The following is a 115,343-nucleotide window of genomic DNA, read 5'->3' as shown; positions in this document are numbered from 1 at the left end:
AGTAGCAGCTTCTATCCGGTGCCAGGTTTCCGGCGGAAATACACCGAACTGTCCGGCTTCAATCACCAAGGTATCGGTCGGCTCAGGGCTGGTTTCATCCGCATAGGAATAGTAAATAATCGTGCCCTGCATAACAGAGAGTTTAGGGTAAACACCCTGGCGTGTTCCTTTATCGAGGTGTCTTTGCCAGATAGACTTCGGTGCAGTTTCTTTGGTCCAGAGCGGGGTGCTCCGGACATGGATGTAGTTTGTAGGGATAATGATGCGATCCACCTGTGTCCTCCTGAAACCAAACAAATGATTAAGATATAATATTAAAATATTTTTTAAATTTTAAAAGGTATTTTGAATGCAACTTTGATAAAAAGCACAAATTACCCGCTGGCAACAAGAAAATCCGGCAGAGATGTCATACCTGCTAATTACATATATTTATTATATGGTTATTAATGTACTTACATTCAGGCCAGGAGTTTAGTGGCATGAAGGCTCATATCGCCGTTGATGTGGCTATCGGACTGACAGAAAAAATGGTAACAACATCCCCTAAGGACGCTTTGCTTTACGTCGTTTATTCAGACGTAAAGCATTCACTTTCAGAAGGCGGTAGTTTCAAAAGTGGCGCAACCCTCTAATGCATGAACAGCATAAACCTGCGGTATTGTGGCAGTATGTTGTTCATCTGCTTCTGGGATCTCCATCGACAGACTCTTGTATTAGCGTATACAAATCCTGCCGCTAAACTCTCACCGAGGTCTGCGGCGATTGTTTCCATCAGGCAATAACCGCGAGAGTAAGTGTCAGATGTTTAGCCGTTAAATCCCAACTCTGCAGAGATAGCTCTGGCGGTTGCGACAACCGGAGCCATCAGTTTTTTCACGCCAATCTGCTGTAACTTGGCCGTCGGTAGCGAGACGGAAACGGCAAAAGGAACACGCTGTTGAATATCAAAAACGGGTGCTGCGATACAGGATACCCCCAGCTCGTTTTCTTCCCGGTCCATTGCGGTTTGTAGTTTACGGATAGTCTTCAGTTCCTCCAGCATTTCCGGCAGTGTGGTGATGGTATTTTTGGTAAGTTGCTGGATAGTTTGCTGGTGTGTTTCCCAGTAATGAGCCGGGTAATCTTCACTGCCCCATGCCATAAAGATTTTACCCATTGCCGAGCAGTAGAGCGGCATGTGCTGGCCGATATAGGCGCGAGTGCGCATCATGCCGGTGGTTGGCTCCAGCTTATAGATAAGGATCACATGGTCATCTTCCCGGCTGGAGAAATTCACCGTTTCACCCACTTCCAGATTCAATTTCTCGAGATGTGCTGCCGCAACGTGGATAATATTCAGCGACGACAGTGCTTTCTGCCCGACGGAAATGAATTTGGTAGTCAGCCGATAGCTTCCGGGTGAAGGGGCTTGGGTAACGTATCCGCTACTGTGTAGCCCCTGCAGCAGTCGGTGTACGGTACTTTTATTCATCCCGGATAATTCGGCAAGATTGGCTAACGGGCAGCCATTAGGGTAATTACTTAAAATTTCAATAAGCTGAAGGCCGCGAAACAGACTTTGGGTGCCGGCTGGTTGGTCTTTTTTATCGTCCTTTACAGTATCCGCTTTTACGCTCATTCACGCTTCCTCTTGGTTTCCCGCATACCTCTTACGGCATTTTATCTGATGGTAACTCATGCCCGTTAGCCTGTGAATATGGAACGAAGTTTCAGTATGGCAATCACCTCGATTCCGTGGGAAAAAATCACGTTAATGAAGTGAGCTATTCATCACACTTCTATAACATCAAAATTAACCTACTGTTTTTAAACAATAAATAAAATAACATCTTCTTTGCTTTCTGTCAGCAGTAAGAATACTATTTTTGAAACTTGATTTCGCATGTTGGAATTAGCGGTGTATTTAGTATGCAGTAGCCGCTGTTGTTACTTATCTGTTGTTGCAGGAGTCTGTTATGCAGAATACACCCGGAGCAGCGGTTTTGACTCTGAGCCATATCACCAAACGCTTTGGTGGAAACCTTGCTGTAAATGATGTCAGCCTTGAGGTGCATCCTGGTGAGGTACTGGCGCTGCTGGGCGAAAACGGTGCCGGCAAATCCACACTGATCAAAGTCCTTGCCGGGGTTTACCCACGTGACGGCGGCGATATTCAGTTCCATGACAGTAGTATTACTTCTGCTGCTGCTTTAAAAACCGCCCAGCGTCAGCCGATTGCCTTTATCCATCAGGATCTTGGACTGATTGAGTGGATGACCGTCGCAGAGAATATGGCTCTGGTGATGGGCTTTAGCCGTCGGATGGGGCTGATTAACTGGCGGGCAGTCAGAGAACGTTCCCGCCTGGCGCTGGAGGAGGTTGGCATTATGCTGGATCCTGATGCGCGAGTCTTTGAGTTGTCGCGTACCGAAAAATCCCTGTTAGCGATTGCCCGTGCAGTGGCGGTTAATGCCGAAGTCCTGGTACTTGATGAACCGACCGCATCCCTGCCCGCCAATGATGTTCGCCATCTGTTTACCGTGATTAATCGCCTGAAGAGTAAGAAAGTGGGGATGATTTACGTCACCCACCGACTGGATGAGGTGATTGAAATTGCTGAGCGGGTTTGTGTGATGCGCGATGGCAAGCATGTCGCGAGTGGCTACACCCGTGATTACAGCCTGCGTGACTTGGTGGAGACCATTGTCGGTGAGTCGGTTGCCGATAATCAACGTGAACCCCTCCCTGAAAAAGCGGCTCCAGTGCTGAATTTCGACCAAGTCTCTATTGATGACGTCGGTCCGGTTTCGTTCAGCATTCAGCCCGGAGAGATGCTTGCGCTTGCCGGGTTACGCGGTGCCGGTCAGGAAGAGATTGGGCGTCTGTTATTTGGCCTGCGCCAGCGTACGGGGGGCTGTATTACTTTCCGTGACCAAGTTTATCAGGCTCGTTCCCCCCAGCAGGCGATGGCGGCGGGCGTTTCGCTGGTTGCCGGAGACCGTACCGGAGAGAGTCTGGTGATGTCGATGAGCGTACGTGAAAATATGTTCCTCAATCCCTGTGCCAGCGGCCATCGGTTGTTATCACACTACGCTCGTCGTGCAGAACTGGGTGCCTGCTGGTGGAAAATGCAGTTATTTGACGTGCGTCCGAAAGACGTAAGCCTGGATATTAGTGCGCTCTCTGGTGGTAATCAGCAAAAAGTAGTGATGGCCCGCTGGATGCATCTTAATGCCCCGTTGCTCATCCTTGAAGATCCTACCGCGGGCGTTGACGTCGGTGCACGTGAAGAAATTTATCATTTATTAAATAAAGCCTTAGCCGAAGGTGTCGCCGTGCTGGTCATTTCCAGTGATTTTGAAGAAATTGCGCATATTTGTAATCGCGCGCTGGTCTTTAATCGCGGGCAAATCGTCGGTGAGTTGAAAAATGAACGTGTCAGCTTCGCCAACTTACTTGAACTCGCCTCTGGCAGTAGCGAAGCCACTGTCGCCGCCGTCTGAAATTGTAACGCCACCCCACAGGCGGTGGCTGGAGAAGATTATGTCCAAAACATCTGTAAAATCGACCGCGCTGGAACAGCGGGTCAGCCTTAGCCAGAATGGGGTTGGTCCCTGGTCGATGCAAATCCTGACCCGCTATGGTTTGCTCTTGCTGTGTGTGCTTCTTGTCTTGATGTTTTCCGCATTATCGCCGTCGTTCGCCAGCATGCTGACGCTTCAGGCGATTCTTTCCAGTAAGGCTAAAATCGCTCTGCTGGCGCTGGCTGCAACCATTCCAATGATTGTCGGTAAGATTGACCTTAACGTCGGTTTCGGCATCGTGCTGTGGCACATTCTGGCGATTACCTTTCAGGTGCAGTACGGCATGTCCTGGCAGATGGCAGTACTTGCGGTACTGGCTATTTCGGCGCTGTACGGTCTGTTGAACGGTATTTTAGTGGCGCTGGCAGATATCGACAGCTTTGTGGCCACACTGGGCTCCGGTACCGTGCTGTATGCCGTTGCTCTGTGGTATTCCGGTGGACGGCAAATTGTTGGCGATCTGCCTGAAGGCTTTAGTGCTCTGCACTACACCGAAATTTTCGGTATCCCTGTTGGTGCATTCTACGTGCTGGCCGTGGCAGTCATTCTTTGGCTTATTACCGAACATACTCCACTGGGGCGCTGCATGTATGCGGTAGGCGGTAATCCGGCTGCTGCCCGACTGAACGGTATTGCTGTTAATAAATTCACTATTGGCGCATTTATCGCCTCCAGCGTACTGACCGGTTTCAGCGGCGTCCTGATTGCCGCTGAACAGGGTGTGGGCCAGGCGAGCGTAGGCATGGATTATCTCTTACCTGCCCTGGTGGGGGCATTCCTCGGCAGTACGACTATTCGTCCGGGACGGGTGAATGTCTGGGGAACCGTGGTGGGGATTGCCATTCTGGCAATAGGTATTGCCGGTATTCAGCAGTTCGGTGGTGAATTCTGGGTAGAACCGTTATTTAACGGCGCAACCCTGCTGCTTTCTATTACCCTTGCCGGCTACGCCCAGCGTCGCCGGATGTTAAACCAGAAAGCCGTTGTACGCAGCCAGAGTGCTCCGGCCCAGTCTCCTGACAATAACCAAAAAACGACCACGGAGAGTTCAATATGAAGATCAACGTTCTTGCTTTAGCCCTCAGCACTCTGATTGCTGCCGCATTACCCGTACATGCTGATGCTTATCTTGACGAGGCGACGGCGGCGGTAAATAAGGCAACGGCTAGCGTTACCCAGTGGGACGGCCCGACGAGCGGTCCTAAATTACAGCCAAATAAAAAGGTGATTTTTATCGCCTCAGATATGAAAAATGGCGGCGTACAGGGCGTGCAACAGGGGCTGAGTGAAGCGGCTGCGGCTGCAGGCTGGAAGCTGGATACGTTGGACGGTGGTGGCTCGGTTAAAGATCAGCTAGCGGCGATGAACCAGGCGATTGCTCAGCGCCCTGATGGCATTGTTATCGGTGGCTGGAACCCAAACGTAGCAAAAATGCTGCTGAAGAAAGCAGCACAGCAAAATATCGTACTGATGGCCTGGCATGCCGTCCCGGAGCCAGGACCGATTCCGCAGTACGGCATTGCCGCCAATATTACCTCTGATTCTGATGAAGTGGCGAAGCTGACAGCCCAGTACGCGGTTGTGCATTCTGGCGGTAAAGCGAAAGTGATTATCTTCACCGATTCGCTCTACCAAATCGCGCTTGATAAGGCTAACGCCATGAAGCAGGAGATTGAGAAGTGTAGCGGCTGTGAAGTGGTTGAGTTTATTGATACACCGCTGGCCGATACCTCTAACCGCATGCCATCAATGACTTTCAGCCTGTTACAAAAACATGGCGACAAGTTTGAATATGGACTGGCAATCAACGACTTGTACTTTGATTTTATGGCTCCGGCGCTCAAAACTGCCGGAAAGGGCGGGGCAAACGCACCTTATAACCTTTCAGCTGGTGATGGTTCCATTTCTGCCTTCCAGCGTATTCGTAGCGGCGACAGCCAGATCGGTACGGTTGCTGAACCCTTGAAACTTCACGGCTGGCAGTTGCTGGATGAATTTAACCGCGCCTTTGCCGGACAGCCTCCTTCGGGCTATGTCACGCCAGCGCACCTGATAACCAAAGACAATATCGGTAATGACGGCGGTGCGCAGAACCATTACGACCCACAGAACGATTACCAGGGTCACTACAAAGCCATCTGGGGTGTGAAATAAGGAGTCCATTATGTCGCTGACTGACTCTCTGGTTATTGAGAAACTGTGCTCTCCGGCAATTTGGGCGGAAGGCCCGGTCTGGCTACCCCAGCAAGATGCTGTGGTATTCAGTGATGTTAAAGGCAATCGCATGTTTCGCTGGCAGCGTAGCGGCGAACTTCAGGTATGGCGTGCGCCTTCTCATTATGCCAACGGCAATGCACGGGATAGTGAAGGACGGGTGATCAGCTGTGAGCATGGACGGCGCGGCATCAGCCGTACTGAACATGACGGTAGCGTAACGATGCTGGTAGAGAAGGTTGACGGCAAGCGTTTTAACTCGCCTAACGATGTGGTGGTTCGTTCTGATGGCACTATCTGGTTTACCGATCCGCCCTACGGTATTACCAGCGATGATGAAGGCTATCATGCTCATAGCCAGGTGATTGGCTGCTACCTCTACTGTTTTGATCCGCCGAGCGGCAAACTGACCATCGCGGCCAGTGATTTACAGCGCCCGAACGGACTGGCCTTTTCACCGGATGAAAGTCTGATGTATGTGGCGGATATGTCGATTATTGACTTTCCAACGCTGGGCCGCCGCGAGCTGCGGGTTTACAGCGTTGATGGCCATCAGCTGTCTGACGGGAAACGGTTTGCTGAGGTTGCGCCAGGTATTCCGGATGGATTCTGCGTTGACCGCCAGGGGAATATCTGGTGCAGCTGTGCCGATGGCGTTATCGCTTTTGATAGCCGTGGTGCCACGGTGGGTAAAATCTTGTTACCGGAATGCGTCTCCAACTGTACGTTAGGCGGTCCGAACGGGGACGAGTTGTATATTACGGCGACAAGCTCCCTTTATCGGGTGCGAATAAGTCAGTAGCTAAAAATATACCCAAATAATTTGAGTTGAGTGCACGCAACATTCAAACAACTTGAAGCATAACGGGTATATACAGCCGGTGGTCAGGATGTCCTTTCTGCCGGCTTCCCCACGCCTGTATTTCGCCCGATGTGTGGCCGATCACATAAACCAAAGTGATTTTTATGTGGTTGTTTTATAACAATAAATTAACCCACCCTTTCTTTGACTTCCCCCGATTAACGCCATAGACTTTATTTGAAATGCAATTCCACATATTGAAATATACCCACTTATCGGGGAGACCGTCGGCAATGAGAATCAGCTATCAACAGTTAAAACAGGAATTTTTGCGCGTGCTCCTCGCGCGGGGCGTCGAGGTCGAAAAAGCGGAAGCCTGCGCCACCCTGTTTGCCGATACCAGCGAGAGTGGCGTCTATTCCCACGGCGTTAACCGCTTCCCGCGTTTTATTCAGCAACTCGATGCCGGGCATATCATCCCCGAAGCTATACCGGAAAAAATACTCTCTCTGGGAGCTATCGAGCAGTGGGATGCACATCGTTCAATAGGCAACCTGACGGCCACAGCGATGATGGATCGCGCTATTACGCTTGCTGACGCTCACGGCATTGGCCTGGTGGCGCTGCGTAATGCCAATCACTGGATGCGTGGGGGGAGTTATGGCTGGCAGGCAGCAGAGAAAGGTTATGTCGGGATTTGCTGGACTAACTCGATTGCCGTTATGCCACCCTGGGGGGCGAAAAACTGTGCTATTGGTACTAACCCGCTGATCGTTGCGGTACCTGGCGAGCCTGTCACCATGGTGGATATGTCGATGTCGATGTTCTCCTACGGCATGCTGGAGCTTAACCGTCTGGCGGGTAAAACCTTACCGGTAGACGGCGGTTTTGATAACGACGGCAACTATACCCGCGATCCTGCCACTATCGAAGAGAATCGCCGCATCCTGCCGATGGGTTACTGGAAGGGCTCCGCGCTCTCGGTGGTGCTGGATATGCTTGCCACCCTGCTCTCAAACGGCGCTTCTGTTACCGAAATCACTGAAGACAACGGCGATGAATTCGGTATCTCACAAGTTTTTATTGCTATTGACGTTGACCGGCTGATTGACGGCCCGACGCGTGACAGCAAGCTGGCGCGTATTCGTGAGTCGGTGAGTGGCGCAGAGCGTGCCGACAGTGAACAGGCTATTCGCCTTCCTGGTCACAAATTCCCCGGTATTCGCGCTGAAAATCAGCGTCTTGGTATTCCGGTTGATGAGCGCGTCTGGGCCCGTATCCAGGCACTGTGACAGGAATAACCTCATGATCTTTGGACATATTAATAATACTGCAGACTATCACTATCCTGCCGCCGTAGCCCAGGCAATTCGCTATTTGAAAGGTCAGGATCTGCAGAATATGCCTGCCGGGCGCTATCAGGACAGCGAGACCGGCTGGCTGGTGCAGGTGCTGGACTTACAGACCGGCTTCGAGAGCGAAAACTACCCGGAAGCACACCGCAAGTTTATCGATGTGCAGTACCTGATTTCTGGCGAGGAGTATATCGGTGTTGCGACGGACAGCACTCTAGTTGAGATACACCAACCCTATGACGCAACCCGGGACATCATTTTTTATCGCCACGCGCCAAATGAAACGTTGCTGCTGATGAAGCCGGGTAATTTTGCCGTGTTTTTTCCGCAGGATCTCCATCGACCCAATTGCGCGGTTAACGAACCAGGGCCTACCCGCAAAGTGGTCGTCAAAATTCCTGTGGCTGATTGCCTCTGACTGGAGAGAACACTATGAGCTATTGGTTAGGACTTGACTGCGGCGGTACCTTTATTAAGGCCGGTTTGTACGATATTGCGGGTAATGAACGCGCGGTTGCCCGACAGAATTTACCGGTGCTGGTGCCAGAGCCTGGACGGGCTGAACGTGATATGCACCAGTTGTGGCACACGGCAGCGACAGTCATTCGTCAGGTACTGATATCCAGTGAGACACCTGCCGCCGAGGTATTGGGCATGGGGATCTCCGCTCAGGGTAAGGGGCTGTTTCTGTTAGATAAACAGGGGCAGCCGCTGGGTAATGGCATACTCTCCTCTGACCGCCGGGCATTGGCACTGGTCCAGCAGTGGCAGCAGGAAGGTTTACCGCAGGCACTGTATCCAGTAACCCGACAGACGTTGTGGACCGGGCATCCGGTGTCCCTGTTATGCTGGATAAAACAGCATCAGCCTGCTCGCTATGCAGAGATTGGTAGCGTGTTGATGGCTCATGACTATCTGCGCTACTGCCTGACTGGCGCCCTGGCCTGTGAAGAAACCAATATCTCTGAATCAAATCTGTATGACATGCACCAGCAAGACTGGTCGCCTGCCCTTGTGGAGCAGTTCGGTCTTTCCGAGATTTTACCTGCACTTCCCCCCATTGTCAGGCCGACGGATATTGCTGGGACTATCGGCGAGGAGGCGGCAGCACAGTGTGGATTACTCGCGGGTACACCTGTTGTTGGCGGTCTGTTTGATGTGGTCTCCACTGCCCTTTGCGCCGGGCTCTATGACGATACCCGGATAAATGCGGTTATGGGCACCTGGTCTGTCACCAGCGGGATCACCGACAGTTTACTCGACGAGATCGACTACCCGTTTGTTTATGGCCGCTATGCTATTGATAATCAATATATTATTCACGAAGCCAGCCCCACATCAGCCGCTAACCTTGAGTGGTTCTGCCAGCAGTGGGAAATCGACGATTATCATCAACTGAACCAGTGGGTGGCCGAACTGCCGCCTGCCGCGAGTTCATTGCTGTTTGTCCCTTTCCTTTACGGTAATAACGCTGGCGCAGATCTACAGGCCAGTTTCTACGGTATGCAGGCGGGTCATCAGCGTAGTCATTTGGTACAGGCTATTTATGAGGGTGTGGTGTTCTCACATCTGACGCACCTTAACCGCATTCTCAAACGTTTTCCCCATGTCACTGCGCTGCGTCTGAGCGGTGGGCCGACACGTTCTGCGGTGTGGATGCAGATGTTTGCTGATATTAGCGGGCTACCGGTAGAGATCCCACAGATTGAAGAGAGTGGCTGTCTGGGGGCTGCTCTGGTCGCCATGACCGGCACGGGGGCAATATCGTCACTACAGCAGGCACAGCAGATGCTGGATCCGGAAATTATCCGCTATCAACCCAATATGCAAAACCACGCCTCATATCAGAAAAAATACCAACGCTATCAAAATCTTGTAACCGTACTGCTCGCCGTCAATCAGGGAGTCACACCATGAGTAATCACTCTGTTCCTCAGTTACAACTGGCGCTGGATCATACCCGGCTTGATGCTGCGCTGGATGCGGCTGAACGGCTACACGAATACGTCGATATCGTTGAAGCCGGAACCATTCTTTGTTTTAGCGCGGGTGTTGAGGCTGTACGTCAGCTCCGCCAACTTTTGCCTGAGAAAACACTGGTTGCTGATTTTAAGGTGGCCGATGCCGGATCCACACTGGCCGAACTGGCCTTTGGTGCTGGCGCTAGCTGGATGACGGTTATCTGTGCGGCCCCGCTGGCAACCTTCGCCAGCGCGCATGAGGTAGCTCAGCGCTACCAGGGGGAAATTCAAATTGAACTATTTGGTAACTGGAGCATGGAGGATGCGCGTAACTGGCGTGGCCTTGGGCTGAAACAGGCTATCTATCATCGCGGGCGTGATGCTCAGGCACAGGGGCAGAGCTGGAGCCAGCAGGATCTGGATGCCATGAAAGCCCTGTCCGACCTCGGCTTTGGTTTATCGGTGACGGGGGGGATTACTCCGCAAGAATTACCACAGTTTAAAGAGATTGATGTTCGTGCATTTATCGTTGGCCGCGCACTGACTGACAGCGCTAACGGCGTTGCTACCGCAGCTGAATTCCATCAGGCGATTAACCATATTTGGGGGAAATAATTTATGCGTCAGCACCCACTGGGAATTTATGAAAAGGCGCTGCCTGCGCATTTGAGCTGGCCTGAACGTCTGGCGTTAGCCAAAGCCTGTGGATTCGACTTTGTCGAGATGTCGGTGGATGAAACTGACCATCGTCTGGCACGTCTTGACTGGACAAAAGCTGAGCGTCTGTCTCTGGTCGGGGCAATGATTGAAACCGGGGTGACGATTCCATCGATGTGCCTTTCCGGTCACCGCCGCTTTCCGTTTGGCAGCCATGATCCGGTTATCCGTCAACAGGCTTACGACCTGATGGAGAACGCTATTCAACTGGCGAAAGACATCGGCATTCGCACGATTCAGTTAGCGGGTTACGACGTTTATTACGAATCACGCGATGAAGGTACAGTCACCCGCTTTGCCGAGGGTATGGCATGGGCGGTTGAGCGTGCGGCGGCGGCACAGGTGATGCTGGCGGTGGAAATTATGGATACTGAGTTTATGAACTCCATCAGCAAGTGGAAGGACTGGGATCGCCAGTTAGCCTCGCCTTGGTTCACTGTTTACCCGGATGTGGGCAACTTGAGTGCCTGGGGTAACGATGTCAGCGCGGAGCTGGAACTGGGCATTGACCGTATCGCGGCGATTCACCTGAAAGATACGCAGCCCGTGACTGACAGTTCAAAAGGGCAGTTTCGTGATGTGCCTTTTGGCAGTGGCTGTGTGGATTTTGTCAGCGTGTTCCGCAAACTCAAGCAGATCAATTATCGCGGCGCGTTCCTGATTGAAATGTGGACTGAAAAAGCCGAAGAACCGGTAGCCGAGATTGTACAGGCGCGGCGCTGGATTGAACAAAAAATGCAGGAAGGAGGATTAATATGAGTTTAACGTCGCTGAAACAACAGGTTCTGGAAGCTAACCTCACTCTGCCGCAGCACAATCTGGTGACCTTTACTTGGGGCAATGTCAGCGCCATCGACAGAGCCCGTGGTCTGGTCGCGATTAAGCCTTCTGGCGTGGACTATGATGTCATGACGCTGGACGATATTGTGGTGGTCGAACTGGCAAGTGGCCGAGTGGTAGAGGGCGCTAAAAAACCCTCTTCCGATACCGCAACGCATCTGGCACTTTACCGCGCTTTCGACACCATTGGCGGTATTGTTCATACCCATTCACGCCATGCCACTATCTGGGCCCAGTCCGGGTTAGATCTCCCGGCCTGGGGGACCACCCATGCGGACTACTTCTATGGCAATATTCCTTGCACACGCCTGATGACTGCGCAGGAAATTGCCGAGGACTATGAGCATAATACCGGGGAAGTGATTATTGAAACTTTCCGTACACGCAATCTAAGTCCGGCGGCTATCCCTGCTGTGCTGATTAATGCCCACGGCCCCTTTGCCTGGGGGAGCAGTGCGGAAAACGCGGTGCATAACGCGGTGGTGCTGGAAGAGGTTGCCTATATGGGCATTTTCTCCCGTCAACTGACGCCTGGTATCAGGGATATGCAGCAGGTACTGCTGGATAAACACTATCTTCGTAAACACGGGGCAAATGCGTATTACGGGCAGTGATGGATGTGAATACCTTTTTTAATAACCTCTGTCATGCCTTTGGCGGAGGTTATTGCCTGAAATCGCAGCGTTAACGGCGTCTGGAGAGTTCCGCCAGTTTTTCCTGTAAAATAGCCTGACGACCCCGCCAAATCGACTCAGCCTTCTCCACTGAAACCGCTTCAAACTGTATGCTGTCGCCGGGTTTTAGCTGACCCAGACGGGCCAAATCGGCACGGATAACGGTGGCAATTTTTGGGTAACCTCCGGTTGTTTGCCTGTCATTCATGGCGATAATGGGCAAACCGTCTCCAGGTATCTGTATGCTGCCATGGCTTATGGCATCAGAAATGATATTGAAGCCACGAAGATGTTCAAGAGGTTCACCCTGCAGGCGATACCCCATACGGTCACACTGGGGTGACAGATGATAGCACTGTGACTGAAACTGATGGCGGGCTGCGTCATCAAAGTAGGTGTCCTGAGGCCCCCACACGACTCTGAAAGGGCGCTTTTCCCGCTGGGGAAACAGGCAGTCCGCGCGTATCCCGGCAACACCGTCACACTGAATATTGCACAGTGGTAGCCTGTCGTTTTTTTGCATGATACGGCCATGAAATCCGCCTAATCTGGCACGCGTCAGAGTGGAAACACTGCCAAGCTGAGGCTGAACATCGAATCCCCCCGCGACGGCGAAATAGCCGCGAGCCCCCGATCGAAGTCGTTTGATGGTCAGAAGATCTCCTGGCTGCATGAGGTGGGATTGGTAGACGGGTAAAGGTGTGGCATTGAGCATGACCTCCGCATCTCCTGTTACAGCAATACAGCGGGTTTGGTCGCCGCCCAGCCTCAGTGTAGGGCCGGTTAACGTAAATTCAATTACGCCAGTGCCAGGCGTATTGGCGACTAACGCATTGGCAAGAGAAAAACTCAGCGTATCCATCACGCCTGAAGGCGGTACGCCGCGATCTTCATAACCTAATCGCCCCGCATCCTGAAGCGTGGACATCAGACCGGGAGAAATCACATCAAAAAATGTCATGCGTCATGGCTCCACTGGGGCATATAGTCCGGATCGGCATTCAGGGCCTGATATTCTTCCACACCAATCGGCAGGAAACGAACGCGCTCTCCAGCGCTGAATAAAAAAGGCTGTTCCCGCCGCAGGTTGAAACTTTTCGCCGGTGTTTTACCCAGCAAATGCCAGCCACTGGGGGCCGCAACCGAGCCGATGGCTGACTGCATTCCGCCGATGCTGATGCTACCAGCAGGGACTTCCTGACGCGGGGATGTGCGCCGTGCCAGATGTAATCGTTCATCTAACCCGCCTAAATAGGCGAATCCTGGCACAAAACCAATCATATAGATGCGATAAGTTGGGGCAGAGTGAAGCCGCACCAATTCATCACAAGTCAGTCCGAGCGCCGTTGCTGATGTTTCAAGGTCGATACCCTGTTCTCCACCGTAACATACCGGGACAATCCAGCACCGACCAGGCGTTGCAGTCCACCGCGTATTGCTGAGCAAGGCATCAATCAGATGAATAAGATGAGACTGGCGGATCCGCAGTGAATCATAGGATACCTGCAAGGAGCGATAGGTCGGCAGATAACCTGTGACGCCGGGGATCTGCTGCTGCTTGAGTACATCCATAAACGCGGTGACACGCTGATTGATAGCTTCATTAATACAGTCACCAAACTCAACGTTAACAGCCTGATCGGCAATCGCCTGAATCACCCAAGTTGACGGTTTTTTCTCGTCATCCACACTCATTTCCTGGCATAGGTTTAAGTTATTTGTCGATGGAATACATTTGGCACACCATCAAAATGTTGTCAAATTATGCTCAGTTATTGGGTAAAACCTTTATCTATACCCAAATTTGTATATCTGTCAGTACCATGCGTATAAATTAAATCAGTGTCTAAAAAAGCACGATACATATGTTTTCTGGATTCAGGCAGATGGTGTTGGACGGTTACGGATGAACCATTCTCTATCTTATTTGAATTTAAAGGGTTTTTAGACGTTCTCGGACGAGAGGGGAGGAAAATTGGCGGAAGATCACAGGAGTCTCTATTTGTTCATAACCTATTGATACTTGGTTTTTTTTATTCGATTTAAAAAATTTCATATACACATTGTTATACACATTAGTGATGGCCGGTTGATTTCCAGCCACCCTTTAAATCATCTACTCATTATTATCATCTTCAAAATGACTAATGACCGAGGCCTCCCCTTCTCTGCGTGCCTCATCAATTTCATCTTCGGTATAAAGGTTATAGAATTCAGCAATAGTGAATGTTGTGGTAGTAGTATATGACTCACCTAAACCGCAAGCATTAAGCCTTGAATGCCCACTTATTTTAAGACCACAGCCCACACATTCGAAGGATATCGGCATCATAGATTGTTTTTGAATTACTAAATCAAGATCTTGGTCAGTTGCTGTCTTTATCGATGAGGATGGAGAGCCTTGCACAAGAGCCTGTGAGTCACAAACAGGGCAAATTACCCTATGGCCATTTTGTCGAGTGGCCCAAATAGAAGCCTGGTCATGGCATTTGTTTTTTTCTTCATCACTTTTGTCACCCCAAACTTTTTTATATGCCGCAATGTCTTGCTTCACTGACTTCCCGGCTTCATCGCTTAGAGACTTAATTGAGTCGAGAGCAACATTAGGCATTTCAAAAAGATCTTCTATTTTTTTGTCCATTATATGTAGAAGCGATTCGCAAGATTTATAAAAGCGAGAAAGCCAAATTGAATTTTTTAATTCTGAAAAGGCCATTTCACCTGTATGTAACTCAGCGTTTCTTCTTTCAATGTGTTGAGAACAGTATCCTAATATCTCACTATTAAAGTTTGGAGTGATTTCATTTAATCGACTAAAAACATCTTTTATTCCAATTGATTTTGGGGAAAACCCCTTCATTGTTACCTCATGACCTAATGCGAAATGTATATTCCTCCAGCTATGTGCATCTGCTAGAAGTGTGGGAGATATATATGATAATGCCGATCTTGCGAGAAACTCTAAACTTAGTGAGGACCATAACCCATAGTCTGGATCATCAAGCTGGGTTGACTCCATTTTGCCAACATAAATTAAGGCTTTTGCAAAAAGAGTATCGCTAGACCAAGGATGGTTTTTCAACTTCGACGTCATTTCCATATCTCCGATAAATATATTCTCTCAACAATTCTTGAGCGGTCTTTTTCAGGTACTAGGCTTCTGGAATGTAAGTTCATCCAATTGTTAATGATAAGAGTATCACCTAATGTGGATAATGAATAAGAATCCTCTAAACCATTCCATTTAATTTCTGACATCCAATTTTGAAAGTTTTCAGCGTTTTTATTTGCTGGTAAAAGGAAGACTGAATCCCATCTTATAAACTCATCGTCAAATATCAGAGGTAATGGAAGTAAAGTTCTTGTGATTAACTTGTCTCTTGGTTTGAATATACATTTTTTTAATTTTGTATAATTATAATTATCAAATATTTTTTGACTTTTTAGAACGTTTGTTTTAACACTTTCAGCTCCTTTTACACAGCGAAGTAATAAATATTTTGGGGGGAGTGACGAATGAGCTAAGTCTGTATGATAAGGGAATTCTCCTAACCCAAATATCGAACTGTAAGTGTTTTTATTGGAAGTTATTGCGTTTTTTGGGGTAAGTGTCTCAAATTTTTCTGCTTTGAGACCACTTTTTAACGTGAGTGGAGCAACAACTTTACCTACAGTTTTGCCGCAGCTAACTATGTCAATGTTAGGAAGAAATTCTGCAATGAATATATGCCCATCTGTTTCCAAAACATGTTTTTGTTGAGTAGTAAGCATTATGCGTGCTCGATTTTTATACGATTAATGCAGTTTATAACGTTACCTCATTTCGATGCAAAGCAATTAATGATTTTGCAGATAACCCATCACACTCTACACGTAAAGTATTTATTTTTATTAAACAATGGATTATATGGTGATCGATGAATGAAGGGTTACGAATATTCTTCACTGATGGTGAAGGATGGGCGTAAAAAACCGGCTTTCGCCGGTTCGATTGGTCATTACGCCGTTCGTTCGCCGCATTTCGGCAGCCAGTCAGCGTTGCTTTCCTCCCTGAGGGTCAGATTGGTCTGCATGCCCTGATTTGTCCGTCGTTTTTCGTAATTCAGTCCGTACTCTTTCAGCATTAACGGCAATCCAAGTCCAAACATTTTCAGACTGAGCACATTTTTGTAACCCTGCGATTCCATATAGACCAGATAAGCGTGATAGAGATAATTTCGGGGCTGGCGCGGGATGATATTGGCATTGCCCATCAGCATACCGTTGGTCTGAGGCAGCATTTCCAGATAGCCGCAAAAATCAAAGGCCGGGTCAGCATCACGTTTAATACTGAGGGCTTCATCGGAGTTCTGCTGTGACTGGAGCAGTGTCCGGGCATCCATCGGGTTACTGAATTTCTGCATAAGTTGGCGCACAATCACCGCCAATTCTTGAGCAATTTTATCCCTGAGCTGAGAGTCTCGATCTTCCGGGGCAATCTGCTCCGGGAAGTGCAGGATAACCCGGCGACGGGATACACCGCCGCTACGGTCGGTAAAACGCATCGGATTATTGTTCACCGCCAGAATCACCGCCGGTATATGGGCTGAATAGGCATCACGATATTTCGGATCAACCGATACAGCATCACCGCCCGTAATCGCTTTAAGTCCTGCGCCGTCACCGCTCCATTTCTCCTGGTCAGGCAACCTGATAAGTGAGAAACCTATCAGGGCAGCGCGTTCGCGTGGCGATTCGAGCATTTCAATAGTGGCTGAGGTGGCGTTATCCTCTCCGGCCAGCATGGTGGCAATTTCAGCCAGAATACTCTTCCCGCTTCCACCTGGTCCCGTCACTTCAAGAAAGAGCTGCCAGTCATAGCGGTTCGCCAGCACCATAAACAGGGCAGCGAGAATGATATTGCGTTTTTCTTGCTGATAACTGGCGGCACGATCAAGCCAGCGCCAGAAATTGGGCGCATGTGTTTCCAGCGATTCACCGTCTACTGGCGGGGTAAAATCGACTTCACATAATGTACGCAACCAGTACGCTTTGTTGTGCGGGTTAAATATCCCTGAACGGGTATCAAGCACGCCATTACGAAAACCTATCAGACGTCGCGCCGGGGTTTCCTGACGGTGAACAATCAGTTTCAATGTCTCCACCACGGAGGCGATTTTTCCGGATGAAAACGGGGCGTTCAGCCGCTGAAAAAGAGCAGCCACATCACGTAAAATATCAGTAGTAGACGTAACTTTCCATGCGCCGGATTCGTAGCGGGACAGGATCTGACCATTTGCATCCACGGCCAGTGCTTCACCATAATGCTCATACACCCGCTTTGCCTTATCACTGGTACTCATGGCGGTAAACTCAGCTTCGCTCATGGTATCGAACGGACTGGCAACCGGTGGTTTCAGTGCATCTGTCAGCGCTTTGAGGGTGACGGCTTCACCCTGCTGGATATGGGCATCATTCCAGTCACCAAATACCGGCGGCAGAGCGACCAGCCCCTCACAGGCTTTCGCGGCGGCGGCGGCTTTGGTCTGGCCGTCACCGTTTAAGTCACGATCAGCCGCCAGCACTATCTGGCAGGCCGGATATTTTTGCCGGGCAAGGCTCGCCAGAGAAAGAAGGTTGACGGACGACAAGGCCACCATCACCGTTTCGCCGGTGAGCAGATGCACACTCAACGCCGTGGCATAACCTTCGGCAATCCACAGTCGTTTTCCGACCTGTTTCTGCCCTTCAATGAGATGACTCGTTCCTTTGACCTGACCGCCTTTCAGGGTGCGTTTAAGGCCGTCAGCGTTAATCAACTGGAGGTTAACCAGTACGCCGGAATCATCATGCAGCGGCATTACCACATCCCCGGCACAGTAGCTCACTCCGCCGGTTTTATGGCTGGTCGTCAGCATCAGGCATTCCCGGTCAGGAAAGCCCTTGCGGGTCAGATAGGCGTTCCCGGTGGCTGTACGGGTTTTCTCCATTAGTTTGGCGGCCAGTTCAGCCGCCGCTTTGCGGCTGGCGTCAGTATCGGCTTCTACTGCGGTGAGTATCTCCGGGGCAACCGGCGACAGATTGCCGGTGACGGCGTTAACCTGTTGAGCCGCATCCCAGGCGCTCAGTCCTAGAGCCTTTTCAATCAACCTCAGGCCGTCACCTGAGCCACACTTGTTGCAGTACCACGTCCCGCGCCCCTCTAGGTCATCAAAGCGAAAACGGTCGCTACGGGCATCACCGCCACAAATCGGGCAAGCCTGATGGCGGTTTTTAATCACTTTGACACCCAGCGCCGGGAGGATCTGCGGCCAGTGGCCGCAAGCCTGTTTCACTGTTTCAGTTACGTTGATTTTCATAATGATTTTTCCCTTAGTGCAGCACTGGCGCTTTAATGTGGCGGGTACAAAGTTCATCCATCACGGCCAGACCGAGAAAGGACAGTGATGGCATGGCTTTAAGCGGTGTGGTTTCCATTAAATCTTCCAGCAACGCACAGGCAATCTGACGGCCTTTTTCCTCGCCATGCTGGCGCAGATAAAATCCTTCCAGTTCTCGGGCGATAGCCATTTCTAGTGCTTCAAGGGTGAGATGTGGAAAACGTTGCTGGCGCTCGCACACTGTCAGCCAAGCACAGGCCACAGCGCGGCGATACAGGGCAATACGAAGGAAAGGGGTTGAAGGCTTGCTCATGCGTTTACCTCCAGAGTCAGCCATTGCTGGTTGCAGCGTTCTACCACGCCATTGAGCTGGCTGGTCATCATTGACAGCAAAGAGGTCAGTTGTGCTTGCTGTACCGGTGGCCGAGTCATCACCGTACATTCCTGATGTTCCAGCAACTCACCGACGAACTGGCCAATATTTAATAAATGTTCAAGGCAGCGTAGGTCATCCTGCGAAATAGTGACGTTAATTTCTGCTGTCGTTACCGGTTGACCGATATTCATGATTTTGTCTCCTGAGGGTATGCGAAGCCCTGCGCAAATATGCACATCATTTGAATTGATTTTTTAATTACAGATAATTTCGGTAGCTGATATCCGGTTCAGGCCGGGAAATATCACGCCACGAATGCCCCACAGGAATATTTCTGATAACAGTGATTTTCTCATCTGGATAATGATGAATATTTTTCTCCCGCCATATTTGTAATATTGGGTCATCCGTTATTATTTGCAGCATGCTAAAACGGTTTTCCTGGTTACGTTTAAATTCATCCGGGGAAACACAGGTAAACTCTTTTATAAAGCAAGAAAGTGGCAATTCGATAACCTGCCCGCCTGACGAGATACGCATCAGTATCGTGTAAGCCTTGCTGTGTGGGTTCCAGCCTATCCCCGGACAGCGGTAAGGTAAATCCCACGGAATACCCTTCTCCAGAATGCCGACCACGGTTACTGAGGCATAGCTGTCAGAATAATATTGCTCACAGGGTTGTGGAAAATTAAACATGGCTTATTCTCCGCATCATCATAGGATGAATATTCCCTATTAACGCTGTTATCACAAAACAGGACGCACTATAAATGAATCGTAATGTTTTCATGATAGAAAAAATCATTATTATTTCTTGTTGGAAATATTCAGGATGCTTATTAGCCATTATTTTATTAAACATGAGTAATATCCGAAACAGGCAACCGGGCAGCAAAAAACAGCACGTAATCGTGAATAAGAGAAAGGCGGGCGCTACGTTCATCACCGGCGACGGTGCGAAGCATACAGATATTAGGTTTGCGCTCTGTACGACGAACGGCGGCGAAAACAAAGATAAATTGCGGGTGTGACTGGGTGAGGGTTGTAGCCATAGGGGCAGCCTCCAATAAGTAGCGGTTGTTGCCACCACCGGAGTTCCTACACTCATGGGTGGTAGCCCGAACGGGGGTAGGAATACCGGCCTTATTGGAAACCGGCCAGCCCGAAGGCTGCCCCGCCCGAGCCACCATTATCTGACAGGTACTATGGTGTAAAAACCATAGCCCGAAAAATAAATATGCCTGAGCAACGACGCAAAAAAAGACGCATGGCGCGTCTGGTGTCGCCAATAAGTAACACGGGTTCCTACGCCCGGCTGCCGATTTTGCGACAGCGGGAAAACTGTACCAGGAAACACACAACGGATGCAAGCCAGAAAAAGGATGTTTTGGCAGAACGACAATCATCATGCGTCATAGCCTTGGTTGCGTTCGGCAATGCGATCAGCCATCCAGGCAGTAATTTCAGACTGCGCCCATGCAACGTTTTTACCGCCAAGGCTAATTTGCTTCGGGAAAGCCTCGCGGCTGATAAGGTCATAGACCGAGGAGCGGGAAAGGCCGCACAGATGGAGCACTTCCGGCAGACGTAAAAAACGCTCATGAACGGTATTCGTAAAAGGCACCGGCGAGATAGCAGGGGCAGAAGAAGGGGAAGAAAAAGCAGTGTGCATAGGGCTACCTCATTAGTCCATACAGTACCGGGCATGTCCGTCCGGCTTCGGGTAGCTCTCTATTTTGTGAATATTTTATCTCATGGCAACAATTGAATTTTTGCCTGTTCATCAAACAACAGTTGATTTTCATCAAGACACACAGGTTCGGCAATACTCGGCAAACACCGGCAAATATTGGCAAAATCGTGATTGATTTTTCTTATACATTTTTCTTTTTTAATAGCTAAAAAGTCTAAGTGAATAATCTGTCCTCAAATAGCAAGGTGAACAGTGGTGAACAGAGGGTGAACAGTCATCACTCAACTGTTCACCCTTTAACTTACTGTATTACTTATATTTTTATTTTGGTGAACAATGGTGAATAGTTAATAGTATAAAAATAAACAGAAACGGGGTTTTGCTGAGACCTTTCTCTGGCCAGCCTGATTTTTAAGCTCTGCTTGTGCCAGATATGCCACAACTGCAATGAATCGAATTGTTGTCTGAGGAACGACAGAATGACGTCAGGTTGAAAACACACAGAGAGCCCGACGATGAAAGCAGCTTCATTTACTTCCCTAATGAAAACCATTGGCAGCACGCAGGATGAAAAAATACGCACAGTCATTAATAGCGCGCTAGATATCATTAACGAAGAGGAAAACCAGAACGCAGAAACCAAGATGAACAACGCTCTTGAAGCGTTCAGCCAGGCCAAATCCGCACACACGGAAAATATGCTGAAACTGAATGATATCAATGCAGCCATTACCCGCAGTGAAAAAGAACGCCAGAATGCCCTGAGTGAGAGTGCAAAAGCGGAGCAAAACTTCCGAACCCGCTTCCGGGAATTACGCGGAATGATGACGCCGGAACTTAAAGCGGAACATAGTCAGCGAGTGGCCGGTCGCGAGCTGGCAGAAGACATCACTGTTGTGATTGCCGAGCTGGAAGATGATAAAATGGATATCATGCTGTCGGCCTGTACATCGGGAGATAAATACGTCAGCACCCATGCTTCCGCGCTCTCTGTTTATGCCCGGAACGAGTGGGCGTCGGTAATGAAGGACATTCCCCCAGCACTGATACGCGCTTTCGTGTTACGCCTACGTGAGCTGGAAATGGAAGGGGAAGAACGCCCTCACCGTGTTCTGATTCAGGAGCTGGGCGATAATGTACTGGCACAGAGCCGATTTTACGCATTCGACATGGCACATGAGCCCGTTATTTCACAGATTGGCCTTCATCGCCCTGCGCTCACCGGTGTGGATATGACGCTCTATAAAAGCCCAGCCAAGAGAATGTTACGGGCGAAAGAGCTGGCACGGAAGACACAACCGCAGGAGGTGAAGCCATGATGCGCTGCCCGTACTGTAAAAAGGCTGCTCATGTGCGTACCAGCCGCTATCTGTCGGATAACGTTAAACAGAGCTATCTCCAGTGCATCAATGTGTTCTGTTCGGCGACCTTTCGCACCGTCGAATCCATTGATGAAGTGATACGTCCCCCGATGGAAAAAGAGCCATCCGAATCGGCACCGGCCATACCCGTTGCGCCTCCGCGTATACAGGATTGTTCCCGCTCATCACTGCGCCACTGACTCAGGAGAAAGAAACATGACCCGTACACCACTGGAGCAGGCTTTTACGGTCTGCCAGCACAATAAAACGCGCTGGCTGGATAGCAAAACAGGACTGGCACAAGCTGAAATGGCACTCAGAGAGCGAGAGTTATCCTGTGATAATCCTGAGCCGGAAGAAATACAGGCATTACGCGATTTATCTGACCTGAAAAAATGGGAAGTGAATCAGTCTGCCGGGGACTATATCCGTGCTCATGAAGCCGTGCAGCACATCAGCATCCGCCGCCAGCTTCATGCCTTTATGACAGCGCACGGCATCACCCTGACTGCTGCCCTGGCTCCTGAACTGATGCATATCAGTAAACAGCCGGAAATCGTCAGAGAAAGCGCCCTCGACCGCGCTGCTGCGAGTATCCGCGAGGCGTTATCCGTTTATCTGGCCAGCGGGATTGCTATTGATTACGCAGAAGATGACCGGGATATCCTGACCACTATCGGATTCCGGCCTGACAGGGCATCACGGGCAGATAATCAGGTAAAATATTCGCCTGAACAGAGTCTGATTTTCTCGCGTCGTCAGGCAGAACTGAACCGCAAAAAATCCCCGTAAAATGCCTCAAAATTCCCGCTAATATTTCAAAAATAGCCATGCACGCCTACGGTGCATGGTTTTGCATTTAAATATTCGAATTTTTCACACCCAATCACACCAGTACTGGCGCGGCTTGAGCCCCTTCGCGCAACTGCATTAAAACCGACACACAAAGCGGGCAGGCGAGGAGGGGGAAGCATTGCGCGCGAAGGTTGCATTAATTTAAGGACATGATTAAATGCTCATCACGTATCTTCTTCTGATTAGATTTCTCCTAAAAAAACTATTCAACCTCGACTAAGGGTGAGCAAATGAGCGAAGGACTGGTCACTTTTTTCAAATATAAACAATTAGGATTCCATAAAAGAGGTGATCCATATTATGAGCCATTGATGATGGCCGATATGCTGGATTCCTTACATACCTGGTTCTCAAGTAGAACTTCATTAGCTGATACATTGCCTTGGGATGACAATAGCCCCGGTTATTCTTCAAGGAAAAAAGTTTATTTGAAGGGAATTGAGCGTAACGAGAGCACAGGTGATTATGTTGTAATTTTATGGCGAGCAATTGGAAATGGGAATGGGGTTTATGGTATCCGCTCTGACTCTGCCTTGAGTGATGATCGCTTGTACAGTGCTGATGAAGAGTTAGATGGTGAAAATGTTATATGGGGAGAGCCTGCTTATTATTGGTTTGTTCCTTCTTTAAATATTTTTGCATCAATAAAATTTCATAGTTCAATTTCAGATACAGAACTGATGAATAAATATCTTCGTGATTTCATGACACTGCATAGTAATATTAAAACAAAGCGTCGAGAAACGAAGGAAGGTAAGAATGGAAATTATTTGAGTATATCTTTTGTTTCTGTTTCTGGCGATAATTTGTGGCTTAGGATATATAGTGAACAATATACTAAATTAACAAATGGAGCAGACTTAGATAGAATCGCAAACCAGATAACGCACTTCGTCAAACGAGATGTGATTAGCGCATCAGTTCAGCCAGATGCTGGTTGGACAAGGTATTTTAGAGGTCTTCCATTCATTTCTAGCGAAGTAACAAGAGATACTCGAAAAATTGAATTAACTATAGAAGCCTCTCCTACAGGAGAAGAGTTGCGTTCCATTTTTGAAACGTATAATGAAGACTATAATGTTAGTGCTGGTGATTGGGCTAACTTAGGTTTTAGAAAAGAGGGTGTAGGGGGAACATGTTGGCTAAACGAGTTTGTTGTAAGGAATACATTATTAGTTAGTGCTATAGGTCAGTATGATGATTCAGGGTTTTATACGACTAGTAGAATTTTGAATGCCTTGCATTTAACTAGATCTAATCTACTAGCTGCCTTTACAAGTTCTCCGGACTCCGAAGAACAGGCGAATTCTTGATTGGTGATATTTATGAAAGATCAAACTCGAGCGCGTCTAAAATATCTTCACATCATTCCATTTCTTGTTATTTTTTGGGCCAGTATTGCATATCGGTATGATATTAAGAGTCAAGATTTAGACCCGCTAATTTCTATTCTACAAAATGTTTCTGTAATGGTTTTTACTATAATGGGAATATGGATAGCATATCTATATCCTAATGCAATATTGAGGATTACGCAGCCATCAAAAGTGGATGTTATTTTTTCAGATGAGGATAGTGAGCGAGTCAAGATTATTGTTGGTGTTGTGGTTTTATCCGCAATAGTATTATCTCTTCTTCTAATAGGAGTTGTTTTAAAGCCATTCATCATTAAATCTTGGCTGTTCATTCATGCCCCAAGTGTTTTTGTCGGCATTGGTATTTTTTCTTTGCTAATATTGAGTTACTTACAACTTATAGCTATTTATATTGTAATTGCATCTAATGTTAACTTTATAATTGAACTAAAAAATAAAAAAAATAAACACAACCTCAATAGTAGATTGTAATATTATAATCACTGGCGGTCTTATTGTTAGACTGCCAGCCCATATTTATAATGGGATCTTGGAGTAAGGGGAAAGTATTTTGTCAGCATACCACTGCAACATACATCTTCTTTTTTCTATATACTGAGCATGATTATAGGTACCTCGAATGCTATTCTTGTCAACATGAGCTAATTGCATTTCAATCCAGGAGCTATCAAATCCTTGCTCATGAAGTATGGTCGACATAGAATGCCGAAATCCATGACCAGTAGCCCGTCCTTTATAACCAAGCAACTCAATTACTTGTGAAACACTTTCTTTCGAGATTGGTTTACTGCGGTTATTTCTGCCAATAAAAATATACGGATAATGTCCCGTGATAGGTTTCAGTTGCTTGAATAGTTCTATCGCTTGAGTTGATAACGGAACGATATGAGGTCTACGCATTTTCATCCGTTCTGCTGGTATTTCCCAGATGCCTTTTTCGAGATCTACCTCCTCCCAAGTAGCAAAGCGCATTTCCTGAGTTCTTACACCGGTTAGCATAACTATCTTAGTGGCATTTTTAGTAATGAGACTGCCGGTGTAGGCTTCAAGATCGCGGATAAAATGGGGTAATTCTTCGGCTGAGAGGAAGGGATGATGTTTTTGCTTTGGAACGGCCAGCGCAATGGCTAAATCAGGTGCGGGATTATATTCAGCTCTGCCAGTGATAATTGCATAGCGAAACACTTCTCCGCATCGTTGGCGTACTTTACGTGTTTTCTCCAGCGCTCCACGCTTTTCAATACGTCGTAGTACCTCAAGTAGCTCTAATGGCTTAATTTCGCCGATAGGGCGTTTACCAATGAACGGGAAAACGTCTTGCTCGAAGGTCTTAATGATTTCCTCACGGTAAGCCACAGTCCAGCGGTCAGCTTTATTTTTATGCCATTCACGACTGATAGCTTCAAAAGAGTTTTCGCTTGAGAATTGTTGAGCCATCTTCTGAGCCCTGCGGTCTTCTACAGGGTCAGTATTATTCGCTACCTGTTTACGGGCTATCTCACGTTTCTCACGCGCTTCTGCAAGGGTTACCAGGTCGTAGCTGCCAAAAGACATCAACCGTGCCTTACCTGCAAAGCGGAAACGAAAGCGCCAGCCTTTCGAGCCATCGGGGTTGATAAGCAGCGATAAGCCCTGCCCATCGTTCAATGTGTAGACTTTATCCTGAGGTTTTGCGCGCTTAATTTATATGTCTGTCAGTGCTATGTGTATAAGTTGAATAGGTGTATAAAAATTCTATACACAACACTATACATATTTTTCCTGGATTCAGGCAGATGGTGTCGGACGGTTACGGATGAACCATTCTCTATCTTATTTGAATTTAAAGGATTTTTAGACGTTCTCGGACGAGAGGGGAGGAAAATTGGCGGAAGATCACAGGAGTCGAACCTGCCCGGCACCGCTGGCGGCACCCACTGGATTTGAAATCCAGCCGCCTCACCAGAGACGACGATCTTCCGCGCCTTCATTGCTACATGGAGGCGGTGCGCATTATACCGAGTTTCCTGAATAGTCCCAATCATTGCACAAGAAAATAGATAGAATTTAACTCTAAATTATCCGAAAAATTAGAATAAATACGAATGCAGGCGTCCAAAAACGATGTGTTTTAAGACAATTTTGTCAGTTTTGAACGATTTTTGTCAGTGGTTTTGTAGCGTCGCAGCACTTTATCTGGCCTGTTTTAAGTTTCAGGAGCAGGCGTGGACTACTGCAGATAGGTTTCCGCATAGATACGGTAACGATTTTCGAGGTTAAAGCGCTCTTGATCTGCGATTGGCTGCTGAGTAAAAGAGGTCAAGAAGTTCTCCAGCATCTTATCCGGTGACTGAAAGTTATTTTCCATTAGTCGTCTTATCGCTTCAATGGTCAGTAGTCCACAACCATTAGGCACATATTCCTGGATATTCTGTTCCAGAAACAGGATAGCGTCAGAATCGGTGATACCAGCAAGGTATGCTGCGTCACTGAATTGCTGTTTAGTTTGCAGACTTAAGGGCTCCCAAGTATTACAGATAATCGCTCTGGGCTTCCCGTCGTCAGATTTATACAAACCAAAGGTTATCCAGTGCTCGCCTGTGTTAATGGGGAAAAATTCAGGGTGTTCAAGAAAGGAATGCTGCCCGCACAGCTCACCCAGTTGATATGACAGCATATTTTCATGGCTCTCAGGGTGGATAAGCGGAACAGGATAATTGATCGTTAATGTATCGTAGAGGCGAGTATAAGACTTGAGAGCGGCGTTTATTTCATCGCTAGAAATCATGCGTGCTGAGTTCCAGATATCAGTATCGTCTGTCTGTTCATGCTCAGATTGTGCGCTATGGCTTTGAGTAAAAACACGTGACAGAGATAGCCTTTCGCCGATATCAGCCGCGGCACCTGCCATATACAGTAATTTTGAGGGGGTGCGTAGTTTGTGCATATCGGCATTATTTTTCATTTTATCGTTGGATAACCGATATAGCATTTGAGCGGATCTTTGAATATTTTTTACTACATCAGCTTGTTCGTCGGTAGGTGTTGTCCCGCAGAACATATCAAACAGATATTTTTCTGCCAGCCTGCCAGATTCGTCTTGCCGCAGAGCGAGGTTATTTAATAACTCAATACTACGTAGAGAACCCTTGGATGCTGATATTTTTAATGAGTCGAGAGTTTCCTTTGATATTTTTTCACTGAATAACGTATTAAATTCAGCGGTATTATAGTAGTCATTACTAATGGTATTAATATTCATAAAAATCCCTTCCCTGGAAATAGAATTGTTAGCACTTTTTTAAGTGTTGTCTGCGACAAAATGGATGATGATCGATAGGGATCGTGCCTCAATAGCATCTTGATACCCGTCATACTTCAAGTTGCCAGGGGGTTGCGTGCGTGAGGCGCGCCTACAAGCAACTCGAATTATTTTGGATATATATAAGATGTATGGAATTCTACATCCGAATAAAAACTGAAAGTTTTAGAAAACAATTAAAACTGGGGGAAGAGCAGCACCTTAAAACGCAGTGCTGCTTATGGGACTTATTCATTGTCACCAGGAAATAAGAACGGATTAATGCTGCTACGGGCAAAGCCTTCTTGCTCCATGCGTGCATCCAGCACTAATGACGCCAGATCGTCAGCTACCGCTTCGACGCTGGCATCTTTTTCCTGATATAAGATCTTCAGATAGGTTCCACAGTCACCGCAGCTCTCGGCTTTGATAGCTGAATGTTCACTGTCCAGCGACCAGTAATTCAGATCACGTGTCTGTTCGCAGTTGCTGCATTTAATCCGCACCACATGCCATTCCGTCTCGCACAGATTGCAGTGCAAGTAGCGTAATGCGTTGTTACTGCCAATATGCACAATACTGGAAACTGGGATTGAACCACATACCGGGCAGAACTGGCGTTGTTCACCGTATTCCGCTCTCGCTTTACCAGGGATAAGACTGGCCATTTGTGCCCAGTAGAGTGACAGAGCTGCCCAGATAAAGGGGGCTTTATCGCTACCGACTTTAGAAAACTCGTTATTCAGCAAAGCTGTTGCCATCTCTTCCAGCTCGCTTGAAGAAGCTTTTTCGAGGTTTTCAATGACGGCTAATGCCTGGCCGCTCATTTCTGGTTTCAGTTCGGCAATCAGCGACAGTAACAGACGCTGCCAGTGCGTATCGCGTGGCAGAATATGCAGGTCCAGTGGGGGTTTACCGCTCTTTGCGCCTTGTTCAATCAGGGCTGTCAGATCCATTTCCAGTGGATGATCGTAGAGCACCACTTCCTGGGCATGGGCTATCAACGCGGCAAAACGCAGATAATCACCTAATGGATTATTGGCTGCCAGCTCGCGCAGACGTTCTGCGCGACGATTGTACAGATTCTTCAGCCTGGGAAACAACAGCGGTGGAATAGATTCCACCGCATGTTTCTCGCGTTTTTCCAGCCTGTCCTGCGGGATTATGCGAATACTCATTCCGATGATTTATCCTGTTTCTGGCGCAATTCACGATACCAGCGCGGATGGTGTTTTTTGGCCCAGGTTGAGGTCACCCATCCTTCTACCATAGCAGTGATGGTTCCCTTCACCCACAAAGCGGCGTAAACATGCACCATAATAACCACGATTAGGGCGACCGCGGCAAGTGAATGCACTAATAACGCAATGCGGATGATTGGAATTGGGAATGAAGGTGCAAAATAAGGACGCCAGATAATAACTCCGCTTACCAGTAACAACACCAGGAAGATAATCGCCGCCCAGAACACGCATTTCTGGCCGAAATTATAGCGACCGGTATCACCCACTTCCTCATTAACGACAATCTTATGGATATTTTTTGCCCATACGATGTCTTCTTTGTTAATCAGGTTATGATGCCAGTAACGGAAGAACATGATGATAAATGACGCGAACATCACCACCCCGACAAACGGGTGAAGAATACGTGCCAATTGCGGTGTTCCGAGAATATGCATCAGCCAGTTGAAGGAAGGGAAAAAGAATCCCAGCCCACTGACGGCCGCCAGAATAAAGCAGAAAGCGGTTACCCAGTGATTGATACGCTCGGGCGCACTGTAGCGCTGAATTTTCACTTCTTTCTTCATTTTTGCACCTCATCATCATGGTGCTGCTTAGCATCAGGTTTGTCGGCTTCTTCCTCGTCGTCCTCTTTCTCGGCACGATTTGGGCCAACCCCTACATAGTGGAAAATGCTGGCGGCAAAGGTAACAGCGAAACCAACTGCGGCCAGCGGCTTCCAGATACCTTTCCAGAACTCCACGGTCGGGCTAATTGCTGGGTCCTTCGGTAAACCATGATAAAGCGTCGGATTATCTGCATGATGCAGAACGTACATGACATGTGTACCCCCGACACCCGCAGGATCGTAGAGACCCGCATTGTCATAGCCACGCGTTTTCAGCTCCGCTACTCGCTCACCTGCCAGGTCTTTCATGTCCTCTTTGGTACCGAAATGAATCGCACCGGTTGGGCAAGTTTTCACACAGGCAGGTTCCTGGCCGACAACCACACGGTCAACACACAGCGTACATTTGTAGACCCGATTATCGTCTGGATTCATACGCGGTACGTCGAACGGACAGCCCGCAATGCAGTAGCCACAGCCAATACATTGCTCGGACTGGAAATCGACGATACCGTTGGCGTATTGAATAATCGCGCCTTCTGACGGACAGGCTTTCAGACACCCCGGATCGGCACAGTGCATACAGCCATCCTTACGGATCAGCCATTCCAGTTTATCGTTCTGCTCGACTTCAGAAAAACGCATTACTGTCCACGACTTAGCGGTTAAATCCGCCGGATTATCGTAAACCCCGACGTTAATTCCCACTTTATCACGAATATCATTCCACTCTGAACACGCGACCTGACAAGCCTTACAGCCGATGCAGGTTGTTACATCGATAAGCTTGGCCACTTCGTGCTGGTAATCCCGCACTTGAGGCGCGGGTGTGAAGCCGTTGGTTGCGGAACGACGGATGATGTCCTGAGATTGATAAGTCATAATTCGTCTCCGTTACACCTTTTCCACATTAACCAGAAACGCCTTATACTCTGGCGTTTGCGTATTAGCGTCACCGACAAATGGCGTTAATGTATTGGCAAGAAACCCTTTTTTGGCCACGCCTTCATAACCCCAGTGAATCGGAATACCAATGGTATCGACCTTCTGACCATGCACATCCAGAGTACGGATACGTTTTGTCACTACCGCTTTGGCCTTAATATAGCCGCGGTTAGAAGAGACTTTCACCGTATCGCCACGTGCAATACCCAGCTTATTCGCCAGTTTTTCACCAATCTCGATAAATTGCTGTGGCTGAGTAATGGCATTTAACAGGGCATGTTTGGTCCAATAGTGGAAATGCTCTGTCAGGCGATAAGTGGTACCGACATACGGGAATTTCTCGTGCGAGCCCATTTCTGCCAGGTCATCTTTGAATACGCGTGCAGCCGGGTTGGACACCACATCCGGATGAAGTGGGTTAGTGCCAAGCGGTGTTTCAAAGGGTTCGTAGTGCTCAGGGAACGGACCTTCAGCCATCTTATCGAGAGCAAACAGACGTCCCATACCTTCTGGCTGCATGATAAAGGGTCCGACACCCGAGTCTGGTGCAGCATTGCTGTAGTCAGGTACATCAATACCCGTCCATTTAGTACCATTCCAGGAGATCAAACGGCGTTTTTCATCCCACGGATTACCCGCAGGATCTGCTGAGGCACGGTTATAGAGAATGCGGCGGTTGAGTGGCCATGCCCAGGCCCAGCCCAGCGTATTCCCAAGGCCCGATGGGTCAGCATTGTCACGTCTGGCCATCTGATTGCCGTCTTGCGTCCAGCTTCCTGTAAATATCCAGCAACCACTGGCGGTGGAACCGTCATCACGCAACTGGGCAAATGAGCTGAGCTGTTGACCCTTTTTCAGGATAACAGCGCCCGTCGCTGGGTCGATAAGGTCGGCAAGCGCCTTACCATTACTCTCCATTGCCACTTGTTCTGGCTCTGGATCGTCCGGCGTCAGGTAGTCCCATGACATATTGAGAACTTGTTCAGGTGTTGTACCGCCTTCGTTTGCATACATGTTACGCAAACGCGAGAAGATACCGGAAAGAATAGCACCATCACTCAGGGCTTCACCTGGGGCATCAGCGCCTTTCCAGTGCCACTGTAACCAGCGAGCAGAGTTAACGATCGAACCGTTCTCTTCAGCGAAACAGCCAGAAGGCAAGCGGAACACTTCGGTTTGAATATTGGCAGGATCGACATCATTGAACTCGCCGTGGTTCTGCCAGAAGTTTGAGGTTTCGGTATTCAGCGGATCGACCGTGACCAGGAACTTCAGTTTGGAAAGAGATGCTATCACTTTGTTTTTGTTCGGGAACGAAGCTACCGGGTTAAAGCCCTGGCAGATATAGCCATTCACTTTACCCTGTTTCATCATCTCGAAATATTGCAGGACGTCGTACGCTTTGTCCCACTTCGGTAACAGGTCATAACCCCAGTCATTCTCTTTCGTTGCTTTATCCCCGTAGAAGGATTTCATCAGCGAAACAAAGAATTTTGGATAATTACTCCAGTAGTTTACCTGACCTTTTAACAGCGATTTTGGCGTATTAGCGGCCAGATAGCTGGCTAAATCAGGCTGCTTATCACTCGGCAGGTTGAGGTAACCCGGCAGGCTGGTGGAGAGCAAGCCGAGGTCAGTCAAACCCTGAATATTAGAGTGACCACGCAGGGCGTTAACGCCTCCACCTGCCATACCCATATTACCGAGTAATAGCTGGATCATCGCCATGGTTCGAATATTTTGTGCACCTACGGTATGTTGCGTCCAGCCCAGAGCGTAGAGGAACGATGCGGTTTTATCGCCAACGCTGGTTTCGGCAAGGTACTGGCAGACTTGCAGGAAGTCTTCTTTAGGGGTACCACAAATATCCGTTACTACCTCAGGGGTATAGCGGGAGAGATGCTGTTTCAGCAGGTTCCAGACACAGCGAGGGTGCTGGAGCGTCTGGTCGCGCTTGGCGAAGCCTTCTTCATCCAGTTCATAGAACCAGCTGGTTTTATCGTATTTGCGATTTTCTGCATCGTAACCGGTAAACAGACCATCATCAAAGCCGTAATCTTCACGCACAATCAGGTTGGCGTTGGTATAGGCTTCAACATATTCACGGTTAAATTTATTGTTGTTTATCAGATACAGCAGAACGCCTGACAGGAAAGCAATGTCAGTACCAGAACGAATAGGCGTGTAGAAATCAGCTACCGCAGCTGTTCGGGTAAAACGGGGATCAATAACGATTAACTTAGCACCGTTATGGATTTTAGCTTCCATCGCCCAGCGGAATCCCACCGGATGCGCTTCTGCCGCATTACCGCCCATCACCACAATCAGGTTGGCATTTTTAATATCAACCCAGTGGTTGGTCATCGCACCGCGACCAAATGTTGGAGCAAGACTTGCTACCGTTGGTCCGTGTCAGACGCGCGCCTGGTTATCTACGGCAAGCATGCCGAGAGCGCGGGAAAATTTCTGGCTTAAAAAGCCGGTTTCATTGCTAGCAGCGGAAGCACAAAGCATCCCGGTTGTTAACCAGCGATTGACGGTAGTGCCTTGCTCATTGGTGGCAATGAAATTGGCGTCACGGTCTTCTTTCATCAGTTTGGCGATGCGGTCAAAAGCTTCGTCCCAACCGATTTGTTTCCATTCATTAGAGCCAGGGGCTCGATAAGAAGGATATTTCAGACGGCCTTCTGAGTGGATAAAGTCCACCAGACCAGCACCTTTCGGACATAATGCGCCGCGGTTTACCGGATGATCCGGGTCTCCTTCGATATGAAAGATGGAGGATTTGGCATTTTTTGCGCCATCTCCGAGGCTATACATCAATAGCCCACACCCTACAGAACAGTATGTACAGGTATTACGCGTCTCACGGGTTCTCAGTAGCTTGTACTGTCGGGTTTCCGCAAGTGCAGCCGCTGGGGTAAAACCCAGTGCTGCTGCCGTGGTTCCTGCCATACCGCCAGCACAGATCTTAAAGAACTGCCTTCTGCTGACTTGCATAGATTGCTCCTTGTACGACATTTCTACATGACTAATAAATTAAGGTTGTGAAGAACCTGTCAGGGTTGATAATAATGAAGAACCCTCTAGTAAAAAATCGTCAGCATGACGATAAAGTATATATGGAAAACTTATTTTTATAAGGCTGAGATTGAGGAAGGTCGTCTGCAATATGACCACTGGCAAAGAGACAATGACCTTCTATCCTTTAAGGATTATTAGGATAATACCACACTGACGCTGTGGCTGTTTTCGATTTAAGGCAAAAAAATGAAAAGTACCGATGTTTATCAACAAGAAAATATGAAAAATAGCACAGGGCACTTAAAAACTGACTGTTGGCAGCGTAATGACCTGCAAAATGAAGTTCAGGATGAGGTGGCCGAAGAAGTGCCTGTTGCACTGGTATATAACGGCATTTCGCATGTCGTGATGATGGCCTCGCCAAAAAACCTCGAAGCATTTGCCCTTGGCTTTTCACTTTCCGAGGGCATTATCGATAATCCACGCGATATTCTGGGAATGGATGTTGTGTCACATTGTCATGGTATCGAAGTGCAGGTTGAACTCTCCAGCCGTCGGTTTATGGGGTTAAAAGAGCGTCGCCGCAATATGACCGGACGTACCGGATGTGGTATTTGCGGTATTGAGCAGCTCAATGATATTGCTCGTCCTCTGCCCCAGTTACCTTTTACTCAGCGTTTTTCTCTGGCAGCCCTTGACCAGGCGCTGAGCAAAATGCGCGAGTATCAGCCTGTGGGTGACCTGACCGGCTGTACGCATGTCGCTCTATGGCTGAATACTCAGGGGGAAATACTGGGCGGCTGTGAAGATATCGGCCGCCATGTGGCACTGGATAAAATGCTGGGTGTACGTTCCCAGCAGCAGTGGCAGCAAGGAGCCATGCTCGTATCCAGCCGTGCCAGCTATGAAATGGTACAGAAATCGGTGATGTGTGGAGTAGAAATCCTGTTTGCAGTCTCCGCCACTACAGCCTTAGCTATCGATGTTGCACAGCGTAGTAACCTGACGTTGGTCGCTTTTAGTCGCAGTGGACGGGCAACCGTTTATACCCATCCTCAACGTTTATATTAACGACACAAAATAGCCCGTATGTTGTTGCAAAAAACGGGCTACGGTAATCTCAGTATTATCGGCTTGTTTAATCTTTCTTATCGGTCTTCGCCCTATACGACAATGAAACTAGTCGCTATGTTTATTATTATTACTGATTTTAAATTTTTGAATTATTTCCTCAAGGAAAATAAAGAATAAAGTTCTTGATTTTTCGTAGGGTTTAAGCGAATTATCACCAGTGCTTTTTGTTAAATAAAATAATGTGTTTCTCTGTAAGTCTGGGAAATGACGAAACTCCTCAAAAAGAAATATTATTTCTTTGTAATTCAAGTCATTGAGATCATCTTTTAACGGTTTAAACAACCCCGTAGTGGAAAGTACAAGCAACTTTGTATCGCTATTATCAGCATTTTTAACTACGGTAAGATCGTTAGTCGCAAGTGAAAATACGTCAGAAAAAGTACGTAACCGATAAGCAAAATAATCAGCACAAATATAAGAGGGACCTAGTCCATAAATAACTAATTTATTGCAGTCTTTTATTTTAATCCAGAAATCATAGGCAAGCTGTTCGTCGAAATGATTAATATAATCATTGATCCGTTGCAGTTCATCTGATACTTGGCTGGTCCGTGATTCGCTCTCTTTACCCACAATAAAGCTTTTATATTCTTTGAAAGAATCAAAACCTAATTTTTTAACAAACTTAGAGATTTTTGATGTCGAAACATCAAAGCATTTGCTTAAATCAGTGATTGAAATTTTTGGGTTATGCTGAATAGACTCTCTCGTTCCATCCAGAAGTCTTTTTTCAAGTAAATTCAAGTTGTTATAGTCAACTTTTATCATCATGATATCCCGCTATTGTTTCCATTATAAAAGCAATATTTTAGTTAATTTGCAATTGCAATTACGCAACTGATTAGTCTGTCAGGTGAACTTAAGCCTGATAATTTAAAAAAACAATCGAAGAATATAACGCACGACTCTTTAGTCATCTTAAAAAAGAATGATAAGAGTTACATTTATTTTTCATGAGAGCATTTGAATAAACGAGTATCAACAACCAGATGTTGATGCTTAAAATTATTACTTAATTCGAGTTTTACACCAAAAATATCAACTTTGTAAGATCAAATGTTTCAATTGCTATTTATTTTCCAAAAATAGGATCAAAGTAACGTTTTGTGGAAAATTTTAAATATAAGATGTGAATCAGTATCGCTTTAATTGAAATCTAAATGTTAAACACGGTGGATCACTATGCTGGAAAAAATCACAGATTTTAGTTTAAGTCTCTTTTCCCTCAAGGGCAGAACAGCGATTGTCACAGGCGGAAATGCAGGTCTGGGTCAAGCATATAGCCTGGCATTTGCCAAAGCAGGTGCCAATGTTGCGGTTATCTCTCTGGCGGATGATGGCGGTGAAACCCAACGTTTGGTAGAAGAGTGCGGCTGTCAGTATCACTTTATTCTTGCAGATATCACCCGTGAAGGTGAACCGAAACGGGCTATTGAGCAGATAGTTAACCATTTTGGTCGTATTGATATATTGGTCAATAACGCCGGTATCTGTATCAATGAACAGAATGTCCTGAAGTTCACTCGTGTCCAGTGGGATAAAATGATGGCATTGAATTTAAGTGCCGCTTTCGAAATGTCACACGAAGTCGCTAAATATATGATCCCGCAAAAGAGCGGTAAAATCATCAATATAGCATCGATGTTTTCCTATTTAGGTGGGCAGTGGTCTCCAGCCTATTCTGCCAGTAAGCACGGTATTGTTGGCCTGACAAAAGCTTATTGTGATGAGCTTGCCCAATTTAATATTCAGGTTACTGCGATTGCTCCGGGTTATTACGCCACCCCTCTGACTGAAAAAACTCGCTCAGACCCAGAAGCAAATCAACGTGTTCTTTCTCATATTGCCGCAGGTCGCTGGGGTAATCTTGCTGATCTTATGGGCACAGCCGTCTTCCTGGCTTCCGATGCCTCAAATTATGTCAATGGTTCTGTAATCGCCGTGGACGGCGGTTATTTAGTACGTTAATAAACGATAATGAGGATGATGATGAAGAAGTGCGAAACATTAGACCAATTGCGAAACATACTAAAAGCAGATCAGATTATTACGGAGCATGACAAACTTTATGATGCCGCCGCCGATCGCTACAAGAAATATGCCAAAGCAAAAGAGCAGCTAAACTCTCCATTGCCAACAGCGATTGTTCAGCCAGCAAATGCCAGTGAAGTAGCAGAGGTGCTGAAATTTTGTAATGCCAATGATATTAATGTCATTCCAAGAAGCGGGAAGACCGCAACAGAGGGGGGGCTGGAAAACTGGAAAGAAAATACTCTGGTTATCGACTCCGCACGCCTCAATCGTATTGTAAAAATTGACTCATACAATATGGAAGCGACGGTACAGGCTGGGGTTTGCCTGCAAACACTGGAAGACGAAGTGCGAAAGTTAGGGCTGACGACGGGACACTCTCCCCAGTCTAAACCTGTTGCACAGTATGGTGGATTAGTTGCTACTCGTAGTATTGGGCAGTTTTCTACACTGTACGGCGGTATTGAAGACATGGTCTTAGGTCTTGAATGTGTTTTCCCAAATGGCCACATATCAAAGATTAAAAGCGTCGCACGCCGGGCCGGTGGTCCAGATATTCGCCATGTAGTGATTGGTAATGAAGGCACATTATGCTTTATCACTGAAGTCACCATTAAGCTTTTTAAGTTCTATCCAGAAAATAACCGTTTTATTGGTCATTTAATTAAAGATGTTACATCAGGCATTAAAATTCTTCGTGAAGTAATGGTTGCAGGCTATCGTCCGTCTGTGGCTCGTGTGTACTCCGAGGAAGATGCGGCTCAACACTTTTCTGCATTCCATGAAGGGAAATGTATTCTGATCTTCATGCTAGAAGGACCACAAGGGATCGTTAACGCAACAGTTGAAGGTATCAACCAAATCATCAGAGATAATCAGTCGGGTATTCTTAAACCTGTTGAGAGCTCGCTTATTGAGAACTGGTTTAATCACCTGAACTGGTCGCAGGAGCGCATTGAACAAGAAGTCGGAGAAATGGTCAACCATAGCCGACATGATGGATTTACCACTGAGATTTCTGGCAACTGGGAAGTGATCCCACAAATTTACGACAACGTTATGAATCGTATTCGTACAGAGTTCGAACGTTTCAGTGATATTACGATGTTGGGTGGGCACTCTTCCCATAGTTATATTAATGGAACAAATATGTATTTTGTTTATAACTACAATATACATTGTGAACCAAAAGATGAAATGCGTATTTATCATCATCCACTCCAGAAAATCATTGTTGAAGAAACACTAAAGCTGGGTGGGTCGATGTGCCACCATCATGGTATCGGTAAATATCGTAACCAATGGACGAAAGAAGAGCATGGTAGTGCTTATTATATACTTGAGGGATTAAAAGAGACATTTGATCCTAAGGGTATTATGAATTTCGGTTGTATTTATCCTCAACCTAATACAGAACATTTTTTTGAATAGTTTTAACTATTGTTCTTTTTGAACGTATTAACTATTAGTGGTTTAGCAAAACTGAGGTTACATTCATTGCCCTGTAGCCTCAGCTATAACTTATTTTCTGATGATAGCTCTATTATAAATAGCAATAATAATGGAAAAAAAATGTCACAGTTATTAATGGGTATTGATAGTGGATCACAAAGTACTAAAGTAGGTATTTTTGATTTACAGGGTAACGAAATTTGTTATGGCAGCGCACCGCTGAAAAGCACGGAAACACCAGAGCCTGGTGTTGTTTATCATCCCGATGACGATCTTTGGGACAGTCTGGTGCGGGCGGTAGATAATTGCCTTGAAAATTTTACCGGGAATAAAGAGCAAATTGCAGGGATCGGCCTATGTACTATTCGTTGTTGCCGAGTCTTGATAGACGAAGCCGGGCAGCTGGCTGAACCTGTCATAAGCTGGATGGATATGCGTATGGCGCAACCTTATATTCATCAAAATGATAATGTCAAATATGTCACGACCACTTCAGGCTATCTGGCGCTACGCTTAACAGGTGAATATAAAGATAGCTGTTCGAATCAGGAAGTGCACTGGCCGATGAATTGGCAAACGCTTGAGTGGGGAACTGACGAGGAGATTGCTCGACAGGGATTAACGCGTAGCCAGCTCTTTACTCTGATTAAGCCAGGTGAAAGTTATGGTGTATTGCTACCGTTTCTCGCTCAGCGTTTTGGACTGAATAGCGATATTCAAGTCTTTGCAACCGGTAATGATAAAGCAGTCGAAGTCCTTGGAGCGGGTATCGCTTCTGCAGGCGATATAATGGTTTCATTGGGGACATTTATATCTGCCATGCTTTATCGCCATGACTATTATTCAGATGCTGAAAGTTTCTTTCCCACTTTAGCCTGCGAGCCGTACAAATATGTTTATGAGTCTACTGGTATTCGTCGCGGTATGTGGACGGTTAGCTGGTTTAAAAACTTAGCTGGTGAAGATATCAGTAAATTGGCTGAGCTGGAAAACATCAGCGAGGAAGATGTTTTAAACCGTATCGCACAGTCCATCAAACCTGGCTCTGACGGGCTTATCACGGTACTTGACTGGTTAAGCCCACCGAGTCATCAATTCCGAAAAGGTATAATGATAGGTTTTGATCAACGACATACTAAATATCATATCTATCGTTCAATTCTTGAGGCGATTGCTTATACCATTAAAAACAATATCGATAAAATGTTAACAGAGATAGAGGCCAGCGTAGATCGTATCTGTGTTATCGGTGGTGGTGCAAAAAGTGATATTTTAGTACAAATCATTTGCGATCTTTTTGGTAAGAAAACGGTTACCCTGGCAGCCAGTAGCTCTGCTTGTCTTGGGTCTGCTATATGTGCTGCGGTGGGATTAGGGCTGGTAACTGATTTTGCTCAAGCCAAGACGACTATGATACATATTGATAAAGAATATAATCCTGATCCACAGCATCATGCTTATTATAATATGATCAATGAAAACGTTTATAAAAAAGTCAGAGGTTATACTGATCCTCTATTATCAGAGATCTATCCGTTTCTAAATAAATCACCAAAGTAATATGCTATCTGTATTTTAACTCCCCTGTATCCCGACATATTTTATTCTGTCGGGTTCTGAATGATCGGTCATTAGTTAATAACGTTAACAACATAACACCCTACAGGTGACAGTAATGAACGAAATAGTCAAAACAAAAAAAGAAAATAGCAAATCAAGATATATACAAATGTTGTTGCTCACTGCAGCGGGTGGTGCAATATACCCAATGTTATACCTGCGTCAGATCTATCAGGACACTATGCTCACTGCCTTTAATATTACAAATGGGGAACTAGGTGAGTTATATTCTATTATGGGCCTGTTATTTTTTATTACCTATGCCCCTAGTGGTTGGCTGGCAGATAAAATAAAACCAATGAGACTGATCGTTGGTTCATTGTTAGGCACCGGACTTTTAGGGTTATGGTATAGTACTCTTCCTTCATTTAATGAGCTCCTTGTTATCTATTCTGGTTGGGGGATTACCACAGGATTAACATTCTGGGGTGCGGTCATGAAACGCATCAAAGTATTAGCCGGTAACCATGAATCAGGCCGTTTCTTTGGGTTTTATGATGGAGGTCGTGGTTTAGTTGAATCTATTCTTGCCAGTATTGCATTATTTATTTTTTCGATGATAGTGACCTCTGAAAGTGATAGCGTAACTCAAGGTTTGGTTGCAGTCATTCATATGTACTCTTGGTTCTGTATTCTATTATCGATTATTTTCTTTGCCGCTATTCTCTTTGAAAAAGATAATGACTCTACTACGGTACATCTTGCTAAACAGGAAAAAAATCCTAATAAAACGCTGTGTAAAGATATTATTTTTATTTTGAAGAAGCCCGAAGTGTGGTTAATCGCAATTATTATCTCCTCTGGTTACCATCTGTTCTGGTCAACCTATAGCTTCTCCGGTTATTTACAAACAGGTGGCTGGGGTTTTACCGCAGTAATGGCTGGAACGATTACCACTATTAAGTTGTGGTTACGTCCTGTGGGGGGGATTTTTGGGGGGTATTTAGGTGACAAATATGGCAATATTAAAATGCTGACTTGGGCGTTGATATTGAGCACCTTAGGCTTGGTCGCCTTAATTTATATTCCATCAATAGGTTTGTTCTCTGGAGCAGTCGTTGGCTTATGTATATTCTTTATTCTCTTTGTAGGCCTGCTAACCTACGCTATCAGAGGATTATATTGGGCAATTATTGAAAACTTAAAAGTACCAGAAAGTAAATTAGGTCTTGCCATCGGAATTATTTCTGCGATGGGTTATTGTCCAGATATCTTTATTCCTCTGATTAATGGATATATTATGGACTATGCCCCTGATCAGAAAACAGGATATCAACTCTACTTTGGCTATACGGTGGTAATGGCGAGTTTCGGTATTGTAGCTTGCTATGTACTTAAATATCGGACTACCGGACACAAAACAGCAGCAATTAAACCGCTTCCTGCCGAATAGATGGATCTCCGTTCAGCGGGCTCGTCATTATGAGGCCGAGCCCATCTGCTCGGCCTTAAAACAACGAACTGTCGCGCAAAACATGTTTGTTACCGAGACGGCGGGTAAACCCTTCGCGGTCGAAATATTCCAGAATCTGAATCGCCAGCTTACGGCCGACGCCCAGGCTGTCTCGAAAATCTGCAGCACTGGTTGCACCTTGATCCTGATCGCGTTTGCGGATCAGGCTGGCAAATTTTTTGATCTGATCGTGACGATAGTAACGATCTTTCACAAATGCGGTCACTTCACCTTGCTGGGCGGCAAAGCGCAATAGCTGACGCATCGTATTATCATCGCTGCCTGTGGCTTTGGCCAGGTCACGCACCCACCATGCTTCCTCGCCCAGTAAAAGGCAGACTTTATTCCATAATACTTGTTGTTCTGCAGAGAATTGAGGCTCATAGTCGGGAAGGTGTAGCCAGCCCTGGTGGTTGATAACCTGTCCTGTGGTACGAAGTTGTTCAATCAGCGCCAGCACCAGCCCTTCATCTTCTGAGGGGAGTGCCATACGTCGCAGGCGTTCACGTCCGGGTCCTGGCTGGTCATCATGTTGTTGATGATAGCGGGCCAGGGTATCCAGCAATTTTTGTTGCCAGCAATTCGCCATCTCCTGACTCAGTAATTGATTTCCTGCCTGAAAATAACCCGGTCTACTGGTTATCTGTTGCAGGCCTGAGGCAGTAAGCTGACGTGCCCAGGCAAAATCATCCAGTATTACGGCGCTGCGGGTCAGTTGTGCATTGAGTACTTGCTCATCCGTTTTGGCTGTCGCGAGCGTTGTTAGCCAGTGCAGAAAAGCAGGTTGCCTTTTCCCTCGTCGAGGGGCATGCAGCAGCAGTGCACGTGCCCCGCCAAGCGTGGTTCTGGCGCTAATATCCCGCAGTACCAGCCTGTCGTTTTCCGCCAGCCAGAGTGGGGTATCCAGTACCAGTTCCGCCAGGGTTCCTTCAAGCAATGAGACGCGGCCCGTGATATGACGGGCAGCATGATGAATGTGCAACGGCTGCCATTGTGAAAGTGGGATAAGGCTGTGTAATTCAACAATCACCCGTTCTGTAGCCTGTCGGGGCGGCTCACTGAGTAGCCAGTCCCCGCGTGTGATATCGGTCTTCTCCGCGTTACCACTGATATTCAGGGCGATGCGTTGTCCGGCGCGAGCATAAGGCGTTTGCTGATTCTGGGCATGCAATCCACGTACTCGCATGGGTTGATTTGCCCCGGTCAGCCATAAGCTGTCGCCAACGCTGACCTCGCCGCTTAATGCGGTTCCGGTCACCACCAGACCTGCGCCTTTCACCGTAAAAGCACGGTCAATCGCTAAACGAAAGCGGTGGCTGCAAGGATGAGGCTGTTCGCTTAGCTGCTGGATATGCTGGCGTAACTCCGGAATACCGCTTCCTGTGGTGGCCGCCGTGACAAACACTGGCGCAATTTCTTGCCCTTCTAACAGAGTACTGACCTCTGCACGGACCTCTTCAATGCGCTCAGCGCTGACTTTATCGGCTTTGGTTAAGACCACTGTGACTGTCGGCTGACTGGTCAGTTGCAGTAACGTTAAGTGTTCGCGGGTTTGTGCCATTACGCCATCATCACAAGCGACAATCAGTAAAGCATGGTCAATCCCCCCCACACCGGCCAGCATATTGGAGAGAAACTTTTCGTGTCCGGGAACGTCAATAAAGCCAATAATTCGTCCGTCAGGTTGTGGCCAGTAGGCGTAGCCTAAATCGATAGTCATTCCGCGCTTTTTTTCTTCAGGCAGGCGGTCAGCATTAACTCCCGTCAGGGCGTGTAGCAGGGTGGTTTTACCGTGGTCAACATGTCCGGCAGTGGCAATAATCACAGGGCTATCGTCTCCAGTAATAACGCTTCGTGTTCCAGACAGCGTAAATCGAGCCACAAACGCTCGTCGGCAATGCGGCCCAGAACAGGGTACTTCAATTCACGTAAGGTCTGGCTGAGCGAGGCCAGAGTCGCGCCTCGTCCGTCTTTTGGCTGGAAGGTCAAGGCTGTGCTGGGGAGTCTGTCGACCGGTAAAGAACCACTGCCTATCTGTGACAGGCAGTGGTCAACGCTGACGGTAAACTGTGCGCCAAAGCGTTGAGTAAACAGCGGTTGTAATCGTGTCGCCTGAGCTAAAATCTCTTCTGCTGTGCGGGTAAGTAGACGTAATGTAGGCAAGCGCTTAATCAGGGTTTCCGGATGCTGGTACAGCCGTAAAGTCGCTTCCAGCGCTGCCAGCGTCATTTTATCCGCTCGCAGCGCACGTTTCAGTGGGTGCTGCTGAATACGTTCAATATACTTTTTCTTACCAACAATAATTCCCGCCTGCGGGCCACCCAGTAGTTTATCTCCGGAAAAACTGATTAAGCTGACACCGTCGGCAATAAGCTGCTGTGGCATCGGTTCCTGGGGCAGGCCCCACTGAGTTAAGTCCACCAGAGAACCACTTCCCAGATCGGTCACCACCGGAATATCAGCCTCATTCGCCAAGGCGACCAGTTCAGCTTCATTGACGGCATGAGTGAAACCTTCGATATGGTAATTACTGGTGTGGACCTTCATCAACAGAGCGGTGTTGTTGTCAATGGCATGACGATAGTCTGTCAAATGGGTGCGGTTGGTGGTGCCGACTTCAATAAGCTGACAACCGGCCTGGCGCATGACATCAGGGATACGAAACGCACCACCGATTTCAACTAATTCACCGCGGGAGACCACAACATCTTTACCCTCAGCGCAAGCTGCCAGCATCAGTAATACGGCCGCTGCATTGTTATTCACCACACAAGCTGCTTCTGCTCCGGTGATTTCACAGAGCAAAGCTGCGACGGTCTGGTCACGATGACCCCGTCCGGCAGCATCCAGCGAATACTCCAGCGTAATCGCAGAGCTCATCACTTCGCTGACGGCTTTAATGGCCTCTTCAGCCAATAACGCACGTCCCAGATTCGTGTGCAGCACTGTCCCTGTCAGATTGAATACCGGTCGCAGCGTACTGCACTGCTGCGTGAGAAGCGTGTCGTGGACTTTATGACACCAGTCATCACACCAGCCAGGTAATTGACCTTCATCGTTTATTTGTGCCCGGGCTTCTTCTTGTAGTGTACGGAGCACTGCGACGACACGCGTATGGCCAAATTCTTCGAGAAGAGGCTGAAAGGCGGCATTGCATAGCAGGCGATGAGTCGCAGGTATCTGGCTAAAAAGTGTTTGAATTTTCGTCATGTCACGAACGTTTTTTATAAAAAGATAAGATTAATTGTACAAGGAATCGACGTTTTCTGCCTCATGGAGTTACCTGGTCAACTACACTTAAAAACGAAGCCTGTTTTTTGCTGTAATAAATTTTCAATTGATCTCTTTTCTATACGTTATTGCTGATAAACGGACAGGTTTTTAATGTGTTTGCTTGATAAATATGCAGATTTATTGTGATCTGACTCACATAATAATAACAAAGGGGCTAATTATAAATGTGATATACATCACATAAAGGTCCGCATGATGCTCAATAAAATGTCTCTGTTGTTTTTTTACAGCTAAAATTTGTGATTAAAATCACTAATTTGACCCATCAACCCCCACTGTCTTGGTGATGTCTGTCACATAATTAGGGGGAGGCTGGACAGCGGCGCAATTCGGTGCCAGATTCGCGTCATTTACTGCATCTGGCTGGCCTGCTGTCGGCACGTTAACAATAAACCTCGGGCTGCTTCTCAGCGCGTAACACCACTAAGGGGTATGAATATGTCATCTGATATCAAGATCAAAGTGCAGAGCTTTGGTCGTTTCCTCAGCAATATGGTAATGCCAAACATTGGGGCGTTTATCGCCTGGGGGATTATCACTGCGTTATTTATCCCGACCGGCTGGTGGCCAAACGAAGAGCTGGCGAAGCTTGTTGGTCCGATGATCACTTATCTGTTGCCGCTGCTAATTGGTTATACCGGTGGTCGCCTGATTGGTGGTGACCGTGGTGGTGTCGTCGGTACTATCACCACTATGGGTGTTATCGCTGGTGCGGATATGCCGATGTTCCTTGGCGCCATGATTGCCGGTCCTCTGGGTGGCTGGGCAATTAAACGCTTCGATAGCTGGGTTGACGGTAAGATTAAGTCCGGCTTTGAAATGCTGGTGAACAACTTCTCTGCCGGTATCATTGGTATGATCCTGGCAATTCTGGCATTCCTCGGCATTGGCCCTGCGGTTGAAGTCCTGTCTAAAGTACTGGCAGCAGGCGTTAATTTCATGGTTGAACATGACATGCTGCCGCTGGCTTCCATTTTTGTTGAACCGGCAAAAATCCTGTTCCTGAATAACGCCATTAACCACGGTATTTTCTCGCCACTGGGTATTCAACAGTCGCATGAACTGGGCAAGTCTATCTTCTTCCTGATTGAAGCCAACCCAGGCCCGGGTTTGGGTGTTCTTCTGGCGTATATGTTCTTTGGTCGTGGGAACGCAAGACAATCAGCGGGCGGTGCGGCTATCATCGAATTCTTCGGCGGTATTCACGAAATCTATTTCCCTTACGTGCTGATGAATCCACGTTTACTGCTGGCAGTTATTCTCGGTGGTATGACAGGCGTCTTCACTTTAACCCTGTTTAATGGTGGTCTGGTTTCACCTGCTTCTCCAGGTTCTATCCTTGCCGTACTGGCCATGACACCAAAAGGCGCTTATTTCGCGAATATTGCCTCTATTGTTGCGGCAACCCTGGTGTCCTTCATTGTTTCGGCTGTCTTGCTGAAAACCAGCAAAGCGAAAGAAGAAGAAGAGGGCTTAGAAGCCGCATCCCGTCGTATGCAGGATATGAAAGCGCAGTCTAAAGGCGGTGCTTCAGCTGCTGTAGCCGATCTGTCTAATGACCTCAGCCATGTGCGTAAAATCATCGTCGCTTGTGACGCAGGTATGGGTTCCAGTGCCATGGGGGCGGGGGTTCTGCGTAAAAAAGTCAGCGATGCGGGTCTGAAAACGATTTCGGTCACTAACTGTGCGATTAACAGCTTGCCGGATGATGTTGACTTGGTCATTACACACCGGGACTTAACGGAACGCGCTATGCGTCAGGCACCTCATGCCCAGCATATCTCGCTGACTAACTTCCTCGACAGCGGTCTGTATATCAATCTGACGGAGCGTTTAGTTGCTGCCCAGAGCTTGAGCAGTAACGAAGAGAAAGTTATCGAAAGTCTGGAAGACAGTTTTGTTGCCAGCGAAGACCAGCTGTTTAAACCGAGTGCTGCCAATATTTTCCTCGGTCTGCAAGCCAGCTCAAAAGAAGAAGCGATTCGCTTTGCAGGTGAGCAACTGGTGAAAGGCGGATATGTTCAGCCTGAGTATGTCGACGCGATGTTTGAGCGTGAGAAACTGACCCCAACCTATTTGGGTGAAGGTATTGCGGTTCCTCATGGTACGGTTGAAGCGAAGGATCGTGTACTGAAAACCGGTATCGTCTTCTGCCAGTATCCACAAGGGGTTCATTTTGGTGAAGATGCGGATGATATTGCCCGTCTGGTTATTGGTATCGCGGCACGTAATAATGAACACATTCAAGTTATTACCAGCCTGACAAACGCTCTGGATGATGAATCAGTGATTGAGCGTCTGGTGAATACCACTGATGTTCAGGAAGTTCTCGACTTGTTAGCAGGTAAAAAGTAAGGCCTTCTGTACCCTCCCTGTGACACAGGGAGGGTTGGCTCACATATAGAAAAGGTAACGCAATGAAAGCATTACATTTTGGTGCAGGGAATATCGGTCGCGGGTTTATCGGGAAGTTACTTGCAGATGCAGGATTTCAGCTAACGTTTGCTGACGTGAACCCGGTCTTGCTGGATGCTATCAACGCTCGTCACAGTTATCAGGTGCATGTCGTCGGCGAAGAACAGCAAATTGATACTGTCTCCAACGTGAATGCTGTCAGCAGTATTGGCGAAGAGGTGGTTGAACTGATTGCTGAGGTGGATTTAATCACCACGGCTGTGGGTCCGGTTGTTCTTGAGCGCATTGCTCCCACTCTGGCACAAGGTCTGGTATTACGCCGGGCGCGTGGAAACGAAACGCCACTGAATATCATCGCGTGCGAGAATATGGTCCGTGGCACCAGCCAGCTGAAAGAACATGTCAAACTCGCCCTGTCCGGTGATGATTGGACATGGGTTGAACAGCACATTGGCTTCGTGGATTCTGCCGTTGACCGTATTGTTCCTCCTTCTGAGTCTGCCACGAACGATCCGTTAGAAGTGACCGTCGAGACCTTCAGTGAGTGGATTGTCGATAAAACGCAATTCAAAGGTGCGCCTCCGGCTATCGCAGGTATGGAACTCACTGATAATCTTATGGCATTTGTTGAACGTAAGCTCTTCACGTTGAACACCGGACATGCTATAACCGCCTACCTTGGCCAATTAGCTGGCCGCCAGACTATCCGTGACGCCATTCTGGATACCGAAATTCGTGCGGTGGTGAAAGGGGCAATGGAAGAAAGTGGTGCCGTTCTTATCAAGCGCTATGGCTTTGATGAAGCAAAACACGCGGCCTATATTAATAAAATCCTTGGCCGGTTTGAAAACCCCTATCTGAAAGATGATGTGGAACGTGTGGGTCGTCAGCCATTGCGTAAACTGAGTGCGGGCGATCGTTTGATTAAACCGTTACTGGGTACGCTGGAATATGATTTACCGCACCAGAATCTGATTGAAGGGATTGCGGCAGCGCTACACTATCGCAGTGAACAAGATCCACAGGCTCAACAGTTACAAACGCTGCTGGAAAGTAAAGGCGTACAAGCGGCGTTTGCTGAGGTGTCGGGACTGGATATTCACAGTGAAGTGGTGGCTAAAGCAGTTAAAGCGCACCAGGCGAAGGTTTAAGTTATATAACGGGAACAGCTTCTGCTGTTCCCAATACCAATTTTAGTGATACAGGCAAAGATGGAAGAAACCCAGGCCTTTGAAAATCATGTGCTTGAGCGTCTTAATGCGGGTAAAACAGTGCGCAGTTTGCTGATTGCTACCGTCGAATTACTGACTGAAGCGGTGAATATTCTGGTACTTAAGGTCTTTCGCAAAGATGACTACGCCGTGAAATATGCTGTTGAGCCGCTGTTGGAGGGTGATGGTCCATTGGGTGAATTGTCGGTGCGGTTAAAGCTGATTTACGGATTGGGTATTCTGGGGCGTTATGAGTATGAAGATTGTGAATTGCTGATGGCTCTTCGCGAGGAGCTTAATCATGATGGTAATGAATACAGTTTTGTCGACGATGAAATTTTGGGTCCCTTCAGTGAACTACACTGTGTCACTGCATTGCCATTAGCGGCAAATTTTATCGATAGTGGTGAACCTTCACTGCAGGCAATGCAACGCCAGCGCTATTTACAGGTTGTTCGTTCCACTATGGTCCTTTCTCTGACGGAGCTGATTTCAAAAATCAGCTTAAAAAAAGCCTTCCAGAAGTAGTCCTTATCCAGGCAACGTGAAGTATGACAATTCACGCTATCCACCGGGATAGTGTATCCTGTTGCACAGATACCTTTTTATTCATGGTAAGACAAAATGAAAGAAGTCGAAAAAGCAGAAATTAAACGTCTCAGCGATCGTCTGGATGCTATTGGCCATCAACAGGCTGATATGTCCCTGGTACACGAAGCGGAAAAATACGCTGAACTGGAAAAAGAAAAGGCGACGCTCGAGATTGAAATTGCGCGTCTGCACGCTGTACGTAACCAGAAACTGAGTAAAGAAGCGCAGAAATTACAGGCGATGCCGTTCCGTCGTGCAATTACTAAGAAAGAGCAGGCGGATATGGGTAAACTCAAGAAGAGTGTACGTGGACTGGTCATTGTTCACCCCATGACGGCCTTAGGCCGTGAGATGGAATTGAAGGAAATGACCGGCTTTTCTCGCACGGATTTCTGATTTTCGCTTTATCGCGTGAAGTATATACATGGGCCACTAAATGCGGCCCACCAGATTGCTGACAAAGAAGGAAAACGTGGTTTTTCCTTCTTTGTGTTATCAGCTGAAAATCAATGAATTGATTTTCCTGTTTATTTACGAAAATAAACGCTGAGAGTTAGATATCACTTTCGCTTTGTCATCAGTATCATGGGCCGCTAAATGCGGCCCACATTATTTTTAACCATTAGATTCTTTCGGTCCAAGCATCAGGATACCTACCGGGATAGAAATCAGGATGGTAAAGATAATGCTATACAAAAACGTCCACATTCCCTGGATAAAGAACAGTGACGTCTCCCATTCGGACATCGGCAAGTTGTATTGATCTACCACACCTTCGAAGGTGATGGTTGAAATCACGGATATGACAATTAAGAAGACCGTGGCCACAATCATCATGAATTTTTTACCTTCCGGGGTACGAAGTTTATGCAGCATAGGGTTTCCTCATCTTTATGCTTTAAAATCATGGCCCATCCAGACCACCATTATCATGGTTAAAATTTTACACTGACTTTTCCCCAGAAGGTTCTTCCAGGTTCATTAACCGATGTCTTTGCTGAATAGCCAAAACTGCTATTGCCCGCAAGATTGAGGTGCTCACTGTATGTTTTATTAAACAGGTTATCCACCCCGATGCTCAGATTAACGGCAGAATTAATTTGATAACGGGTATTGGCCGAAAAAAGAGCAAATCCTGCGCTGCGATTAAAATCCTTACCGACAACGTTACCTTCATTAAGGGCAATACGGCTTTGGTGGCTGACAACTCTTAATAAACCTGTACTGCTCCAGTTGCCCTTTTCCCAGGTCAAGGCAAAACGGGTTTCCAGCGGAGGGATTTGTGGCAACGGCCGCTTATCACTGATATTTCTTCCCCAAGAATAGCTGAGACTGGCATCGGTTTTCCAGTTATCGGTTAACTGGTAACTGGCCCCTGTTTCAGCGCCCATAATAGTGGCATTAATATTATCCGCCTGACTGACTGCGGCGTCAGACGGGGAATAGCGAAACAGAATAAAATCATTCACATGACCTAAATATGCTGAGATCCAGCCGCTAATCTGCTCATCTTTATATTGCGCACCGAGGTCAAGCTGTGTTGTTTTCTCGCTGCTGAGATGGTCGAAGATATCTTTTTTTCCTTCAGGGCCAAAACGGGGTGAGAAAAGTTCCCAGTAGTCAGGAAAACGTTCGGTGTACCCGAGGCCGATATAAAACATCATGGGTATATCCGCCAGAGAATGCTCAGTACGTATAAAACCCGCGGGTAAGGTTGCACTACGTTTAGCAGACCCAGGATGGCTATAGTTATCCACCTGTATCGCGTTAATCCGGGCGCCACTGACAAGCTTATTTTGTTCACTTTCATGCCAGGTCAGCTCACTAAAAATTCCCTGCTCCTGGAAGCGGGCATCTTTTTTCCAGTGGCGGTAACTTTTACTGCGATGGCTATTCTCCTGTAGATCGATACCGCTACGCAGTTCATAGTCAGACCATAGCCAAGTGCCCATGGTACGTCCTCCCAAGGTTTGCCGGTCTAGCTGCATCGCCATTCTTGGGTCGGACTTTAATACCAGCGCTGCCGCCCTGGCCCTGGCACACTTACAGTGGCTTTCTCCGGAAGATATTATGCGTGTTGGTACGCGTAGCGAGTAGTTATCCATAATATGGTTGGCATTGTTGTAATAGACATTGGCTTCAAATTTATCGAAGGTCTCACCGATATTTGATTGCTCAAAACGTATACCTGCACTGTCACGTTTAAATTGTGAACCATCCATGCCTCGTCCGGCGTAGCGTGCTTCTCCGTTACCTTTACCAGTGCTAAATTCCAGCAGCGTATCTGAGTCTGCTGTCCAGCCGATGGCAATATCACTGTTCCATTTATCCCATTTAGAGGGAACGAATTTGCCATTACCGTCGCGATAATCTCCTGAACGTGATTTATTTCCGCTAAGTCTGATATAGCCGTTTTCATTACCAAAATGGGTATCCAGCCCGGTATCCTGGCGATGGTTTGAAGCGCCGAGAGCGCTGACTGTACCTTTAATTCCTGGCTTATCAAAGCGAGGTGTCTCGCGGTCAAAACGTAGGGTTCCCGCGGAGTTACCCGCACCCCACAATACGGTTTGTGGCCCTTTCACCAGGGTCAGTAGATCAAAATTTTCCGGTGAAATATAGGAGGTTGGGGCATCCATTCTCGACGGACAGGCACCTAACATTTCGCCATTGTTGGTCAGAATACGTAACCGGGAGCCAAACATGCCACGGAACACCGGATCGCCATTCGTGCCGCCATTGCGGATCTGCGAAAACCCGGGAATAGTTTTCAGATAATCAGAACCATCGCTTGCCGGAACCGGCTGGCGTGGTGTCTTTGGCGAGGTGATAACTTCCAGCGGTAAACTGGCAGGGGCGGTGACAATCATAACGGAACTATCATGTGTGGGTGAGCGCGACGGGTTTGCTGCTTGAGAGACTTGGCAGCTCAGTATGATGAGAATAAGCGACGTCAGTGGTCTGTGTTTGACTGAGAGTATTTTCATTATGAGTCCTGTTATTTTTCAGGTGCAACAGTCCCTCTCCGTTGCCGGATAAGGTTTTATTACACAGATAAGGGGTTAAAAATTAATACTGAAAAACAGCAGGAGGAGCGCGGGCACGTTGTGGTTCCCATGGATGGAACAGCCAGGAAAAAAAGAGGGCTGTTGCGAAAAGGGGAATAACAAAATGCAGTAGTAGCCAGAGCAGAAATGTCAGGACAAACAGAATAAAGGGAAGGTGTATTAATAGCTGACAGTAGCCACAGGCGATTTCTTCTGTCGGAGACATCACCTGCCCGGACATCATTGAATATTCAAACACAGGCAGGCAGGAGCCGGGCACGGACATCTGTTGAGGCATATCGTGCGTCATGGCTTGGGTTGCATATACCGGCGGGCTGGCATGTGAACAGTGGGTTTGCTGCATTATCGACTTAGAAACCCAGGGAGCGATAAAGAGCATCATCACTGCCGCGATCGCCAGCCATGTTGTCGTGCGCCAGGCTAATGTATTGACAAACAATATGTTACCAGAGGAAAAGGAAATTAGCGGAAGTGTAGCGGATCCCTGATTCTGGTATTTCAAAAAACGCTTATAACAGTGGGCGTTTAAAGTCAGTAAAAAATGAGCGACCTACGCGATTAATTCAGCTGCCAGTAGGGCAACCAATTGTCCGGCGGGTAGCTCTCTGGCTAAATGCGCCCCTTGTCCTGCCCATTGTGCGGCGAACCCTGGCTCACCTTTAGCCGCAGCCGCACTTGCCAGCGATTTGCCCAAAGCATAGGTTAAGGGATAGGCGGGAATACTTTGTATCGGGATATCCCGAGTCACCTTACAGAACGCATTGTTGAGGCTACGCGCCGGGCGGCCTGAAATCGCAGAGGTAAAAACGGTATCCTGCGCGAGTTCACTTTTTAACGCTGCCCGATATGCAGGATTTGCGGCAGATTCAGGACATAAAATAAATGCGGTTCCTAACTGGGAACCGGCAGCGCCAATACGTTGCATGGCCGCGATCCCGGCACCATCCATAATACCGCCAGCCGCGATAACCGGTAACGAACTGACCTGTTTTATCGCCTGTACCAGGGTAAAGGTACTCATCATGCTATCTTCCTGGTCTGGATAAAACATGCCACGATGTCCTCCTGCTTCCATGCCTTGAGCGATAACGAAATCAATACCACTGGCTTCTATCTCAGCCGCTTCGTTTAAACTGGTCGCGCTGGCAAGGGTCACTATACCCAAGGCTTTTAGCTGCTCAATCATCCGGACGTCGGGGAGTCCAAAATGAAAACTGACGGCTGTCGGGCGCGTTTTGAGTAGAACTGCCAGCATGGGATCATTGTGATTAAAGGTTGAGTAGATCTCGCTGAGTTCGGACGGAATAGTCGTATCATAATGTCTGAATAAATCATGAAATTTTGCTATCCACTGTTGCTCAAGAACAGGGTCGCGCAGGGGAGATGCATGACAAAACAGGTTGACGTTAATCGCGCCTTTTGTCAGCGCCTGAGTGGCTAAAATCATTTTTTCTGCTTGTTCGGGGGTCGAGGCTCCGACACTGATTGAACCTAATGCCCCTGCCTCGGTGACGGCAGCGGCCAGTTCCGGTGTGGATACGCCCGCCATAGGCGCCTGAATAATGGGATAGCGCAGTTTCAACGCGCGACAGAGAGCTGTTGTCATAAAACCTTCGTGAATTAACCAGACAGAAAGTTATACCCTCGCTCTTGATGATAAAAAAAGCAATACACGGGGTGAATTCAGGCGGGCATTACCCGGCGGAAAGTGAGGTTATAGCGTACTGCCTCACGTATCGGCCAGGGGGGCAGGGTATCTTTCAGGGGCAATACACCGTGATAGTTAAGCCTCGATTCCCCTCCCCAGACTACGACATCTCCCTGTACTAACGGAAACCGACGACAAGGGTGTTCTCGTTCTGTACCACCAAACAGAAAAATAGCGGGAAGCCCGAGTGAAACTGAAACGATGGGTTGAGTCATATCCCGTTCATTTTTATCCTGGTGAAGTGTCAGACGGGCATGAGGGACATAGCGATTAACCAGACAGGCATCCGGGGAAAAGTGAGCGTATCCGGCGGCCTCTGCTGCCCGTTCAGCCAGACTGCGGAAACAGTCCGGTATCGGGGGCCAGCAGCGACCTGTTAGCGGATCGCTAGCAGAATAACGATATCCGTATTCATCACTGACCCAACCCAACGCCCCGCAGTTCGTCATGCCTACAGACATTCTGTGGCCGCCGGGGGTTATCAGGTGACGAAAAGGAGAGATAGCTGCCAGGGAAACGATATTCTGTAGCAGTTGTTCGGCACTATTGCCCGCATAACCGCGTAAAATGACGGCTCCAGGTGCAAGTTCTTCCCGCCACTGGCGCGGCAGGCTGTCATCATCAGCAAACAGATCTTCTATCATTATCCTTTTGACTCTTTATTCAATAAGGCTTGCTTGCGTTCAATTCCCCAGCGGTAGCCGGATAATGCGCCATCACTTCTGACCACGCGATGGCAAGGAATAGCGACTGCCAGCATATTAGCGGCACAGGCTCCAGCGACCGCACGAACTGCCTTCGGTGAACCAATTCGTTGTGCGATATCGCTATAGCTGACGGTTGCCCCTACCGGAATATCACGTAATGCCTGCCAGACTCGTTGCTGGAATGCGGTTCCGCGAATGTCGAGCGGCAGATTGAGGCCGAGTTCTGGTGCTTCAATAAAACCGACAACTTGGGCTACCAGTGCCTCAAACTGTGTATCTCCGCCAATGAATTCGGCGTGAGGAAATTTATCCTGTAAATCCTGGAGCAGGATACTGGCATCATCACCCAGTAAAATGGCACAAATCCCTTTTTCGCTTTGAGCCACCAGAATATCGCCCATTGAACAAATAGCCAGTGCGAAGTAAATTCGTGTGCCTTTACCACCCGCTCGCCATGCTTTAGGTGTCATACCCAGTATTGCGGAAGCACTTTCATAAAAGGGGCTGTTAGAGTTAAAACCCGCAGTAAAAATCGCATCGGTTACGCGCTCTGATATCTGCAAATTATCACGTAAACGCTGGTTACGATGGGCGCTGGCATAGGCTTTGGGTGTCAGCCCGGTTGCGGCCTTAAACTGTCGGTGAAAATGGTAAATGCTGATACCCACATGGCTGGCAATATCGGCCAGTGGGCGATCCTCTTCATGGCTTTCTATATAACGGCAGGCAGCAGCGATTTTTTCCGTATAGCGTTTTTCCAGAACAGGCTGACCGCGGCGCAGGCGTTTACTGGGCCGATAGCCCTGTTGTTCGGCGGCTTCTGGCGTATCAAAAAACTCAACATTTTCGCGTTTGGGTAAGCGGGCGGCGTGGGAAGGTAAGCAATACACGCCGGTGGTTCGCACTGCATAAACAAAATGGCCGTCTGCAGTTTGATTGCGCTCGACGATGGCTTGCCAGCGCGCATCATCTGTTACCCAGAATGAAGGTTTAGTCATCTGTTTCACCTGTCGTTAAATCGCGTTGGTTTCAGATTACCATTGTCTCAGTCGGTATTAATGTAAACACTCGGTCTCTTGCTTTTCAATTCTCTGATTAAAAAGCAAGAGACCGAGTGCTACAGGCTCGAATGAAGACTACCCTCGGGATAATGTTCATAGTATGGAGTGGCAATGATTTCTGATACACATGAGGAGTTGTACAGAGCAGCCAGTCGCTGGCTGATAAAACAACCGGGTTGGGCTCCACTCATTATGGCCATTGGGCCCTGTCGGCATATCGTCCGTCCGGAACGGGAACCTTATGAGGCGTTGATTCGGGCAGTGGCTTACCAGCAACTGACGGCTAAAGCGGGAGATGCGATATTAAATCGCTTACGCATTACTTTTCAAACCAACGTTGTCCAGTTTCCGACGCCTCAGCAGTTGATCGATGCAGACAGTGAAATATTACGAACCTGTGGTTTTTCTGCCCGTAAAGTCGAAACCTTAAAAGGGATAGCTGCCGGGGCACTCTCCGGTCTGGTGCCTTCGAGAGAAGAAGCTATTCATATAGGTGATGATGCGCTAATCGCCCGGCTCACATCACTGAAAGGTATAGGCCGTTGGACTGTGGAAATGCTGCTTATTTACACTCTGGAACGTATGGATATTATGCCGCTGGATGATTTTGGCGTAGTGGAAGGATTACATTATTTGCATAGTCCAGGTATCAGACTGAAAAAACAGGAACTGAGGGCCCTGAGCCTTCAATATGCGCCTTATCGTACAATCGCATGCTGGTATTTGTGGCGAATACCCCAGTTGCCTGATTATAAAGCCTTTAAGGCTGGAGTAATGACTGACAGATAGCCAGTGGATAAGCAGGAGGGCGTTAAGTACCTTTCTTTATCTCAGAAACGAAAAAACCTGCGCAAGGCAGGTTTTTTATCACTCAGACTCAACTGCTCAGGCTTTTGCCGTCATCGCTATCGTAAGTATCAGTGAGGTTATCGGCAATTACAGCGCGACAACGTTAGCCGCAGCCGGGCCTTTAGCACCGTTCTCGATAGAGAACTCCACTTTCTGACCTTCGTCTAAGGTTTTGAAGTCGTTGCTCTGGATAGCAGAGAAGTGTACGAATACATCTTTGCTTCCGTCAGCAGGGGTGATGAAACCGAAACCTTTTTCAGGGTTAAACCATTTTACTAAACCAGTCATTTTGTTAGACATAGATACTTCCTTTCATTTTTTTGAGCCACTGAAGTGGCGAAGATGGTCTGTGTTACAGAATCTTACTTATTGGGCACTTAGGAGGAGGCTCATGAAGAAGGGGTATCTAAGATAACGCTTGAACTGAGAACTGCTTTACTAAAACTGCTTTCATAAGGTCTGTGTTTCAAACCGATGAGTCATAATAGTCATGGTTTGATTCATTAAGCAAGTATTAGTTTTATTAATATTCTACTCATCAGTTAAGCCACTCTTACAGTAAAGGCAGAAAGCGGGTGTAAGAAGAAGGGGGATGGGGGGCCTGAATGATAAAAGCCCTGACGTTTTAAGCCAGGGCTCTTAAGGCACTACTAATTTAACATTTAACATTAATGGAGTTAGTCAATTTTACTACTTATGGTACTACAGTATAATGTACGCGTTGACTACAGATAGTATTGGGTATTAATTTGCAACAAAACCCCCTCTATTGTCGTTATCACTTTCTACCATCACAATAATGGTAGCGTAAATAAGTACATTCCCCTTCGCGATATATATTCTTGATGCGTGACCTTACTTTCGTTGCGATTTCTCAACTCAACTAAAAGAAAAAAAATAAAATCGCACACAATTTGCAAATAAAACATGGCCTTACATCATCGCGCTAGCATTACTTTTTTGCGATTATGGAACTCAACTACATGGCCTTACAACATTACCGACACGTGAGAAAATAATAATAACCCGCGTTCGGCATCCCATACAAAATACTTCGTGGCGTTTATCGCAAGTCACATTTTACGGTAAATAAGATCTTCCTGCTTATAACGACAAGTCTTATTATCCTGTCGTTGAATACCAATTTACGTATTTTATGCACAGTGTCAATACTGTTTTTAATGACATGTCTTTATTGCCAGTATCGATGTGAAAATATCTGTAAGTTGTTATGAAAATACGCTTTTTTATAACATGAGTAGTTAATATTTTAACAATATATTTATCGTTCCAGAGAACTGTCAGAAGGCTCTGTTTTAAATATGAATTTTTTATGAACTCCATTTTTTTACACTGATAAATGATGAGATAAGGCTCTTTACCAGGCTATTTTTTGGGGGACGGCTCGGTTGCTGACTCCTGTCTCTGTTATCGACGGATATTTTCTAATATTCCTGCCACACTTCAAGTTACAGGGGCGCTGGCTGCGTTCATTCATCCCGAATCCTTAACTCTTGTCCGCATGCCGGGTGACAAGGCTCGTAAATGACTCTCACCCTCGCGGACCAGCGCTTCGCGTTGTTTAAAACATAAATTTTTTCCGGTTACTCGGATTATTTTGGGTATAGATCACACTTTCGCTTTTTCTTCACTCACCAGTGCCTGAGCACAAGCCCAGGCTGAACTCCATGCCCACTGGAAGTTATAGCCTCCCAGCCAGCCACTGACATCCATCACTTCGCCAATAAAATAGAGTCCGGGCACTTTTTTCGCTTCCATAGTGCGGGAGGAGAGTTCATCGGTATCCACTCCGCCCAATGTCACTTCGGCGGTGCGATAGCCTTCGGTGCCATTCGGTTGTACTTGCCAGTTTTGTAGATTCTCTGCCAGCTCGCCTTGCTGACGCTGATTAAGCTGTTTTAACGTCACCTCAGGTATCTGCTGTAATAGCTGGAGACATTCTACCAGGCGCTTAGGTAATAGCATGCTCAGGGTATTCTTCAAGCTCTGGTTCGGGTGGGCTGTGCGTTGTTGGTCGATAAAGGCATTTAAGTCAGTATCTGGCAGCAAATTGACGGTAACAAATTCACCAGGCTGCCAGTAGCTCGACAGTTGTAATACGGCAGGACCAGAGAGACCGCGATGGGTAAACAGAATACTTTCCCGGAAGCTGACACCATTCTCCGCATGGATGACTGCCGGAACGGAGACGCCCGATAATACCTGGAGTTGTTCCAGTAGGGGTTTATGCAGCGTAAAGGGAACCAGACCTGCCCGGGTCGGTAATACTTTGAGATTAAACTGTTCCGCGACTTTGTAACCGAAGGGAGTGGCTCCCAGACCAGGCATCGATAAACCCCCGCTGGCAATAACCAGTTTTTCAGTCTGTACAGTTTCACCGTTAAGCTGAAGAGTAAAACCTGTGTCATCCCGGGTGATGGAGAGAATCTCACGACGTAGCCACTGTGTGACATGACCTTTTTCACACTCCGTCACTAGCATATCGACTATCTGTTGGGCAGAATCATCACAGAATAGCTGACCAAGGGTTTTTTCATGCCAGGCAATGCCATACTGATTAACCTTATCGATAAAGTCCCACTGGGTATAACGTGCCAGCGCAGATTTACAAAAATGGGGATTCTGGCTGAGATAAGCCGCCGGTTCGACATACAGGTTGGTGAAGTTACAACGCCCACCGCCGGACATCAGAATTTTGCGACCAGGTTTCTTGCCATTATCTATCAGTAATACGCGGCTGCCAGCTTGTCCGGCTAGCGCCGCACAAAACATTCCTGCGGCTCCGGCACCAATAATAATGACATTAAACTTTTCCACGACAAACTCCCGACTATGCTTAAGGAAAAGGATTGTAAATAACCGTAGCTGGCTGTACCAGTATTAACGCTCAGATTAAGGTTATCTATATGAAAAATAACATTTAAATGTTTTTACTTGTCTGGAGGGTGGCGATCAAAATTAAAAAAAGTCCAGATTTCGCTTTGCCGTGGCGGAGGTTGTCTTACATAATGCGCCGCGTTCATGTCCTCAAAATGGCGTAACGTCTATGGAATATTTGTTTGCCGGTTTGGATTTCCATACCGGACTTTTGCTTTTACTTGCTCTGGCGTTTGTACTGTTCTACGAAGCTATCAATGGTTTCCACGATACCGCTAACGCAGTAGCAACAGTGATTTACACGCGTGCAATGCAATCGCATATCGCGGTGGCAATGGCGGCGCTGTTTAACTTTCTGGGCGTGATGCTTGGGGGGTTGAGTGTTGCCTATGCGATTGTGCATATGTTACCTACTGACCTGCTGCTCAACGTCGGTTCTGCACATAGTCTGGCAATGGTATTTTCAATGCTGCTGGCAGCTATTATCTGGAACCTCGGTACCTGGTATTTTGGGCTACCGGCCTCAAGCTCACACACCCTTATTGGCTCGATTATCGGTATTGGTTTAACTAATGCGTTACTGACCGACTCTTCGGTTGTTGATGCGTTGAACCTGCCTAAAGTCATGGGGATCTTTGGATCATTGCTGCTGTCACCGATTATCGGTTTAGTGGTTGCCGGTGGGTTAATTTTCCTGCTGCGTCGCTACTGGAGCGGTACCAAGAAGAGAGCACGTGTCCACCTCACTCCTGCTGAACGTGAAAAGCAAGACGGTAAGAAAAAGCCGCCTTTCTGGACGCGTGTTTCTTTGATCCTGTCTGCCATTGGTGTGAGTTTTGCCCATGGTGCAAACGACGGTCAGAAAGGCATTGGTCTTATCATGCTCGTGCTGATAGGCGTGGCGCCTGCTGGTTTTATCGTTAACATGGAAGCCTCCAGTTACGAAATAACCCGCACCCGTGATGCGGTTGCTAACGTTGAAACCTATTTTCAACAGCATCCAGGTTTAGTGAAGAAGTCGATGGGTGAGCATCAAACTATCCCGGCACCTTCACCCAATGCAGGCCTGACGCCAGAAGATACCGCAGAGTTCCATTGCCATGCAGAGAACTCGGTTGCCATTCTGGAACGTGCCAAAGCGATGCTCGGCAACATTGAAAGCTATAGCCAGCTTTCAGTTGAAAATCGCAGCCAGTTACGTCGTATTATGCTGTGTATCTCTGATACCGCGGACAAAGTGGCTAAATTGCCAGAAGTCAGCCCTGACGATCGTCGTTTACTGAAGAAACTGAAAGGAGACTTACTGAATACCATTGAGTACGCGCCGATTTGGATAATCATTGCTGTTGCTCTGGCATTAGGTATTGGTACCACTATTGGTTGGCGTCGTGTTGCCACGACTATCGGTGAAAAAATCGGTAAGAAAGGGATGACGTATGCACAAGGTATGTCTGCTCAGCTGACTGCCGCCGTGTCTATTGGTATGGCAAGTTATACTGGTATGCCTGTATCGACGACTCATGTTCTGTCATCTTCTGTTGCCGGGACTATGCTGGTTGATGGTGGTGGTTTACAGCGGAAAACGGTCACCAATATTCTGATGGCCTGGGTCTTTACCTTACCAATTTCTATTCTGCTCTCGGGCGGATTGTACTGGCTTTCACTGTTCTTTATCTAAAGTCACAGTGGAGGTTTAGCAGAAATTAAAAAGCGGGTTTATGGCCTAATGCTTGTCAGTTAAGTTTCTAGGAACGCCGCAACGGATAACGTTGCGGCTTCTTTTTAACCGCTCGCGGATAATGTCGCTGTCGTCGGCTGGGTAGTACAAAACTTTCAGCCATCGCAAGTATCTCATTAATTATCTTCGGTATTTTTCCCGGTGCAACCGCAGGGAGTGTACTGAGTTGCCCTGCCAGATACAGTGCTGCCTGTTTAAAACCCAGCTGGTAAGGCTCCACATCCTTAAGACTATAAGCCATTTGCGCCATCATGAAGCGTAACAGATTATAAGCCAGGGCCAGGCCCCACAGCTCCTGCTTTACCAGCTCAGGTTTTTTACTCCTTAATGTCAGTTCATTATTCAGCAGATGTTGTTTCATTTCCCTGAAACCATGCTCGATTTCCCATCTGTGGCCGTAGAGATCGACGATATCTGCTTTCGGATAGCGAAGCGGATCGCACATGGAAGTCAGTATCTGCACGGTTTTTCCTTTGATTTCCTTGCTGACCAGCCGAGCCATGAGTGTAGCTGGGGCATGGTTCCATTTTTTTCGGACCTGGGGTGTTAAGCTAATTTCCACAAGTTCATGCCCGGGACCCAGCTTCTCCAGTACCAGGTATTGTGTACCTTTACGCAGGGGGATCATCCAGTGCTTTTCTATTCCAGATGCCTGCCAGTGATGGAGGAGGCCGAGGGCGTAAAAGCCTTTATCCATTATTGTCAGTGAGTTGTCCGGAGTTTGTTCCGCCAGCTGGGCAGCAAGATCAACTTCACTGGTTTCGGATACGCTGCCAAAGGTGACACCTGACAGCAGATGGCTGGTGACTTCCATCTGGCAGACCATACGCAATTGCGGCCAGTCAGAACGGGCGTGCTCATTAGCCGTACGGCCGAAAGCAGCATCATTTTCAGGCGTATCTGGTGTTCTCCATAAAGTCCCATCTACTGCCATCAGTGTGAGGCCGTTCCAGTGTGACAGCGGCGTCTTTTCGAACCAAAGCCGGCATGTTTTTTCAAATACCAAGCGGACAGCATCAGCCCCAAGTCGTTGGCGGGCTTGAACGACTGCACTTGGAGCAACGAAAGGACGTTTTCCGGGTAAGACGACATCAAGATGAGAAACAAGCTGAGTCATGGAGAGTGAACGGAAGAGCGATATGCCGGTGACAGCCCAAACCATCATCTCCATGGGGAGGCGACGCTTTCGCACAGTGACAACTCCAGTATCAGCCAGACATTCATCAATGAGTTCAGGTGAAAGCAAATCCGAAAGTGCGGAGAATTCTTTCGGTGAGAACTTAAGAACAGCATCCAGGGCTTGGCTGAGTAGCATAAAAAAATCCGTAATTCCTGAGGGGGATTACGGATTTTTGCACAGCTACCAGATCGTTCAACCGATCATTTCAGGCTTAACTGATCGGCATTAGGGTTTATGGCCCGCTTTTTTTATGTTTATAGCTCGGTTTAGTGCCAGATTATCAGTGCTACCAGGCTTATTATCACGACTCCGCACAGGGAGCTGGTCAGAATAAACTGACGTCTGAGGCGTTCACAACGACGAATAAACTCTTCATCGTGATGGTCCAGATAGCTTTGGGTATAGATATAACGTACCAGGCGCATTTGTTTACTGGGCTGACCATGAGAAGTAAAGAAGCCCCCTCCATCCACGTACTGGTACAGCAGTGGATCACATCCGCGAAGTACGACCAAGAGTGCGCGTAATGATGAGAAATAACGCACCATATTCACTACACAAATCACACAAAGTGCCCAAAAGAGCGCGACGGTGTTTATCATGTACGCCTCCCAATAATGTCTGAGTATTATCCCCTATTCATAGCTGCTCTGTAGAACTCTATTACTGACACCAGACTGTAACTGCTGAATGTGACGTGATTAATCTTGGTTTCACCTCAGCATTTTTACAGTGTAGAAGAACTCTGGTGGGTAGCAAAGATGAAAAAAACATCAATATGTTTTATGCTAAGAGAGAGATTAAATATAATCAATTGATTTAATTTGATATTTAAGGCTATTCTAAAGCTAAATTAATCTCGGCAATAACAGCAGATCATCATCTTTTAGGGTCAGCGTTATACGGGTACCGAGAGGTATTTTTTGGGTTAAATGGCAAAAACAGGGCGTACAGATGCTTTTAATGGGGCGCTTTGTGGTAGAAATACTGTCTACAATTGAAATTGTTATGTTTAAGACATTGCTTGCTGCACGGACATTTTAAGATGACGACCAGAGTCATCAAAAATTTATGGAAGGGGTAACATTATGGCTTATAAACACATTCTTATCGCAGTCGATCTTTCTCCGGAAAGCAAAGTTCTGGTAGAAAAAGCAGTATCAATGGCGCGTCCTTATAACGCGAAAGTTTCTCTGATCCATGTCGATGTGAATTATTCTGACCTCTATACCGGTCTGATTGATGTCAATCTGGGAGATATGCAAAAACGTATTTCCCAGGAAACACACCATGCATTGCATGAGCTGTCTACTGACGCGGGCTATCCTATTACTGAAACCCTGAGCGGTAGCGGCGATCTGGGCCAGGTACTGGTCGATGCTATCAAGAAATATGATATGGACTTAGTGGTTTGTGGGCATCACCAGGATTTCTGGAGCAAACTGATGTCTTCTGCACGTCAGCTTATCAATACTGTTCATGTTGATATGCTGATTGTTCCTCTGAAGGATGAAGACGAGTAATCACTCCGGTTTCCCAGGGTTATCACCTAATATGATAACCCTGGTGATACTATGAGTGGGGATCCGGCGTACCGGAATAAATATCAAACCGATGGCCCTTGGTTTCTACCGCATTGGGTGTTGCGATATTCGCCAGCGGTGGCGCATAGTCCGGTCGCTTTACTACGACACGTTTGCGGGCGAGTAATCTGGCAGGTTCCAGCAATCCATCGGCATCATTATCCGGCCCAACCAGTGACTGAAAGACACGCATCTCCTTTTTTACCAGTGCGCTCTTTTGCTTGTGCGGAAACATGGGATCGAGATAGACCACATCCGGCCTGGAGGTCAGGTTAGCCAGCTCCGAAAGGCTTGAAGCATGAATTAGCTGTAAACGCTCTTGCAACCAGGAACCCATTTCCGCATCCTGATAACCGCGCCGTAAGCCATCATCCAGCAAGGCAGCAACCACCGGATGACGTTCCAGCATTCTCACCCGGCAGCCGACTGAGGCGAGCACGAAGGCATCCCGGCCAAGACCGGCTGTTGCATCCACGACATCAGGTAAGTAACCGCTCTTAATCCCTACTGCTTTGGCAACCGCTTCCCCGCGGCCGCCACCGAATTTACGGCGATGCGCCATAGCACCACCGACAAAGTCGACATAAATACCGCCCAGCTTAGGTTCATCACGTTTCCGCAGTTCCAGGCGCTCAGGGGTAAGAACCAGCGCCATCACCGCATTGTCGTCGTGCTCAAGCTGCCAGCGCTCCGCTAAAAGAGATAAGGCGCTGTTTCCAGCAGACTCAGTCAATAAACAAATTTTCACTGAGAGAATTAACCTTTAATACCGTAGTGCTGCAACATCGCATCCAGCTCAGGTTCACGACCACGAAAGCGTTTGAACAGTGTCATTGGCTCTTCAGATCCGCCTCTGGTGAGAATATTGTCGAGGAACGACTGTCCGGTTTCACGGTTGAAAATCCCTTCTTCTTCAAAGCGGGAATAGGCATCTGCTGCCAGTACGTCAGCCCACAGATAGCTGTAGTAACCCGCCGCATAACCGCCAGCGAAGATATGGCTGAAGGCATGTGGGAAGCGGCCCCATGAAGGTCCCGGGATCACAGCGACTTGTTGCTTAATCTCGGCCAAGGTTTGCAGGACTTTAGCCCCTTGTTCTGGATTAAACTCAGCATGTAAGCGGAAGTCGAACAGGCCGAACTCCAGCTGACGCAGGATAAACAGTGCCGCCTGGTAGTTTTTCGCAGCGAGCATTTTTTCTAATAACTCAGTGGGCAATGGCTCACCGGTTTCATAGTGGCCAGAGATAAATGCCAGAGCTTCAGGTTCCCAGCACCAGTTTTCCATAAACTGACTTGGCAGCTCGACGGCATCCCACGGCACGCCGTTAATACCGGATACACCCGCTGTCTCTACCTGGGTGAGCATATGATGCAGCCCGTGGCCAAACTCATGGAACAGGGTGATCACTTCATCGTGGGTGAATAACGCAGGTTTACCGCTGACTGGACGGTTAAAGTTACAGGTTAAATAAGCCACCGGTTTTTGTAGCGAACCATCAGCACGACGCATTTGGCCGACACAGTCATCCATCCAGGCTCCGCCACGTTTATGTTCACGGGCGTAGAGGTCAAGATAGAAGCTACCGCGCGATTCGCCTTGCTCGTCATACAGCTCAAAGAAACGAACTTCAGGGCTCCAGACGTCGATATCATGACGTTCTTTCGCTGTGATGCCGTAAATACGTTTAACCACTTCAAACAGACCGTTTACCGCACGTTCTTCAGGGAAGTAAGGGCGCAGTTGCTCATCACTGATACTGTACAGGTGCTGTTTTTGCTTTTCGCTATACCAGCTAATATCCCAGGGTTCGAGGTTTTCTACACCGTAGTGTTCTTTGGCAAAAGCGCGCAGCTGGGCCAACTCTTCTTCCCCTTGAGGACGTGCACGCTTAGCAAGATCGGTTAAAAAGGAGAGTACCTGCTGGGTGTTTTCAGCCATTTTGGTGGCGAGAGATTTTTCCGCATAACTCCCAAAACCGAGTAACTGTGCCAGTTCGTGACGCAGTGCGAGGATCTCTTCCATTACTGGCGTATTGTCCCATTTTCCGGCATTAGGACCCTGGTCAGAGGCCCGGGTACCGTAGGCGCGGTAGAGTTCTTCACGCAGCGCGGAGTTGTCACAGTAAGTGAGTACTGGCAGATAGCTTGGGATATCCAGGGTTAATAACCAGCCGTCTTGTTCTTTAGCTTCAGCTTGTGCGCGGGCAGCCGCAAGGGCGCTTTCTGGCATTCCGGTGAGTTCAGTTTCGTCGGTAACCAGTTTGCTCCAGCCCATGGTCGCGTCGAGTACGTTATTGCTATAAGCCGATCCCAGCTCTGACAGGCGGGCAGAGATTTCGCCATAGCGCTGTTGTTTTTCTTTAGGCAGACCAATTCCGGACAGTTCAAAATCACGCAGAGCATTATCAACGGCTTTTTTCTCAGCGGTATTGAGCGCCGTATAGCCCTCACCGTCACGCAGGGAACGGTAGGCGTTATAGAGCCCGTCGTGCTGGCCTACCCAGGTGCTGTATTCTGATAGCAGTGGCAGGGTCTGCTCATAGGCTTCACGCAGTTCCGGACTGTTCTGAACGGAGTTTAAATGGCTAACCGGAGAAAAAATACGACTCAGACGGTCATCCACTTCGGCCAGTGGCTGGCAGAGGCTTTGCCAGCTGAAAGGTGCGCCTTGTGCCACGACACGTTCCACCGTTGCACGGCACTCTTCTAACGCTTGGGTCACAGCAGGAACAATGTGTTCTGGTTTAATTGCGGAAAACGGCGGCAGTTCGAAGGGCGTCAACAAAGGGTTAGTCATATGCACGTTCCTGATTAAATAGGGGGATCAAACGCTAACAACGTTTGTGCTTGAGATCTAGCATGGGGTCTGATGAGGATAATTTCAATCCCGGCAACCTTGCTTTACCGGACTTTGCAGGCCGCTTTAAGCATCAGGTTTTGTTATTTCTGTTGGATAAGCGAAACAACCCGGAGCTACTGCGGCAATCTGACGCAATCTGCGGTAAACTATAGGCAACTTGTTTTCTTATTTCCGGAAGTTCACTCCCCATGCTGAGTTATCGCCATAGCTTTCACGCCGGCAACCATGCCGACGTGCTGAAACATACCGTTCAGAGTTTGATTATTGAGTCGCTAAAAGAGAAAGAAAAACCTTTTCTCTATCTCGACACCCACGCCGGTGCCGGCCGTTATCAACTGAGCAGTGTCCATGCGGAGCGAACCGGCGAGTATCTGGAAGGGATCGCCCGTATCTGGCAACAGGAAAGCTTACCCGCAGAGCTGGAAGCTTATATTGGTGCAGTAAAGGCGCTGAACCGCTCTGAGCAGCTACGTTATTACCCAGGCTCACCGCTGATTGCGCGCCATTTGCTGCGCGAGCAGGACCGTCTGCAACTGACAGAATTACACCCTTCTGATTTCCCGTTACTGCGTTCTGAATTTCAGAAAGACTCGCGCGCCAGGGTTGAACGTGCTGATGGCTACTTGCAGTTAAAAGCCAAATTACCCCCCGTGTCACGTCGTGGTCTGATTCTGATTGACCCCCCTTATGAAATGAAAACCGACTATCAGGCGGTGGTAAAGGGCATCAGTGAAGGATACAAACGTTTTGCTACTGGCACCTACGCTTTATGGTATCCGGTAGTATTACGCCAGCAAATCAAGCGTATGCTGCGCGAACTCGAAGAGACGGGCATCCGTAATATTTTGCAAATTGAACTGGCAGTCAGACCTGACAGCGACCAGCGTGGCATGACCGCATCGGGGATGATTGTGATTAATCCACCGTGGAAATTAGAGAAGCAGATGGCTAACGTATTGCCTTGGTTGCATAAAACGTTGGTTCCTGGTGGAAATGGCTCGACGACCTTAAATCAGATAGTACCGGAATAACGGCAATACTGATTGCAGCCATTGGTGGAACCTTTTGCTTACTAGGCTACAATTAGAGCTAATTTTTTCGACTCAAACAGGGAAGCATCATGACTAAACATTATGATTACCTCGCTATTGGCGGTGGTAGTGGTGGTATTGCCTCAATTAACCGTGCGGCAATGTATGGGAAGAAGTGCGCACTCATTGAGGCGAAAGATCTCGGTGGTACTTGCGTTAACGTTGGCTGTGTCCCTAAAAAAGTGATGTGGCATGCCGCACAAATTGCCGAGGCAATTCATCAGTATGGCCCTGACTATGGTTTTGATACCACGTTGAATCATTTTGACTGGGATAAACTGATTGCCAGCCGTACGGCTTATATCGACCGTATTCATACCTCCTATGACAATGTCTTAGGTAAGAATAAAGTGGATGTGATTCGCGGTTTTGCGACCTTTGTTGATGCCCATAGCGTAGAAGTTAACGGCGAAATTATTACCGCTGACCATATCCTGATTGCAACAGGTGGACGTCCGTCCCATCCTGCCATCCCGGGAGCTGAATACGGTATCGATTCTGACGGTTTCTTTGCCTTGCCAGGGCTACCAAAACGTGTGGCTGTCGTAGGGGCGGGTTACATTGCCATTGAAATTGCCGGTGTCGTGAAAGCGCTGGGTGCAGAAACTCACCTGTTTGTGCGTAAGCATGCGCCGCTGCGCAACTTTGACCCATTGATTGTTGATACCTTACTCGAAGTTATCAAAAACGAAGGGCCGACGCTGCATACCCAGGCAATTCCTCAGTCAGTGGTAAAAAATGCCGATAACAGCCTGACGATTACTCTGGAAGATGGCCGTTCTGAAACCGTTGATTGCCTGATCTGGGCGATTGGTCGTGAGCCTGCTAATGACAATATCAACCTGCAAGCCACAGGCGTTGAGCTGAATGAAAAAGGCTATATCAAGGTTGATAAGTTTCAAAATACCAATGTGCCGGGTATCTATGCGGTAGGTGATAATACCGGTGCCGTAGAGCTGACGCCAGTTGCGGTTGCTGCAGGCCGTCGCCTGTCAGAGCGCCTGTTTAACAACAAGCCGGACGAACATCTGGACTATAGCAACGTTCCGACAGTGGTGTTCTCGCATCCACCAATCGGCACTGTAGGCTTAACGGAGCCTCAGGCGCGTGAACAGTATGGTGATGACCAGGTGAAGGTCTACACTTCATCCTTTACCGCAATGTATACCGCCGTAACCAGCCATCGCCAGCCATGCCGTATGAAACTGGTTTGTGCTGGTGCGGATGAGAAAATCGTCGGTATTCATGGTATTGGCTTTGGTATGGACGAAATTCTGCAAGGCTTTGCGGTAGCGCTGAAAATGGGAGCCACCAAAAAAGACTTCGATAATACCGTGGCGATTCACCCAACGGCGGCGGAAGAGTTTGTTACTATGAGGGGTTAATGTAGAAGGCCCATCCCTGCACCTTTTTTAACGCTGAAAAACTGGCCGCACAAAGGCCAGTTATTTTTATGCTACCAGGTCAGGGCGACTATTTTTTAGCACGTCTACGTAGCTAAAATTTCGTCTGTTATGCCCGGTCAAAATGTTACCTGCTTGAGCTATGAGGTGATGATATCACCTCTATTCAGGTGGCCAAATTTAGTATTCCACTACAATCCAGTTTAATAATGGTGAACGTCTCTTTCATGCTATTGAGCATATGCCGGAAGCACTTGATACCTGGCTAAAAGCGTTACATAGAAAAGTGAAAGGCCATATCGCCGTTGCTGTTGAACTTAAAAAAGGCCCAGTGGGGCAAAAGACGATCCGCAGGATGCAGAGTTCGCATTGGAGCTGATGCTACGTTATCCCAAAAAGATAAAAGCCATTGAACCCGATAATGCAGATATTCGATTACCTCAACAACGGGTTGAACAGCATCGACAACTAATTGAAGACAAGCGTCGTCAGTCTGCGATCCGGACACTGGCGTTCAAATGGATCCGGATAATTTACCGCTGCTGGAAGAACAGAATCTGTTACAACGAAGCAAAGTATTTACTGGCTCTCAAAGAACGAAACTCGCCCTTACTTAAGCCATAAAAAACTTGTTGAATGTCTCAGGGCGTGAAGCGGACATCTGCGTTCTGGACCAACACAACGGGTGAGCGAGAGTCATTTTGTGTTAAATGAACGTATCTATCCTCTGTCAGGTCTGAGAGGCGCCTCCGTCAGCGAACAGCTCTATACCATTCACATAACTTGAGGCATCACTGGCCAGGAATGAAACAACAGAGGCTATTTCTTCCGGCTCTCCGATACGCCCCAACGGACTTTTAGCGGTGAGGAAGGCGATCCCCTCTTCGGCATTATCGCCAAATGCAGCTCTGAGCGAGGCTGTATTCACAGGACCCGGACTGACAATGTTTATGCGTATACCCGATCCGTGCAGCTCTGTTATCCAGCTTCTCACCATGTTTCTCACCGCGGCTTTGGTCGCACCATAAATACTCATGGTGGGTCCCGGGTCTGCTGACGCCGTCGAACCAATGATCACCACGCTTGAACCCTTTCCAAGCAGGGGTAAGGCCTGCTGAACAGTAAGCACAACACCTTTAACATTTGTGGCAAACTGATCGTGGATCTGTTTTTCAGTTATTTCACCAAGTGGGGCATGGACCCCGCCGCCGGCATTAGCGACAAGAATATCGATGTGACCAAATTCCACTTTAACTTGTTCATAAAACGCATCAAGACTAACCTTGCTGCTGACGTCAGCCACAATACCTTTTACATTTTGCCCCAGAGTCTTTACCGCCTCCTGGAGGATTTGTGCATTCCGGCCAGTGATAATGACATCTGCGCCTTCGTCGCTCAGATTTTTAGCTATAGCCAGACCAATGCCACTTCCGCCACCAGTGATAACGGCAACCTTTCTATTAAATGACTGATTCATAAATGCACCATGTATTTTTTTGTAGTGGTCACTATATATAACTCCAAACAGGCTGTCATTAACTACTTGTAGCGGTCACTACAAAAAAGTTTTAAAATGGCAGTCGACACACTTCTGATGCAACGGAAAAAACTATGAGCGACACCAAAAAAACAATAAAAGCACTCAGGCGGGTATTTGACAGAGAGTCCGGTGTGCAGACGGCTAAAGCGCTGTTTCATCAGCGTGGTTATGACGCCGTAGGTATCACGGAACTGACAAAGACGCTGAATATAAATCCTCCCAGCCTTTACGCCGCTTACGGTAGTAAAGCAGGGCTGTTTGAACGCTGTCTGGATCTCTATGTTGCAGAAGGAAACCTGCCGGCGAACAAAATCCTGACTCCGGGCAGGCCGCTGAATGAGGCGGTTGCAGACCTCTTTATGACTGCTGCACGTTTGTACGCCCGATCCCCGGTCCAGCGAGGCTGTCTTGTGGCTGAAGGTATGCGTGCCGATGATCCGCAGGCCCGGGAGTTGGCAAGTCGCTATGGCGAGGCAGGAATTCAGTTCATCAGAAGTTATATCCGACAGTATGAACCTGCACGGGATCGCGAGCTTTCTGATTATGTTGTGACAACGCTGCGGGGATTTTCTGCAGCCTCAGTAACGGGACTATCAAAAGCCAGGTTAACTGCCGTGGCTCAGCTGGCCGGCCACACATTCAGCGCCCTCCTGACTCCAAAAAATGTTTAATCAGTAGGATAAAGTTATGTCTGTTATCGACCATGTTGAAATTGCTGTAAAAAATGCTCTGACATCGCTCAAATTCTATGAAGCAGCCCTTGCTCCGCTGGGGTTCAGCCTGATTATTTCTGTGCCTCCGGAGCGTACTTTAACGGGGGGGACCCGGTACGGGTTGGGCCCGGAGGGATACCCGAGGCTCTGGCTTCATGATAAAGACCTAATGGGCGCCTCAACACATCTGGCTTTTGCTGCCAGTGAACGGGCCACAGTCGACGAATTCTGGCGCGCCGCTCTACAGGCAGGCGGTAGAGACAATGGCACGCCGGGAATTCGCGACCATTACCACTCTCACTACTACGCCGCTTATATCTTAGATCCTGACGGTAATAACATCGAAGTCGTCTGTCAGAAAGAATAAATAAGAGTGCAGGCTGTCACTTTGCGAAAATGAACCATGTCTGGGTTACGGCCTGCCGGGTTGCCTGACTGCTACCCACGGAGTAAATATCGCGAGGTGAGTTATTGCCTCGTTACGGCAGCAAATTTTACTGCCGCATTAAACGTGGTGATTCAGAACACTTTCTGCATCATCAGCGTCGTTCCGGAGACTTGCAGCGTCTTTTAAAGGAGAGCGGCCAAAGAAACGGGCGTACTCACGATTAAACTGAGGCACGCTGCGATAACCTACCTCCATGGCAACAGACGTGACGCTCTGCTGACGTGCCAGTAGCCGGCTTCTGGCATGAAGAAGGCGAACGCGCTTCTGATACTGAACCGGACTCATGTTTGTCACAGACTTAAAATGACGATGAAAGGCCGATACGCTCATGGCTGCCTGTCTGGCCAATGATTCAACCACAAATTCATCAGCAAAATTATGTCTTATCCAGCGAATCGCATTACCTATCCGCGCCAGCATGGTTCCCGGTGAAGCAATATCCCTCAGCATCCAGCCATGTGGGCCTTTCAGAACATGATAAAGGATTTCACGTTCATACACCGGTGAGAGAGCAGGGATATCTTCAGGACTTTTCATCAGATGAAGCATTCTTACCCAGGCATCTAGCAGTTCGGGTGTGACGGCAGCAACGGAAAAAGCCCCCGACTGTGGATCAGCCTTCACGGGGGGTAAATCAGCCAGCAGTGTTGCAATCTGTTCCGGCGTCAGGGTCAGGCTGATCGCGAGATACGGCTCACCGGTGGCCTCTGGATAGACTTCGCCTACGGCAGGCAAATCTACTGACATAACAAAGTAAGAAGCAGGATTGTAATTAAACACCCGGTCTCCCACAGTCATGGATTTACTTCCCCGCAGTATGAGATTAACCATCGGCTCATAGACTGCAGCCAGTGCATGCGCGGGAACGTCACCCTGCACCATTGCCACACGGGGAATACCGGTTTCGGTTCGCCAGTTTCGGGCATGAGCGGCCAGAAGACGCAGCTCGTCCAGCAGGGGTTCCAGTGTCAAAGTCAGACTCCTTAGTATGGTGATTAAAGCGAGCATAAAGCAGAAAAAAGCAAGAATCGAGTAGGATCGCAGAGGCTGATCTGTCCGGGAAGTTTTATCCTTTTTCTATCGCAGACAGAAAGGATGAGATCATGAAAATTGTACTGATTACCGGTGGCAGTGGCGGGATCGGCGCCAGCGTGGCGCAGCAGTGCGCGGCTAAAGGGATGGGGGTGATTGTGACTTATAACAGCCATCCTGAATCTGCCCTGAGGGTTGTGAAGGAGATTGAAGCATCAGGCGGCCGTGCCGTTGCGCTGCATCTGGATGTGACTCGCACCGAAACCTTCGGCACTTTCCGCGACGCCTTACTGGACATAGTCAGTGTCACCTGGGAACGTGAGCAGATTGACGTGCTGGTCAACAACGCCGGGTTTGGGCTCTTCAACCCGATTGAAACGGTGACGGAGAGTGAGTTCGACAGCCTTTTTGCCGTGCACCTTAAGGGCCCTTTTTTCCTGACCCAAAAGCTGCTGCCTCTGATTTGCGATGGAGGACACATCATCAACGTTACCAGCGCCACCACGCGCGTGGCTACGGCCGGTGTTGCGCCCTACGCTGCCTTTAAAGGCGGCCTTGAAGTACTGACCCGCTATATGGCCAAAGAGTTCGGGCTGCGGCGCATCCGGGCAAACGCAGTATCTCCGGGTGTAATCCGTACGTCGCTTGGCGGAGGACTGAATGATGAATTTGAGGCTCTGCTCGCCTCACAAACCGCGCTGGGACGCGTGGGGGAGCCGGATGATGTCGGCCGGGTTATCGCAGGTCTGGTCTCTGATGGCAGCGTCTGGATTAATGCACAATCCATCGAGATTGCCGGCGGCTACCAAATCTGAATCCTTCCGGAGGTTTTATGCTCGATCATCTGTTTTTAACGGTCAGCGATACAGACCGTTCTGTTCGTTTCTATACGGAAGCGCTTGCCCCTCTCGGCATCACGGTTCGTCATGATTATGACGGAAAAGAGGGGCCGCCCGGCATTAGCCTTTCTGGCGCTATTTTTTGTCAATGGTTAAAAGTGCCCGGCTGCTCGCTGCAATGTGTGTCTGCGCTGCGCTTCTTGCCCTGCAGATAATCATTTTCTGCTGGGCTCCCGTCAACGGGCAAAGCCGGTCACTGGCACTCGGCTACTTTCTGCTTCCTCTGGTCATGGTAATAACCGGCAGAGCCTTGTACGGCGAAATGATGTCGTGGTTATGTTGGGGTATCCGCCCTATTTCATAATCAAACGTCAGCTTAAAAGCGACGCTTTTTTCAGCGTGATAGCAGAGAATTTATTTCTCATGATACTGGCAGTTGTTCTTTTGATTTATCAGGGAAGCGGAAATGAATGGTTACCCACCGGTGGGTGGTGCATTGTCACAGGGCTGGGCTTACTGAGCTGTTCCGCATTACTCTGCTTTCTGCTTGTCAGCAGCAGCCTCTCGTTTACGCTGTTTGGCATGCTGTCTTATGTCGAACCCTTATTATTGTTTCTGGTATCATTTTTTCTGCCGGGAGAAAAAATGACACTGTCATCACTGTTAACGTATGTCCCGATATGGCTTGCCGTTCTGGCACTGATGGCTGACGGGTATAAAAAAGTCAAATCTACTGCGTACCGCAGTGGATAATGATGGGACGTCGGGCTGACAGTTTGTCGGCTGAGTCAGTAGCTTGTCTGTTTTCCCGATATCCCGGTTTATTGTATCAGGCGAACGGACATCCCCTGTTACCAGGGCTGGCGTCCGTGACTGCCGAAGAAACCACCTGTAGGTCCGTCCGGTCCCGTTAACGCCATTTTTATTGCCGTTGCAGCCCCTTCATCCGGTGTCAGAAAGCCAGTGTTGGCATTTAAATCGGTTCGTACATGGCCGGGTTCAACAGCGTTCACTTTGATCCCAAAGGGTTCAAGTTCCTTTGCGAATGAAACCGTAACAGCATTCAGGGCGACCTTCGAAGAGGTGTAATCAAGGAGATTAACGCCTGAATATATCGAAGTTGGATCGGTAATCAGCGTCAGAGAACCCACGCCACTGCTCATCATTACGATCCGGGCCTCTCCAGAAGCTTTAAGCAGGGACAGAAAGGCCTGCGTCACGCGTACCGGGCCGAAGAGATTGACTTCATAAACCGCTTTCATGTCTTTAATACTGACCTGGCTCGGAGGTGTGATGATATCACTGAGAATGCCCGCATTATTAACAAGAACGTCGAGAGAACCCAGTTCATGCGCAAGTTCTGCAGCCGCGTTCTGCACGCTTGCTTCATCTGCAACATCCAGTTCCAGTAGCCTGACGTCAAGACCTTCTTGGCGCAGGATGGCAACTGCTTCTTCACCACGACTGCGATCGCGCGCACCCAACCAGACTGACATACCCGTTCTTGCGAGGCCTCTGACGATAGCAAAACCAATCCCTTTATTGCCCCCGGTAACAAGCGCGGTCTTTTTTATCTCCACTACGCCCCCTCAGTCTGTGAACTGTCGATAGGCGTGCCTACGTGAAACTGAAGTTCGCCCATCAGCCGGGGAACAACATTGCGCGACGTAAAACGCCACTGACCGTCATGTTTTTCAAAACTGTCGTAATACCGCCCTGTACATATAGGCTGCAAAGGAAACCCCTCCAGCTCCTGATGTACAGTGAAATAGCTGACGCAGGTAGCTGAACTACCGGATGGTGATACATCTATCAGCACATTTGAAACGTTATGCCACGTCCGGGGAGTTCCATCCTCATGGCGCTGAACGCCACGGTTAAAAAACTGCTCGACCTCTTCACTACCATGTGCCGTATCACTGAGAACAATAAATTCAGCATGTTTAAATAACTCGGCATTCTCAGCAAACTTTCCGTCATCCAGGTTGTGGACGTAGGAAGCAAGTAACCGCTGAATTTTTAATTCATCGAAATAACGTTGTTCATTTTCTGCGTGAACTGAATTAACCATAATTTATTTTCTTCATGTCAGGATGGAAATAGATCCGCCACACATATACCCGTCATACTTCAAGTTGCTTGGGTGTTGCCTGCGTCCAGCCCGCCGAATCACATAGTGTATCTATGCTCATCGACGGGCTGAACTGGACGCCTACAAGCAACTCGAATTATTTTGGGTATATACCAGGCGAATCACGTTAAATAATGCCACTGAAAATCAGCGCAACGGGTACACTTCCGGCACGAAGCATCTGTGCCGGACTACATCGTGCCAGTAGGGCCGGTTCCCCCTGAAGGGAGAACTGTCATGTTGCCCAAAATCGTCGTTCCTCAGTAACAATGTTCAGATCTGAGATGCCCCGCCATCGGCAAAAATTTCCGCACCATTGATATAACTGGCATCATCACTGGCAAGGAAGACAACGGCTTTTGCTATTTCTTCTGTCTGGCCAATGCGACCAATCGGACTGCGGTCGCGCAAAGACTGCAGGATGGTGTCAACGGGTTCGGGAAGGAAATCTCGTAAAGATTGAGTGTCAACCGGTCCGGGACTGAGAATATTAATGCGAACGCCAGCACCTTTTATGTCCAGAATCCAGCTGCGTACCATTGCGCGTAAAGCAGCCTTGGTGCCTCCATAAACACTGAGGCCCTGACCGGGATTAATGGAGGCCGTTGAGCCCGTGATAATAATGCTGCTTCCTGGTTTCATCAGTGGTAATGCTTTCTGAACGGTAAACGTGATACCCCTTACGTTCGTTGTGAACTGACGATCGAACTTCTCCGGGGTAATCTGCCCGAGGGGTTCAAATTCGCCCGTGCCGGCATTTGCTATCAGAATGTCAATGCGACCAAACCGGGACAATATTTGCTTATAAAAATTATCCAGTTCGGAGAGGCTGGATACATCCACCTGAAACTGACTCGCATCCGGTCCAAGAGTACTGAGTGCAGATTCAAGTTTATTCTTGTCCCGCCCGGTAATGATCACAGTTGCACCGAGTGCTGCTAATTCCTGTGCGATCCCAAGACCAATGCCAGATGATGCGCCGGTCACAACCGCGATTTTGTTCTGAAAAGAGTGAGTCACTGTGTATTCTCCCCATTGCTGTGGCTTTAAAGTATAGTGATCACTACATGTAAATCTATAACATTACAAGTTAAAACTTAGTATTAATTTAAAATATCTTTTATATCAACAGTATACATTTATGTCTTTATATTGGTTATTTTAGTGACTACTACATTCGTTGATTCAGGAGGCAAGTTGAAACAAGAAAGCAGGTTGCGATGATCTGCATTTGATCGCGAAGCATTAGTCGCAATTGTATCGGCACACTTTCATGAACATGGCTATGACCCTGTCAGAATTGCTAACCTGAAGCGGGCCTGAATATCAAGCCGGCGTATATCAAAGTACATACCTGACTATTCATCGATAATCATGAGGGTCCATACAAGACAACGGACAAACGTGACGTAAAACAGTCCAAATCCGGTGAATTTCCGACATTTCAGATCCGGATCGCACCTGAGCTGAAAGTGCAGTTTAAAGTTGCAGCGAAAGAGGCGGGGATGAGTCTTGGAAATTGGTTGAAAACGCCTGAACGGAAGGAGTTGGATCGTCCCGTTGAGCTTACAGCTCAAAGCTGCCTGTTAACGTAGTCAAGCAGCCAGAGACACTGGCTTCAAATGTTACAATCTGGTTATAGCCCATGTCAAAGAGCTTGCCGACATGCCCGTTTAATGGAGTCCTCTGGTATCAAGCGTATGAAAGAGCTGGAAGAGGAAAACCGACTAAAGCAGATGTATGTCTCTCCGGCATCCACAGCCTTTGTCTATTCCGCTTTACATGAACCACTGTTGGTCAGTTGATTTTATGAGTGATGCCCTGACGGATGGCCGGAGGTTCAGATTATTCAATGTCGTGGATGATTTTAATCGGTAAACACTGGCAGTTGAAGTGGACTTAAATATATCCGCACATCGCGTGGTACGTATTCTGGAGCGATTAAGTGCAGAAAGAGGTTATCCTGCTTTTATATGGGGTGGTAACGACCCAGAATTTATTGTAGCAATGCTGACTGAAGGGGCAAGAGATCACGGAGTGGCACTCGACTTTATTCAGCCGGGAAAACCCATGCAAAATGGATTTATTGAAAAGTTTAATAAAACACTGCGAACCGAAATACTGGATATGTATTTGTTCCCCCCAATTATCTATGCAAGATAAAAACTGGCTGGAGATCCTAACTGGCAGTGGTACTAAAAATAGGAGGGGCTATAGGCACTCTGAATATCTCCTGGAACAGAGCAACAAACGCACTGAGAGAACTTGGAAATCACGGATATAATCACCAGCACTTAGATTAACGAAGCTGTGTTTTGTCATATGATTCTCTTAAAATGTTAAACCGAAAGAATAATTATACAACTGTCCCGTTTTAGAATAAGTAAGAATGTGCATCAAACCAGCCACACGAATGAATCACTTTGTGTATGGCATTTTCTAACTATGCGTAGGCATTAAGTACTCATGCTCATCGTGTATACCCGTCATACTTCAAGTTGCTTGGGCGTTACCTTCGTCAATCCTGCCGAATCACATAGTTTATCTATGCTCATCGCCAGGATTGACTCTGCGCCTACAAGCAACTTGAATTATTTAGGGTATATACGGCTGTGTTCATTCTTTTTATCGTCGAAAAATTATGCAATAAAAAATATATCCAATACAGAGTCGGTCATTAACAAAATGTTTTATAACATATGTACAACAAATTGTTGCAGTAATGTTAATTCAACACATTTCTCTTGTAAAAAGCCAATAATGCAGGCAATAAAACCACCTAAAGCCTAAAATTCAGATCGAAAAATTGTTCTTTTCAATGAAAACAGAATTTAAACGAAGTTAAGTTTGGCGAGGCAATTTAAAGTTCGGATATTATACTAAAATAAATGACAATTCACTTTTTATACACGTTGTTGGTGTATTATTAGTTAATTAATGCTTTATATTAAGAAATATAAAATATTAATTAAATTTCATTAAAATCAACGCGATAAAATAAATCTGTTCTAAAGTTGAACGTTAATGTCGAACGATTTTATTGTATTGGTAGGTGATAGCTATCGCAGTTATGCATATTGAATGTTTTAATCTATTTTACGCAATACGACTATTCTGATTAAATGCATTCAACAGGATTTTACAATACCTAAGGAGAAATATGAATAATCAGAATTACATGTATAATAAATGTGAATGATCAATGTCAGTCTCAATGAGAGAAAAGTAATAAAAAATTTCCAATTTATTATCAATGGATGATGAAAATTATTTTGATTTAAAATCAATAATCGATTTCGAATATGCTGCCACACAGATTGTATCTGTAGTCTGGATAGTTTATTTTTAAATGCATTCATAGAATATAAAACAATGAGATCTTTATGGATGTCGTTATCAACGTCAATTTAATGGGCGTAATCTGTTCCGGGCGAGCAAGGGAATAATAGCCGGGAATTTAATGTATCCGTGGAGTAGCGGTGACTGGCTTGTCACTTATCTGACTTTCGATATCTCCGGAGAAAGTCAAAACACTTTTGGGGAATTAATAATGAAAAAGACATTAATTATATTCACCGATAATTCATTTTTTTTCTTGGCAATAACCAGCCTGTTTTCGTCCAGCCCGGAATTAGCGGATAAATACCAGATATATCAGGTGACATCGGATAAAGTAGACGAGTGGATACACGTCCGAGATATTTATTACGAGGTTTTACTGGCTGGGCCGGATATGGAAATTCTGGTTCGGTTCATTTGCATCAATGAAGGGGGGAGCTATTTCACGTCGAACTGCCCGCCAGATAAAATAAAACTCGTATTTATTAATAAACTGAACGGTATAAAGAGTGCAGATGAAAAAACACTGCAGGTGAAACCGCGTGTAAAAGCTTCCTCTCGCGAATCCTGTGTGCTTGGGTGGCTGCTGTCAGGACTCACCCCCGTACAGATTGCGGACCGCTATGGGATGCCCGTTAAAAAGAGCAGCCAATACAAGCGGCAGCTCATGAAAAAACTGGGTGTAACATCGGATATGGAGATGTATAAGGCAGTCTTAAAATACACGCATTTTTAGAGGTGAATGATTTTGTATGGGATGTTCCCTGTGATCCGGCCGGGCAAGGAGGTTGCGGAAGTTATTCTGTAAAATCATGTTATGAAGATTCTTTTTGTAATAAAGGATCAAACGTAACCGAAAACAGGTCCTGTGCCTGAGTATGAAACAGTGCCATCTGTTTAACTCTGATGATGAACTGCATGAGCTGGGGCAAGAGGCGCAGGGGCTCACCAGCTGATGCTGGCTTGTCCAAATCTGATATTTTAATACCCACTTGTCGCCCAGACCATGCCTGGTCACTGGGACATGGTCGCTATTTATGCACAGGAGAGGCGTATTTCAAAAAGAGCCCCACCGTTTGCCCCTTCCCCGACAGTGACGCAGCCTTTATGCATATGAATGATTTCTCGCACCAGGTGAAGCCCCAGTCCTGTGCCTTGAGAACGGGGAATGATGCGCTGAAAAGGCTCAAATATTCGTTCCCGTTCTGTCAGAGAAATACCCGGTCCTTCATCCTGAATACTGATACGACCATCATTGCTCAATGTCACCGTTATCAGGCCGTTATTGCCACCGTAGATGACCGCATTCTGAAGAATATTGATGACGGCTCTGGCAAGAGAGGCCTCGTCGCCCATAACGCAGACTTTCTGGGAACATGGAATAAATTCTATCTCATAGCCAGAAGATATGATCAGTGGAGAGTAATCAGAAATGACGTGCTTTAACATCTCCTTGAGGTCCACTTCGCAAAAGCGGGATAGTCCTTTACCTATTCTTTGGAGATCAAGCAAAGACTCAGCCAGGTTCGCCAGTCTTGCCACATCCTGTTCCAGGATGCTTCTTGTCACAGGGTCATCAATAATACTCAGACGTGCTTCAATAATTGCAATTGGTGCTCTGAGTTCGTGTGCGGCACTGGAAAGGAAACGATCGCGTTGATCATAGCCTTCACTCAGCCGTTGCAGTGCACCATTAACTGCTTTGACTAATGGCATAACTTCACGCGGAATACCTTGCTCTCGGATCCGTGCTGTCAGATCGCTTTCATTAATATATTTTGCATCGTTTACCGCATGCGAAATACCGGAGAGGACTTTTCGAATAATGAAAGGGATCAAAATAATTGTGGTGATGACTAAAGGCATAAAAATATAAAAAATCAGGGATCGTGAATAAATTTCGAATACGTCCGTTGTTTTATATATAGCTATGCCTCCGACCATTGCCTTGACTGTTCTGTGATTGATTTTTTTTGATAATAACTTCATAGAAAGGTGGCGTTGATTTTCGGTAGTTTTAACTTCAGACATGTCCAAACTGTTAATGTTAGTAATTAATTTATTATATACCGCTGGAACATTACCTAAATATATAATCTGCCCCTGATCATCACCGATCGCTATCCAGGCATCAGGTGTGGAGAGGAGTAGATCGAAATCACTGGAATACTGAATAGAGAGCGTGTTATTGCTATCATATAGCACAGAATCAAGAACCAATTGTACTTGCGAGTCAGGTATTATTCCTGCAAATGATAAGTCGTGTTTTCTCATCGAATCGATGATGGGGTAGGCAATTGTTAAATTAAGTACGATTAACTGAAGAATAATAATGCTTAATGATATTTTAGAGGCGAGAGCAATATTTTTAAACAGATTCATAGCTTTCTTTTAGCAAATATCCCACACCACGGATGACGTGAATGGTGACCCGAGCTTGTGATATTTCCAGCGAGCGCCGTAGTCTGGAAATGTGTGAATCCAGAGAGTTTGACTGAATATCTTCATCAAACCCATATACGCGCTCAATGAGCCACTCTCGCATCACCGTGCGTCTTACACGTGTACACAGCGCTTCAAGTACAAGCAGTTGTCGCCGGGGGAGTATTAAAGGAATACCATCAACTTGAACATTGCGATGACTAAAGTCAAAGGTCAGATTAGCAATAGTGACCTTCGGAATATTGACTGTTGCGGGGCGTCTTCCAATCGCACGGATCCTTGCCATCAGTTCTTCGAATGCAAAAGGTTTATTAAGATAGTCATCAGCGCCCAGGTCAAGCCCTTCAATTCTTTCAGTAATTGATGATCTTCCAGTCAGAAATATAATGGGTAAATCAGCGTTTATCTTGCGGATGAAAGGAACAAGTGAGGCCCCATCACCATCCGGGAGCTGTCTGTCAAGCAGAATTAAACTGTGCAAATCGTCTTGTAACGCCGCTTTTGCCATAGTCAGAGACGAGACGCTCTCAGCGAGCATGCCTTCTTTTTCAAAGGCTTTAATAAGGGCTGAGGCCATTTCAGGTTCGTCTTCCACAATTAATACACGCATTTCCGCGTCTCTAATTTTATTTTAAAAGAGATTAGCATATCTTTTTTTTAAGAGGTAATGTTCAGGTAATGTTCTGTGGGCAAAATATAAAAAATTAATGTTATTTGATAATAAAAATACTGATGCCAGTAATAATATAATTAACTATGTAACCAATTGATTTAAATAGAACGTCTAAATGAATTTTCATTCATGTAATTAAATGAAAAATATGTATAGATTGTCATTCCATTTGTAACCGGAATGCTTGTCAAAAAACACATTGTTCTGCATGTGATTAAATTTTTTAAGAAAGAGAGTGTTGAAATGAATAAGATACTGGTTACTGGTGCCACAGGATTTCTCGGCGGAGCAATAACGGCAGAGTTGATAAAAAAAGGGGGGGCAGAAAGATTATTACTATTAGCCAGAGGCGATACATCAGATACTGCATTGAGTCGTGTGAAGAAAAATTTAATTAAGTTTGGCGTAAATGACATAACCCTTAGTGAACTGACATCATTGAATATCATTGAGGGTGATTTATCTAAAGTTGAATCTTTTATCAGGGATAAAAGATTAGATGATGTAGAGAAGGTTATCAATTGTGCAGCAATTGCTTCATTTGGTAATAATCCGATGATTTGGAGAGTCAATGTTGAAGGAACATTTCAATTCGCCAGCCGCATGAGTCGCGTTAAATCATTGCAGCGGTTTATCCATGTCGGTACTGCTATGTCATGTACTCCTGCGCCGAATACCACCGTCGTTGAAGATATCAGTTATACTCTCAGAGAAAATCATCTTGTTGAATATACATGGAGTAAAGCAACGATAGAAACAATGATGCAAGAGTGTTTGCCTGAGCTGCCGTTGATTATTGCTCGTCCATCAATTGTTGTGGGACATACTCAATATGGGTGTATTCCGTCGGCCAGTATATTTTGGGTTTTCCGTATGGCTCTTAAATTAGGAAAATTCATGTGTAATCTGAGCGACAGAGTTGATGTCATACCGGTTGATTATTGTGCTCAGACTATTATTAAAATATTATATACAGAGGAGCTTGAGTTTCCTGTCTACCATATATCATCAGGACAAGAAAGCAGCGTTAGTTTTGCAGAAATTGATCGGGCAATGGCAAAAGCAGCAGGAACTACTTCAATTAGTGGTACTTATCAGAAAGTAAATTATAAACAGCTATCACTTGAAAAAACTAATTTCAAAAAATTATTCGGAGATTGTAATGAGAGAATAGTACTCAAAGCAATGAGCCTTTATGGTCAGTTTTCTAAAATGAATGTTGTTTTTAATAATGAAAGAATAATTAAATTAGGAATGCCACTATCACCAAAATTTACAGATTATATCGATGTATGTCATCGTTCAGTTGAAGATAAAAGCTTAGCTGAGCTAATGGCTGTTGATTTTAAATGATTTTTAAAAGTGCAGCAAAAATATACAGATATACTGCTATTTTCTGAAAACTTGCCTGAAATCACCGTATCTTAGTCGGGCTACATTCTGTAATTTGTATCACCAGACTCTTTGGAGGAGATGCTCTTAAAAAGTCTGGTGAATCCGTCTATACCCAAAATAATTCGAGTTGCTTGTAGGCGCGAAGTGGGGCGCGTCGATGAGTATAGATAAACTCTATGATTCGGCGCGGCTCACGCACGCAACACCCAAGCAACTTGAAGTATGACGGGTATAGATATTACCGTCATGATTATGCCGCAGTATAATAAAGCATTTTTAGGATCGATTTTATTCACGAGCTAAGGGGCGAAGAATATAACAACTGCATCAAGGGCAATCTGAACGGTGGTTAAATAGTCGAAGACTTCTGCGCCTATGGCTTTGTTTTCAAAGAAGGTGCTGTAATAGATAGCAAACTGCTGATCGTACGTTTCATAAACCGCATCGACACCGACCATGTATATCGCGAAGAACCAAAACCTCTTCATTTTTAGCAGCGGTATCGCATCACTTAAGGTTACTGATAAGTTTTGTGTAAGCAGCTGAGTATCTTGCTGACGGGTTTCAATCCTCATTATGAAACAACCGCATATTGCTTTGACTTAAATGGCTGACAGAAAACGCAGGCCTTCCCGAGGATGGCAGGGAAGGCCGCGCAGGCAGTCAATGATATCGATTAGCACATTAACGGTTTTAGCTGCTGATAAATCTGTTTAAAGACTTTGCGTCGCTCAGTATAAAGATGATGGCGCGCGCTATCAGGCTGATGTTGTTGCTCCAGAGGCAATGGCGGGAGCAGCGAGGTCAGTGGTTTTTCTGGCGACAAGGCTATTTGTGCCAGACGGGCGGCGCCGAGCGCGGGACCGACGTCACCACCGGTGCGATAATCCAGTATCTGGCCGCTAATATCTGCCAGCATTTGTCGCCAGTATGGACTGCGTGCGCCACCGCCAATCAGCGTGACACTTTTTGGTGTAATGCCGCAGGAGTGCACCGCATCCATCCCGTCTGCTAACGCATAACCCACACCTTCAAGTACGGCTCGGGCGAGTTCAGCCGGACCATGCTGGTGGGTCAGACCAAAGAATACGCCTTTAGCCTGAGGGTTATTATGGGGCGTGCGCTCGCCGGACAGATAGGGCAGGAACCACACCACATCTGCCTCTTCATTCGCTTGTTCAGCGGCAGCAATCAGCGCTGGCACCGTCTCTAAACCGGTCAGTTTTGCTGCCCAGTCAAGGCAAGATGCCGCGCTAAGCATCACCGACATCAGATGCCAGCGATTTGGCAGCGCATGGCAGAAACTATGCACCGCACTTTCTGGTTTACTGAGAAATCCTTCGCTCGCCGCAAAGTAGACGCCGGAGGTACCGAGCGACAGCATAGCTTGATTCGCTTCGACAATCCCGACGCCAACAGCACCTGCAGCGTTATCTCCCCCTCCCGCCACCACAGGAACGGCTGGCATATTCCAGGCTTCGGCGACTTCCGCTTTCAGTGTGCCGGTAATCTCACTCCCTTCAAACAGGGCTGGCATCTGTTCACGGCGTAAATGACAGGCATTGAGTAGCACATCACTCCAGTCACGTTTGGCGACATCCAGCCACATGGTACCTGCGGCATCGGACATATCGCTGGCGAACTCGCCCGTGATGCGTAAGCGCAGGTAATCTTTTGGCAGCAGAACTTTATCTATTTTGGCGAACACTTCGGGTTCATGACGCTGAACCCACAGTAGTTTTGGCGCGGTGAAACCGGGCATCATCAGATTGCCAGTAATCTGACGCGAGTCGTTAACGGCGGCTTCCAGTAAGGCACATTCCGCTCCGCTACGGCCATCATTCCATAAAATCGCCGGACGTAGCACTTGTTGCTGGCTGTCCAGCAAGGTGGCGCCATGCATCTGTCCTGCAATGCCAAGTGCTTTTACCTGGCTGAGAGAGTGCTGTTCACTCAGAGCTTTCATTGCCTTGTCTGTTGCCTGCCACCAGTGTTCAGGATCTTGTTCTGACCATAATGGATGTGGGCGAGAAACGCTCAGTGATTCGGTTTTTGAAGCCAGGACTTCACCCTGTTCCCCGAGTAAAATCACTTTTACTCCTGAGGTACCAAGATCGATGCCGATATACATAGGACTTGTTCCTTATGAACACACCACCCGTAGGTGGTGCGCAAGAGAAAAGGGAGAGGCGTATTTATCTGTCAAAGAGGTAATGATTGACCAAATTTTCCAGTAATTCCTGCTGACCACTTTGGTGGCGTGGGTCAAAGTTGTGCTGATCTGCGTACTGGGCGACTTGCGCCAGTGACAGCTGTCCTTGCAGAATTTGCTGGCCAAACTCGCCATTCCAGCCGGAATAACGTTTGGCGACACGCTTATCCAATTCACCGTCTTCAATCATACGTGCAGCGATTTTCAGCGACAGTGCCATCACATCCATCGCACCAATATGGCCGTAGAACAGGTCATATTTATCGGTACTCTGACGACGAACTTTGGCATCGAAGTTCATTCCGCCGGTGGTAAATCCACCTGCTTTGAGAATTTCGTACATAACCAGTGCGTTCTCTTCAACACTGTTAGGGAACTGGTCGGTATCCCAGCCTAACTGCAAATCACCGCGGTTGGCGTCAACTGAGCCAAAGATACCCATGGCGATGGCGCTGGCGATTTCATGGTGGAAGGAGTGACCTGCCAGAGTGGCATGGTTAGCTTCAATATTTACTTTGATCTCTTTTTCCAGACCAAACTGCTTCAGGAAGCCATAGACGGTTGCCACATCATAGTCGTACTGGTGCTTCGTTGGTTCTTGTGGTTTGGGCTCGATCAGCAGCGTGCCACGGAAGCCGGTTTTGTGTTTATGCTCAACCACCATATGCATAAAGCGGCCGATTTGTTCGCGTTCCTGACGTAAGTCGGTATTGAGTAAGGTCTCATAGCCTTCACGACCGCCCCAGAGAACGTAGTTTTCGCCGCCCAGTTTATGGGTTGCATCCATCGCCGCAACTACCTGAGAGGCAGCCCAGGAGAAGACTTCTGGATCCGGATTAGTCGCCGCACCTGCCGCATAGCGTGGGTTAGTAAAGCAGTTTGCTGTTCCCCACAGTAGCTTCACGCCGGTCTCTTGCTGTTTCTGCGCCAGTAAATCAGTCATGACGGCAAAGTTATTTTTATACTCTTTCAGCGAGCTGCCTTCAGGGGAGACATCGACATCGTGGAAGCAGTAATACGGGACATTTAATTTGTGGAAGAACTCAAAAGCAACATCGGCTTTATATTTTGCCAGAGTCATGGCATCACCGGGCTTCTGCCATGGCCTGTCAAAGGCACCAACACCAAACATATCGGTACCCGCCCAGCAGAAAGTATGCCAGTAGCAGGCTGCGAATCGTAGATGATCTTCCATACGTTTGCCCAGGACTAATTCATCTGGATTATAGTGGTGGAATGCCAAGGGATTAGTACTTTTAGGGCCTTCAAAGCGTACGCGATCAAGTTTATCGAAATAGGCTTGCATAATTGACTCCGTATTCAGAAAAAGGTCTGCCAGGGAAGTTTGTATTAATCCTGAGATTTACGGTGGGGATGTACAATTACGTTATTTCACATTCAGCTTCAGAGAATACGCAAACGTGCGCCAGTTCTCAAAATACAGTCAAAATAAATTTTTGGCTGTTGAAAACTAAATGAGAGCGCTGTCAGAGGGATGTCGGTAAATTTAAAATCAGATCGCCATCATAATTTCGACATTAAACCAAATATCATAATGAGAAGATAAAAATCAGTAATTGCTTCTTTAATCCTCAACGACAACAATTCCTTTCGTCTGCAGATGTATACACCTTTTTATTCCGATAACCCTACAGGTAAAAATAAGATGAATATAAAGAAGCTGTTACTGACGTCGTTATGTGCTTCCCTGGTGCTTACAAGCTTCAGTGGTATAGCTAAAGAAGTTAAAATAGGCATGGCTATCGATGATTTAAGACTTGAAAGATGGCAAAAAGATCGTGATATCTTTGTCGCAAAAGCAGAAGAAAAAGGTGCGAAAGTATTTGTGCAGTCAGCGAATGGCAGTGAGGAAACGCAGATCGCACAAATCGAAAATATGATTAACCGTGGCGTGGATGTACTGGTTATTATTCCTTACAACGGTCAGGTATTAAGTAATGTTATTGCTGAGGCAAAACGTGAAGGCATAAAGGTATTGGCTTACGACCGCATGATTAATAATGCTGATATTGATTATTATGTCTCATTCGATAATGAAAAGGTCGGTGAGCTTCAGGCTCAAAGTATTGTCGACAGAGTCCCTTCCGGTAATTATTTCTTAATGGGTGGTTCGCCTGTTGATAATAATGCGAAATTATTCCGCGAAGGACAAATGAAGGTATTAAAACCCTATATTGATAGCGGAAAAATCAAAGTGGTCGGCGATCAGTGGGTTGATGCCTGGCTGCCCGAGAATGCCCTGAAAATTATGGAAAATGCGCTGACAGCAAACAATAACAAAATTGATGCTGTTGTTGCTTCCAATGATGCGACCGCAGGGGGCGCTATTCAGGCATTAAGTGCCCAAGGACTGGCAGGTAAAGTGGCTATTTCAGGTCAGGATGCCGACCTGGCCGGAATTAAACGTATTCTGGCAGGTACCCAAACCATGACGGTATATAAACCAATCACCACACTTGCCAATACCGCTGCCGAAATCGCTGTCGAGCTGGGTAATGATAAAAAACCGGCTGTCGATAGTACCCTGAATAACGGTCTCAAAGATGTTCCTTCCCGCTTACTGACCCCTATTGAAGTGGATAAAACCAACGTCGACAGCACTGTCGTGGCCGATGGTTTCCACAAAAAGAGCGATCTCTAGTCTGAATAATTCATGTGGTTACAAGCCATTTGAAGTATGACGAATATTGAACCCCTCCCGCCCGTGATATCGCCGGGCGGGAAAATTCAGGTCAGGCGGGGAAAAGGTATGCCTTACTTGCTAGAAATGAAAAGTATCACCAAGGCTTTTGGGGTTGTGAAGGCGGTGGATAACGTCAGTCTGTCGCTTAACGCCGGGGAAGTGATGTCCCTGTGCGGTGAAAATGGTTCGGGAAAATCGACCCTGATGAAGGTGCTGTGTGGCATTTATCCTCATGGCAGTTATGACGGTGAAATCTGGTTTGCGGGTGAGCAATTACAAGCGAGCCATATTCGCGATACTGAACGTAAAGGTATTGCCATTATTCACCAGGAGCTGGCATTAGTTAAACATTTGACCATCCTGGAAAATATTTTTCTCGGTTCTGAGATGACTCGTTATGGCCTGCTGGACTACGAGAGCATGACGCTACGGGCAGAAAAGTTACTGGCCCAGGTCAGCCTGAACCTTTCTCCTGATACCCGAGTGGGGGATTTAGGGCTGGGTCAGCAGCAGTTGGTCGAAATAGCCAAAGCGCTGAATAAGCAGGTGCGTTTATTAATTCTTGATGAGCCTACCGCTTCGCTTACCGAGCAAGAGACCGCGATACTGCTGGGGATTATTCGCGATCTGCAGGCTCATGGTATCGCCTGTATTTATATTTCTCATAAGCTGAATGAAGTGAAAGCCATTTCTGACACCATCTGCGTGATCCGCGACGGTAAACCTATTGGTATGCGTGATGCGGTGACGATGGACGAGGATGACATTATTACCATGATGGTCGGGCGTGAACTGACCGCGCTCTATCCAAACGAACCGCACCAGATCAGCGAAGAGATCCTGCGGGTTGAACACCTTACTGCCTGGCATCCGGTTAACCGGCATATGAAGCGGGTGAATGATATTTCGTTTTCATTACATAAAGGCGAAATTCTCGGGATCGCTGGTTTGGTGGGGGCCGGGCGTACCGAAGCGGTCCAGTGTTTATTTGGTGTCTGGCCGGGTAAGTCTCAGGGCGATATTTTTATTGATAATCAGCCGGTTAAAATTAACAGCTGCCAGCAGGCTATTGGTTTAGGGATTGCAATGGTGCCGGAAGACCGGAAGCGTGATGGCATCGTACCGGTGATGGCGGTGGGGCAAAATATTACGCTGGCCTCGCTTGATCAATTTACCGGGCTGGCAACCAGCCTGGACGATGCAGCGGAACAGAATTGTATTTTACAGTCTATCCAGCGTCTTAAAGTCAAAACCTCATCCCCTGAACTGGCGATTGGCCGCTTGAGCGGCGGTAATCAGCAAAAAGCTATTTTGGCCCGTTGTCTGTTGCTTAACCCACGAATCCTTATCCTGGATGAACCCACACGCGGCATCGATATCGGGGCGAAATATGAGATCTATAAGCTTATCAATCAACTGGTCCAGCAAGGCATTGCTGTGATTGTTATCTCCTCGGAATTACCGGAAGTGCTGGGCTTAAGTGACAGAGTCCTGGTGATGCATGAAGGGCGTATCAAGGCCAACCTGGTTAATAACAACCTGACCCAAGAGCAGGTTATGGAAGCGGCACTAAGGAGTGACTCCCATGTCGAAAAGCACCCCCTCTGAAATAAAGCTGGCCAGCCCGCTGGGTAGCCTGAAAAAACTGAACCTACAGATGTTTGTCATGATCGCAGCGATTGTGGTGATCATGCTGTTTTTTACCTGGATGACTGACGGTTCCTATCTCAGTGCCCGGAATATCTCTAACTTATTACGCCAGACCGCGATTACCGGAATCCTGGCGGTAGGTATGGTGTTTGTCATTATCTCGGCTGAAATTGATCTTTCGGTTGGTTCGATGATGGGACTGCTGGGGGGCGTTGCGGCGATTTTCGATGTCTGGTTTGGCTGGCCATTACCGCTAACCATTATCGTCACTCTGGCACTTGGCCTGGTACTGGGTGCCTGGAATGGCTGGTGGGTGGCTTATCGCAAAGTGCCGTCATTTATTGTCACCCTGGCAGGTATGCTGGCCTTCCGTGGGATTCTTATTGGCATCACCAGCGGTACTACGGTTTCACCGACCAGTGAAGCGATGTCGCAGATAGGTCAGAGTTATTTATCCAATGGTCTTGGTTTTGGTATTGGTGCGTTAGGTTTGATGGTTTTTGTCGCCTGGCAATGGCGATTGCGTGCGCGTCGTGAAGCTTTAGGTCTGGTAACCAAGGCATCAAGTAGCACTATCGGACGTCAGGCACTGACCGCTGTTATTGTACTGGGTGCTATCTGGTTACTGAATGATTACCGTGGGGTGCCAACGCCGGTGCTGATTCTGGTGTTATTAATGCTTGTGGGCATGTTTATGGCAACCCGTACCGCATTTGGGCGGCGTATCTATGCTATTGGCGGCAATATTGAGGCAGCCAGACTTTCCGGGATTAATGTTGCGCGTACCAAAATGGCTGTATTTGCTATCAATGGTCTGATGGTCGCCGTCGCCGGTTTGATCTTGAGCTCACGTCTTGGAGCCGGTTCACCCTCTGCCGGAAACATTGCTGAGCTGGATGCGATAGCGGCCTGTGTTATCGGCGGCACCAGTCTGGCGGGGGGGATCGGTACGGTTGCCGGAGCCGTGATGGGGGCGTTTATCATGGCCTCTCTGGATAATGGCATGAGTATGATGGATGTCCCGACGTTCTGGCAGTATATCGTTAAGGGCTCTATTTTATTGTTAGCTGTTTGGATGGACTCAGCCACGAAACGTCGGGCTTAATCTTGTTTTATCGAGTATCAGCCGGGGGAATACTCCCCCAGTTTTTCTGCTTGTTTTAGGTATATAGTATTAAAATACCGGGCAATTTTTAGGATTGTTAACATGTTTGAGAAACGCCATCGCATTACCTTATTATTCAATGCCAATAAGGCCTACGATCGTCAGGTGGTCGAAGGTGTTGGTGAGTATTTGCAGGCGTCGCAGTCGAAATGGGATATTTTTATTGAAGAGGACTTTCGCGCCCGTATCGACAATATCAAAGAGTGGCTAGGCGACGGCGTGATTGCCGATTTTGATGATGCCGAAATTGAAGGATTGCTAGAGAAGGCAGAGGTGCCGATTGTGGGCGTAGGCGGCTCTTATCACCAGACGGAGCACTATCCTCCCGTGCATTATATTGCAACAGATAACTATGCGCTGGTGGAAAGTGCTTTTTTACATCTCAAGGAAAAAGGGATACAAGACTTTGCTTTCTATGGCCTGCCCGGTTCCAGTAATAAACGCTGGGCGGTTGAACGTGAACATGCATTTCGGCAACTCATGGCGAAGGAAAAGTATCGTGAGGTGGTGTATCAGGGTATGGAGACCGCGCCGGAAAACTGGCAGCATGCCCAGAATCGCCTGGCTGACTGGGTACAAACCTTACCTGCGCAAACCGGTATTATTGCGGTAACAGATTCCAGAGCACGCCATTTATTGCAGGTTTGTGAGCATCTTCAGATCCCGGTGCCAGAAAAAATCTGTGTGATTGGCATTGATAATGAAGAACTTACCCGCTATTTATCTCGGGTCGCACTCTCGTCAGTAGCCCAGGGAACCCGTCAGATGGGCTATCAGGCAGCCAAGTTGTTACACCGTCTGCTGAATAATGAAACCCTCCCTTTACAGCGAGTACTCGTCCCGCCTATTCGGGTGGTTGAGAGACGTTCCACAGATTTCCGTGCCCTGCGCGATCCGGCGGTCATTCAGGCGATGCACTATATCTGTAACCATGCCTGTAAAGGGATCAAGGTAGAGCAGGTGTTGGATGCTGTCGGAATATCGCGTTCCAATCTTGAAAAACGTTTTAAAGAAGAAGTGGGCGAGACTATCCACGCGGTCATTCATGCTGAAAAATTAGAAAAAGCACGTACCCTGCTCGTCTCAACCTCATTATCGATCAATGAGATTTCTCAGATGTGTGGTTATCCTTCATTACAATATTTCTATTCAGTGTTTAAAAAAGCCTATGATGCGACACCAAAAGAGTACCGTGAACGGCACAGCGAGATCCTGATTTAAACGTTAATCCCCTCTCCGACATTATCCGGCGAACAGGAATAATGCGCAGGGGAATGGCAGCATCATCCTGACGGTATTTGAGCCTGATTTTGGGGCATTTTTTTCATGACCGAAATGATGAGTCAGTTCAGCATTGAGCGCCGTTCGACAGTTAACTTCTTCAGCATACGGGAAAACGCATTGGGGTCGGCTTCGGTTTTAAGGCCTTTAGCTAATTCAGCAGCCAGTGCTTTGAGTTTTTTTTCGTCCATCGTTTGTCTGTCTCCGTTGTTGGAGTGAACATATCAAAAACAGGCAGATACACAATTTAAATTACAGTCTCCAGGCCCATGTACTTCCTGCTTTCGTGCTGAAACCCGACAGGATCGCCATATAGCCCTGACGGTTAATAAAACGTTCTCTGTCGTGACATAAAACCGCTTATGTTCCTGATGTTCTCCTTATGGCTATTGCTGTGTTTCCCCATATGAAGCAAGGCTATGACTTTCTACCCCTTTTATCTATTTCTGAGCAAAACCATATCTTTAAAAAGGCATGGGGGTTTTAATTTTCTTGATGTTGATGCAAATCAATTCAAGATGATTTTATTAACAATTGTCCGTTCATTTTTACTGCTGCGACATAAATGTTTGTGTTGTGTGCTTGTGGTAGTCAGTTTTACTGATATACCAGTGCTGCTCCCCGTTAATATTTAGTGGAAAATTCTTAATAATATTCCTAATTTAGATTGAAGGGCTGTATATTTGATCTTAAGTCGATCATTATTCTATTATCTTATGTAAATCACTTTAGTCTGAAAGTGCATGCAGCGATAAATCGGGGGTGATGAGATGGCTGATAGTTTCCAGAATGAAGTGCCAAAGGCACGTATTAATCTAAAGCTTGGCCTGCATACTGGGGGAGTCAGCAAGAAACCGATCTCCCCCTGAAATTGCTCGTGGCGGGCGACTTCAGTAATGATCAGGAGTCTGCACCACTGTCTGAGCGCAAAAAAGTTAGCTTGAACAAAAATAATTTTGACTCCGTTGTTTCCGAATATTCCCCAAAAATTAATCTGACGGTTAAAAAGACGCTGGCTGATGACAGCAGCGAAGACAACACGGGCTTCTTCCGCGTGATGCTGTACGCCGTGCCGCCTTCCAGGTGGAAAGGATGGACGTCAACCTGCCACTGGTTTCCCAGATGCCGAAAGCCAAATCGTAAGGCGAGAGGAGATCAGAGATGAAAATTTACCGCCCGCTTTGGGAGGATGGGGCCGCTCTGGCCCCGCAACAATTCCAGCAGCAGGTTCGCTGGAATGAACACGTTGACAGCATGGTTGCCCGGATGGGTTTTTCTCATCCCTGGGGCGTGGTTGCGGCAGAATTTGATGATGCTGCACTGGCGCTGGCGCGCCTGAACGCCACCCGTCTGGTGGTGCGCTTTCAGGACGGTACCCTCGTTGATACCGATCTGGCTGACACGCTTCCTCCGGTCTGTGATTTGTCTGTTGCCACCGGCAGTGAAGCTGTTGACGTGGTTGTCGCACTTCCGCTGCTGAGCGCCAGTGGCGGCAACCTCGATAATGGTCAGGACAGTGAGCGGCCTAAGCGCTGGAAAGCGGAGCGTGTCGTCGTGCAGGAACTGGCCGGCCATGAAAGCGGGGAGCTCGCTATTCTGCGTAATGCACTGACTCTGCGTCTGTCCAGTCAGGAAAACACGGCATACCTGACCTGTCCGGTCGCCCGTCTGATGCGTAATGCGCAGGGGCAGTGGAGCCGAGACCCGGCCTTTATCCCGCCAATGCTGTCTGTTGCTGCCAGTCCATGGCTTGCCACCGAACTGGGTGACCTGCTGGTCCGTCTGCAGGCCCGTCGCCGTCGCCTGATGGCCATGCGTCGTGAAAGTAACGAGCGTATGGCCGACTTTGCGGTTGCGGATGTCTCCCTGTTCTGGCTGCTCAATGCCCTGAACAGCGCTGCTCCGGTGCTGACGGAACTGCTTCAGACGCCTGAGCGTCACCCGGAACTGCTGTACCGCGAACTGACTCGTCTTACCGGTAGCCTGCTGACTTTCTCACTTGACCACGACGCTGGCGATATTCCTGCTTACCAGCACGATGCACCAGAACGTGTATTCCCGCCGCTGCTGGCACTGCTCGATAAGCTGCTGGAAGCGAGTCTGCCGTCACGGGTGGTGAGTATCCACCTGGAGCACCAGGACCAGATCTGGAAAGGTGCCTTGCACGATGCGCGTCTGCGCGAAGGAGCAGACTTCTACCTTTCCGTACGCTCTTCCATGCCGAACCATGAGCTTCAGACGAAATTCCCGCAGCTGTGTAAAGCGGGCAGCTTTGAAGATGTGTCCGATGTGGTAAATGTGGCCCTGAGTGGGATGGTTATCAAGCCGCTGACCCATGTGCCGGCCGCTATCCCGTTACGCCTTGAGAACCAGTATTTCTCGCTGGATCTGAGTACTGAGGCGGCTCGCGCAATGCTAGAGCTGGGCAATTGCACCTTCTACACCCCGCGATCACTGGGGGATGTGAATCTGGAACTCTTTGCGGTGCTGCGCTCATGAATAAATCCGAACTCAGTCAGATAGAACGTATTTTCTACCCGGGCTGGCTGATGGTCAGCCAGCTGCGCGGCGGTCAGGAAGTCCGGGACGGGGAAGGGCTCTATCGCCGGGCCTGCCGTTTGGTGCAGGAGGCAAAATCGGCGCTCACGGAGGCAGGTTACAGCGACATCGGCCGTGACCATATGGTGTATGCCCTGTGTGCATTGCTAGATGAGAGCGTGATGAACCGGGGAACCACCGATGATGGTTACCTGACCTGGCGCCGTGACCCTCTGCAGGCACACTTCTTTGGCACCCTCAATGCCGGTGAGGAGCTGTGGGAACGGATCTGCAATCTGCTGAAAGAAACCGCTCCTGACGCCGCTGTCCTGACCTGCATGTACCGGACCCTGCAGCTGGGGTTCGTGGGGCAATATCGTGCCCAGGATGATGAGCGTCGGGAAGATATCGTGCGCTCTCTCGCGGAGCGTGTGCCGGCCTTTACGCTTGCACAGGACGCTCCAATTGTAGCCCGGACATCACGCCTGCACAGCGGTCGCCGCTGGTACTGGCTGACCTGGGTTGTAGCCGCTGTCGCCTTGGTGGTTCTCTGGTTCTTCCTTTCGTCTTCGCTTACCGACCTGGTAAGCCAGACTGTCAGGCTGGGATAAGCGATGCGGGATGCGTACCAAAGTCTGTTAACTGTCCTGGGTGCAGTACTGGCGCTGTGGCTCATTCTGGGATTCTGGCCACTGTCTACGGGCAGCTGTGTGGCTCTCAGCCTGCTGGTTGTTCTGGCGTCTGGGGTGGTGCTCTGGCGTCAGCTTCGGGTTTCTCAGGTGCGGGCAACCGCTGTGCAGGAAATTGTGGATGAAAACCTGCCGCCGGAAGATTTCCAAGGGGCGGTGATCCTCGTCTGTGGCGACAACACCCTGCTGTTTGTGTCCGGTTCCCGTCACCGGGAAACCCGCCAGGGCTGGTATCTGTGGGTGAAGGATGCGGAACAGCTGCCACTCCTGGCACAGCACCTGAGCCTGGTGCGTCCGGCTCTGGTGGCGCAAATCTCCGTCATGCTGGCGGTGGTACCTGAACAACACATCTCCGGTGATGACTTTACCCAGTCCCTGCGGGGCTGGCAGCGTGCTGTCGTCCAGTGCCGTACGGCATTCGGCACGATCCCCCCGCTGTGGACCGTCACCTGGGTATCGCCACCAGTGGCCTGCGCAGAAGCAGAGCCCGTCTGGTTTACCGCTGTCAGTCAGCGGAGCGGTATTCAGGTATATCAGCCCGGTCAGGGCAGTATGTCACTGGCGGAGTGGACCCGGGAGAGCGGATCAGCTGGCCGTCTTTCCCGTCTGAGTCAGGGCCTGTGGCTGGATGGTCTGCTTGCCTGGCAGAACAGCGCGGTCAATGACCTGCTGTCGGTGCGACAGGGAGGACTGCCGGTGATGAAGCTTTGCGTGCAGGGCATGTGCATGGTGCCGGTGAGCGGTATCGCGGGCAATCTCTGGCAACAGTACATTACTTCCGTGACAGCGCTGCCACCGGATGCCGTTGTGACGATAGAGCCACTACCGCTGCCTGAACTGTTGCTGCCGGCGTTACCGCGCCGACGTGGTGTCAGCCGCAGAATGGTGTTCTGGCGCTATGCCGGATTACTGGGCGGGATTTTCCTGGCCCTTGCTATGCTGGCGTCCTGGATGAACAACCAGCGCCTCATCCGTAATGTTGGCGATCACCTTGCATTGTATCACCAGCTGACGGGGAAGCCTGTTGCCCCGAAACTGCGGGCGCAGCAGCGCCTCAGAGCCGATGGTGCATTGCTGGACGACTGGGCGCGTCGCGGAGAGCCACTGCGTTATCGCCTGGGGCTGTATCAGGGGCTGCGCTTGGTGCCGCCTGTTGAGGCCGCTATCAGCGACTGGGCCCCACCGCCACCGCCACCACCGGTCATTAAGAAAATCATTCAGGGTCCGAAAACCATTCGTCTTGACAGCATGTCGCTATTCGATTCGGGCAAATCGGCCCTGAAAGCCGAGCCCACCAAAATGCTGGTGAACTCGCTGGTTGGCGTTAAGGCGAAGCCGGGCTGGCTGATTGTAGTCGCTGGCCACACCGATAATACCGGCAATGCGCAACTGAACCAGACGCTCTCTCAAAAACGTGCTGAAGCGGTGCGCGACTGGATGCGTGACACCGGTGACGTGCCGGAAAGCTGTTTTGCGGTGCAGGGTTATGGCTCAAGTCGCCCGATCGCAACCAACGACACCCCAGAGGGTCGCGCGCTCAACCGCCGTGTCGAAATCAGTCTGGTACCCCAGGCCAATGCCTGCCAGATACCGGGTAACACCCAGACGTCATCGCAGGATGATGACGCATCACAACACAATGGAGAATAATTTCATGGCAATTCCTGTTTATCTTTGGCTGAAAGACGACGGCGGCGCGGACATCAAGGGTTCTGTTGACGTGCAGGACCGTGAAGGCAGCATCGAAGTGGTGGCGCAGGAGCATAACCTGTACATCCCGACCGATAACAACACCGGCAAACTGACCGGTACCCGTATCCACACCCCGTTCCTGTTCACCAAGGAAATCGACTCCTCCAGCCCGTACCTGTATAAGGCGGTGACCACCGGCCAGGCCCTGAAATCCGCTGAATTCAAGTGGTACAAAATCAACGATGCGGGCCAGGAAGTTGAGTACTTCAATACCAAACTGGAAAACGTGAAAGTGGTGAAAGTGAATCCAGTGATGCACGACATCAAAAACCCGGCTTTCGAGAAACATAACCACCTCGAGCAGATCGAGCTGCGTTACGAAAAAATCACCTGGACCTACAAAGACGGCAACATCATTCATTCCGATAGCTGGAACGAGCGCGCCACCGCGTAAGCCCAATGCGGACGGGGTTTCCTGTCCGCTTTTTCGTTTTTTTTCTGAGCGTCTGCCTGCGCGGGCGTTGAGCAAAGAAACCCACAAACTGCCAGCCTGACCGTATGTGCTTTGGTCCCCATCACGGGAAACAGCGATGGGCGGTAGCGTGTCCAGGAGCCGATAAAGAGAGAGAGAGTCATGGAAAATCCAGCCATCCAGCTGTGACGTCTGAACCCTTGTATGACGCGCTGACCGCTGCCGGACACCGGTGCTGAGTCGGAAACTGCTGACCCACATGGCTGCGAAGCAAAAACCACACTCCCTGACGCTCGGCTGGAATGATGAAGAAGGGATTGGGTTTGAATTTTCAGACGCACTTGAACGCTAAACCGGAGGCAGGGAATGACCATTCATGATACCAGCAAGAAGAACGACAAAAAGCAGGATGATGATACCGTCAGAAAACTGACCACCGGAGAAATCGCCCTGGCCAGAACGGTATTCGGCAACCGTATCGATTACGATAAGGTGAAAATTCATCATGACAGTTATCTGCCATTTGGATTGCAGAACGAGAATGTGGCAATGACGCCTGATGGTGAACTGTATTTTCGTACCACGTTATACAGAGAGGATTTTTCTCAGACGCTGGATGACCTTCAGCATCTTTTCATTCATGAGATGAGTCATGTCTGGCAACGTGCCAGGGGAATGAACGTCATCGGTAGAGGTCTGGTGAGTTGGTGGGTCAGCTACCGCTACACCCTTGATGGTCGTCTGTTAAGCGATTATCCAATGGAGCAGCAGGCGCAGATAATTGCCGATAATTTCACCTTGCAGGCGCATGGTTATAAAGCATGGATTACATTACAAAGATCAAATGATATCACTCTGGATGGTGATATTTCAGAAAGTGCTATCCGGCAACATTATAAAGAGGCGTTAAGAGGGTTTCCATGGTGATTAAAAGATATAGCTCTCTTTCTTTTAGGGGATTAATTTTGTCCTTCATTTTTCTGCTGACGGGGTGCCCTGGTCAGGGGGATCGGCTTCAGCTTGATGAAACGACGCAGGTTAATTTAATTGGGGCTAATGTTTGCTTCCATATTGCGAATGCGCAGGATTATCAACCCGCAATCATTTCGATTAATCCAAGAGGTACGCCGTCGAAGAATCAAGCATTTGTTGATAATCCGCCACTTTTAATAAAATCAAGCCAACTATGTATACCCCCATCATTTTATAAATTCGAAAACAATAAGAAATACATCGTTGACTTTGTCCTGGTGTCTGTCGGAAAAGCCGATGAACCAAGGAAATTTGTTGTTGGTGTCGGATTGAGTCAAGGCCAGGTATATAATTTTCCACTGACAGATCTAGAAATATTAAGGCCTTATGGCTCAATTGAAGTTTCTGAATAGTGCCTCGGCATAAAGTCATGAAGGTTTTTATTTTTTTAATTTTAGTGATGGTGGGGGACTGTTTCTTCCGGAAGCGTATTTTTACACATTTGTTAAGCGCTTTATCCCCATTATCGGAGACGGCGAATACGGCATGAGCAATTTAGAAATGACCGTGTTGCTGGTTAAAACCCTTGCCTGCGTCCCTGGGGCTGGAGCTGCAATCACTCTTTTTCGTACTCGCTGAGTATCCCTGATTAAACCTGTTACTTGCTCGTCGGCAAGAAAGTCACGGACTGCAGGTTACCCCATGGAGTCAATAATCATGAGTCTGACAGATACGCTTAAGAACACCCTGTCTGCGCTAACTGAAGGTGGACTGAACCGCTACCGCCTGGATATTCCGTCCTGCACAGCTTCTCTGGATGTGGAAGAGTTTAACGGTAAGGAGTTCATGAGTGAGCTTTACCACTACGACATCATCTTTACCAGCAGCGATCAAAATATCATTTCAGCGCAACTGCTGACTAAGCCTGCCACGCTGACCATGGGGACCGGGCCTCTGATGGGGCTGACCGGGCAGAAAGTGGTGCATGGCGTGGTGACGCATTTTAAGCGTATCAGTGGCTCACGTGACCAGGCGACGTACCAGATTATTATTGAGCCTTTTCTGTCTCTGCTGCGTAAACAATTCCGTACTCACCGCTTTTTCGTCAACAAATCGGTACCGGAAGTTGTCACTGAAGTATTGCAGGAGCATGGCCTGAAGGGCTGGGAGTATGAATTCACCCTCAAAGCCGACTATCCAAAGCGTGAACAGATAAACCAGTACAAGGAAAATGATCTTGCCTTCATTGAACGTCTGCTGGCTGAGGTGGGGATTTTTTACTTCTTCACCCTGCAGCCTGACACCCAGACCGAAGTGGTGCATTTCGCAGACAAGCAGAGCGCATGGACGTTTGGTAAATCGCTGCCACTCAGCAGCCCGTCAGGGATGAGTGATAATGCTGCTGACTCGGTATGGGGGGTTAACGTCCGTCAGAACGTGGTTGAGCGTAATGTTACCGCCAGTGATTACAATCACCGTGAAGCTCAGAATGTCCTGACCTCTGTACCGGCGGACATGACCCGTGGCGACGGTGACGGTGTTACCTACGGTGAGGTCTATCACTACCTGCCGCGTTATCTTGAACGTGGCGATAAAATCACACCTTCAGCGGAAACCGGCAACTTCTGGGCACGCCTGGAGCATGAACGTTTCCTGTCCGGGCAGACGGCTATCGGCGGCTGTAGTAATGATGCCCTGCTTTCTCCGGCCCAGGTGCTGACCATCAGTGAACGTGTGGTGTCGCCTACCCTGCCATCAGAAACGGACAATGGTATTATCATTACCCGCACGAGCTATATCGCCAGTCGTAAAGATGCCCTGATAGTGATGTGGGAAGGGATGCCGTACTACGAGAACCGCTGCTGGCGCCCAGCCGCGAAAAAACGCCCGGTGGTCAGCGGCACCCTGACGGCGCGTGTGACCAGTGCGAAAGATAACGACATCTACGCCTGGCAGGATGCATCCGGCATGTATCGGGTGAAATTTGATGCTGACCGCGACGATAAACGTCAGGGCATGGAAAGTATGCCCGTTCGCTTTGCCAAACCTTACGGCGGTGACAAATATGGCTTCCACTTCCCGCTGATACAGGGTACCGAAGTGGCCATCGCGTTCCATGAAGGCGATCCTGACCGTCCGTATATCGCCCATGCCCTTCACGACTCCCGTCACGTCGATCACGTTACTGAAGCTAACAGCACGCGCAATGTTATCCGCACAGCTGGCCTGAACAAGCTGCGGATGGAAGACAAGCGTGGTGAAGAGCATGTCAAACTCAGTACGGAGTATGGAGGTAAAACCCAACTCAATCTGGGTCACAATGTTGATGCAAAAAGAGTGCTCCGCGGTGAAGGGGCAGAGCTGCGCACGGATGACTGGGTAAGTATCCGTGGTGGGAAGGGAGTGTTTATCAGTGCAGATGAACAGCCCCAGGCACAAGAACAGATGCTGGAGATGGATGAAGCTATCCGGCAACTGGAGCAGGCATTAACTTTGGCACGCAGCATGGCGAAGGCGGCAACTTCTGCAAAGGCGACCGAAGGGGATGTTCGCAGTCAGCAACAATTAAATGCTTCGTTAAGCAATCTCACTGCACCGGGAATGCTATTGCATGCGCCACAGGGTATCGGCATGGTCAGTGCCAGGGCGCTGCGGATAGCTTCGGGAAGTGAAAGTGTGGGGATCATGTCGGGAGACAACACCGATATCAGTGCTGGCCAGTCGTTCACCGTTGCGGCGGGGGAAGCCGTCAGTCTGTTGGCGAAAGGTCAGGGCATGCAGTTGCTGGCAGCACAAGGCCAGGTAAATATTCAGGCGCAGAGTGACGCTTTATCGGTTAGCGCTCAACAGGATCTTGATATTCAAAGTTCGGAAGGGAAAGTGACGGTCTCTGCCCACCAGGAACTGGTCCTTGCCTGTGGCGGGGCTTATATCAAACTGAGCGGCGGAAATATCGAGCTGGGCTGCCCAGGAAATATTCTTTTTAAGTGCACTAACGCGCAGAAGATGGGGGCTGCCAGTCTTAATATCGCGCCAGTTGAGATGCCGCGAGGGTTTGGTGGCGGTTTTATTCTTACCGATGATAAAGGTATTCCGCAACCGTCAACGCCTTATCGAATAACAACAGCTGAGGGCGATGTTTTACAGGGAATTACTGATGAAAAAGGCAAAACATCGCCTGTCAATACTCTAATCCCGTCATCGGTAAAAGCTGAATTCGGTAAGGTAAAAACCAACGGAGAGGCGGAATGACAAAATATCAGGGTTATGACGTAACAGACGGGACCCATAAAACCAGTATTCATAATGAGTGGAAAACGGTTGTCGCAAAGAAAAAGCCAGTGCGCGGCGTGATCTTAACCATCGGCATGTTTTTCGACGGTACGGGGAATAACCGGGAAAATACCGCATCTCGATTGATGCAATTCAATGAATGCAATGCCCCTAAGCAGGGTGTGAATCAAAAAGATGCGCAAAGCTGCGAGGACTTTCTTAACGCCATCAACAAAGACAGAATTTCGAATGGCAGCTATCGCGGATATTATTCAAATATTCACTGGCTAAACACACTCTACCTGCCAGATCAGGCTCTTACAGAAGACCAGGTGTCAGCTCAAATTAAAACGTACATTTCCGGGATAGGTACAGCGGCAGGTGAATCAGACTCGGCTATGGGTATGGGACTGGGCACCAGTATTCTGGATGTGTTTGAAGGTGTGGTGACGAAAACTGACGAGGCAATGGAAGGGATCACTCGCGCTATATTAGAGTTTATGGAATTTAATTTAAATCCTGATTTTTGTATTGCAAAAATTCAGTTTGATGTCTTTGGTTTTAGCCGTGGGGCAGCGGCGGCACGGCACTTTGCCAATCGGGTTATGGAACAGGATCCTGCTATAGCCAGTGCGATTGCGAAAGGGCTCAGGGGGGATTATTACGACGGCGAACCTTCCGGCGAAGTCCGCTTCTTAGGCATTTTCGATACCGTGGCAGCTATTGGCGGGATTACCAATTTCTTCGACATTAACGGCCGCAGCAATCCGAGGGTGAAACTGGAACTGCGTCCTTCGGTGGCGAAGAAGGTTTTTCAGATTACCGCTATGAATGAGTACCGTTATAACTTCAGCCTGAACAGCATTAATGGCATGTGGCCCGAGCTTGCTTTACCGGGATCGCATTCAGATATCGGTGGCGGTTATAACCCGGTGGGGTCGCCTCTGCAGGAAAATGAAAGTCTGTTTCTGAGCTGCCCCGAATTTGAAATTGTCAGCGACGATACCAGAGAAACCGATACCCGGGTATACCGTAATGCGGAGAAAGCCAGGGAAATGTTGGTGTCTCTGCCTGCATTGAAATACTTGTTGCCCCATGGAAAAATAACTACCAAAACCCGCTCTGTAGGCGTGATGAATAGCAATCAACGTCGGGCCGGGATGATACACAAACAGGTCGGTGCCGCGGTGTTTTTTGAGCGAATGGCCATTCCCAATGAATGGGCCAACGTCTGCCTGCGCGTGATGCTGGATGCGGCTCAGGAGGCAGGAGTATTGTTTGAGCCAATTCAAGAAAACGATGAAAAATATTCATTGCCGGTAGAGTTGAAAGTTCTTTGTGATAAAGCCATCGCCCAAGGAAAAGCCATGCGTCTTGGGCAAGCTCCGCAGCCGTTTACCGAAGAAGAGCGGCTGCTTATAGGGAAATATACCCATTGCTCCGCCAACTGGAACATCGAATCCGATCGTAATTTATGGGTGGACCCGAAAACGGGAGAGATATTCATCCATCGATTTGGTCCCAAAGAAGCTAAGGCGTTTGTCTTCCCCAATAAGCCTAATGACCACTGGATACGTTCGGTATGGTATATGGATGATCAGCAGCGCCTGCATGATAGCGCCGTGAAAAACGGTGACCTCACCACCTCTGAGTATTAAACGCTAAGGAATAGCAATATGAGTTTAACTAAAGGCATTTTCACTGTTTGTCTGTTGGTGTCAGTGACAGGGTGTTCCACAGGAAAAACGCAGTCTGTTGCGCACGGTGATACCACAACCCACACGGAATTGGGCTATAAAAAACTGCCCTATGACCAATGGAAATTTCTCTTTATTTACCCCAAAGCGTTGCCAGCACTCGCCACCCAGGCGCTGATGGTGGATGGGGCCGGTTATAAGACCACCTACCAGTATGTTGATAACACCGAGCCGAGCAAGGTCAGCGTAGGGCGCTGGAATGATCGCCTGGGGGGGGTACAAGCCTATTACAATAAAGGTAAAGCATTACCCCTGATGCTGCGGTTCTGCTGGGATTCGGTCATCGATAAAAAGAGTTATGAAACCCAGGTTTTGTTTAAAAAAGGTACCTGGGAGCAGATGACCACACCCTATACAGACAGCCGCTGGGATGAAACCTACTATCGTTCAACCATGATTATTGGTCTGGCTCCTGAGGGTAAGGTTAGCGTCTGGCTGGGAGACCGCGGCAATCCGGTGGTTCCCCAGTCGGATGCCAAAATCACCACGGTATCGGGTGAGCAAATGGAGATGTGCAAGGGCGTGACTAATTTCCCTAATGGTTATGGATATACCAAGGAGACAAAAGCTTTTATCGAAGGTAAAACCTACCCCTACGGTAACTGGTGACAGCCAGCATCAGCGTCTAATTATTAACGCACAGGATGGCAATATGACTCAGGTTAACTTCATCTTTACTGCACTGCTGTTTATGTCAGTGACCGGGTGTACTGCAGGAAAATCTCCGGCAACGACTCCGGGTGAGACTGAATGGGGCTACAAAAAACTGCCCTACGACGAATGGAAATTTCTCTTTATTTACCCCAAAGCGCTGCCAGCACTCGCCACCCAGGCGCTGATGGTGGATGGGGCCGGTTATAAAACCACCTACCAGTATGTTGATACCACAAGGCCAAGTAAGGTCAGTGTGGGACGCTGGAATGACCATCTGGGCGTTACACAGTCTTACTACAATAAGGGCAAGGCGCTTCCTCTGATGCTGCGGTTCTGCTGGGACTCGGTGATAGACAAAAAGAGTTATGAAACCCTGGTGATATTTAAAAAAGGCACCTGGGAACAGATGACCACGTTGTATACCGACAGTTATCGCCCAGACGAGACGTATTACCGTGACACGATGGTAATTGGTCTGGCCCCCGGAGGTAAGGTGAGTGTCTGGCTGGATAATTTAGGTGATCCAGTGGTTCCCCAGTCGGATGCCAAAATCACCACGGTATCGGGTGAGCAAATGGAGATGTGCAAGGGCGTGACTAATTTCCCTAATGGTTATGGATATACCAAGGAGACAAAAGCTTTTATCGAAGGTAAAACCTACCCCTACGGTAACTGGTGACAGCCAGCATCAGCGTCTAATTATTAACGCACAGGATGACAATATGACTCAGGTTAACTTCATCTTTACTGCACTGCTGTTTATGTCAGTGACCGGGTGTACTGCAGAAAAATCTCCGTCTGCTGCTCCGGGTGAGACCGAATGGGGCTATAAAAAACTGCCCTATGACGAATGGAAATTTCTCTTTATTTACCCCAAAGCGTTGCCAGCACTCGCCACCCAGGCGCTGATGGTGGATGGGGCCGGTTATAAGACCACTTACCAGTATGTTGATACCACAAGGCCAAGTAAGGTCAGTGTGGGACGCTGGAATGACCATCTGGGCGTTACACAGTCTTACTACAATAAGGGCAAGGCGCTTCCTCTGATGCTGCGGTTCTGCTGGGACTCGGTGATAGACAAAAAGAGTTATGAAACCCTGGTGATATTTAAAAAAGGCACCTGGGAACAGATGACCACGTTGTATACCGACAGTTATCGCCCAGACGAGACGTATTACCGTGACACGATGGTAATTGGTCTGGCCCCCGGAGGTAAGGTGAGTGTCTGGTTGGATAATTTAGGTGATCCAGTGGTTCCCCAGTCGGATGCCAAAATTACCACCGTGTCGAGTGAGCAAATGGAAATGTGCAAAGGTGTGACTAAAAGTGACTTTTCATATGGATATGATCAAGACATTAAGGAGTTTATAGAAGGTAAAACCTACCCCTACGGTAACTGGTGACAGCCAGCATCAGCGTCTAATTATTAACGCGACAGGATGGCAATATGACCAGGGTTAAATTCATTTTTACTGCACTTCTGTTGGTGTCAGTGGCAGGGTGTACCGCAGAAAAATCTTCGTCTGCTGCTCCGGGCGAGAGCGAATTGGGCTATAAAAAACTGCCCTACGACGAATGGAAATTTCTCTTTATTTACCCCAAAGCGCTACCAGCACTTGCCACCCAGGCGCTGATGGTGGATGGGGCCGGTTATAAGACCACTTACCAGTATGTTGATAATACCGAGCCGAGTAAGGTCAGCGAGGGGCGCTGGAATGATCGCCTGGGGGGGGGTGCAAGCCTATTATAATAAAGGTAAAGCATTACCCTTGATGCTGCGGTTCTGCTGGGATTCGGTCATCGATAAAAAGAGTTATGAAACCTTGGTATTGTTTAAAAAAGGCACTTGGGAGCAGATGACCACACCCTATACAGACAGCCGCTGGGATGAAAACTACTACCGCTCAACCATGATTATTGGTCTGGCTCCTGAGGGTAAGGTTAGCGTCTGGCTGGGAGACCGCGGCAATCCGGTGGCCCCTCAGTCGGATGCCAAAATTACCACGGTATCGGGTGAAAAAATGGAGATGTGCAAGGGGGTGACTAATTTCCCTAATGGTTATGGATATACCAAGGAGACAAAAGCTTTTATCGAAGGTAAAACCTACCCTTACGGCGACTGGTGATATTCAGGATGGAATCAGCGTGGAGAGTTAGAGAGGAATAACAGTTTACTTTCTCTGAGTGCTGTATGTGTGAGAGAAAATAACTGGTTTTCTTTTGTTGGGCTATTTGTTTTTTATTTGTCGCAGCTGTTATTTATGAGGTTCTTATGTCTAAAGGATTTGTATTGCTTGGTGATAACACCACGCATGGCGGAGAAGTTATTTCCGCATCATCAACCATGATTGTCAATGGCAAAAAAGTGGCATTAATCGGCGATAAAATCAGTTGCCCGAAAGAGGGGCATGGAATTAACACTATTATTGAAGGATCTCCTGATTGGATTTCCGACGGAAAAGCCGTTGTGGTAGATGGATGTCGTTGTGAATGCGGTTGTCAGGTGATCTCCAGCGCACCGGATTGTGCCATAGGATAAGCCATGGGCTGGGAACGAAAGATACCAATAATTTCCAAACGTCCTGAGGAGCCGTCACTTGTTTTATGGTTAAGTGTGACCATAGTGGCGCTGATCGCGAGCGTTTTGTTGTTTGTGCTTCATGCAAACCAGCTACTGTGGTCATTTCAGACGTTCAGCATCTGGGTATTATCAGCCACACCGCTGGTTATCTGGTTCACCCTTATCTGTCTCCAGGGCTGGTTGTATAACCTGGCGTTTAATCGCTATAAATTTGAAACTGACGAAGCAGAATATGCTCAGCAACAGTGGTCTGCCTGGGCCGGGCGTTATCTGGCAGTGTTGCACAGCGTGGCATTCTTGCCCGGTTCATTAACAGCAGCACAGCTTATACAGCCACCACCAGGACTTGAGCGGTGTGGCCGACAAACGCGGCGTATACCCTGGGGTGAAGCTGAAGGGTTGACAATCTTGCTTGGCGACGTAAGCGACGCCTTGCTGCAGCTTCCGGCTGACTTACCTCTGAATATCACATATCTGACTGACTCTTCACGGGATATTTCATCGCTACAGGCTCTGTTTAATGACTGTTGGAAGGGACTGATCCCGGCAGAGCGTCCGGCTCCAAAACTCAATATTCTGCAATCCCATTCTCTTCTGATACTCGATGAGCGTCTCAAGTCACCTGAAATATCTGCTGAGTTGGTTCTGGTGCAGCAGCTGCTGGGTGGGGATAAATACAGTGATGCGCTTATTGTACTACTGTTGGTATCTGATGATGTCGCGACCAAATATCAGTTTAAACATGATGTCCGTCTGCTGCGCCCTATGGGCCTTGATACATCCCGATTATCAGAAGAACTGGCATTGTATTTTTCCACGCAGACCCAGGCGAACAGCGCGCAGTTTATCGCTGGAGATCAATTGCGCTGGGCAGATGACTTTTTTGAACTACTGAAGGCCAGTGAAACTTCCGGCGGATACTGGAAAGTAGAACAGGTGCAGTGGCTGGAAACCTTTTCCGGTATCAGCGGGCCCTTCTCCCCCTGGGTGATGGCCGCAGTGAGTAGTGACATAGTGCGTTTACAGCAGGATGACTGCCTGATGCTTTCTGCTGACGAAGAACAGCGTTTTATTACTACCGTGACAACAGGGAAGCTAAATAATGAAAACGGGTAGCTCAGTGTGGCGAGGGAGCTGGGGTGGATACGGTCTGACGGGTGTAATGGCCACAGCGATAGCCTGGGGCATCTGGCATTATGGGAACAGAATGGGTCTGAATACCCCTGTAATGAAATGCCTTGGTTTTGCCGGGATTATGTGCCTTCTGATGTTACTTCGACATGGGAAAATCATCGGGCTGGCAGTTCAGCAACGCTGGCACCGCTTCCAGGCAATATGCAAGGATGAATTACCGACTGATGAGTTTCGTGCCGCACAAACCCCACCCCGCAACGTCACCGTCGACACCATCCGCCTCGCCATGCGTAACCTCTATGGCCGTCGCTGGGGTCGTAAAGTCCGTATTCTGCTGATGACTGGCACCGTCTCTGAGGTGGAGAAACTGACTCCAGGTCTGACAGCCCAGCTCTGGCAGGAAGACCGCGGCACGCTGTTGCTGTGGGGCGGTGACCTCAATACGCCAGCAGACAGTGCCTGGTTGACCGCGCTGCACAAACTGCGTCGCCGGCCGGTCGATGGGCTGGTGTGGGTCACCTCGGCCTTTGACCAGCTCTCAGCGCCGGGGATGGAACAGCCGCTGCCGGTTCCGTCTGAAAGCACCATGGATTCCCTGTCTCATGCCATCAGCGCGCGTATGGAAACGCTTGGCTGGAAACTCCCATTGTATGTCTGGTCCCTGCATCCGCGCGCCGGTAAGCCGGAAGGGCGCATTACACAGGCGACTGGCTGTCTGTTACCTGCCAGGTGTCGAACCGAAGGTCTGGCAGAACAGCTCTCCGCCCTGACGCCGGATTTGACTTCACAGGGTCTGCAGCAGACCTGCGGTGAAGTGAAACATAACTTCCTGCTGACGCTGGCCGACCAGCTCATTCGTGAGCCGGAGAGCGTAACCGTGCCGCTGGCGGTAATGCTCAACCCGTACCGCCCACTGCCATTGGCTGGTGTGGTGTTCAGTCAGTCCTCTGCCGGTGCTGAACGTGCCGTGCCGCACCACTGGGGCATGGATAAACGCTGGGATGTTCTGCCTGAGTCTGTCCGGACGCTTCCTGCCGGACTGCGTCCGCGCAAACCGGGCATTCCCTGGCGTAAGGTGTTTGCGTCTGTCGTCGCCCTGGCGATGGTGATCTGGGCTGTATGGATGGGTATCGCGTATGTCACCAACCGAAGCCAGATTGATGGTGCGAATGCCCAGGCCGCACTTGCCGACCGACAGAATCAGCCGCCTGAACAGCGCCTGCACGCGCTGTCTGAACTGCAGAAAACGCTGGCCCAACTGCAGTACCGTTCAGAACACGGCGTGCCGTGGTACGAGAGAGCTGGGCTGAGCCAGAACAATGCCCTGCTGGCCGCACTCTGGCCACGTTATCAGGACAGCGCACTACCGCTGTTGCGGGATGCGGCCGCTGACCATTTGCAGACCCGGCTGAATGCCTTTAATGCCCTGCCACCGGGTAGCCCACTGCGCGAACAGAGAGCGAAAACGACCTATGACCAGCTCAAGCTCTACCTGATGCTGGCGCGTCCGGAGCATATGGATGCCGCCTGGTTCAGCTCAGCGTTGCTGCGCGACTGGCCGAAGCGCGATGGTATGAAGGACGGTATCTGGCAGGGCGTGGCTCCGTCGCTGCTGTCGTTTTATGGCGCACAGCTAGTCACACACCCTGAGTGGACACTGCGAGCTGATGAAAACATGGTCAGACAGGTGCGATCCCTGCTGGTACGCCTGATGGGGGTACGTAACAGCGAATCGACCCTGTACCAGAAAATGCTCTCTCAAGTGGCGCATCTGTATGCCGATATGCGCCTGGAAGACATGACCGGGGATACTGATGCGCCCCGCCTGTTCAGCACCACCGAAATTGTACCAGGCATGTTCACCCGCCAGGCCTGGGAGCAGGCGGTGCAGCCTGCCATCGAAAAGGTGGTGAAGGCGCGCCGGGATGAACTCGACTGGGTGCTCACTGACAGCAAAAGTCAGGTGAACAAACAGGACGAGACTTCGCCGGAAGCGCTGGAAAAGCGTCTGATGGAGCGTTACTTCGCCGATTTTGGTGGTGCCTGGCTGGAGTTCCTCAACAGCCTGCGCTGGAACCAGGCCGCGACACTGTCGGATTCCATTGACCAGTTGACCCTGATGGCCGACGTGCGCCAGTCACCACTGGTGGCGTTGATGAATACCCTGAATATGCAGGGGCGTACTGGACAGACTGGCAAAGCCATTTCGGATTCCCTGGTTAAATCAGCAAAGAATCTGCTCGGTGGTGACAACAATGATGCCATTGACCAGAGTGCCGGCGTTCACGGTCCGCTGGATGCAACCTTTGGTCCGGTGCTGGCGCTGATGGATAAAAGCAACACCGCTGCGCAGGTGCTGAGTCTGCAGTCCTATCTGACCCGTGTGACACAGGTGCGTCTGCGCCTGCAGCAGGTGACCAATGCTGCCGACCCGCAGGTGATGACCCAGACCATTGCCCAGACTGTATTCCAGGGCAAAGCGGTTGACCTGACCGAAACCCGGGACTACGGCAGCCTGATTGCCGCCGGTCTGGGGCAGGAGTGGAGCGGCTTTGGTCGGACGGTGTTTGTGAATCCAATGGAGCAGGCCTGGCAGCAGGTGCTGACCCCGGCGGCCGGCAGTCTCAATGCCCAGTGGCAGCAGGCGGTGGTGGCTGAGTGGAACAGTGCCTTTGGTGGCCGTTATCCGTTCAATAACTCCAGCAGTGATGTTTCCCTGCCGCTGCTGGCTAAATACCTCAATGCGGATTCCGGGCGTATCGCCCAGTTCCTGCAGACCCGCCTTAAAGGCGTGTTACACAAAGAAGGAAACCACTGGGTACCGGACAGCATCAATTCTCAGGGGTTGGTGTTTAACCCGGCCTTCCTCAAGGCCATCAACACCCTGAGTCATATATCGGATGTGGCCTTCACGGAAGGCAATGCCGGCATGAACTTCGAACTGCGCCCGGGTACTGCCGATGGCGTGATGCAGACCGACATGATCATCGACAGTCAGAAGCTGACCTACGTGAACCAGATGCCTTCATGGAAGCGTTTCACCTGGCCTGCAGATACGGAGGCCCCAGGAGCAAACCTGAGCTGGATTAGCACACAGGCGGGCACCCGTCAGTACGCCGATATGCCAGGTGCCTGGGGCTGGATACGCCTGCTTGATAAGGCCGCGGTCAAAGCTTATCCGGGTGTGGGCAGCAGCTACAGCCTGAGCTGGAAGGCCCAGGACGGCCGCACACTTAATTACACCCTGCGTACCGAAGCCGGCGAGGGTCCGCTGGCGCTGCTGAAATTGCGTAATTTCCGTCTGCCGGAAACCATCTTCAGCACCACCGGCATCGCGCCGTCACAGGTCGCCAGTGCGAACAGTGATGCAAAGGAGATCTACTGATGAGCACGCTCAATGCCTTACTCAGTGCCTGCCAGACAGAACAGGAACCATTACGTGTAGCAACCCGTGAGCATGTGGCGCAGTGGGACAGCTGGCTGCAGCCGCTGTCTGGTTTATCAGCGGTTGGTAGCGACGACGACTTCCAGCAGATGCGCGAGGAAGTCAATACATTCTCCGGCGCGGATACCGAACTCATCTGCCGCCTGCGCGAGTAGCCAAATGGCTGACGGTCAGCACATCATCTGATGAAGAGCCTGCGTCACGACATCCTGTGGGCCATCCCGGCCCCGGATGCACAGGGGCGTACCCAAATCGAACCGCCACGGACGGATCAGCGCGCGTTACTCAAACGTCTCTACCTGTAGCAGAACTGGGCAGAAATTCTGGAAACGGCCGATAGCACATTTTCCCGCGGAGCCAATCACCTGTGGCTGGATTTGCAGTGGTGCATCCACCAGGCGTTGACGAAATCAGGTTAGGACATCTTGGCTAACATTATTGCTGCCGATCTGAAAGGGTTGTTGCTCTCGCCCGCGCCGCCGTGCTTTGCAGTTAAATCCACAGGAACAGAAATAAATGGAAGATTTGACCCTGCGTTATTACGACGCGGAAATGCGTTACCTCCGTGAAGCCGCCAAAGAATTCGCCCAGACCCACCCGGATCGGGCAGCGATGTTGGATCTGGATAAGGCTGGTACCCCCGATCCCTATGTCGAACGCTTGTTTGAAGGCTTTGCTTTCTCGATGGGACGGCTGCGGGAGAAGATTGATGATGACCTGCCGGAACTGACCGAAGGGCTGGTCAGTATGCTTTGGCCGCATTATCTGCGTACCATTCCGTCACTCTCGGTGGTAGCGTTCACGCCTGCGCTTCAGGCCATTAAAATGGCTGAAGTGATGCCTGCGGGTCTGGAAGTGTACTCCCGACCAGTGGGACCAAAGAATACGGTCTGCCGATATCGCACAACCCGCGATGTGATGCTCAACCCGCTGAATATTTCAGGGGTAACCATGACCACGGAGCCTGACGGGCACTCGCTGCTGCGGATGCGTTTTGCCTGCAGCACCCAGGCGGACTGGTCTCATGCGGACCTCAGCCGCCTGGGCCTGTATCTTGGGGCTGACGCGCCCGTCAGCAGCCAACTGCATCTGATGCTGACCAAACGGCAGGCTGCCCTGTATATGCGTCTTCCCGGGCAGACCGACCGTATTCGCCTTGACGGGTACTTCTCACCGGGAGGATTTGCCGAAGAGGACAGGCTGTGGCCGAAGGGTGATACCGCCTTCAGTGGTTACCAACTGTTGCTGGAATACTTCACCTTCCGCGATAAGTTTATGTTCGTCCACCTCAACGGTCTGGACGGTATTACGCCGCCCGTCGGGGCGGAGTACTTCGAGATTGAAGTCGTGTTCAGCACGCCGTGGCCATCAGACCTACCGGTCACCGATGACGCGGTCCGTCTACATTGTGTGCCGGTGATTAACCTGTTTACGCTGGAAGCAGACCCGCTCACCATCACCGGGCTTGAAAGTGAGTACCTGCTGCGGCCGAAAAGGCTGCAGGACGGACACACCGAGATTTACGCCGTTGATTCGGTTACCGGTTCAAACCGCACCAGTGATGCCGAATACGTGCCGTTCAGCAGCTTCCGTCACAAAGGCGGGATGATGCGTCGTCACGCACCTCCCCGTTATTACCACACCCGCGTAAAACGCAGCGTGACCGGACTGTATGACACCTGGCTCATTCTGGGGGGGCATCAGTGGGAAGAAGACAGGCTTGTTGACCGTGAGGCCGTGTCGCTGCAAATCACCGGCACAAACGGCCAGCTGCCGCGCCGGGCACTGAAGAGCACGCTGCTTGACCGCTGTGAGCAAGTGGTCAGTACACCGCTTTCAGTACGCAACCTCTGCAAGCCTACGCTGCCGGTCTACCCGCCAGCGGAAGACCGTTTCCACTGGCGGGTACTGAGTCACCTGGGGTCCGGATTCCTGAACATGATGAGTACCGCCGAAGTGCTGCGCGGTACCCTGGCGCTCTATAACTGGCAGGAAGATGAACTGCACACCCGCCGTCTGGAGGCGATTCAGCAGGTGGAACACCACCGCCTTCAACGTTTTGAGCAGGGCTACCTGCTACGAGGGCTGGATATCGAGGTGACCCTCGACAGTAACGGCTTCACCGGCGAGGGCGATATTCACCTGTTCGGTGAAATGCTCAACCGGTTCTTTGCGCTGTATGCCGATATGAACCAGTTTAACCAGCTCACCCTCATTGTTCAGCCAGAAGGAAAATGTATCCGGTGGAAAGAGAATCACAGTCCGCGCCTGCCCGGCTGATAGCGCAGCTGGGTGACCGGCTGCCGTACATTAACTTTTACCATTTTTGCCAGCTACTGGAGCAGAGCCAGCCGGATAAACCGGTCACTGGCAGTACCTGGCAGGTACGTCATGAACCGGTACGGTTTCGGCCACACCCGGGGATGGGCTTTCCGGCCTCTGAAATCAAAGGAATTGAGCAGCCTGAGCATTCGCATCTGCCGCCGACGGTGCGCATCACCTTTATGGGACTCTACGGCGTGGAGTCCCCGCTGCCGATGCATTATATCGATGATATTACCCAGCAGCGGGAAGGGTATGAGGCCACCGCGGATTTCCTCGATATCTTCAACCACCGGCTGATAGCCCAGTACTACCGTATCTGGCGTAAATACTCTTACCCGGCGAGCTTTGAATCTGGCGGCAAGGACAACATCTCGCAGTATCTGCTGGGCCTGGCAGGCCTTGGTATTGAGGGCTGCACGGACAGCATCGCGGCTCCGGCTTCACGCTTCCTCGCGCTGCTGCCGGTGATGTTGTTGCCGGGCCGCACTGCGGAAGGCATGGCCTCGCTGGTGCGTCTGCTGGCACCCGGCACGCAGGCGAAAATCTGGCACCACGACAAACGCCGTGTGCCGCTGAAGAAGTCCCTGACCATGAGCGTCAGCCAGCCCGTCACCCTGACAAACCGACCGGTGATGGGCAACTTTGCCATCGACGTGAACAGCCAGGTGCTGATGCGCCTGACAACCTCTGATCCGGCTGAAGTTCAGGGCTGGTTACCGGGTGGGGAGCTTCACACGGATCTGATGGCGCTGCTGCATGTGTATCTTGGGGCACGGCTCGATGTCCGCCTGCAGCTGTGTGTTGACCGTAGCCTGCTACCGGACGCGGTAATGAGCAGTAAACCCAACGCTGGGGTGGTTCAGCTGGGCCGCACTGCCGTGATGCGACCGCTGAATGCGGCTAATACCACCTCACATCCAAAAACAGTCACCATTAATCTGGGCCGCTATGAGCGCGTACAGGAAAATATTCACCGTAGGGAGACCGATGAAGATGGCGATTACCGCTGGTAAATTTTCTCTGGCTGCGCTGGCCGCCGGTATCACATTGATGCTGGCGGGCTGCGGGCTGGCTCAAAAAGTGACAGACGGCACTGTTGCTGTGACCAAATCTATTTTTTATAAGCAGATAAAGACCCTGCATCTGGATATTCGGGCTCGTGAGGCCGTGAACAGCAATGCAGGCGGCGTGGCACTGTCGACGGTAGTGCGTATTTACCAGCTCAAAGACCGGAAAACATTCGACACGACGGACTACCCGTCACTGTTCAAGGCGGATAGTCAGGCCATTAAAGCAGACCTGGTGGCTGAGAAAGATATCCGCCTGCAACCGGGCGGGGCAGTGATGGTGGATATGCCGATGGATGAAAATGCGAAGTATGTCGCAGTGGCTGGCATGTTTATGTCGCCGGACCAAGTGAACAACACCTGGCGGGTAGTGCTGAGCCGTGATGACCTCGATCCGGATAAAGCCCGGGTGATTGAGGCCGGTAACAACCACCTGACCCTGAAGGCGCTGAAAGATGAGTGAGTCATCCCGCCCTTCATTGTATGAAACACTTTATGGCAACTTCATCGGCGGCCTCGACTTGTATCAAGTCAGCGAGCAGAACCAAGTCATTTTGTCAGTGCTTGATAATATGCAGCGTA

The 115,343-nt window shown here is 48.5% G+C and carries 103 protein-coding genes, 1 tRNA gene and 7 pseudogenes (2 of these 111 running past the window's edge); 66 read left to right on the top strand and 45 right to left on the bottom strand.

Translation table 11 applies throughout. The features are described from left to right. On the bottom strand, positions 1-273 hold the 5' portion of the coding sequence (locus Q1A40_RS07415) for a DUF1971 domain-containing protein (protein WP_052926139.1). The gene continues 60 nt to the left of window position 1, outside the view; the window shows 273 of its 333 coding nt (coding positions 1-273); it begins with the start codon at positions 271-273; its stop codon lies beyond the left edge, outside the window. 209 nt (positions 274-482) lie between these two features. Here Q1A40_RS07415 and Q1A40_RS07410 point away from each other — a divergent pair, with 209 nt between their 5' ends. Next, positions 483-635 (top strand): hypothetical protein, encoded by a 153-nt coding sequence (locus Q1A40_RS07410; protein WP_299998928.1) that lies wholly within the window; start codon positions 483-485, stop codon positions 633-635. A gap of 173 nt (positions 636-808) precedes the next feature. On the opposite strand, the gene Q1A40_RS07400 is transcribed toward Q1A40_RS07410, so the two are convergent. After that, entirely contained in the window at positions 809-1,621 is an 813-nt protein-coding gene (locus tag Q1A40_RS07400; protein ID WP_299998870.1) for an IclR family transcriptional regulator, read from the bottom strand. 337 nt (positions 1,622-1,958) lie between these two features. Between Q1A40_RS07400 and Q1A40_RS07395 the strand changes: the two genes are divergently transcribed. The 10 genes from Q1A40_RS07395 (at position 1,959) to araD (ending at position 12,069) form a co-directional block, all read left to right on the top strand. Continuing rightward, positions 1,959-3,485: a sugar ABC transporter ATP-binding protein gene (locus Q1A40_RS07395; protein WP_299998869.1), complete on the top strand. Its 1,527-nt coding sequence runs from the start codon at positions 1,959-1,961 to the stop codon at positions 3,483-3,485. A 40-nt stretch (positions 3,486-3,525) separates the two neighbouring features. Further along, entirely contained in the window at positions 3,526-4,623 is a 1,098-nt protein-coding gene (locus tag Q1A40_RS07390) for an ABC transporter permease (RefSeq protein ID WP_299998867.1), read from the top strand. Continuing rightward, positions 4,620-5,720, top strand: coding sequence for a substrate-binding domain-containing protein (locus Q1A40_RS07385; protein WP_299998866.1), 1,101 nt, complete (start codon positions 4,620-4,622; stop codon positions 5,718-5,720). The genes Q1A40_RS07390 and Q1A40_RS07385 overlap by 4 nt, the downstream gene beginning before the upstream one ends. A gap of 10 nt (positions 5,721-5,730) precedes the next feature. Next, the gene (locus Q1A40_RS07380; protein WP_299998865.1) at positions 5,731-6,582 is read left to right on the top strand and encodes an SMP-30/gluconolactonase/LRE family protein; all 852 of its coding nucleotides are present in this window, start codon (positions 5,731-5,733) and stop codon (positions 6,580-6,582) included. A gap of 293 nt (positions 6,583-6,875) precedes the next feature. Continuing rightward, positions 6,876-7,874 carry a 3-dehydro-L-gulonate 2-dehydrogenase gene (yiaK, locus tag Q1A40_RS07375; RefSeq protein WP_299998863.1) on the top strand — a complete coding sequence of 333 codons (999 nt, stop codon included), beginning with the start codon at positions 6,876-6,878 and terminating at the stop codon, positions 7,872-7,874. A 13-nt stretch (positions 7,875-7,887) separates the two neighbouring features. Continuing rightward, positions 7,888-8,355, top strand: a complete 468-nt coding sequence (locus tag Q1A40_RS07370; RefSeq protein ID WP_299998861.1) for a YhcH/YjgK/YiaL family protein — start codon at positions 7,888-7,890, stop codon at positions 8,353-8,355. 14 nt (positions 8,356-8,369) lie between these two features. After that, on the top strand, positions 8,370-9,854 hold the full coding sequence (locus Q1A40_RS07365; RefSeq protein WP_299998859.1) for an FGGY-family carbohydrate kinase: 1,485 nt from the start codon (positions 8,370-8,372) through the stop codon (positions 9,852-9,854). Further along, positions 9,851-10,513 carry a 3-keto-L-gulonate-6-phosphate decarboxylase UlaD gene (gene ulaD / locus Q1A40_RS07360; protein ID WP_299998857.1) on the top strand — a complete coding sequence of 221 codons (663 nt, stop codon included), beginning with the start codon at positions 9,851-9,853 and terminating at the stop codon, positions 10,511-10,513. The genes Q1A40_RS07365 and ulaD overlap by 4 nt, the downstream gene beginning before the upstream one ends. A 3-nt stretch (positions 10,514-10,516) precedes the next feature. Continuing rightward, positions 10,517-11,374: an L-ribulose-5-phosphate 3-epimerase gene (locus Q1A40_RS07355; RefSeq protein ID WP_299998855.1), complete on the top strand. Its 858-nt coding sequence runs from the start codon at positions 10,517-10,519 to the stop codon at positions 11,372-11,374. Further along, positions 11,371-12,069: an L-ribulose-5-phosphate 4-epimerase gene (gene araD / locus Q1A40_RS07350; protein WP_299998853.1), complete on the top strand. Its 699-nt coding sequence runs from the start codon at positions 11,371-11,373 to the stop codon at positions 12,067-12,069. Before Q1A40_RS07355 ends, araD begins: the two co-directional genes overlap by 4 nt. A 70-nt stretch (positions 12,070-12,139) precedes the next feature. On the opposite strand, the gene Q1A40_RS07345 is transcribed toward araD, so the two are convergent. The 10 genes from Q1A40_RS07345 to Q1A40_RS07300 form a co-directional block, all read right to left on the bottom strand. Beyond that, entirely contained in the window at positions 12,140-13,090 is a 951-nt protein-coding gene (locus Q1A40_RS07345; protein ID WP_299998851.1) for a biotin-dependent carboxyltransferase family protein, read from the bottom strand. After that, positions 13,087-13,818, bottom strand: coding sequence for a 5-oxoprolinase subunit PxpB (gene pxpB, locus Q1A40_RS07340; protein WP_299998849.1), 732 nt, complete (start codon positions 13,816-13,818; stop codon positions 13,087-13,089). Before pxpB ends, Q1A40_RS07345 begins: the two co-directional genes overlap by 4 nt. Positions 13,819-14,245: 427 nt before the next feature. Next, positions 14,246-15,223 (bottom strand): hypothetical protein, encoded by a 978-nt coding sequence (locus Q1A40_RS07335; RefSeq protein ID WP_299998847.1) that lies wholly within the window; start codon positions 15,221-15,223, stop codon positions 14,246-14,248. Further along, positions 15,220-15,900 (bottom strand): hypothetical protein, encoded by a 681-nt coding sequence (locus tag Q1A40_RS07330; RefSeq protein ID WP_299998846.1) that lies wholly within the window; start codon positions 15,898-15,900, stop codon positions 15,220-15,222. The genes Q1A40_RS07335 and Q1A40_RS07330 overlap by 4 nt, the downstream gene beginning before the upstream one ends. 227 nt (positions 15,901-16,127) lie before the next feature. Continuing rightward, on the bottom strand, positions 16,128-18,467 hold the full coding sequence (locus Q1A40_RS07325; protein WP_299998844.1) for a primase-like DNA-binding domain-containing protein: 2,340 nt from the start codon (positions 18,465-18,467) through the stop codon (positions 16,128-16,130). 13 nt (positions 18,468-18,480) lie between these two features. After that, the gene (locus Q1A40_RS07320) at positions 18,481-18,801 is read right to left on the bottom strand and encodes a DUF5375 domain-containing protein (RefSeq protein WP_299998843.1); all 321 of its coding nucleotides are present in this window, start codon (positions 18,799-18,801) and stop codon (positions 18,481-18,483) included. After that, positions 18,798-19,055 (bottom strand): hypothetical protein, encoded by a 258-nt coding sequence (locus Q1A40_RS07315; protein ID WP_299998841.1) that lies wholly within the window; start codon positions 19,053-19,055, stop codon positions 18,798-18,800. The genes Q1A40_RS07320 and Q1A40_RS07315 overlap by 4 nt, the downstream gene beginning before the upstream one ends. A gap of 67 nt (positions 19,056-19,122) precedes the next feature. Beyond that, positions 19,123-19,560, bottom strand: coding sequence for a hypothetical protein (locus tag Q1A40_RS07310; RefSeq protein ID WP_299998839.1), 438 nt, complete (start codon positions 19,558-19,560; stop codon positions 19,123-19,125). 158 nt (positions 19,561-19,718) lie between these two features. Continuing rightward, positions 19,719-20,273, bottom strand: a complete 555-nt coding sequence (locus Q1A40_RS07305; RefSeq protein ID WP_299998838.1) for a host cell division inhibitor Icd-like protein — start codon at positions 20,271-20,273, stop codon at positions 19,719-19,721. Further along, the gene (locus Q1A40_RS07300; protein WP_299998836.1) at positions 20,270-20,536 is read right to left on the bottom strand and encodes an AlpA family transcriptional regulator; all 267 of its coding nucleotides are present in this window, start codon (positions 20,534-20,536) and stop codon (positions 20,270-20,272) included. Before Q1A40_RS07300 ends, Q1A40_RS07305 begins: the two co-directional genes overlap by 4 nt. A gap of 536 nt (positions 20,537-21,072) precedes the next feature. Between Q1A40_RS07300 and Q1A40_RS07295 the strand changes: the two genes are divergently transcribed. The 5 genes from Q1A40_RS07295 (at position 21,073) to Q1A40_RS07275 (ending at position 24,620) form a co-directional block, all read left to right on the top strand. Further along, positions 21,073-21,876: a capsid protein gene (locus tag Q1A40_RS07295; RefSeq protein ID WP_299998834.1), complete on the top strand. Its 804-nt coding sequence runs from the start codon at positions 21,073-21,075 to the stop codon at positions 21,874-21,876. Then, positions 21,873-22,118, top strand: coding sequence for an ogr/Delta-like zinc finger family protein (locus Q1A40_RS07290; protein ID WP_299998832.1), 246 nt, complete (start codon positions 21,873-21,875; stop codon positions 22,116-22,118). Before Q1A40_RS07295 ends, Q1A40_RS07290 begins: the two co-directional genes overlap by 4 nt. 16 nt (positions 22,119-22,134) lie before the next feature. Further along, entirely contained in the window at positions 22,135-22,710 is a 576-nt protein-coding gene (locus Q1A40_RS07285) for a phage polarity suppression protein (RefSeq protein ID WP_299998830.1), read from the top strand. 293 nt (positions 22,711-23,003) lie between these two features. Further along, complete coding sequence (locus Q1A40_RS07280; protein ID WP_299998828.1) at positions 23,004-24,086, top strand: hypothetical protein; 1,083 nt, start codon at positions 23,004-23,006, stop codon at positions 24,084-24,086. Between the two features lie 12 nt (positions 24,087-24,098). Then, complete coding sequence (locus Q1A40_RS07275) at positions 24,099-24,620, top strand: hypothetical protein (RefSeq protein ID WP_299998826.1); 522 nt, start codon at positions 24,099-24,101, stop codon at positions 24,618-24,620. 45 nt (positions 24,621-24,665) lie between these two features. On the opposite strand, the gene Q1A40_RS07270 is transcribed toward Q1A40_RS07275, so the two are convergent. The 7 genes from Q1A40_RS07270 to fdnG all read right to left on the bottom strand — a co-directional run bounded on the left by Q1A40_RS07270 (position 24,666) and on the right by fdnG (position 33,225). Continuing rightward, positions 24,666-25,832, bottom strand: a complete 1,167-nt coding sequence (locus Q1A40_RS07270) for a tyrosine-type recombinase/integrase (protein ID WP_299998926.1) — start codon at positions 25,830-25,832, stop codon at positions 24,666-24,668. 182 nt (positions 25,833-26,014) lie between these two features. Beyond that, a tRNA-Sec gene (locus Q1A40_RS07265) sits at positions 26,015-26,109 on the bottom strand. A gap of 249 nt (positions 26,110-26,358) precedes the next feature. After that, positions 26,359-27,390: an ElaD/SseL family deubiquitinase gene (locus Q1A40_RS07260; protein ID WP_299998824.1), complete on the bottom strand. Its 1,032-nt coding sequence runs from the start codon at positions 27,388-27,390 to the stop codon at positions 26,359-26,361. Between the two features lie 287 nt (positions 27,391-27,677). Beyond that, a complete protein-coding gene (fdhE, locus tag Q1A40_RS07255; RefSeq protein WP_299998822.1) occupies positions 27,678-28,607 on the bottom strand; it encodes a formate dehydrogenase accessory protein FdhE in 930 nt (309 codons plus the stop codon). After that, positions 28,604-29,239, bottom strand: coding sequence for a formate dehydrogenase cytochrome b556 subunit (gene fdoI, locus Q1A40_RS07250; RefSeq protein WP_299998820.1), 636 nt, complete (start codon positions 29,237-29,239; stop codon positions 28,604-28,606). Before fdoI ends, fdhE begins: the two co-directional genes overlap by 4 nt. Then, on the bottom strand, positions 29,236-30,162 hold the full coding sequence (fdxH, locus tag Q1A40_RS07245) for a formate dehydrogenase subunit beta (protein WP_299998818.1): 927 nt from the start codon (positions 30,160-30,162) through the stop codon (positions 29,236-29,238). Before fdxH ends, fdoI begins: the two co-directional genes overlap by 4 nt. Before the next feature lie 12 nt (positions 30,163-30,174). Continuing rightward, the gene (gene fdnG, locus Q1A40_RS07240) at positions 30,175-33,225 is read right to left on the bottom strand and encodes a formate dehydrogenase-N subunit alpha (protein ID WP_299998816.1); all 3,051 of its coding nucleotides are present in this window, start codon (positions 33,223-33,225) and stop codon (positions 30,175-30,177) included. 270 nt (positions 33,226-33,495) lie between these two features. Here fdnG and fdhD point away from each other — a divergent pair, with 270 nt between their 5' ends. After that, a complete protein-coding gene (fdhD, locus tag Q1A40_RS07235) occupies positions 33,496-34,320 on the top strand; it encodes a formate dehydrogenase accessory sulfurtransferase FdhD (protein WP_299998814.1) in 825 nt (274 codons plus the stop codon). A gap of 108 nt (positions 34,321-34,428) precedes the next feature. On the opposite strand, the gene Q1A40_RS07230 is transcribed toward fdhD, so the two are convergent. Next, a complete protein-coding gene (locus Q1A40_RS07230; RefSeq protein ID WP_299998812.1) occupies positions 34,429-35,154 on the bottom strand; it encodes a hypothetical protein in 726 nt (241 codons plus the stop codon). A gap of 411 nt (positions 35,155-35,565) precedes the next feature. Here Q1A40_RS07230 and Q1A40_RS07225 point away from each other — a divergent pair, with 411 nt between their 5' ends. The 4 genes from Q1A40_RS07225 (at position 35,566) to Q1A40_RS07210 (ending at position 40,879) form a co-directional block, all read left to right on the top strand. Beyond that, on the top strand, positions 35,566-36,351 hold the full coding sequence (locus Q1A40_RS07225; RefSeq protein WP_299998810.1) for an SDR family oxidoreductase: 786 nt from the start codon (positions 35,566-35,568) through the stop codon (positions 36,349-36,351). A 15-nt stretch (positions 36,352-36,366) separates the two neighbouring features. Continuing rightward, positions 36,367-37,845, top strand: a complete 1,479-nt coding sequence (locus tag Q1A40_RS07220) for an FAD-binding oxidoreductase (RefSeq protein ID WP_299998809.1) — start codon at positions 36,367-36,369, stop codon at positions 37,843-37,845. An 18-nt stretch (positions 37,846-37,863) separates the two neighbouring features. Next, a complete protein-coding gene (locus tag Q1A40_RS07215; protein ID WP_299998808.1) occupies positions 37,864-39,426 on the top strand; it encodes an FGGY family carbohydrate kinase in 1,563 nt (520 codons plus the stop codon). A gap of 115 nt (positions 39,427-39,541) precedes the next feature. Next, positions 39,542-40,879 (top strand): nitrate/nitrite transporter, encoded by a 1,338-nt coding sequence (locus Q1A40_RS07210; RefSeq protein ID WP_299998807.1) that lies wholly within the window; start codon positions 39,542-39,544, stop codon positions 40,877-40,879. Positions 40,880-40,934: 55 nt separating this feature from the next. Here Q1A40_RS07210 and selB read toward each other — a convergent pair whose 3' ends face one another. Together selB and selA are read right to left on the bottom strand one after the other, a co-directional pair. After that, a complete protein-coding gene (gene selB / locus Q1A40_RS07205) occupies positions 40,935-42,764 on the bottom strand; it encodes a selenocysteine-specific translation elongation factor (RefSeq protein ID WP_299998925.1) in 1,830 nt (609 codons plus the stop codon). Continuing rightward, positions 42,761-44,149, bottom strand: coding sequence for an L-seryl-tRNA(Sec) selenium transferase (gene selA, locus Q1A40_RS07200; RefSeq protein WP_299998805.1), 1,389 nt, complete (start codon positions 44,147-44,149; stop codon positions 42,761-42,763). The genes selB and selA overlap by 4 nt, the downstream gene beginning before the upstream one ends. 522 nt (positions 44,150-44,671) lie before the next feature. On the opposite strand from selA, the gene Q1A40_RS07195 reads away from it, so the two are divergent. The 4 genes from Q1A40_RS07195 (at position 44,672) to Q1A40_RS07180 (ending at position 48,846) form a co-directional block, all read left to right on the top strand. Next, positions 44,672-46,588: a PTS mannitol transporter subunit IICBA gene (locus tag Q1A40_RS07195; protein WP_299998803.1), complete on the top strand. Its 1,917-nt coding sequence runs from the start codon at positions 44,672-44,674 to the stop codon at positions 46,586-46,588. A 62-nt stretch (positions 46,589-46,650) separates the two neighbouring features. Then, positions 46,651-47,799: a mannitol-1-phosphate 5-dehydrogenase gene (gene mtlD / locus Q1A40_RS07190; RefSeq protein ID WP_299998802.1), complete on the top strand. Its 1,149-nt coding sequence runs from the start codon at positions 46,651-46,653 to the stop codon at positions 47,797-47,799. A 60-nt stretch (positions 47,800-47,859) separates the two neighbouring features. Continuing rightward, positions 47,860-48,387, top strand: a complete 528-nt coding sequence (locus Q1A40_RS07185) for an MltR family transcriptional regulator (RefSeq protein ID WP_299998800.1) — start codon at positions 47,860-47,862, stop codon at positions 48,385-48,387. A 96-nt stretch (positions 48,388-48,483) separates the two neighbouring features. Beyond that, positions 48,484-48,846, top strand: coding sequence for a YibL family ribosome-associated protein (locus Q1A40_RS07180; RefSeq protein ID WP_299998798.1), 363 nt, complete (start codon positions 48,484-48,486; stop codon positions 48,844-48,846). 219 nt (positions 48,847-49,065) lie between these two features. On the opposite strand, the gene Q1A40_RS07175 is transcribed toward Q1A40_RS07180, so the two are convergent. From Q1A40_RS07175 to ada, 6 genes are all read right to left on the bottom strand, one after another. Continuing rightward, entirely contained in the window at positions 49,066-49,326 is a 261-nt protein-coding gene (locus Q1A40_RS07175) for a DUF2534 family protein (RefSeq protein WP_299998797.1), read from the bottom strand. A gap of 59 nt (positions 49,327-49,385) precedes the next feature. Next, positions 49,386-51,437 carry a TonB-dependent copper receptor gene (locus Q1A40_RS07170; protein WP_299998796.1) on the bottom strand — a complete coding sequence of 684 codons (2,052 nt, stop codon included), beginning with the start codon at positions 51,435-51,437 and terminating at the stop codon, positions 49,386-49,388. An 82-nt stretch (positions 51,438-51,519) separates the two neighbouring features. Further along, on the bottom strand, positions 51,520-51,957 hold the full coding sequence (locus tag Q1A40_RS07165; protein ID WP_299998794.1) for a DUF2946 domain-containing protein: 438 nt from the start codon (positions 51,955-51,957) through the stop codon (positions 51,520-51,522). Between the two features lie 111 nt (positions 51,958-52,068). Then, positions 52,069-53,124: a nitronate monooxygenase family protein gene (locus Q1A40_RS07160; protein WP_299998793.1), complete on the bottom strand. Its 1,056-nt coding sequence runs from the start codon at positions 53,122-53,124 to the stop codon at positions 52,069-52,071. 77 nt (positions 53,125-53,201) lie between these two features. Then, a complete protein-coding gene (gene alkB / locus Q1A40_RS07155) occupies positions 53,202-53,870 on the bottom strand; it encodes a DNA oxidative demethylase AlkB (protein ID WP_299998792.1) in 669 nt (222 codons plus the stop codon). Further along, a complete protein-coding gene (gene ada / locus Q1A40_RS07150; RefSeq protein WP_299998791.1) occupies positions 53,870-54,931 on the bottom strand; it encodes a bifunctional DNA-binding transcriptional regulator/O6-methylguanine-DNA methyltransferase Ada in 1,062 nt (353 codons plus the stop codon). The genes alkB and ada overlap by 1 nt, the downstream gene beginning before the upstream one ends. Positions 54,932-55,105: 174 nt before the next feature. Here ada and Q1A40_RS07145 point away from each other — a divergent pair, with 174 nt between their 5' ends. Continuing rightward, entirely contained in the window at positions 55,106-55,783 is a 678-nt protein-coding gene (locus Q1A40_RS07145) for a DNA-3-methyladenine glycosylase 2 family protein (RefSeq protein ID WP_299998790.1), read from the top strand. A 147-nt stretch (positions 55,784-55,930) separates the two neighbouring features. Here Q1A40_RS07145 and cspG read toward each other — a convergent pair whose 3' ends face one another. After that, positions 55,931-56,143 carry a cold shock protein CspG gene (cspG, locus tag Q1A40_RS07140; RefSeq protein WP_299998788.1) on the bottom strand — a complete coding sequence of 71 codons (213 nt, stop codon included), beginning with the start codon at positions 56,141-56,143 and terminating at the stop codon, positions 55,931-55,933. A 1,329-nt stretch (positions 56,144-57,472) separates the two neighbouring features. Then, positions 57,473-58,681, bottom strand: coding sequence for an NAD(P)/FAD-dependent oxidoreductase (locus Q1A40_RS07135; protein WP_299998786.1), 1,209 nt, complete (start codon positions 58,679-58,681; stop codon positions 57,473-57,475). A 229-nt stretch (positions 58,682-58,910) separates the two neighbouring features. Here Q1A40_RS07135 and pitA point away from each other — a divergent pair, with 229 nt between their 5' ends. Further along, complete coding sequence (gene pitA / locus Q1A40_RS07130) at positions 58,911-60,419, top strand: inorganic phosphate transporter PitA (protein ID WP_299998784.1); 1,509 nt, start codon at positions 58,911-58,913, stop codon at positions 60,417-60,419. Between the two features lie 67 nt (positions 60,420-60,486). Here pitA and Q1A40_RS07125 read toward each other — a convergent pair whose 3' ends face one another. Continuing rightward, positions 60,487-61,794 (bottom strand): IS4 family transposase, encoded by a 1,308-nt coding sequence (locus Q1A40_RS07125; protein WP_299998782.1) that lies wholly within the window; start codon positions 61,792-61,794, stop codon positions 60,487-60,489. A gap of 131 nt (positions 61,795-61,925) precedes the next feature. Further along, positions 61,926-62,261 carry a universal stress protein UspB gene (gene uspB, locus Q1A40_RS07120; RefSeq protein WP_299998781.1) on the bottom strand — a complete coding sequence of 112 codons (336 nt, stop codon included), beginning with the start codon at positions 62,259-62,261 and terminating at the stop codon, positions 61,926-61,928. Positions 62,262-62,747: 486 nt separating this feature from the next. Between uspB and uspA the strand changes: the two genes are divergently transcribed. Further along, a complete protein-coding gene (uspA, locus tag Q1A40_RS07115) occupies positions 62,748-63,182 on the top strand; it encodes a universal stress protein UspA (RefSeq protein ID WP_299998780.1) in 435 nt (144 codons plus the stop codon). Between the two features lie 49 nt (positions 63,183-63,231). Here uspA and rsmJ read toward each other — a convergent pair whose 3' ends face one another. After that, positions 63,232-63,990 carry a 16S rRNA (guanine(1516)-N(2))-methyltransferase RsmJ gene (gene rsmJ, locus Q1A40_RS07110; protein ID WP_299998778.1) on the bottom strand — a complete coding sequence of 253 codons (759 nt, stop codon included), beginning with the start codon at positions 63,988-63,990 and terminating at the stop codon, positions 63,232-63,234. Positions 63,991-63,998: 8 nt separating this feature from the next. After that, entirely contained in the window at positions 63,999-66,041 is a 2,043-nt protein-coding gene (prlC, locus tag Q1A40_RS07105; protein WP_299998776.1) for an oligopeptidase A, read from the bottom strand. A gap of 251 nt (positions 66,042-66,292) precedes the next feature. On the opposite strand from prlC, the gene Q1A40_RS07100 reads away from it, so the two are divergent. The 3 genes and pseudogenes from Q1A40_RS07100 to Q1A40_RS07090 form a co-directional block, all read left to right on the top strand. Then, positions 66,293-67,135 carry a 23S rRNA (adenine(2030)-N(6))-methyltransferase RlmJ gene (locus Q1A40_RS07100; protein ID WP_299998774.1) on the top strand — a complete coding sequence of 281 codons (843 nt, stop codon included), beginning with the start codon at positions 66,293-66,295 and terminating at the stop codon, positions 67,133-67,135. Between the two features lie 89 nt (positions 67,136-67,224). Continuing rightward, positions 67,225-68,580: a glutathione-disulfide reductase gene (gene gorA, locus Q1A40_RS07095; protein WP_299998772.1), complete on the top strand. Its 1,356-nt coding sequence runs from the start codon at positions 67,225-67,227 to the stop codon at positions 68,578-68,580. A 214-nt stretch (positions 68,581-68,794) separates the two neighbouring features. Then, positions 68,795-69,087: pseudogene (locus tag Q1A40_RS07090) on the top strand (IS110 family transposase); the annotation flags it as partial. 241 nt (positions 69,088-69,328) lie between these two features. Here Q1A40_RS07090 and Q1A40_RS07085 read toward each other — a convergent pair. Then, complete coding sequence (locus tag Q1A40_RS07085; protein WP_299998770.1) at positions 69,329-70,075, bottom strand: SDR family NAD(P)-dependent oxidoreductase; 747 nt, start codon at positions 70,073-70,075, stop codon at positions 69,329-69,331. Positions 70,076-70,209: 134 nt separating this feature from the next. On the opposite strand from Q1A40_RS07085, the gene Q1A40_RS07080 reads away from it, so the two are divergent. Together Q1A40_RS07080 and Q1A40_RS07075 are read left to right on the top strand one after the other, a co-directional pair. Beyond that, on the top strand, positions 70,210-70,809 hold the full coding sequence (locus tag Q1A40_RS07080) for a TetR/AcrR family transcriptional regulator (RefSeq protein ID WP_299998769.1): 600 nt from the start codon (positions 70,210-70,212) through the stop codon (positions 70,807-70,809). Positions 70,810-70,825: 16 nt separating this feature from the next. Continuing rightward, positions 70,826-71,218 carry a VOC family protein gene (locus tag Q1A40_RS07075; RefSeq protein WP_299998768.1) on the top strand — a complete coding sequence of 131 codons (393 nt, stop codon included), beginning with the start codon at positions 70,826-70,828 and terminating at the stop codon, positions 71,216-71,218. A 138-nt stretch (positions 71,219-71,356) separates the two neighbouring features. Here Q1A40_RS07075 and Q1A40_RS07070 read toward each other — a convergent pair whose 3' ends face one another. Further along, positions 71,357-72,307, bottom strand: coding sequence for an AraC family transcriptional regulator (locus Q1A40_RS07070; RefSeq protein ID WP_299998767.1), 951 nt, complete (start codon positions 72,305-72,307; stop codon positions 71,357-71,359). 95 nt (positions 72,308-72,402) lie between these two features. Here Q1A40_RS07070 and Q1A40_RS07065 point away from each other — a divergent pair, with 95 nt between their 5' ends. The 3 genes and pseudogenes from Q1A40_RS07065 (at position 72,403) to Q1A40_RS07055 (ending at position 73,923) form a co-directional block, all read left to right on the top strand. Continuing rightward, positions 72,403-73,146, top strand: coding sequence for an SDR family oxidoreductase (locus Q1A40_RS07065; RefSeq protein ID WP_299998765.1), 744 nt, complete (start codon positions 72,403-72,405; stop codon positions 73,144-73,146). A gap of 17 nt (positions 73,147-73,163) precedes the next feature. Next, positions 73,164-73,286: pseudogene (locus Q1A40_RS07060) on the top strand (VOC family protein); the annotation flags it as partial. A 307-nt stretch (positions 73,287-73,593) separates the two neighbouring features. Next, on the top strand, positions 73,594-73,923 hold the full coding sequence (locus Q1A40_RS07055) for a hypothetical protein (protein ID WP_299998764.1): 330 nt from the start codon (positions 73,594-73,596) through the stop codon (positions 73,921-73,923). A gap of 98 nt (positions 73,924-74,021) precedes the next feature. On the opposite strand, the gene Q1A40_RS07050 is transcribed toward Q1A40_RS07055, so the two are convergent. The 3 genes from Q1A40_RS07050 to Q1A40_RS07040 all read right to left on the bottom strand — a co-directional run bounded on the left by Q1A40_RS07050 (position 74,022) and on the right by Q1A40_RS07040 (position 76,321). Further along, positions 74,022-74,750, bottom strand: coding sequence for an SDR family oxidoreductase (locus Q1A40_RS07050; RefSeq protein WP_299998762.1), 729 nt, complete (start codon positions 74,748-74,750; stop codon positions 74,022-74,024). Continuing rightward, the gene (locus tag Q1A40_RS07045) at positions 74,750-75,241 is read right to left on the bottom strand and encodes a nuclear transport factor 2 family protein (RefSeq protein WP_299998760.1); all 492 of its coding nucleotides are present in this window, start codon (positions 75,239-75,241) and stop codon (positions 74,750-74,752) included. The genes Q1A40_RS07050 and Q1A40_RS07045 overlap by 1 nt, the downstream gene beginning before the upstream one ends. Positions 75,242-75,574: 333 nt before the next feature. Continuing rightward, on the bottom strand, positions 75,575-76,321 hold the full coding sequence (locus Q1A40_RS07040; protein ID WP_299998759.1) for an SDR family NAD(P)-dependent oxidoreductase: 747 nt from the start codon (positions 76,319-76,321) through the stop codon (positions 75,575-75,577). 344 nt (positions 76,322-76,665) lie between these two features. On the opposite strand from Q1A40_RS07040, the gene Q1A40_RS07035 reads away from it, so the two are divergent. From Q1A40_RS07035 to Q1A40_RS07025, 3 genes and pseudogenes are all read left to right on the top strand, one after another. Beyond that, entirely contained in the window at positions 76,666-76,896 is a 231-nt protein-coding gene (locus tag Q1A40_RS07035; RefSeq protein WP_299998923.1) for a toxin-antitoxin system HicB family antitoxin, read from the top strand. A gap of 112 nt (positions 76,897-77,008) precedes the next feature. After that, a pseudogene (locus Q1A40_RS07030) lies at positions 77,009-77,464 on the top strand (DDE-type integrase/transposase/recombinase); the annotation flags it as partial. Between the two features lie 1,387 nt (positions 77,465-78,851). Then, a complete protein-coding gene (locus Q1A40_RS07025) occupies positions 78,852-79,376 on the top strand; it encodes a LuxR C-terminal-related transcriptional regulator (RefSeq protein WP_299998758.1) in 525 nt (174 codons plus the stop codon). Between the two features lie 299 nt (positions 79,377-79,675). Here Q1A40_RS07025 and Q1A40_RS07020 read toward each other — a convergent pair whose 3' ends face one another. After that, the gene (locus tag Q1A40_RS07020) at positions 79,676-81,022 is read right to left on the bottom strand and encodes a HAMP domain-containing sensor histidine kinase (RefSeq protein WP_299998757.1); all 1,347 of its coding nucleotides are present in this window, start codon (positions 81,020-81,022) and stop codon (positions 79,676-79,678) included. Further along, a complete protein-coding gene (locus Q1A40_RS07015) occupies positions 81,009-81,692 on the bottom strand; it encodes a response regulator transcription factor (protein WP_299998756.1) in 684 nt (227 codons plus the stop codon). Before Q1A40_RS07015 ends, Q1A40_RS07020 begins: the two co-directional genes overlap by 14 nt. Before the next feature lie 306 nt (positions 81,693-81,998). Between Q1A40_RS07015 and Q1A40_RS07010 the strand changes: the two genes are divergently transcribed. Then, positions 81,999-83,108 carry an SDR family oxidoreductase gene (locus Q1A40_RS07010; protein WP_299998754.1) on the top strand — a complete coding sequence of 370 codons (1,110 nt, stop codon included), beginning with the start codon at positions 81,999-82,001 and terminating at the stop codon, positions 83,106-83,108. 281 nt (positions 83,109-83,389) lie between these two features. On the opposite strand, the pseudogene Q1A40_RS07005 reads toward Q1A40_RS07010, so the two are convergent. The 3 genes and pseudogenes from Q1A40_RS07005 to xylA form a co-directional block, all read right to left on the bottom strand. Then, positions 83,390-83,671: pseudogene (locus Q1A40_RS07005) on the bottom strand (MFS transporter); the annotation flags it as partial. A gap of 155 nt (positions 83,672-83,826) precedes the next feature. Further along, on the bottom strand, positions 83,827-85,281 hold the full coding sequence (xylB, locus tag Q1A40_RS07000; protein WP_299998752.1) for a xylulokinase: 1,455 nt from the start codon (positions 85,279-85,281) through the stop codon (positions 83,827-83,829). Positions 85,282-85,345: 64 nt separating this feature from the next. Further along, complete coding sequence (xylA, locus tag Q1A40_RS06995) at positions 85,346-86,668, bottom strand: xylose isomerase (protein ID WP_299998750.1); 1,323 nt, start codon at positions 86,666-86,668, stop codon at positions 85,346-85,348. Between the two features lie 360 nt (positions 86,669-87,028). Here xylA and xylF point away from each other — a divergent pair, with 360 nt between their 5' ends. From xylF to xylR, 4 genes are all read left to right on the top strand, one after another. Further along, positions 87,029-88,024, top strand: a complete 996-nt coding sequence (gene xylF, locus Q1A40_RS06990; RefSeq protein WP_299998748.1) for a D-xylose ABC transporter substrate-binding protein — start codon at positions 87,029-87,031, stop codon at positions 88,022-88,024. Positions 88,025-88,132: 108 nt separating this feature from the next. After that, positions 88,133-89,674, top strand: coding sequence for a xylose ABC transporter ATP-binding protein (locus Q1A40_RS06985; RefSeq protein WP_299998746.1), 1,542 nt, complete (start codon positions 88,133-88,135; stop codon positions 89,672-89,674). Continuing rightward, complete coding sequence (xylH, locus tag Q1A40_RS06980; RefSeq protein ID WP_299998744.1) at positions 89,652-90,821, top strand: xylose ABC transporter permease XylH; 1,170 nt, start codon at positions 89,652-89,654, stop codon at positions 90,819-90,821. Before Q1A40_RS06985 ends, xylH begins: the two co-directional genes overlap by 23 nt. Before the next feature lie 102 nt (positions 90,822-90,923). Continuing rightward, entirely contained in the window at positions 90,924-92,102 is a 1,179-nt protein-coding gene (gene xylR, locus Q1A40_RS06975) for a D-xylose utilization transcriptional activator XylR (RefSeq protein WP_299998742.1), read from the top strand. Positions 92,103-92,174: 72 nt separating this feature from the next. On the opposite strand, the pseudogene Q1A40_RS06970 reads toward xylR, so the two are convergent. Further along, positions 92,175-92,353, bottom strand: a pseudogene (locus Q1A40_RS06970) (IS256 family transposase); the annotation flags it as partial. Positions 92,354-92,932: 579 nt separating this feature from the next. Between Q1A40_RS06970 and Q1A40_RS06965 the strand changes: the two are divergent. The 22 genes and pseudogenes from Q1A40_RS06965 to tssE form a co-directional block, all read left to right on the top strand. Beyond that, positions 92,933-93,201 (top strand): annotated as a pseudogene (locus tag Q1A40_RS06965) (type VI secretion system contractile sheath small subunit); the annotation flags it as partial. Between the two features lie 122 nt (positions 93,202-93,323). Beyond that, positions 93,324-94,661, top strand: a complete 1,338-nt coding sequence (gene tssK / locus Q1A40_RS06960; RefSeq protein WP_299998741.1) for a type VI secretion system baseplate subunit TssK — start codon at positions 93,324-93,326, stop codon at positions 94,659-94,661. Next, complete coding sequence (gene tssL / locus Q1A40_RS06955; RefSeq protein WP_299998740.1) at positions 94,658-95,311, top strand: type VI secretion system protein TssL, short form; 654 nt, start codon at positions 94,658-94,660, stop codon at positions 95,309-95,311. The genes tssK and tssL overlap by 4 nt, the downstream gene beginning before the upstream one ends. Positions 95,312-95,314: 3 nt before the next feature. Further along, positions 95,315-97,039 (top strand): OmpA family protein, encoded by a 1,725-nt coding sequence (locus Q1A40_RS06950; protein WP_299998739.1) that lies wholly within the window; start codon positions 95,315-95,317, stop codon positions 97,037-97,039. Between the two features lie 4 nt (positions 97,040-97,043). After that, positions 97,044-97,535: a type VI secretion system effector Hcp gene (hcp, locus tag Q1A40_RS06945; protein ID WP_299998738.1), complete on the top strand. Its 492-nt coding sequence runs from the start codon at positions 97,044-97,046 to the stop codon at positions 97,533-97,535. A 384-nt stretch (positions 97,536-97,919) separates the two neighbouring features. Next, a complete protein-coding gene (locus Q1A40_RS06940) occupies positions 97,920-98,480 on the top strand; it encodes a type IV secretion protein Rhs (RefSeq protein ID WP_299998737.1) in 561 nt (186 codons plus the stop codon). Then, positions 98,474-98,938 carry a putative T6SS immunity periplasmic lipoprotein gene (locus Q1A40_RS06935; protein WP_299998736.1) on the top strand — a complete coding sequence of 155 codons (465 nt, stop codon included), beginning with the start codon at positions 98,474-98,476 and terminating at the stop codon, positions 98,936-98,938. Before Q1A40_RS06940 ends, Q1A40_RS06935 begins: the two co-directional genes overlap by 7 nt. Positions 98,939-99,242: 304 nt before the next feature. After that, positions 99,243-101,777 (top strand): type VI secretion system Vgr family protein, encoded by a 2,535-nt coding sequence (locus tag Q1A40_RS06930; protein ID WP_299998734.1) that lies wholly within the window; start codon positions 99,243-99,245, stop codon positions 101,775-101,777. Beyond that, positions 101,774-103,456, top strand: a complete 1,683-nt coding sequence (locus tag Q1A40_RS06925) for a DUF2235 domain-containing protein (RefSeq protein ID WP_299998732.1) — start codon at positions 101,774-101,776, stop codon at positions 103,454-103,456. Before Q1A40_RS06930 ends, Q1A40_RS06925 begins: the two co-directional genes overlap by 4 nt. An 18-nt stretch (positions 103,457-103,474) precedes the next feature. Next, on the top strand, positions 103,475-104,164 hold the full coding sequence (locus tag Q1A40_RS06920) for a DUF2931 family protein (protein ID WP_299998731.1): 690 nt from the start codon (positions 103,475-103,477) through the stop codon (positions 104,162-104,164). A gap of 43 nt (positions 104,165-104,207) precedes the next feature. Then, a complete protein-coding gene (locus tag Q1A40_RS06915; RefSeq protein ID WP_299998729.1) occupies positions 104,208-104,888 on the top strand; it encodes a DUF2931 family protein in 681 nt (226 codons plus the stop codon). Between the two features lie 43 nt (positions 104,889-104,931). Next, the gene (locus Q1A40_RS06910; protein ID WP_299998727.1) at positions 104,932-105,612 is read left to right on the top strand and encodes a DUF2931 family protein; all 681 of its coding nucleotides are present in this window, start codon (positions 104,932-104,934) and stop codon (positions 105,610-105,612) included. Between the two features lie 44 nt (positions 105,613-105,656). Then, positions 105,657-105,959, top strand: a complete 303-nt coding sequence (locus Q1A40_RS06905; protein WP_299998725.1) for a hypothetical protein — start codon at positions 105,657-105,659, stop codon at positions 105,957-105,959. After that, positions 105,925-106,335 carry a DUF2931 family protein gene (locus Q1A40_RS06900; RefSeq protein WP_299998723.1) on the top strand — a complete coding sequence of 137 codons (411 nt, stop codon included), beginning with the start codon at positions 105,925-105,927 and terminating at the stop codon, positions 106,333-106,335. The genes Q1A40_RS06905 and Q1A40_RS06900 overlap by 35 nt, the downstream gene beginning before the upstream one ends. Positions 106,336-106,481: 146 nt before the next feature. After that, complete coding sequence (locus Q1A40_RS06895) at positions 106,482-106,748, top strand: PAAR domain-containing protein (RefSeq protein ID WP_299998720.1); 267 nt, start codon at positions 106,482-106,484, stop codon at positions 106,746-106,748. 84 nt (positions 106,749-106,832) lie between these two features. After that, positions 106,833-107,906: a hypothetical protein gene (locus Q1A40_RS06890; protein WP_299998718.1), complete on the top strand. Its 1,074-nt coding sequence runs from the start codon at positions 106,833-106,835 to the stop codon at positions 107,904-107,906. After that, complete coding sequence (locus Q1A40_RS06885; RefSeq protein ID WP_299998716.1) at positions 107,893-111,309, top strand: ImcF-related family protein; 3,417 nt, start codon at positions 107,893-107,895, stop codon at positions 111,307-111,309. Before Q1A40_RS06890 ends, Q1A40_RS06885 begins: the two co-directional genes overlap by 14 nt. After that, a pseudogene (locus Q1A40_RS06880) lies at positions 111,309-111,785 on the top strand (type VI secretion system domain-containing protein); the annotation flags it as partial. The gene Q1A40_RS06885 and the pseudogene Q1A40_RS06880, both read left to right, overlap by 1 nt. Positions 111,786-111,885: 100 nt before the next feature. Beyond that, positions 111,886-113,649, top strand: coding sequence for a type VI secretion system baseplate subunit TssF (gene tssF / locus Q1A40_RS06875; protein WP_299998714.1), 1,764 nt, complete (start codon positions 111,886-111,888; stop codon positions 113,647-113,649). Further along, positions 113,604-114,707, top strand: coding sequence for a type VI secretion system baseplate subunit TssG (tssG, locus tag Q1A40_RS06870; protein ID WP_299998712.1), 1,104 nt, complete (start codon positions 113,604-113,606; stop codon positions 114,705-114,707). The genes tssF and tssG overlap by 46 nt, the downstream gene beginning before the upstream one ends. Next, positions 114,688-115,224 (top strand): type VI secretion system lipoprotein TssJ, encoded by a 537-nt coding sequence (tssJ, locus tag Q1A40_RS06865; protein WP_299998710.1) that lies wholly within the window; start codon positions 114,688-114,690, stop codon positions 115,222-115,224. The genes tssG and tssJ overlap by 20 nt, the downstream gene beginning before the upstream one ends. After that, positions 115,217-115,343 carry the beginning of a type VI secretion system baseplate subunit TssE gene (gene tssE, locus Q1A40_RS06860; RefSeq protein ID WP_299998708.1) on the top strand. It continues 326 nt past the right edge of the window, so 127 of the gene's 453 nt are visible here — the first part of the coding sequence; it begins with the start codon at positions 115,217-115,219; the stop codon falls past the right edge of the window. The genes tssJ and tssE overlap by 8 nt, the downstream gene beginning before the upstream one ends.

It is taken from the genome of uncultured Cedecea sp., from assembly GCF_947498825.1.
Taxonomy (GTDB): domain Bacteria; phylum Pseudomonadota; class Gammaproteobacteria; order Enterobacterales; family Enterobacteriaceae; genus JGM124.
This window is presented reverse-complemented; position numbering and strand designations above follow the sequence as displayed.

Coding starts and splice junctions, on each gene's coding strand:
- Q1A40_RS06950 (WP_299998739.1), top strand. CDS start 95,315: ATGCGGGATGCGTACCAAAGTCTGTTAACTGTCCTGGGTGCAGTACTG.
- Q1A40_RS07100 (WP_299998774.1), top strand. CDS start 66,293: ATGCTGAGTTATCGCCATAGCTTTCACGCCGGCAACCATGCCGACGTG.
- Q1A40_RS06895 (WP_299998720.1), top strand. CDS start 106,482: ATGTCTAAAGGATTTGTATTGCTTGGTGATAACACCACGCATGGCGGA.
- tssG (WP_299998712.1), top strand. CDS start 113,604: ATGTATCCGGTGGAAAGAGAATCACAGTCCGCGCCTGCCCGGCTGATA.
- Q1A40_RS07320 (WP_299998843.1), bottom strand. CDS start 18,801: ATGAGCAAGCCTTCAACCCCTTTCCTTCGTATTGCCCTGTATCGCCGC.
- Q1A40_RS07390 (WP_299998867.1), top strand. CDS start 3,526: ATGTCCAAAACATCTGTAAAATCGACCGCGCTGGAACAGCGGGTCAGC.
- pitA (WP_299998784.1), top strand. CDS start 58,911: ATGGAATATTTGTTTGCCGGTTTGGATTTCCATACCGGACTTTTGCTT.
- Q1A40_RS07025 (WP_299998758.1), top strand. CDS start 78,852: ATGAAAAAGACATTAATTATATTCACCGATAATTCATTTTTTTTCTTG.
- fdoI (WP_299998820.1), bottom strand. CDS start 29,239: ATGAAGAAAGAAGTGAAAATTCAGCGCTACAGTGCGCCCGAGCGTATC.
- Q1A40_RS07365 (WP_299998859.1), top strand. CDS start 8,370: ATGAGCTATTGGTTAGGACTTGACTGCGGCGGTACCTTTATTAAGGCC.
- Q1A40_RS07275 (WP_299998826.1), top strand. CDS start 24,099: ATGAAAGATCAAACTCGAGCGCGTCTAAAATATCTTCACATCATTCCA.
- tssF (WP_299998714.1), top strand. CDS start 111,886: ATGGAAGATTTGACCCTGCGTTATTACGACGCGGAAATGCGTTACCTC.
- tssL (WP_299998740.1), top strand. CDS start 94,658: ATGAATAAATCCGAACTCAGTCAGATAGAACGTATTTTCTACCCGGGC.
- Q1A40_RS07080 (WP_299998769.1), top strand. CDS start 70,210: ATGAGCGACACCAAAAAAACAATAAAAGCACTCAGGCGGGTATTTGAC.
- Q1A40_RS07260 (WP_299998824.1), bottom strand. CDS start 27,390: ATGAATATTAATACCATTAGTAATGACTACTATAATACCGCTGAATTT.
- Q1A40_RS07345 (WP_299998851.1), bottom strand. CDS start 13,090: ATGACATTTTTTGATGTGATTTCTCCCGGTCTGATGTCCACGCTTCAG.
- fdxH (WP_299998818.1), bottom strand. CDS start 30,162: ATGACTTATCAATCTCAGGACATCATCCGTCGTTCCGCAACCAACGGC.
- Q1A40_RS06940 (WP_299998737.1), top strand. CDS start 97,920: ATGACCATTCATGATACCAGCAAGAAGAACGACAAAAAGCAGGATGAT.
- Q1A40_RS06920 (WP_299998731.1), top strand. CDS start 103,475: ATGAGTTTAACTAAAGGCATTTTCACTGTTTGTCTGTTGGTGTCAGTG.
- Q1A40_RS07075 (WP_299998768.1), top strand. CDS start 70,826: ATGTCTGTTATCGACCATGTTGAAATTGCTGTAAAAAATGCTCTGACA.
- xylA (WP_299998750.1), bottom strand. CDS start 86,668: ATGCAAGCCTATTTCGATAAACTTGATCGCGTACGCTTTGAAGGCCCT.
- xylF (WP_299998748.1), top strand. CDS start 87,029: ATGAATATAAAGAAGCTGTTACTGACGTCGTTATGTGCTTCCCTGGTG.
- Q1A40_RS06915 (WP_299998729.1), top strand. CDS start 104,208: ATGACTCAGGTTAACTTCATCTTTACTGCACTGCTGTTTATGTCAGTG.
- xylR (WP_299998742.1), top strand. CDS start 90,924: ATGTTTGAGAAACGCCATCGCATTACCTTATTATTCAATGCCAATAAG.
- Q1A40_RS07180 (WP_299998798.1), top strand. CDS start 48,484: ATGAAAGAAGTCGAAAAAGCAGAAATTAAACGTCTCAGCGATCGTCTG.
- gorA (WP_299998772.1), top strand. CDS start 67,225: ATGACTAAACATTATGATTACCTCGCTATTGGCGGTGGTAGTGGTGGT.
- Q1A40_RS07125 (WP_299998782.1), bottom strand. CDS start 61,794: ATGCTACTCAGCCAAGCCCTGGATGCTGTTCTTAAGTTCTCACCGAAA.
- Q1A40_RS07230 (WP_299998812.1), bottom strand. CDS start 35,154: ATGATGATAAAAGTTGACTATAACAACTTGAATTTACTTGAAAAAAGA.
- Q1A40_RS07300 (WP_299998836.1), bottom strand. CDS start 20,536: ATGCACACTGCTTTTTCTTCCCCTTCTTCTGCCCCTGCTATCTCGCCG.
- Q1A40_RS06985 (WP_299998746.1), top strand. CDS start 88,133: ATGCCTTACTTGCTAGAAATGAAAAGTATCACCAAGGCTTTTGGGGTT.
- Q1A40_RS07175 (WP_299998797.1), bottom strand. CDS start 49,326: ATGCTGCATAAACTTCGTACCCCGGAAGGTAAAAAATTCATGATGATT.
- Q1A40_RS07085 (WP_299998770.1), bottom strand. CDS start 70,075: ATGAATCAGTCATTTAATAGAAAGGTTGCCGTTATCACTGGTGGCGGA.
- Q1A40_RS07170 (WP_299998796.1), bottom strand. CDS start 51,437: ATGAAAATACTCTCAGTCAAACACAGACCACTGACGTCGCTTATTCTC.
- ada (WP_299998791.1), bottom strand. CDS start 54,931: ATGACTAAACCTTCATTCTGGGTAACAGATGATGCGCGCTGGCAAGCC.
- tssJ (WP_299998710.1), top strand. CDS start 114,688: ATGGCGATTACCGCTGGTAAATTTTCTCTGGCTGCGCTGGCCGCCGGT.
- Q1A40_RS06900 (WP_299998723.1), top strand. CDS start 105,925: ATGATCGCCTGGGGGGGGGTGCAAGCCTATTATAATAAAGGTAAAGCA.
- uspA (WP_299998780.1), top strand. CDS start 62,748: ATGGCTTATAAACACATTCTTATCGCAGTCGATCTTTCTCCGGAAAGC.
- alkB (WP_299998792.1), bottom strand. CDS start 53,870: ATGATAGAAGATCTGTTTGCTGATGATGACAGCCTGCCGCGCCAGTGG.
- Q1A40_RS06930 (WP_299998734.1), top strand. CDS start 99,243: ATGAGTCTGACAGATACGCTTAAGAACACCCTGTCTGCGCTAACTGAA.
- Q1A40_RS07065 (WP_299998765.1), top strand. CDS start 72,403: ATGAAAATTGTACTGATTACCGGTGGCAGTGGCGGGATCGGCGCCAGC.
- hcp (WP_299998738.1), top strand. CDS start 97,044: ATGGCAATTCCTGTTTATCTTTGGCTGAAAGACGACGGCGGCGCGGAC.
- Q1A40_RS07070 (WP_299998767.1), bottom strand. CDS start 72,307: ATGCTCGCTTTAATCACCATACTAAGGAGTCTGACTTTGACACTGGAA.
- Q1A40_RS06905 (WP_299998725.1), top strand. CDS start 105,657: ATGACCAGGGTTAAATTCATTTTTACTGCACTTCTGTTGGTGTCAGTG.
- Q1A40_RS07355 (WP_299998855.1), top strand. CDS start 10,517: ATGCGTCAGCACCCACTGGGAATTTATGAAAAGGCGCTGCCTGCGCAT.
- Q1A40_RS06925 (WP_299998732.1), top strand. CDS start 101,774: ATGACAAAATATCAGGGTTATGACGTAACAGACGGGACCCATAAAACC.
- ulaD (WP_299998857.1), top strand. CDS start 9,851: ATGAGTAATCACTCTGTTCCTCAGTTACAACTGGCGCTGGATCATACC.
- Q1A40_RS07385 (WP_299998866.1), top strand. CDS start 4,620: ATGAAGATCAACGTTCTTGCTTTAGCCCTCAGCACTCTGATTGCTGCC.
- Q1A40_RS07195 (WP_299998803.1), top strand. CDS start 44,672: ATGTCATCTGATATCAAGATCAAAGTGCAGAGCTTTGGTCGTTTCCTC.
- Q1A40_RS07380 (WP_299998865.1), top strand. CDS start 5,731: ATGTCGCTGACTGACTCTCTGGTTATTGAGAAACTGTGCTCTCCGGCA.
- Q1A40_RS07020 (WP_299998757.1), bottom strand. CDS start 81,022: ATGAATCTGTTTAAAAATATTGCTCTCGCCTCTAAAATATCATTAAGC.
- Q1A40_RS07210 (WP_299998807.1), top strand. CDS start 39,542: ATGAACGAAATAGTCAAAACAAAAAAAGAAAATAGCAAATCAAGATAT.
- Q1A40_RS07305 (WP_299998838.1), bottom strand. CDS start 20,273: ATGATGATTGTCGTTCTGCCAAAACATCCTTTTTCTGGCTTGCATCCG.
- tssK (WP_299998741.1), top strand. CDS start 93,324: ATGAAAATTTACCGCCCGCTTTGGGAGGATGGGGCCGCTCTGGCCCCG.
- fdhE (WP_299998822.1), bottom strand. CDS start 28,607: ATGAGTATTCGCATAATCCCGCAGGACAGGCTGGAAAAACGCGAGAAA.
- Q1A40_RS07220 (WP_299998809.1), top strand. CDS start 36,367: ATGATGATGAAGAAGTGCGAAACATTAGACCAATTGCGAAACATACTA.
- Q1A40_RS07315 (WP_299998841.1), bottom strand. CDS start 19,055: ATGAATATCGGTCAACCGGTAACGACAGCAGAAATTAACGTCACTATT.
- Q1A40_RS07330 (WP_299998846.1), bottom strand. CDS start 15,900: ATGCTTACTACTCAACAAAAACATGTTTTGGAAACAGATGGGCATATA.
- Q1A40_RS07335 (WP_299998847.1), bottom strand. CDS start 15,223: ATGACGTCGAAGTTGAAAAACCATCCTTGGTCTAGCGATACTCTTTTT.
- Q1A40_RS07325 (WP_299998844.1), bottom strand. CDS start 18,467: ATGAAAATCAACGTAACTGAAACAGTGAAACAGGCTTGCGGCCACTGG.
- cspG (WP_299998788.1), bottom strand. CDS start 56,143: ATGTCTAACAAAATGACTGGTTTAGTAAAATGGTTTAACCCTGAAAAA.
- yiaK (WP_299998863.1), top strand. CDS start 6,876: ATGAGAATCAGCTATCAACAGTTAAAACAGGAATTTTTGCGCGTGCTC.
- Q1A40_RS07400 (WP_299998870.1), bottom strand. CDS start 1,621: ATGAGCGTAAAAGCGGATACTGTAAAGGACGATAAAAAAGACCAACCA.
- Q1A40_RS07290 (WP_299998832.1), top strand. CDS start 21,873: ATGATGCGCTGCCCGTACTGTAAAAAGGCTGCTCATGTGCGTACCAGC.
- araD (WP_299998853.1), top strand. CDS start 11,371: ATGAGTTTAACGTCGCTGAAACAACAGGTTCTGGAAGCTAACCTCACT.
- Q1A40_RS06935 (WP_299998736.1), top strand. CDS start 98,474: ATGGTGATTAAAAGATATAGCTCTCTTTCTTTTAGGGGATTAATTTTG.
- xylH (WP_299998744.1), top strand. CDS start 89,652: ATGTCGAAAAGCACCCCCTCTGAAATAAAGCTGGCCAGCCCGCTGGGT.
- Q1A40_RS07145 (WP_299998790.1), top strand. CDS start 55,106: ATGATTTCTGATACACATGAGGAGTTGTACAGAGCAGCCAGTCGCTGG.
- Q1A40_RS07055 (WP_299998764.1), top strand. CDS start 73,594: ATGATACTGGCAGTTGTTCTTTTGATTTATCAGGGAAGCGGAAATGAA.
- mtlD (WP_299998802.1), top strand. CDS start 46,651: ATGAAAGCATTACATTTTGGTGCAGGGAATATCGGTCGCGGGTTTATC.
- Q1A40_RS07010 (WP_299998754.1), top strand. CDS start 81,999: ATGAATAAGATACTGGTTACTGGTGCCACAGGATTTCTCGGCGGAGCA.
- Q1A40_RS07410 (WP_299998928.1), top strand. CDS start 483: ATGAAGGCTCATATCGCCGTTGATGTGGCTATCGGACTGACAGAAAAA.
- Q1A40_RS07295 (WP_299998834.1), top strand. CDS start 21,073: ATGAAAGCAGCTTCATTTACTTCCCTAATGAAAACCATTGGCAGCACG.
- Q1A40_RS07310 (WP_299998839.1), bottom strand. CDS start 19,560: ATGTTTAATTTTCCACAACCCTGTGAGCAATATTATTCTGACAGCTAT.
- Q1A40_RS07185 (WP_299998800.1), top strand. CDS start 47,860: ATGGAAGAAACCCAGGCCTTTGAAAATCATGTGCTTGAGCGTCTTAAT.
- Q1A40_RS07370 (WP_299998861.1), top strand. CDS start 7,888: ATGATCTTTGGACATATTAATAATACTGCAGACTATCACTATCCTGCC.
- xylB (WP_299998752.1), bottom strand. CDS start 85,281: ATGTATATCGGCATCGATCTTGGTACCTCAGGAGTAAAAGTGATTTTA.
- Q1A40_RS07225 (WP_299998810.1), top strand. CDS start 35,566: ATGCTGGAAAAAATCACAGATTTTAGTTTAAGTCTCTTTTCCCTCAAG.
- uspB (WP_299998781.1), bottom strand. CDS start 62,261: ATGATAAACACCGTCGCGCTCTTTTGGGCACTTTGTGTGATTTGTGTA.
- Q1A40_RS07160 (WP_299998793.1), bottom strand. CDS start 53,124: ATGACAACAGCTCTCTGTCGCGCGTTGAAACTGCGCTATCCCATTATT.
- Q1A40_RS06910 (WP_299998727.1), top strand. CDS start 104,932: ATGACTCAGGTTAACTTCATCTTTACTGCACTGCTGTTTATGTCAGTG.
- Q1A40_RS07280 (WP_299998828.1), top strand. CDS start 23,004: ATGAGCGAAGGACTGGTCACTTTTTTCAAATATAAACAATTAGGATTC.
- Q1A40_RS06885 (WP_299998716.1), top strand. CDS start 107,893: ATGAAAACGGGTAGCTCAGTGTGGCGAGGGAGCTGGGGTGGATACGGT.
- Q1A40_RS07045 (WP_299998760.1), bottom strand. CDS start 75,241: ATGGTTAATTCAGTTCACGCAGAAAATGAACAACGTTATTTCGATGAA.
- prlC (WP_299998776.1), bottom strand. CDS start 66,041: ATGACTAACCCTTTGTTGACGCCCTTCGAACTGCCGCCGTTTTCCGCA.
- Q1A40_RS07285 (WP_299998830.1), top strand. CDS start 22,135: ATGACCCGTACACCACTGGAGCAGGCTTTTACGGTCTGCCAGCACAAT.
- fdhD (WP_299998814.1), top strand. CDS start 33,496: ATGAAAAGTACCGATGTTTATCAACAAGAAAATATGAAAAATAGCACA.
- Q1A40_RS07015 (WP_299998756.1), bottom strand. CDS start 81,692: ATGCGTGTATTAATTGTGGAAGACGAACCTGAAATGGCCTCAGCCCTT.
- Q1A40_RS07395 (WP_299998869.1), top strand. CDS start 1,959: ATGCAGAATACACCCGGAGCAGCGGTTTTGACTCTGAGCCATATCACC.
- selA (WP_299998805.1), bottom strand. CDS start 44,149: ATGACGAAAATTCAAACACTTTTTAGCCAGATACCTGCGACTCATCGC.